At 57.4% G+C, this 115,343-nt stretch carries 105 protein-coding genes and 1 pseudogene (1 of these 106 running past the window's edge); 93 read left to right on the top strand and 13 right to left on the bottom strand.

The genetic code is table 11. The features are described 5' to 3' along the window. A protein-coding gene (locus ELR57_RS14460; protein WP_126959805.1) for a catalase crosses the window boundary here: on the bottom strand, positions 1–359 show its beginning. It extends 1,264 nt beyond the left edge of the window; 359 of the gene's 1,623 nt are visible here — the first part of the coding sequence; the start codon lies at positions 357–359; its stop codon lies off the left edge, out of view. A 108-nt stretch (positions 360–467) separates the two neighbouring features. Further along, positions 468–2,024, bottom strand: coding sequence for an ABC-F family ATP-binding cassette domain-containing protein (locus ELR57_RS14455; RefSeq protein WP_126959804.1), 1,557 nt, complete (start codon positions 2,022–2,024; stop codon positions 468–470). 184 nt (positions 2,025–2,208) lie between these two features. Between ELR57_RS14455 and ELR57_RS14450 the strand changes: the two genes are divergently transcribed. From ELR57_RS14450 to ELR57_RS14435, 4 genes are read left to right on the top strand one after another with little or no spacing between them, the layout of a single operon-like run. After that, on the top strand, positions 2,209–2,703 hold the full coding sequence (locus ELR57_RS14450) for a DinB family protein (protein WP_126959803.1): 495 nt from the start codon (positions 2,209–2,211) through the stop codon (positions 2,701–2,703). Positions 2,704–2,725: 22 nt separating this feature from the next. After that, on the top strand, positions 2,726–3,259 hold the full coding sequence (locus ELR57_RS14445) for a cyclase family protein (protein ID WP_126959802.1): 534 nt from the start codon (positions 2,726–2,728) through the stop codon (positions 3,257–3,259). Between the two features lie 23 nt (positions 3,260–3,282). After that, on the top strand, positions 3,283–4,107 hold the full coding sequence (locus tag ELR57_RS14440) for an AAC(3) family N-acetyltransferase (protein ID WP_126959801.1): 825 nt from the start codon (positions 3,283–3,285) through the stop codon (positions 4,105–4,107). Then, positions 4,104–4,604, top strand: a complete 501-nt coding sequence (locus tag ELR57_RS14435) for a cysteine hydrolase family protein (protein ID WP_126959800.1) — start codon at positions 4,104–4,106, stop codon at positions 4,602–4,604. Before ELR57_RS14440 ends, ELR57_RS14435 begins: the two co-directional genes overlap by 4 nt. Positions 4,605–4,658: 54 nt before the next feature. Here ELR57_RS14435 and ELR57_RS14430 read toward each other — a convergent pair whose 3' ends face one another. Then, a complete protein-coding gene (locus ELR57_RS14430; protein WP_126959799.1) occupies positions 4,659–5,171 on the bottom strand; it encodes an SRPBCC domain-containing protein in 513 nt (170 codons plus the stop codon). A 456-nt stretch (positions 5,172–5,627) separates the two neighbouring features. On the opposite strand from ELR57_RS14430, the gene ELR57_RS14425 reads away from it, so the two are divergent. The 21 genes from ELR57_RS14425 to ELR57_RS14325 all read left to right on the top strand — a co-directional run bounded on the left by ELR57_RS14425 (position 5,628) and on the right by ELR57_RS14325 (position 28,479). Then, complete coding sequence (locus ELR57_RS14425; protein WP_126959798.1) at positions 5,628–7,697, top strand: bifunctional aldolase/short-chain dehydrogenase; 2,070 nt, start codon at positions 5,628–5,630, stop codon at positions 7,695–7,697. Positions 7,698–7,739: 42 nt separating this feature from the next. Continuing rightward, positions 7,740–8,111, top strand: a complete 372-nt coding sequence (locus ELR57_RS14420; RefSeq protein ID WP_126959797.1) for a sensory rhodopsin transducer — start codon at positions 7,740–7,742, stop codon at positions 8,109–8,111. A 23-nt stretch (positions 8,112–8,134) separates the two neighbouring features. After that, positions 8,135–9,391 (top strand): L-rhamnose isomerase, encoded by a 1,257-nt coding sequence (gene rhaA / locus ELR57_RS14415; protein WP_126959796.1) that lies wholly within the window; start codon positions 8,135–8,137, stop codon positions 9,389–9,391. 17 nt (positions 9,392–9,408) lie between these two features. After that, a complete protein-coding gene (locus ELR57_RS14410) occupies positions 9,409–10,887 on the top strand; it encodes a rhamnulokinase (protein ID WP_126959795.1) in 1,479 nt (492 codons plus the stop codon). A 29-nt stretch (positions 10,888–10,916) separates the two neighbouring features. After that, a complete protein-coding gene (locus tag ELR57_RS14405; protein ID WP_126959794.1) occupies positions 10,917–11,681 on the top strand; it encodes a DeoR/GlpR family DNA-binding transcription regulator in 765 nt (254 codons plus the stop codon). A 183-nt stretch (positions 11,682–11,864) separates the two neighbouring features. Beyond that, positions 11,865–12,383: a hemerythrin domain-containing protein gene (locus tag ELR57_RS14400; RefSeq protein ID WP_126959793.1), complete on the top strand. Its 519-nt coding sequence runs from the start codon at positions 11,865–11,867 to the stop codon at positions 12,381–12,383. Between the two features lie 39 nt (positions 12,384–12,422). Then, positions 12,423–13,220 carry a formate/nitrite transporter family protein gene (locus tag ELR57_RS14395; RefSeq protein ID WP_126959792.1) on the top strand — a complete coding sequence of 266 codons (798 nt, stop codon included), beginning with the start codon at positions 12,423–12,425 and terminating at the stop codon, positions 13,218–13,220. Positions 13,221–13,340: 120 nt separating this feature from the next. Further along, the gene (locus ELR57_RS14390; protein ID WP_126959791.1) at positions 13,341–14,990 is read left to right on the top strand and encodes a response regulator; all 1,650 of its coding nucleotides are present in this window, start codon (positions 13,341–13,343) and stop codon (positions 14,988–14,990) included. Then, the gene (locus ELR57_RS14385; protein ID WP_126959790.1) at positions 14,987–16,741 is read left to right on the top strand and encodes a cache domain-containing sensor histidine kinase; all 1,755 of its coding nucleotides are present in this window, start codon (positions 14,987–14,989) and stop codon (positions 16,739–16,741) included. Before ELR57_RS14390 ends, ELR57_RS14385 begins: the two co-directional genes overlap by 4 nt. Next, positions 16,734–17,711 carry a substrate-binding domain-containing protein gene (locus tag ELR57_RS14380; RefSeq protein WP_126959789.1) on the top strand — a complete coding sequence of 326 codons (978 nt, stop codon included), beginning with the start codon at positions 16,734–16,736 and terminating at the stop codon, positions 17,709–17,711. Before ELR57_RS14385 ends, ELR57_RS14380 begins: the two co-directional genes overlap by 8 nt. A 139-nt stretch (positions 17,712–17,850) precedes the next feature. Further along, on the top strand, positions 17,851–18,849 hold the full coding sequence (locus tag ELR57_RS14375) for a galactose ABC transporter substrate-binding protein (protein ID WP_126959788.1): 999 nt from the start codon (positions 17,851–17,853) through the stop codon (positions 18,847–18,849). 133 nt (positions 18,850–18,982) lie between these two features. Further along, positions 18,983–20,512, top strand: coding sequence for a sugar ABC transporter ATP-binding protein (locus ELR57_RS14370; protein WP_126959787.1), 1,530 nt, complete (start codon positions 18,983–18,985; stop codon positions 20,510–20,512). A 32-nt stretch (positions 20,513–20,544) separates the two neighbouring features. Continuing rightward, positions 20,545–21,561: a galactose/methyl galactoside ABC transporter permease MglC gene (gene mglC / locus ELR57_RS14365; RefSeq protein ID WP_126959786.1), complete on the top strand. Its 1,017-nt coding sequence runs from the start codon at positions 20,545–20,547 to the stop codon at positions 21,559–21,561. Between the two features lie 156 nt (positions 21,562–21,717). Next, positions 21,718–22,446: a (Fe-S)-binding protein gene (locus ELR57_RS14360; protein ID WP_126959785.1), complete on the top strand. Its 729-nt coding sequence runs from the start codon at positions 21,718–21,720 to the stop codon at positions 22,444–22,446. Next, positions 22,443–23,969 carry a LutB/LldF family L-lactate oxidation iron-sulfur protein gene (locus ELR57_RS14355; protein ID WP_126959784.1) on the top strand — a complete coding sequence of 509 codons (1,527 nt, stop codon included), beginning with the start codon at positions 22,443–22,445 and terminating at the stop codon, positions 23,967–23,969. The genes ELR57_RS14360 and ELR57_RS14355 overlap by 4 nt, the downstream gene beginning before the upstream one ends. Then, positions 23,962–24,687: a LutC/YkgG family protein gene (locus ELR57_RS14350; RefSeq protein ID WP_126959783.1), complete on the top strand. Its 726-nt coding sequence runs from the start codon at positions 23,962–23,964 to the stop codon at positions 24,685–24,687. Before ELR57_RS14355 ends, ELR57_RS14350 begins: the two co-directional genes overlap by 8 nt. 26 nt (positions 24,688–24,713) lie before the next feature. Continuing rightward, positions 24,714–25,424 carry a FadR/GntR family transcriptional regulator gene (locus ELR57_RS14345; protein WP_126959782.1) on the top strand — a complete coding sequence of 237 codons (711 nt, stop codon included), beginning with the start codon at positions 24,714–24,716 and terminating at the stop codon, positions 25,422–25,424. A 118-nt stretch (positions 25,425–25,542) separates the two neighbouring features. After that, complete coding sequence (locus tag ELR57_RS14340) at positions 25,543–25,893, top strand: DoxX family protein (protein ID WP_126959781.1); 351 nt, start codon at positions 25,543–25,545, stop codon at positions 25,891–25,893. Positions 25,894–26,026: 133 nt separating this feature from the next. After that, positions 26,027–27,343: a deoxyguanosinetriphosphate triphosphohydrolase family protein gene (locus ELR57_RS14335; protein WP_126959780.1), complete on the top strand. Its 1,317-nt coding sequence runs from the start codon at positions 26,027–26,029 to the stop codon at positions 27,341–27,343. 107 nt (positions 27,344–27,450) lie between these two features. Next, positions 27,451–27,747, top strand: coding sequence for a putative quinol monooxygenase (locus ELR57_RS14330; protein ID WP_126959779.1), 297 nt, complete (start codon positions 27,451–27,453; stop codon positions 27,745–27,747). A gap of 126 nt (positions 27,748–27,873) precedes the next feature. Continuing rightward, positions 27,874–28,479: a hypothetical protein gene (locus ELR57_RS14325; RefSeq protein WP_126959778.1), complete on the top strand. Its 606-nt coding sequence runs from the start codon at positions 27,874–27,876 to the stop codon at positions 28,477–28,479. On the opposite strand, the gene ELR57_RS14320 is transcribed toward ELR57_RS14325, so the two are convergent. Then, positions 28,476–29,951 carry a DHA2 family efflux MFS transporter permease subunit gene (locus ELR57_RS14320; protein ID WP_126959777.1) on the bottom strand — a complete coding sequence of 492 codons (1,476 nt, stop codon included), beginning with the start codon at positions 29,949–29,951 and terminating at the stop codon, positions 28,476–28,478. The two genes, ELR57_RS14325 and ELR57_RS14320, sit on opposite strands and share 4 nt — an antisense overlap. A gap of 166 nt (positions 29,952–30,117) precedes the next feature. On the opposite strand from ELR57_RS14320, the gene ELR57_RS14315 reads away from it, so the two are divergent. The 3 genes from ELR57_RS14315 (at position 30,118) to ELR57_RS14305 (ending at position 32,105) form a co-directional block, all read left to right on the top strand. Next, complete coding sequence (locus tag ELR57_RS14315; RefSeq protein WP_126959776.1) at positions 30,118–30,804, top strand: TetR/AcrR family transcriptional regulator; 687 nt, start codon at positions 30,118–30,120, stop codon at positions 30,802–30,804. Between the two features lie 248 nt (positions 30,805–31,052). Further along, entirely contained in the window at positions 31,053–31,241 is a 189-nt protein-coding gene (locus ELR57_RS14310) for a hypothetical protein (protein ID WP_126959775.1), read from the top strand. Between the two features lie 36 nt (positions 31,242–31,277). Beyond that, positions 31,278–32,105, top strand: coding sequence for a copper amine oxidase N-terminal domain-containing protein (locus ELR57_RS14305; RefSeq protein WP_126959774.1), 828 nt, complete (start codon positions 31,278–31,280; stop codon positions 32,103–32,105). A gap of 186 nt (positions 32,106–32,291) precedes the next feature. Here the strand turns inward: ELR57_RS14305 and ELR57_RS28625 are convergent, their stop codons facing one another. Together ELR57_RS28625 and ELR57_RS27880 are read right to left on the bottom strand one after the other, a co-directional pair. Further along, positions 32,292–32,495: a DUF6199 family natural product biosynthesis protein gene (locus ELR57_RS28625; protein WP_126959773.1), complete on the bottom strand. Its 204-nt coding sequence runs from the start codon at positions 32,493–32,495 to the stop codon at positions 32,292–32,294. 338 nt (positions 32,496–32,833) lie between these two features. Continuing rightward, complete coding sequence (locus ELR57_RS27880; protein WP_158630038.1) at positions 32,834–32,989, bottom strand: hypothetical protein; 156 nt, start codon at positions 32,987–32,989, stop codon at positions 32,834–32,836. A gap of 93 nt (positions 32,990–33,082) precedes the next feature. On the opposite strand from ELR57_RS27880, the gene ELR57_RS14295 reads away from it, so the two are divergent. The 18 genes from ELR57_RS14295 (at position 33,083) to ELR57_RS14215 (ending at position 57,133) form a co-directional block, all read left to right on the top strand. After that, positions 33,083–33,418, top strand: a complete 336-nt coding sequence (locus tag ELR57_RS14295; RefSeq protein ID WP_126959772.1) for a metal-sensitive transcriptional regulator — start codon at positions 33,083–33,085, stop codon at positions 33,416–33,418. A 25-nt stretch (positions 33,419–33,443) separates the two neighbouring features. Then, positions 33,444–33,644, top strand: coding sequence for a copper ion binding protein (locus tag ELR57_RS14290; RefSeq protein ID WP_126959771.1), 201 nt, complete (start codon positions 33,444–33,446; stop codon positions 33,642–33,644). A 108-nt stretch (positions 33,645–33,752) separates the two neighbouring features. Then, positions 33,753–36,002 (top strand): heavy metal translocating P-type ATPase, encoded by a 2,250-nt coding sequence (locus ELR57_RS14285; RefSeq protein ID WP_192896574.1) that lies wholly within the window; start codon positions 33,753–33,755, stop codon positions 36,000–36,002. 113 nt (positions 36,003–36,115) lie between these two features. Continuing rightward, on the top strand, positions 36,116–36,883 hold the full coding sequence (locus ELR57_RS14280; protein WP_126959769.1) for a DODA-type extradiol aromatic ring-opening family dioxygenase: 768 nt from the start codon (positions 36,116–36,118) through the stop codon (positions 36,881–36,883). Positions 36,884–37,037: 154 nt separating this feature from the next. Further along, a complete protein-coding gene (locus ELR57_RS14275) occupies positions 37,038–39,563 on the top strand; it encodes a leucine-rich repeat domain-containing protein (RefSeq protein ID WP_126959768.1) in 2,526 nt (841 codons plus the stop codon). A gap of 127 nt (positions 39,564–39,690) precedes the next feature. Continuing rightward, positions 39,691–41,349: a helix-turn-helix domain-containing protein gene (locus ELR57_RS14270; RefSeq protein WP_238162532.1), complete on the top strand. Its 1,659-nt coding sequence runs from the start codon at positions 39,691–39,693 to the stop codon at positions 41,347–41,349. 133 nt (positions 41,350–41,482) lie between these two features. After that, the gene (locus ELR57_RS14265) at positions 41,483–42,457 is read left to right on the top strand and encodes an iron-hydroxamate ABC transporter substrate-binding protein (protein WP_126959766.1); all 975 of its coding nucleotides are present in this window, start codon (positions 41,483–41,485) and stop codon (positions 42,455–42,457) included. Positions 42,458–42,876: 419 nt separating this feature from the next. Continuing rightward, entirely contained in the window at positions 42,877–44,313 is a 1,437-nt protein-coding gene (aspA, locus tag ELR57_RS14260; RefSeq protein ID WP_126959765.1) for an aspartate ammonia-lyase, read from the top strand. A 26-nt stretch (positions 44,314–44,339) separates the two neighbouring features. Further along, the gene (locus ELR57_RS14255) at positions 44,340–48,830 is read left to right on the top strand and encodes a DEAD/DEAH box helicase (RefSeq protein ID WP_238162531.1); all 4,491 of its coding nucleotides are present in this window, start codon (positions 44,340–44,342) and stop codon (positions 48,828–48,830) included. A gap of 71 nt (positions 48,831–48,901) precedes the next feature. After that, the gene (locus tag ELR57_RS14250; RefSeq protein ID WP_126959763.1) at positions 48,902–49,330 is read left to right on the top strand and encodes a GNAT family N-acetyltransferase; all 429 of its coding nucleotides are present in this window, start codon (positions 48,902–48,904) and stop codon (positions 49,328–49,330) included. Positions 49,331–49,345: 15 nt separating this feature from the next. Further along, a complete protein-coding gene (locus ELR57_RS14245; RefSeq protein ID WP_126959762.1) occupies positions 49,346–49,957 on the top strand; it encodes a LysE/ArgO family amino acid transporter in 612 nt (203 codons plus the stop codon). Positions 49,958–50,062: 105 nt separating this feature from the next. Then, a complete protein-coding gene (gene cysK, locus ELR57_RS14240) occupies positions 50,063–50,998 on the top strand; it encodes a cysteine synthase A (protein ID WP_126959761.1) in 936 nt (311 codons plus the stop codon). A 524-nt stretch (positions 50,999–51,522) separates the two neighbouring features. Then, positions 51,523–51,651 (top strand): P-loop NTPase family protein, encoded by a 129-nt coding sequence (locus ELR57_RS28495; protein ID WP_255414939.1) that lies wholly within the window; start codon positions 51,523–51,525, stop codon positions 51,649–51,651. Further along, complete coding sequence (locus ELR57_RS14235; protein WP_126959760.1) at positions 51,648–52,004, top strand: cupin domain-containing protein; 357 nt, start codon at positions 51,648–51,650, stop codon at positions 52,002–52,004. The genes ELR57_RS28495 and ELR57_RS14235 overlap by 4 nt, the downstream gene beginning before the upstream one ends. A gap of 528 nt (positions 52,005–52,532) precedes the next feature. Further along, the gene (gene gap / locus ELR57_RS14230; protein WP_126959759.1) at positions 52,533–53,579 is read left to right on the top strand and encodes a type I glyceraldehyde-3-phosphate dehydrogenase; all 1,047 of its coding nucleotides are present in this window, start codon (positions 52,533–52,535) and stop codon (positions 53,577–53,579) included. Then, positions 53,558–53,743 carry a GapA-binding peptide SR1P gene (locus tag ELR57_RS14225; protein WP_126959758.1) on the top strand — a complete coding sequence of 62 codons (186 nt, stop codon included), beginning with the start codon at positions 53,558–53,560 and terminating at the stop codon, positions 53,741–53,743. Before gap ends, ELR57_RS14225 begins: the two co-directional genes overlap by 22 nt. Beyond that, positions 53,740–56,409 (top strand): pyruvate, phosphate dikinase, encoded by a 2,670-nt coding sequence (gene ppdK, locus ELR57_RS14220; RefSeq protein WP_126959757.1) that lies wholly within the window; start codon positions 53,740–53,742, stop codon positions 56,407–56,409. The genes ELR57_RS14225 and ppdK overlap by 4 nt, the downstream gene beginning before the upstream one ends. Positions 56,410–56,491: 82 nt before the next feature. Further along, the gene (locus tag ELR57_RS14215; RefSeq protein WP_126959756.1) at positions 56,492–57,133 is read left to right on the top strand and encodes a helix-turn-helix transcriptional regulator; all 642 of its coding nucleotides are present in this window, start codon (positions 56,492–56,494) and stop codon (positions 57,131–57,133) included. A gap of 103 nt (positions 57,134–57,236) precedes the next feature. Here the strand turns inward: ELR57_RS14215 and ELR57_RS14210 are convergent, their stop codons facing one another. Further along, entirely contained in the window at positions 57,237–59,057 is a 1,821-nt protein-coding gene (locus ELR57_RS14210) for a helix-turn-helix domain-containing protein (protein WP_126959755.1), read from the bottom strand. A 162-nt stretch (positions 59,058–59,219) separates the two neighbouring features. On the opposite strand from ELR57_RS14210, the pseudogene ELR57_RS28310 reads away from it, so the two are divergent. The 13 genes and pseudogenes from ELR57_RS28310 to arfA all read left to right on the top strand — a co-directional run. Further along, positions 59,220–59,369, top strand: a pseudogene (locus tag ELR57_RS28310) (2-keto-4-pentenoate hydratase); the annotation flags it as partial. 15 nt (positions 59,370–59,384) lie between these two features. After that, the gene (locus tag ELR57_RS14200) at positions 59,385–60,344 is read left to right on the top strand and encodes a fumarylacetoacetate hydrolase family protein (protein ID WP_126959754.1); all 960 of its coding nucleotides are present in this window, start codon (positions 59,385–59,387) and stop codon (positions 60,342–60,344) included. Between the two features lie 204 nt (positions 60,345–60,548). Continuing rightward, positions 60,549–60,998, top strand: coding sequence for an NUDIX hydrolase (locus ELR57_RS14195; RefSeq protein WP_126959753.1), 450 nt, complete (start codon positions 60,549–60,551; stop codon positions 60,996–60,998). A 1-nt stretch (position 60,999) separates the two neighbouring features. After that, positions 61,000–61,545, top strand: a complete 546-nt coding sequence (locus ELR57_RS14190) for a histidine phosphatase family protein (RefSeq protein WP_126959752.1) — start codon at positions 61,000–61,002, stop codon at positions 61,543–61,545. Positions 61,546–61,604: 59 nt separating this feature from the next. Beyond that, positions 61,605–62,381, top strand: coding sequence for a hypothetical protein (locus ELR57_RS14185; RefSeq protein ID WP_126959751.1), 777 nt, complete (start codon positions 61,605–61,607; stop codon positions 62,379–62,381). Between the two features lie 5 nt (positions 62,382–62,386). After that, positions 62,387–62,875 carry a RidA family protein gene (locus tag ELR57_RS14180; RefSeq protein ID WP_370452274.1) on the top strand — a complete coding sequence of 163 codons (489 nt, stop codon included), beginning with the start codon at positions 62,387–62,389 and terminating at the stop codon, positions 62,873–62,875. 1 nt (position 62,876) lies between these two features. Further along, positions 62,877–63,356, top strand: coding sequence for a GNAT family N-acetyltransferase (locus tag ELR57_RS14175; protein ID WP_158630037.1), 480 nt, complete (start codon positions 62,877–62,879; stop codon positions 63,354–63,356). A gap of 115 nt (positions 63,357–63,471) precedes the next feature. After that, on the top strand, positions 63,472–64,311 hold the full coding sequence (locus ELR57_RS14170) for a methyl-accepting chemotaxis protein (RefSeq protein ID WP_126959749.1): 840 nt from the start codon (positions 63,472–63,474) through the stop codon (positions 64,309–64,311). A gap of 158 nt (positions 64,312–64,469) precedes the next feature. Then, a complete protein-coding gene (locus tag ELR57_RS14165; protein ID WP_126959748.1) occupies positions 64,470–65,483 on the top strand; it encodes a LacI family DNA-binding transcriptional regulator in 1,014 nt (337 codons plus the stop codon). 216 nt (positions 65,484–65,699) lie between these two features. Continuing rightward, on the top strand, positions 65,700–67,007 hold the full coding sequence (locus tag ELR57_RS14160; protein WP_126959747.1) for an ABC transporter substrate-binding protein: 1,308 nt from the start codon (positions 65,700–65,702) through the stop codon (positions 67,005–67,007). 82 nt (positions 67,008–67,089) lie between these two features. After that, positions 67,090–67,998 carry a carbohydrate ABC transporter permease gene (locus ELR57_RS14155; protein WP_126959746.1) on the top strand — a complete coding sequence of 303 codons (909 nt, stop codon included), beginning with the start codon at positions 67,090–67,092 and terminating at the stop codon, positions 67,996–67,998. Between the two features lie 12 nt (positions 67,999–68,010). After that, positions 68,011–68,838, top strand: coding sequence for a carbohydrate ABC transporter permease (locus ELR57_RS14150; protein ID WP_126959745.1), 828 nt, complete (start codon positions 68,011–68,013; stop codon positions 68,836–68,838). A gap of 57 nt (positions 68,839–68,895) precedes the next feature. Next, on the top strand, positions 68,896–70,392 hold the full coding sequence (gene arfA, locus ELR57_RS14145) for an arabinosylfuranosidase ArfA (protein WP_126959744.1): 1,497 nt from the start codon (positions 68,896–68,898) through the stop codon (positions 70,390–70,392). Positions 70,393–70,410: 18 nt separating this feature from the next. Here the strand turns inward: arfA and ELR57_RS14140 are convergent, their stop codons facing one another. Beyond that, entirely contained in the window at positions 70,411–71,391 is a 981-nt protein-coding gene (locus tag ELR57_RS14140) for an L-lactate dehydrogenase (RefSeq protein WP_126959743.1), read from the bottom strand. Between the two features lie 143 nt (positions 71,392–71,534). Here ELR57_RS14140 and ELR57_RS14135 point away from each other — a divergent pair, with 143 nt between their 5' ends. The 3 genes from ELR57_RS14135 to ELR57_RS14125 all read left to right on the top strand — a co-directional run bounded on the left by ELR57_RS14135 (position 71,535) and on the right by ELR57_RS14125 (position 73,485). Further along, positions 71,535–72,434: an aldo/keto reductase gene (locus ELR57_RS14135; protein WP_126959742.1), complete on the top strand. Its 900-nt coding sequence runs from the start codon at positions 71,535–71,537 to the stop codon at positions 72,432–72,434. A 77-nt stretch (positions 72,435–72,511) separates the two neighbouring features. Then, positions 72,512–72,919, top strand: a complete 408-nt coding sequence (locus ELR57_RS14130) for a GNAT family N-acetyltransferase (protein ID WP_126960020.1) — start codon at positions 72,512–72,514, stop codon at positions 72,917–72,919. Between the two features lie 20 nt (positions 72,920–72,939). Next, a complete protein-coding gene (locus ELR57_RS14125; protein ID WP_126959741.1) occupies positions 72,940–73,485 on the top strand; it encodes a GNAT family N-acetyltransferase in 546 nt (181 codons plus the stop codon). Positions 73,486–74,298: 813 nt separating this feature from the next. On the opposite strand, the gene ELR57_RS27875 is transcribed toward ELR57_RS14125, so the two are convergent. Further along, positions 74,299–74,463: a hypothetical protein gene (locus ELR57_RS27875; RefSeq protein ID WP_158630036.1), complete on the bottom strand. Its 165-nt coding sequence runs from the start codon at positions 74,461–74,463 to the stop codon at positions 74,299–74,301. Positions 74,464–74,539: 76 nt separating this feature from the next. Beyond that, positions 74,540–75,133: a TetR/AcrR family transcriptional regulator gene (locus tag ELR57_RS14115; protein ID WP_126959740.1), complete on the bottom strand. Its 594-nt coding sequence runs from the start codon at positions 75,131–75,133 to the stop codon at positions 74,540–74,542. A 133-nt stretch (positions 75,134–75,266) separates the two neighbouring features. On the opposite strand from ELR57_RS14115, the gene ELR57_RS14110 reads away from it, so the two are divergent. From ELR57_RS14110 to ELR57_RS13995, 25 genes are all read left to right on the top strand, one after another. After that, positions 75,267–76,091: an SDR family oxidoreductase gene (locus ELR57_RS14110; RefSeq protein ID WP_158630035.1), complete on the top strand. Its 825-nt coding sequence runs from the start codon at positions 75,267–75,269 to the stop codon at positions 76,089–76,091. Positions 76,092–76,289: 198 nt separating this feature from the next. Next, positions 76,290–77,858 carry a family 10 glycosylhydrolase gene (locus ELR57_RS14105; RefSeq protein WP_126959738.1) on the top strand — a complete coding sequence of 523 codons (1,569 nt, stop codon included), beginning with the start codon at positions 76,290–76,292 and terminating at the stop codon, positions 77,856–77,858. A 16-nt stretch (positions 77,859–77,874) separates the two neighbouring features. Beyond that, on the top strand, positions 77,875–78,390 hold the full coding sequence (locus tag ELR57_RS14100; protein ID WP_126959737.1) for a metallophosphoesterase family protein: 516 nt from the start codon (positions 77,875–77,877) through the stop codon (positions 78,388–78,390). Positions 78,391–78,581: 191 nt separating this feature from the next. Further along, positions 78,582–80,321 (top strand): ABC transporter ATP-binding protein, encoded by a 1,740-nt coding sequence (locus tag ELR57_RS14095; protein WP_126959736.1) that lies wholly within the window; start codon positions 78,582–78,584, stop codon positions 80,319–80,321. Continuing rightward, a complete protein-coding gene (locus ELR57_RS14090) occupies positions 80,311–82,173 on the top strand; it encodes an ABC transporter ATP-binding protein (RefSeq protein WP_126959735.1) in 1,863 nt (620 codons plus the stop codon). Before ELR57_RS14095 ends, ELR57_RS14090 begins: the two co-directional genes overlap by 11 nt. 96 nt (positions 82,174–82,269) lie before the next feature. Further along, positions 82,270–82,875 (top strand): TVP38/TMEM64 family protein, encoded by a 606-nt coding sequence (locus ELR57_RS14085; RefSeq protein WP_126959734.1) that lies wholly within the window; start codon positions 82,270–82,272, stop codon positions 82,873–82,875. Positions 82,876–83,259: 384 nt separating this feature from the next. Beyond that, the gene (locus ELR57_RS14080; RefSeq protein ID WP_126959733.1) at positions 83,260–84,282 is read left to right on the top strand and encodes an ABC transporter substrate-binding protein; all 1,023 of its coding nucleotides are present in this window, start codon (positions 83,260–83,262) and stop codon (positions 84,280–84,282) included. A gap of 97 nt (positions 84,283–84,379) precedes the next feature. Beyond that, positions 84,380–84,844 carry a histidine utilization transcription antiterminator HutP gene (hutP, locus tag ELR57_RS14075; RefSeq protein WP_126959732.1) on the top strand — a complete coding sequence of 155 codons (465 nt, stop codon included), beginning with the start codon at positions 84,380–84,382 and terminating at the stop codon, positions 84,842–84,844. A 13-nt stretch (positions 84,845–84,857) separates the two neighbouring features. Next, a complete protein-coding gene (locus ELR57_RS14070; protein WP_126959731.1) occupies positions 84,858–85,622 on the top strand; it encodes an ABC transporter permease in 765 nt (254 codons plus the stop codon). Between the two features lie 7 nt (positions 85,623–85,629). Next, positions 85,630–86,457: an ABC transporter ATP-binding protein gene (locus tag ELR57_RS14065; protein ID WP_238162528.1), complete on the top strand. Its 828-nt coding sequence runs from the start codon at positions 85,630–85,632 to the stop codon at positions 86,455–86,457. 53 nt (positions 86,458–86,510) lie between these two features. After that, positions 86,511–87,800 carry a histidinol dehydrogenase gene (gene hisD / locus ELR57_RS14060; RefSeq protein WP_126959730.1) on the top strand — a complete coding sequence of 430 codons (1,290 nt, stop codon included), beginning with the start codon at positions 86,511–86,513 and terminating at the stop codon, positions 87,798–87,800. 200 nt (positions 87,801–88,000) lie between these two features. Continuing rightward, entirely contained in the window at positions 88,001–89,539 is a 1,539-nt protein-coding gene (gene hutH / locus ELR57_RS14055) for a histidine ammonia-lyase (protein WP_126959729.1), read from the top strand. A 67-nt stretch (positions 89,540–89,606) separates the two neighbouring features. After that, positions 89,607–91,271: a urocanate hydratase gene (hutU, locus tag ELR57_RS14050; protein ID WP_126959728.1), complete on the top strand. Its 1,665-nt coding sequence runs from the start codon at positions 89,607–89,609 to the stop codon at positions 91,269–91,271. Positions 91,272–91,290: 19 nt separating this feature from the next. Continuing rightward, the gene (hutI, locus tag ELR57_RS14045) at positions 91,291–92,574 is read left to right on the top strand and encodes an imidazolonepropionase (RefSeq protein ID WP_126959727.1); all 1,284 of its coding nucleotides are present in this window, start codon (positions 91,291–91,293) and stop codon (positions 92,572–92,574) included. Continuing rightward, positions 92,571–93,908 (top strand): Zn-dependent hydrolase, encoded by a 1,338-nt coding sequence (locus ELR57_RS14040; protein ID WP_126959726.1) that lies wholly within the window; start codon positions 92,571–92,573, stop codon positions 93,906–93,908. Before hutI ends, ELR57_RS14040 begins: the two co-directional genes overlap by 4 nt. A gap of 14 nt (positions 93,909–93,922) precedes the next feature. Then, positions 93,923–95,245, top strand: a complete 1,323-nt coding sequence (locus ELR57_RS14035; RefSeq protein WP_126959725.1) for an amidohydrolase family protein — start codon at positions 93,923–93,925, stop codon at positions 95,243–95,245. A gap of 21 nt (positions 95,246–95,266) precedes the next feature. Continuing rightward, positions 95,267–96,367, top strand: a complete 1,101-nt coding sequence (gene hisC, locus ELR57_RS14030; protein ID WP_126959724.1) for a histidinol-phosphate transaminase — start codon at positions 95,267–95,269, stop codon at positions 96,365–96,367. A gap of 35 nt (positions 96,368–96,402) precedes the next feature. Then, positions 96,403–97,530 carry a glycerol dehydrogenase gene (locus ELR57_RS14025; RefSeq protein ID WP_126959723.1) on the top strand — a complete coding sequence of 376 codons (1,128 nt, stop codon included), beginning with the start codon at positions 96,403–96,405 and terminating at the stop codon, positions 97,528–97,530. Positions 97,531–97,547: 17 nt separating this feature from the next. Further along, positions 97,548–99,071, top strand: coding sequence for a xylulokinase (locus ELR57_RS14020; protein WP_158630034.1), 1,524 nt, complete (start codon positions 97,548–97,550; stop codon positions 99,069–99,071). A 27-nt stretch (positions 99,072–99,098) separates the two neighbouring features. Then, positions 99,099–100,211 (top strand): 2-hydroxyacid dehydrogenase, encoded by a 1,113-nt coding sequence (locus ELR57_RS14015; protein WP_126959721.1) that lies wholly within the window; start codon positions 99,099–99,101, stop codon positions 100,209–100,211. A 28-nt stretch (positions 100,212–100,239) separates the two neighbouring features. Next, complete coding sequence (locus tag ELR57_RS14010; RefSeq protein ID WP_126959720.1) at positions 100,240–101,823, top strand: PTS sugar transporter; 1,584 nt, start codon at positions 100,240–100,242, stop codon at positions 101,821–101,823. Further along, a complete protein-coding gene (locus tag ELR57_RS14005) occupies positions 101,810–103,009 on the top strand; it encodes a M20 family metallopeptidase (RefSeq protein WP_126959719.1) in 1,200 nt (399 codons plus the stop codon). The genes ELR57_RS14010 and ELR57_RS14005 overlap by 14 nt, the downstream gene beginning before the upstream one ends. 276 nt (positions 103,010–103,285) lie before the next feature. Then, positions 103,286–103,885: an imidazoleglycerol-phosphate dehydratase HisB gene (gene hisB / locus ELR57_RS14000; protein WP_126959718.1), complete on the top strand. Its 600-nt coding sequence runs from the start codon at positions 103,286–103,288 to the stop codon at positions 103,883–103,885. 27 nt (positions 103,886–103,912) lie between these two features. Beyond that, complete coding sequence (locus ELR57_RS27870; RefSeq protein ID WP_158630033.1) at positions 103,913–104,056, top strand: hypothetical protein; 144 nt, start codon at positions 103,913–103,915, stop codon at positions 104,054–104,056. Beyond that, positions 104,053–104,700 (top strand): HutD/Ves family protein, encoded by a 648-nt coding sequence (locus ELR57_RS13995; RefSeq protein WP_126959717.1) that lies wholly within the window; start codon positions 104,053–104,055, stop codon positions 104,698–104,700. Before ELR57_RS27870 ends, ELR57_RS13995 begins: the two co-directional genes overlap by 4 nt. 25 nt (positions 104,701–104,725) lie before the next feature. Here ELR57_RS13995 and ELR57_RS13990 read toward each other — a convergent pair whose 3' ends face one another. Both ELR57_RS13990 and ELR57_RS13985 read right to left on the bottom strand, forming a co-directional pair. Next, positions 104,726–106,453: a glycine betaine ABC transporter substrate-binding protein gene (locus ELR57_RS13990; RefSeq protein ID WP_126959716.1), complete on the bottom strand. Its 1,728-nt coding sequence runs from the start codon at positions 106,451–106,453 to the stop codon at positions 104,726–104,728. Then, positions 106,446–107,654, bottom strand: coding sequence for a quaternary amine ABC transporter ATP-binding protein (locus ELR57_RS13985; protein ID WP_126959715.1), 1,209 nt, complete (start codon positions 107,652–107,654; stop codon positions 106,446–106,448). The genes ELR57_RS13990 and ELR57_RS13985 overlap by 8 nt, the downstream gene beginning before the upstream one ends. A 190-nt stretch (positions 107,655–107,844) precedes the next feature. Between ELR57_RS13985 and ELR57_RS13980 the strand changes: the two genes are divergently transcribed. The 5 genes from ELR57_RS13980 to nfsA all read left to right on the top strand — a co-directional run bounded on the left by ELR57_RS13980 (position 107,845) and on the right by nfsA (position 114,264). Beyond that, positions 107,845–108,510, top strand: coding sequence for a sulfite oxidase-like oxidoreductase (locus ELR57_RS13980; protein WP_126959714.1), 666 nt, complete (start codon positions 107,845–107,847; stop codon positions 108,508–108,510). A 145-nt stretch (positions 108,511–108,655) separates the two neighbouring features. Next, positions 108,656–109,711: a M42 family metallopeptidase gene (locus tag ELR57_RS13975; protein ID WP_126959713.1), complete on the top strand. Its 1,056-nt coding sequence runs from the start codon at positions 108,656–108,658 to the stop codon at positions 109,709–109,711. 286 nt (positions 109,712–109,997) lie between these two features. Continuing rightward, entirely contained in the window at positions 109,998–110,720 is a 723-nt protein-coding gene (locus tag ELR57_RS13970; RefSeq protein WP_126959712.1) for an MOSC domain-containing protein, read from the top strand. Between the two features lie 483 nt (positions 110,721–111,203). Then, positions 111,204–113,225: an acyltransferase family protein gene (locus ELR57_RS13965; protein WP_126959711.1), complete on the top strand. Its 2,022-nt coding sequence runs from the start codon at positions 111,204–111,206 to the stop codon at positions 113,223–113,225. 283 nt (positions 113,226–113,508) lie between these two features. Next, positions 113,509–114,264, top strand: coding sequence for an oxygen-insensitive NADPH nitroreductase (nfsA, locus tag ELR57_RS13960; RefSeq protein WP_126959710.1), 756 nt, complete (start codon positions 113,509–113,511; stop codon positions 114,262–114,264). On the opposite strand, the gene ELR57_RS13955 is transcribed toward nfsA, so the two are convergent. Beyond that, positions 114,256–114,786 carry a GNAT family N-acetyltransferase gene (locus tag ELR57_RS13955; RefSeq protein WP_126959709.1) on the bottom strand — a complete coding sequence of 177 codons (531 nt, stop codon included), beginning with the start codon at positions 114,784–114,786 and terminating at the stop codon, positions 114,256–114,258. The two genes, nfsA and ELR57_RS13955, sit on opposite strands and share 9 nt — an antisense overlap. Before the next feature lie 320 nt (positions 114,787–115,106). Here ELR57_RS13955 and ELR57_RS28305 point away from each other — a divergent pair. Further along, positions 115,107–115,343: transposase (locus tag ELR57_RS28305; RefSeq protein WP_148125552.1), on the top strand; the 237-nt coding region annotated here is incomplete at its 3' end.

The following is a 115,343-nucleotide window of genomic DNA, read 5'->3' as shown; positions in this document are numbered from 1 at the left end:
TCCGGGGAATGGAGGCCGTGAACGACCGTCGAGAAGCGAACGAAGACGGGGGTCCGCTTGCCTCGCTCCTGGAACAGCTTCGCGCGGGTATACTTGGACACCGGTTCGTCGCCGACCGTGCCGTACGCTTCGAAGTATCCGTGCGCGCCGGCTCCGCGGGCATGGACGATTCTCTCCGGCACCTTCTCGCGGTCGAAATGGCTGATCTTCTCGATAAAGTCGTAGTTCTCCAGTGTGGCCGGTCCGCGGTTGCTTACCGTTCGAATGTTCTGGTTGTTGGTGATGGGATGGCCTTGCCTATTGGTTAACGTTCCGTCGTCTTGCGGGTCTTGCCGGCTGTCGTCGCCGTTTGGATTCATTCGCGATCCCTGCTTTCCTAGATGATTCGATAGAATGCCCATTATTGGAAAAACGCATGCGAAAAACCCCCGATTCCGCTAGGGACCGGGGGCTCGCTCTATTCGTTATTAGAATACCTTCGTCGTCCAGGATTCGCAGTTCCAGACGTCGGTTGCGACGTCGCGGTAGAATTCCGGCTCGTGGCTGATCAGCAGGATGCTGCCTTTATAAGCTTTGAGCGCTCGCTTGAGCTCGTCCTTGGCGTCGACGTCCAGATGGTTCGTCGGTTCATCCAGCACGAGAATGTTCGATTCGCGGTTGATCAGCTTGCACAACCGAACCTTCGCTTTCTCGCCGCCGCTCAGCACCGAGAGCCGGCTCTCGATGTGCTTGGTGGTAAGCCCGCACTTGGCCAGCGCCGCGCGAACCTCGAATTGGCTCAGCGCCGGGAACTCGTTCCAGATCGCTTCGATGCAGGTCAGCTCATTGCCTTCCTTGACCTCCTGCTCGAAGTAGCCGATCAGCTGGTTTTCGCCGCGCTCGACCGTGCCGGACAAGGCGGGAATCAGGCCGAGAACGCTGCGGAGCAGAGTCGTCTTGCCGATGCCGTTAGCTCCGACCAAGGCAATCTTCTGGCCGCGCTCCATCTTCAGGTCGAGAGGGCGGGAGAGAGGCTCGTCGTAACCGATGACCAACTGCTTCGTCTCGAAGATGAGGCGGCTCGGCGTCCGTCCTTCCTTGAAGTTGAACTCCGGCTTCGGCTTCTCCTTGGCCAGCTCGATCAGGTCCATGTTGTCCAGCTTCTTCTGTCTGGACATCGCCATGTTGCGGGTAGACACCCGGGCTTTGTTGCGGGCGACGAAATCCTTGAGATCGGCGATCTCCTGCTGCTGGCGCTTATAGGCTGACTCCAGCTGCGACTGCTTCGCTTCATGCAGCTGCATGAAGTTGTCGTAGTCCCCGACGTATCGGTTCAGCTCCTGATTGAACATGTGATAGATCAGGTTGACGACGCTGTTCAGGAACGGAATGTCGTGGGAGATCAGAATGAAGGCATTCTCGTATTCCTGCAGGTAGCGCTTCAGCCATTCGATATGCGCCTCGTCGAGATAGTTGGTAGGCTCGTCGAGCAGCAGAATGTCGGGCTTCTCCAGCAGCAGCTTCGCCAGCAGCACCTTGGTGCGCTGCCCGCCGCTGAGGTCGTTGACATCCCGTTCGAGGCCGATATCCCCAAGCCCGAGTCCGCGCGCGACTTCCTCAACCTTGGCATCGATCATGTAGAAGTCGTTGCTGTTCAGGAGGTCCTGGATCGTGCCGACCTCTTCTAGAAGGCGCTCGAGTTCGTCGGGATCGGCGGTCCCCATCTGGTCGTACATCGCGTTCATCTCGGCTTCCGCATCCATGAGGTATTGGAAGGCGCCTCTCAGAACGTCGCGAATCGTCATTCCCTTGCTCAGCACGGAATGCTGGTCGAGGTAGCCGACGCGGACTTTCTTGGACCATTCGACCTTGCCGGCGTCGGGCTCCAGCTTGCCCATGACGATGTTCATGAACGTGGACTTGCCTTCGCCGTTGGCGCCGACGAGACCGACATGCTCTCCCTTCAGAAGCCGGAAAGAGACATTATTGAAGATCGCCCGGTCGCCAAAGCCGTGGCTTAAATTCGAAACCGTTAGAATGCTCATGTAAGAATGACACCTTTTCCATCTGTATTTGTTCTCTTGGTAATTCAACACTTCATTATAGTCCGAGCCGAAGCTTCAACTCAACGGTTAAAGATAGGGACTTACCGAATCGGAGAAAAAGGGGGTATAATTGGGCGAGAAGGACCGTTTTTTCCAACCCTACCCAAAGAGAGGTGAACCGTTCATGAACAAGATGGAATTGCTGCTTCACGGATGGGACAGCTGCTATGAGCGAGAAGATTGGTATCCGCCGCTTAAAGATGCCCTTAATGGAGTCACCTGGGAACAGGCGAACTGGCGTCCCCGGTACGGGGGACGGATCAATACGATCGGAGAGACGGTCTCGCATCTGGTCTTCTACAAGGAACGGCTTCATCTCCGATTGATCGGCGAGGAGACGGAATACCCGGAAGGGGTCACCAACGACGATACGTTCGGGGCTCCCGTTGCCGATGAAGAGTCCTGGAAGGATCTGGTGAACAGACTGGAGAAGGTGCATTCCGCCATTCGCGAGCTTCTTGCGGGGATGGACAAGAAGGATTTCGAGCGTCGCATTCCGAAGAATCCGATCGGCCTCTGGGTGAACAGCCTTATTCTCCACGATGCGTACCATACGGGCCAGATCATCCAGCTTCGCAAGATGCAGCGGACATGGCCTGCGAGCAGATCCTTCGAATGAACCGAAGGAGAGAGACACGGCAATGAGATTTGTCGATCTAACCGCGCTTCTGGCGGACGGGATGCCGGTCTATCCGGGCGACCCCGAGGTTCGGATCCGAGTCGTTCATACGCATGAACGGCACGATTGGGAAGTGAGAAGCCTGTCTCTGGGGACCCATAGCGGGACTCACGTGGATGCCCCTTCCCATATGCACGTCGGCGCCGCGTCGCTCGACCAAATTCCGTTGGACCGATTCTGCGGCTTGGCCCGCGTCGTCGATCCGGATTCCGATTGGCCGATGGGAAGAGGCTTGTTCTTCGCGCAATCTGCCGGGATCGAGCTCTTGGAGAGGTTGACGGAGCGCATGCCGAAGTTCGTAGGCGGAGAGCTGTCGGAGCCGCTGGAGAGAGCGCTGCTCGGCAGGGGGATCATCACCTACACGGATCTGAGCGGTCTGGAGCTTCTTCCCAAGAACAAGGACTTCCAGTTCTTCGGATTCCCGCTTCGAATCGCGGGGGCGGACGGTTCTCCCGTTAGGGCGGTTGCCATACTAGAGGATGAGACGAACGATTAGCAAGATGGAGGATAATTAAGAAAATGTTCGAACAGCAAGCGGTACTGCGAAGCTCCGAGCTGATGACCGTCGAGACGTTGGCGCGGGATTTGAGGCGGCTCGGAGTCAAGGAAGGACAAGCTCTGATCGTCCATTCCTCTTTAAGCCGAATAGGGTGGGTGTGCGGCGGTCCCGTCGCGGTCGTCCAAGCGCTGATGGAAGTGCTGACGCCGGAAGGAACGTTGGTCATGCCGACCCATACCGGAGACTATTCCGAACCCGCGAAGTGGATGCTGCCTCCGGTTCCGGAATCGTGGTGGGAGGAGATCCGCCGAACGATGCCTGCCTTCGATCCGCAGGTCACGCCGACCCGGGGGATGGGAGCGATTCCGGAGTGCTTCCGCACGTGGCACGGGACGCTGCGAAGCGATCATCCCGCGCTGTCCTTCGCGGCTTGGGGGAAGCACGCCCATCTAGTGACCGGCGGTCATTCCTTGGATTTTGCGCTTGGGGAAGATTCGCCTCTCGCGAGGCTTTACGATCTGGGAGCGAAGGTGCTGCTGGTCGGCGTCGGCTACGACAGCAACACGTCGTTCCACCTGGCGGAGAATCGGGTTCCCGAGCCTCGCCAGACGATCGAAAGCGCGCCGATTCTCGAGAACGGGAAGCGGGTATGGAAGAGCTACCGGGAGATCGTTTTCGACACGGACCGCTTCGAGGAGCTCGGAGAAGCGTATGAGATACAAGCGTTGTCCTTGGTCAAAGGAAGGATCGGAGTAGCGGATTCAAGGCTGTTCGACCTGCGCGAAGGCGTGGATTACGCGGTGGATTGGTTAATCGAACACGATGAGGGGTGCCCGACGGAATGAAAATCGCATTTGTCATCATTGACGTCCAGAATATCTTTATCAATGAGCTGCGGCCTTATCGCAATGTCGCGAAGCCGTTCGAGTACATCAATTATGTCGCCGGAATGATGCGCAAGCACGATCAGCTCGTCATTCACGTTCGCGACGTGGAAGAGCCGGACGACGGCAAGGGAGGGCTCGATATCGTTCCGGAGATCGTCGTCGCTCCCGAGGACCGCCAGGTCACGAAGCTGTCCTCTAATTCCTTCTGGAACACCGACCTGGAGCAAATCCTTAGCGATTACTCTCCGGATCTGGTCGTCCTCTCCGGCTACGCCGCCCAATATTGCGTGCTCGCGACGTACAACGGTGCCGCGGAGCGCGGTTTCCGGACCGTGATGCTGCAGGGCGGCCTGCTGAGCGAGTATGAGGATGCGATCCAGGACGTCTATCGCGATCGGAACGTCGTTTCGCATACGGTTCTGTCGGCGATCCTGTCTTCGCAGTCGCAGAAATAAGGGAACAGGAGCAGCCATGGACGAGAAAATAAAGTCCTAGGCTGCTCTCGCATTCTATTTCATGGAGACAAGATAGTCGGCAAGTTTATCGAACGTACCCTCAAGATCTTGTCGGAGCTTTGGAGCCATACCGATATAGTTGTCTAGTTCCTCAGCGGAAGCAATCACAGGGCAACCTCTCAGTTTTAGAACCGTTCTTCCTTCGTTATCTTCCAGCGTTAAGACATTCATAATTTCAAGAGGCCAACTCGCTTTAAAAGGAGCTCGGACTGTATGGCCTTGCTCGTCGGAAAACGAACGGATATAAGCCACTTTCTCAGGTTCGACAACCTCTTGGTAGGCAAATTTCCCCCACATGACCTGATTGCCGTCAGTTGACGTCTGATATCCTAAAAACTCGCCTCCTGATCGTGCGTCCATTCTAACAACTTCGAGGGTGACCCCCTTTGGTCCCCACCATTTCGCGAAATGCCCGAGTTCTGTCCATGCTTTAAATACGAGTTCGCGAGGGGCATCGAATTCGCGCGTAATTGCCATTTCGAACGATTGATTCCGATTGTTATCCATGAAACTCCTCCTTTTTTTGAAAGTGAACCATTCCCCTACTTTGTTAGGGAGTACTCGATGGCAGATTCCATGTCTCTGAAGCGTTACCATTTATTTAGACGATATTCGATTGCAATATTCATCGGACATATAATCCGAACCGTAACGGAAATATTAGACACTTACAGCCGCATATTGTTGCATTTTCGATATTAACGGAAGGGGAATCGTTCGATAAAGATGGCGGAGTGATAGGCACAACACGCGTTTGGAAGACTCGCTTGCCGAGCACGTTGCGGCTCGCGGCTCATGTTCGTAACCTGCCCTTATAAGTCTGATGAATGCCATCGGCGAAAGTACGTGGTTTTATTTTTGTTTTTGTTTGAAATAAGGGTATTCAAACAAAAACAAAGGTGCTATAATCCGAAATAGCCACACATAAACAAAAACAAAACCAACAATTCGGAGGTTTGAATCATGGTACAGAGCTTGTGGGATTCTTCGAAAGCATCGCAATTCGAGAGCGGACTCGATCAACTCGTCTATCGTTCCAACATCATCGGCGCGGATCGCCGCGTCTGCAACTGGGGCGGCGGCAACACTTCGGCGAAGACGGTCGTGAAGGACTTCCGCGGCCGCGACGTCGAGGTTATGTACGTGAAAGGCAGCGGCTCCGACCTCGCGTCGATGAAGGCCGGCAACTTCACGGGCCTGCGCATGGACGATATCCGCCCTCTGTTCGAGAGAAGCGAGATGTCGGATGAAGAGATGGTTGCTTACCTGGCGAACTGCATGATCGACGCCAAGCACCCGCGCGCTTCGATCGAGACGCTGCTTCACGCTTTCCTTCCTTACAAGCATGTCGACCACACTCATCCGGATTCGATCATAAGCCTCTGCTGCGCGCATAACGGCAAAGAACTGGCCAAGGAAATCTTCGGCGACCGTTTCGTATGGGTTCCTTACGTGCGTCCGGGCTTCACGCTGTCCAAGATGATCGCCGAAGGCGTTCTCGCCAACCCGAAGGCGGAGCTGGTGCTGATGGAGAAGCACGGCCTGGTCACGTGGGGCGAGACGAGCGAAGAAGCGTACGCTCAGACGATCAAGATCATCAGCGAGGCGGAAGCGTTCATCGAAGCTCGCGTGAACGAAGCGAAGCTGTTCGGCGGCGTTCGCCATGCGGCTCTGCCGGCTGACGTCCGCCGCCGGATCGCGGCCGCGGTTATGCCTACCGTTCGCGGCGCGGTCAGCGATTCCAAGAAGATGATCCTGAGCTTCGACGACCAAGACGACGTTCTGGCGTTCGTCGGCGGCGAGAACTCGCCGAAGCTGTCGCAAGTCGGCGCGGCTTGCCCGGATCACCTCGTTCATACGAAGGTCGTTCCCTTGTTCGTCGAATGGACTCCGAACGCGGACGATATCGACGGCCTGAAGGCGATCCTGAAAGACAGCATCGCGGCCTACAAGCAGCAATACCAAGCTTACTTCGAGCGCAACAAGAACGAAGGCGACGTGATGTTCGAAGCCGCGCCTCGCGTCATCCTGATTCCGGGCGTCGGCATGATCAACACGGGCAAGAGCTGGTCCAACTCCCAGGTCAGCGGCGCTCTCTACCATCGCGCGATCGCCGTCATGCGCGGCGCGACGGCTCTGGGCGACTTCGTCTCCCTGAGCGAGAACGAATCCTACAACGTCGAATACTGGCCTCTTGAGCTTTATAAGCTGTCCCTGGCTCCGCCGGAAGCCGAGTTCTCCCGCCAGGTTGCCTTCATCACGGGCGGCGCCGGCGGCATCGGCAGCGAGACCGCTCGCCGTCTCGTCTCGGAAGGCGCGCATGTCGTGCTGGCCGACCTGAACCAAGAAGGCGCCGAGAAAGTCGCGGCGGAAATCAACGAGAAGTATGGCGAGAACCGTGCGATCGCCGTTAAAATGGACGTAACGAGCGAAGAGATGATCATCGACGCTTACAATCAAACCGCGCTGACTTACGGCGGCGTCGATATCATCGTCAACAATGCGGGCCTCGCGACTTCCAGCCCGTTCGACGAGACGTCCCTGAAGGAATGGAACCTGAACATGAACGTTCTCGGAACCGGCTACTTCCTCGTGGCCCGCGAAGCGTTCAAGCTGATGAAGCAGCAAGCGATCGGCGGCAACATGGTGTTCATCGCTTCGAAGAACACCGTCTACGCCGGCAAGAACGTGACGGCCTACAGCTCCGTCAAGGCGCTCGAAGCTCACCTGGCCCGCTGTATCGCGGCGGAAGGCGGAGAGTTCGGCATCCGCGTCAACACGATCCTTCCGGACGCGATCCTGCAAGGCTCCGCCATCTGGAACGGCAACTGGCGCAACGAACGCGCCGCCGCTTACGGCATCGAGCCGGACCAACTGGAAGAACACTACCGCAAGCGCACGACGCTGCTCGTCAACATCTACCCGCGCGACATCGCGGAAGGCGTGGCCTTCTTCGCATCGTCGAAGTCGGCGAAGACGACCGGCTGCATGCTGACCATCGACGGCGGCGTGCCAGCGGCGTTCACCCGATAAGCTTAAAGCTTTAACAAATCATCCATTCAAGGAGGGACGAACGTGCATTCAGCCAAAGGCGAGAAGCATTGGATCATTCCGGACGGCTACATTCCGGAGAACAGCTCCGGGGAGCTGCTTAGCCACGAGTCCGTCTGCGTCCTCAACGTATCCTCGGAGGAAGCGTTGATCAACTTTACGATCTTCTTCGAGGACCGGGACCCGATCGAGGACATCCTCGTCGTCGTACCGCCGAGACGCACCAAGCATATTCGCACTTCGTCCCTGAACAAGGAGGGAACGCCGATTCCGGTCGGCGTTCCTTACGCCATCGAGGCGCGAAGCGATATTCCGATCGTCGTGCAATACAGCCGCCTGGACTCGACCCAAGCTGAGAACGCTCTCATGTCGGTCGTCGCCTATCCGGTGCGGTAACCAACGAGGAGGGACTCGGAACCATGGACCAGAAGATTGCGCGCAATTACGAGATTGCCAAGGAACAATACGCCGAACACGGGATCGACGTCGATCAGGTGCTGGAGCAGCTGGAGAAAATCAAGATTTCGATGCATTGCTGGCAGGGAGACGACGTCAAGGGGTTCCTGTTCAAGGATCAAGACCTGACCGGCGGAATCTCCGTCACCGGCAACTATCCCGGCGCGGCAAGAACGCCGGAGGAGCTTCGCGCCGATCTGGAGAAAGCGTTCTCGCTGATCCCAGGCAAGCATAAGGTCAACCTTCATGCGATTTACGCCGATACGGACGAGAGAGTCGACCTCGACAAGCTCGAGCCGAAGCACTTCCAGAAATGGGTGGATTGGGCGAAGGACAACGGGCTCGGCCTGGACTTCAACCCGACCTGCTTCTCCCACGAGAAATCGAGCGACGGCTTGACGCTGAGCCACCCGGACGCGGAAATCCGCCGCTTCTGGATCGATCACGTCAAGGCTTCCCGCCGCATTAGCGCTTCCTTCGGCGAGCAGCTGGGCCAGACGAGCGTCATGAACGTCTGGGTACCGGACGGCTACAAGGACCTTCCGGCCGATCGCCTCGGTCCGCGCAAGCGCCTGAAGGAATCCCTGGACGAAGCGTTCGCGGAAGAGCTGAACCGCCAGCATCATCTAGACGCGGTGGAGAGCAAGCTGTTCGGCATCGGCGCCGAAGCCTATACCGTCGGCTCGCACGAGTTCTACATGGGCTACGGGCTGCAGAACAACAAGCTGATCTGCCTGGACGCCGGCCACTTCCATCCGACGGAAGTGATCTCGAACAAGCTCTCCGCGCTCTCGCTGTTCGCGGAAGGCATCCTGCTCCACGTCAGCCGTCCGGTCCGCTGGGACAGCGACCATGTCGTCATTCTGGACGACGAATTGCTCGACATCGGCAAGGAGCTCGTCCGAGGCGATCTTCTCGGCAAGACTTATATCGGACTTGATTTCTTCGACGCGAGCATCAACCGCGTCGCGGCTTGGGTCATCGGCACGCGCAACACGATCAAGGCGCTGCTGCGCGCCATGCTGGAGCCGATCGAAGCGCTTCGGCAAGCGGAGCTCGCCGGCGACTACACGACCCGCCTCGCTCTGTCGGAAGAATTCAAAACCTATCCTTTCGGCGCGGTATGGGATTACTACTGCGCGAAATCCGGCGTTCCGGTTCGCGAGGAATGGCTGGCCGACGTCAAATCGTATGAGCAGGAAGTGCTGCTGAAGCGTTAATAGCAAGGGGGATACCCATGGCGAGCATTCTCGCATACGATCTCGGCGCGAGCAGCGGAAGGGCGCTGCTCGGCCGATTGACCGACAACCGCATCGAGACGGAGGAGCTTCATCGCTTCGGCAACGATCCGGTTCAGGTGGGCGACCGCCTGCACTGGGACATCCTGCGTCTCTATCATGAGCTTAAGCAAGGCTTGCTGAAGGCCAAGCATCAAGGAGCGGAGCTGTCCAGCCTCGCGATCGACTCTTGGGCGGTCGACTTCGGTTTCCTTGGTGCAGGCGGCGAACTGCTGGGCAATCCTTACCATTATCGAGATCGGCATACGGACGGGATCATGGAGAAGCTGTTCGCGGAGATTCCGGCGGCGGAAGTGTTCTCGCGGACGGGCATCCAGTTCCTGTCGTTCAACTCGATCTTCCAGCTCTATGCGCTGAAGCAGGCGAATTCCCCGCTGCTTCGCGAAGCCAAACGGTTCTTGATGATTCCGGATCTTCTCCGCTACTTCATGACCGGGGAGACGTTCAACGAATTCACGAACTCGACGACGACCCAGCTCTACAACCCGAAGCAAGGCAACTGGGATTCCGACCTTCTCGGCAAGCTCGGCTTGTCGGAATCGTGGTTCGGTCCGGTCGCTCAGCCCGGGCAGCTAGTCGGGACGCTTCGCCCGTCGCTGACGGAAGAGCTGGGCATCGCTTCGGTACCGGTCTATGCCGTTGCCGAGCACGATACCGGCTCCGCCGTCGTCGCCGTTCCGGCGCTGGAACGTTCCTTCGCTTACTTGAGCTGCGGCACCTGGTCCCTCATGGGCACCGAGGTCGAGCATCCGGTCATCAGCGATCGGGCCCGCGAGCTGAACTTCACGAACGAAGGCGGCGCTTACGGCACGTTCCGCTTGCTGAAGAACATCATGGGCCTGTGGATCCTGAACGAATGCAGAAGAGAATGGGAGCGGGCAGGAGAATCGTATTCCTTCCCCGAACTAGTAAAGATGTCGAATCTCGCCGATCCGCTCGCGGCCTTCATTGAGCCGGACGACGACCTGTTCCTCCATCCGGGGGACATGCCTGGACAGATTCGGAAGTACTGCGAACGTACCGGACAGAAGGCGCCGGAGAGCCCGGGAGCGATCGTTCGCTGCATACTCGAGAGCCTGGCGCTGAAGTACCGTTACGTGCTGGAGCTGACGGAGCAATTGTCCGGCCAACGCTTCGGCGGCTTGCATATGGTAGGCGGCGGCATTCAGAACACGCTGCTCTGCCAGTGGTCCGCCAATGCCATCGGCAAGCCCGTTTGGGCTGGTCCGGCGGAAGGCAGCGCGATCGGCAACCTGGCCGTGCAATGGATCGCGAGCGGCGAGCTGTCGGACATCTGGGAAGCTCGCCGAGTCATTCGCGACTCGTTCCCGGTCATCGTCTACGAGCCGGAGAACGCGGAAGAATGGCAGGATGCGTACGGGCGCTTCTTGAACATAACCGGATTGAAGAGGCTTTAATCGCCATTCAGGGGAAATGAGGGAATTCCATGTTAGCCGCGGAACGCTATGAGAAAATCGTGCAGTTGGTCAACGACAGGGGGAGCATTCGGGTTACCGAGCTGAGCGCCTTGTTTCAGGTCACGGAAGAGACGATCCGTCGCGATCTGGACCGTCTGGAAGAGGCCGGACGGCTGCGCAGATCCCATGGCGGAGCCGTTAGCGTGAAGGATCAACCGCAGCAAACGGAGATTCCCTATGCCGAGCGGGAGATCACCCATGCCGAAGAGAAGCGCCGAATCGCGGAAGAAGCGGTCAAGCGGATTCAGCCCAAAGACCGCATTCTGCTGGACGCCAGCTCGACGGCGCTGTACATGGCGATGGCGATGCCGGATATCCCGCTGACCGTCCTGACCAATTCCATCCGGGTGGCCACGGAGCTGGCCTCGAAGGAGAGGATTGAAGTCATCTCGACGGGAGGCATTCTTGCTCAGCGATCGCTTTCGTTCGTCGGACCGCTGGCGGAGCGTTCCCTTGACGCCTATCACGTAGACAAAGCATTCCTGTCGTGCAAGGGGGTCCATCTGGATCGGGGCTTCAGCGAGTCCAACGAGCTGCAAGCCCGGATCAAGAGCAAGATGATCGGCATGGCGGACGAAGTCATCGTCCTGGCCGACGCCAGCAAATTCGGCGTTCAAGCCTTCACGTTCGTCGCCGGTCTCTCCGACGTCGATGCGATCATCACGGACAGCAGGGCAGAGGATTCCCGGATTGCGCCGCTTCGCGAACTGGGAATCTCGGTCACCATCGTATAAGCTTAAGCATTTTATGATAGAGCTGGGAGCTGGGGCATAAGCCTCGGCTCCTTTTTTTCTCCGCCGCGCGTGCTATACGGACCCGTCTCTTTTCCATAAGTTCATGTGATTTCTTTCACATACTTCAGGCGTTTTTTGTTCTACACTGGAAACATCCTTAGAAGACGATATGGAGGGATTCGCATGACGGACCATATTCCGTACGAGATTACGCCTCAGGAGTTCAATCATCCGTTGTACCAGTTGAACGAAGCGATCGATCGTCTAAAAGAAGAGCACGCGCTGTTGTCGGAGGGGCTGCAAGAGGTGTACGCCAAAGCATGCGAGGTTCGGCGGGAGACGGACCTGTTGGTTCTCAATTACAAGCTGAGAACGCTGCGGTTCACCGTGTTGGAATTCCGCAAAGCGCTGGTCGAGCATTCGAATTGGGAGGAGCGGGAATTGTTCCCGATGGCGGCCTGGTACTTCGGGAACGAGATGGAAGTGTTCACGATCATGGAGCACGAGCATGAACAGGCCCTCTTCCGGATCGATTGCTTCCTGAAGATGGCGAGCGAGAAGCCGATCCCGGTCGGGCATGCCGATGCCATGCAGATGGCGTCGCAGCTTCTGCAAGCTTACGCTCTGCTTAAGAATCATTTCAATGAGGAAGAAGAGATTCTCGTCGCTTTCGCGGATCGTTCGAACGCATTCGGTTATTGATCGGACGGCTTGAATCCGCGTGCACAGGAGGTGCCAGCCATGAATATCCCGGCACTGGAGGCCGTAATCGATAAAGCGCTCGTCAAGAAAAGAAAGCTGGACGATCATCCTTTACGCTACGGAGCGTCGTCCGCGCTGGCCGGCGTTTATGTCGGCATGGCGGTCGTGCTCATGCTGTCCGTCTCCGCGCCTTTGTATGCCATTCATTCGCCGTGGACGCCGCTTGTCTCCGGGACGTCGTTCGGCATCGCGCTTATTCTTGTCGTGTTCGCGGGCGCCGAGCTATTCACCGGGAACAACATGGTGCTGACGGTCGGCGCGTTGGCGAAGCGGACGACATGGAGCGACGCCGCTCGCAACTGGCTATGGTGCTGGCTTGGCAACTTCGCCGGCGCGGCGGCATTCGCCTGGATCGTCTGGCGATCCGACGCGTTCGCAGGCATCTCGGCCGATCACCAGCTGTTTGCGCTCGCCGGCAAGAAGATGCATCTTCCGTTCGAGGTGCTTTTCTGGCGAGGTGTCGTGTGCAATTGGCTGGTCTGCCTGGCGATCTGGTGCACTTATCAACTGAAGAGCGAAACGGCCAAAATTCTGGCGATCGCCTGGTGCCTGTGCGCATTCGTCGCGTCCGGGTTCGAGCATAGCATCGCCAATATGACGACTCTGACCCTTGCTCTGCTGCTTCCGCATCCGGACTCGGTGACATTCGTCGGTCTCGTCCATAACCTCGTCCCGGTGACGATGGGCAATATCGCGGGAGGAGGCTTGTTCGTGGGAGCGGCATATTGGTTCGCGGAAGGAGGGCGGCCGCAAAGCGAGGAGAAAAAATCTGTTTGACGAGCAGACTGACGATACGATAGCATTCATGAAGCCGTTCGAGATTTCGACGGCTTTTTTCTGTTGCGTGGGAGCGCGCGAGACATACTATAACCGATATTAGCGGGCGAGGAGAGTACGATGTACAAGCTATTGATCGCGGATGATGAGCCCGAAGTGACGGAAAGCCTTCTGGAAGAGATCGATTGGGCGAGCTACGGGTTCGAGAAAGTTTGGCCGGCGACTAACGGCCGCGAAGCGATGGAACTCATCGAGAGAGAAGAACCCGATGTTCTGGTTACGGATATCAACATGCCTTACATGAACGGCTTGGAGCTGTCCGAATGGGTCAAGAAAACGTACCCTCTAACGAGAATAGTGATTTTATCGGGATATGACGAGTTCGAATACGCCAAACAAGCGATTCAGCTTCAGGCGGACGATTACTTGTTGAAGCCGTTCTCGGATGACCAATTGATCTCGGCAATTAGGGAATCCGTTCGTCGAATGGATGAAGAACGCGAGAGAAGAAGCAATGTCCAGCTTCTGCAGGAGCACTATCGAACGACTCTCCCGATCATTCGGGAGAAGTTCCTCTCTTCCTTGATTACTCGAAGGCAGCCGTTGAAGACGATTCGGGAGAAGGCGGAGAAATACGATCTTAAGCTCGACGGGAAAGGGTATCTCGTATCCGTCGTCGGCGTGCAGCCGAAGGAGGAGGACGGGAAGTCGGAGGACGTCGATTCCGGAATAAAGCGGCCGAAGCTGTCCGATGACCTCGATTTGATGCTGTTCACGGTGTGCAACATCGCGGACGAGATCTGGTCCAAGAGAGGACTGGGGAAGGCGTTCATTCATCAGGACCAGGTCGTTCTGTTCACGGCCAGCCCGCATCTGGACGCTTCGCCCGTGATGGAAGAGACGCAAGACGGTCTGAAGGAAATTCTGAAAAGCATCGAGGTGTTCGTGGAGCTGCCGGTTACGATAGGGGTAGGAACGTTCGCTCGCGACATCGGCGGTTTAAAGGAGTCGTACGAATCCGCGCTTGATGCGCTGGATTACCGGAGAATCATCGGGATTAATCGGATCATCTATATCGGGGATCTCGAGCCGATCGGCAAGACGCTTACGTTCGACGAGGCGAAAGAGAGAAGCTTGACGCGCGCCGTAAAGGTCGGGTCGGAAGAGGAATTGCGCGAAGAGATCGACGCGCTCTTCGAGGAGATTGCTCGCGCGCACGTCCCGGTTCAGGAGTACGAGCTGTACATGCTGGAGATGGTAACGGCCATCCTCAAACTCACGAAGGATGTCCAAGGCGGCTCGGACGACCTATTCGGAGGGGCAAGCATTCTGAATCAGTACCGGAAGCTGACAAGCGCGGACGAGACCAAAAATTGGTTCGCCGATTTGTGCCTGAAGCTCAGGAATCGGCTCGCGAGCGGCCGGCAACGCGCCTCCAAACAAATCGTGGAAGAGGCGATCTCCTATGCGAGAAGCAACTTTCAAAACGCCGATCTGTCCACGGCGACCCTATGCGAGCATCTTCATATCAGCGCCGGATACTTCAGTAACCTATTCAAAAAAGAAACTCGAATGACGTTCGGGGCATTTTTGCTGCGGCTGCGCATGGAGAAGACGATGGAGCTGCTCCGGACGACCAATCTGAAGACTTTCGAAATCTCCGACAGGGTAGGGTTCTCCGACCCGAATTACTTGGGACTATGCTTCAAGAAGTATGCCGGCGTTACGCCTAAGGAATACCGCGCGGGGCTCCCGGAGATTTCCGGATGATGCGGCGCCGAAGCTTGCAGGCAAATTTATCGGTGGCGTTCGCCGTGTTCGCCGTCTTCATGATCGCCATTGTCACCTTGGCTTTGTACGGTCGGTTCACCGAGACGGCGAAGGCGAACGCCTACCGCAATTCCCAGCAGATCGTCGATCAAGTCAGCTATAATCTGGAAAATTACATTCAAGGAATCTCCGACGTGTTCGGCATGATGGACCATGTGATCGGGCGGAGCGCAAGCGTGGAGTCGCCATCCTTGCGCGAACAGTTGGAAGCGATGATGTCAACCCGGGCGGATATCGTTTCGGTCGCCTTGTTCGATTCATACGGGCATCTCCAACTGGATCTTCCGAACGTCAGCCTCAAGCCTTCGCTTCGGATCGCCGAGGAGAGCTGGTACGAGAATGCGCTCGGAACGCCGGGCCACCTGAAGATCTCGCTGCCGCACGTTCAGAATCTCTATAACCGGCAGTACCGTTGGGTCGTATCGCTCAGCAAGAGTATCTCGTTCGTCAAGAACGGGAAGCCGAAAGACGGAGTTCTCCTCATGGACGTCAACTTCAATCGGATCGACGAGCTGTCGAATCGGGTTAGCCTCGGGAAGAAAGGTTATATCTATCTGCTCGACGAATCGGCAGGCAATATCGTGTATCATCCTCAGCTTCAGCTCATCTATGCGAGATTGAAGCAAGAGAACGTGGAGCTTGCGCTCAGCTCGTTCGGCAGCGCGATCGACCGCACCGGAGAAGAACAGAAGCTGATTAGCGTCCAATCCATAGGCAACGTCGGCTGGAAGGTCGTCGGCGTCTCTTACTTGAGCGAAGCTTTGAATACGAGCGCGGCATTGAATCGTTCGATGGTACAGATGATCTTCGCGATACTGATCATCATCGCGCTCTTATCGGGCATGCTGTCCCGCCGCATCTCGCGTCCGATCAAGAGGCTCGAAGCGACGATGAGAAGCGTCGAAAGAGGCGAATTCGTGCCGGTAGACGGCGAGGATGGGCCTCTCGAGATCAAGCAACTGGCGAATCGGTTCAACATCATGATCCGTACGATCAAACGGCTGATGGAGCAGATCGTCGCCGAGCAGGAGAGCAAGCGCAAGCATGAACTGGAAGCGCTGCAGGCGCAGATTAATCCTCATTTTCTATACAATACGCTGAATACGGTCGTTAGGATGGTCGGAAAGAACAAGAACGAAGAGGTCGTGACGACGATCACCTCATTATCCAAGCTGTTTAGGATCAGCATCGGCAAGGGCAAGAGTCTGATCAGGGTCTCGGACGAGCTGGAGCATGCCCGCCATTACTTGATCATTCAACAGATGAGGTTCAAGAACAAATTCGATTTCTCCTTCGATACGGAGGAGGAAACGTTCGACTACATGACGCTGAAGCTGATCCTTCAGCCGATCATCGAGAATTCCATTCTTCACGGAATCGAACCGTCGATCGACAGGGCGCATATCTCGGTGTCTTCCAAGAAGGAGGGAGAGGCGATCGTCTTCCGGATCGAGGACAACGGGGTCGGAATGACGGAACAGAGGTTGAATGAAGTGAAGGCGGGGGTCGCGTCAAGCGTAACCGGCTCGGGAGTCGGAATTCGTAACGTGCAGGAGCGGATTCAATTGTACTTCGGCCATTCCTACGGCTTAAGCTTCGACAGCGAGCTGGAGGTCGGAACAAAGGTGACCGTCCGCATCCCGGCAGTGTTGGACGAAAGCCGAGAAAGAGAGGGAGGAGATCATGAATAACAAGGTCGGAACGGCGATCCGATTGGGCCTGGCTGCCGCGGCCTTCGTACTGATCTATCTGGCGTTATCCGAGGAGCCGCCGGTTCCGCAGGCGAAGCCGAGCGAGACCGGCGTTCAGATGATTGTTCGTACGGTCCACGGGGATTATTGGAAGAACGTGTCGCTTGGAGCCGAGGCGGCCGTCAGGGAATTCGGCATCTCCCTGAATCAAGTGGCGACCGATAGCGAAGGCGATGTAGCCCGGCAGGTTCTTCAAGCCATGACGGCTCTCGAGTCGAACCCGGATGCGGTCGTTCTAGCAGCGAATGACGACGAGGCTTTTAAGCCATTCCTGGACGAAGCGGAGAGAAGGGGCATCCCTGTCATCGCGATCGACAGCCGATTGACATCCGGCAAGACGGAGACGTATATCGGAATCGACAACGAGGCCGCCGGACGGGAGGCGGTCAGGCAGTTGAATGTCTTGCTCGGCGAGAGGGGACGTATCGGGCTGCTCGCCTATTCAGAGGGCGGAATTAACGGCAGGTTGAGGGAGGACGGAGTACGCTTCGCGGCGAAGCAAGCCGCCGGATTGCAGCTGATCGCCGCCCGTTCCTGCGGGGAAGGGGATTGCGAAACAGTCGCCGGTCAGATGCTGGAAGAATACGATCTGGACGGCATCGTCGCGTTAAACACGAATGCGACCGTTGGCGCGGCAGACGAGCTGAAGAGAAGAGGGCTGCGGAATCGCGTCAAGCTGGTCGGCTTCGACAGCTCACCTGAATTGCTGGAGCTGCTTCAAGAAGGCTATATCCAGAAGCTAATCGTCCAGAACCCGTTCAACATGGGATATCTCGGTCTACAGCAGGCGACTTTCGCCGCCGAGGGGCGACGATTGCCGGAACGAACGGAGATGGAAGTGGCGATTATCGATAAGGACAACCTGTTCTGGCTGAAAAATCAAAAGCTGCTTTTTCCAGTCGTTCAATAGACGAAAGTGATGAGGATTTTCGTGAAAATGAGCAGAATTTTAAGTTCGAATCGGTTATAGAATCGGCCATAATGAACAAGCAAAGCAAAACAACACGAAAATCATCATGAAACGAGTCTCCAGGGAGGTCATTAGAAAAATGAAAAAAATGACGGCAGCAATGGTAATCGGCGCGGTAGCGCTAGTAACGGCCGGGTGCTCCAGCTCGAACGGCGGAAGCGAAGGCGGCTTGCCGAAGGCGGGCGTGGCGATTTATAAATTCGACGACACGTTCATGAGCAGCGTGCGCAGCTCCATTACCTCGGCGGCATCCGGCAAGCTGAACGTCGACGTCGTCGATAGCCAGAACTCGCAGCCGACGCAGAACGATAAAGTCGATCTTTTCATCAATAAAAAGGTTAAGGCGCTGGGAATCAACCCCGTTGACCGCACGGCGGCCGGCACCATTATCGATAAAGCGCAGAAGGCGAACATTCCCGTTGTCTTCATGAACCGCGAACCGCTGGCAGACGATCTGGCGAAGTGGGATAAGGCGTACTTCGTAGGAGCGAAGGCGGAGGAATCCGGCACGATGCAAGGCGAGATTATCGCAGATTACTTCAAGAGCCACCCGGAAGCGGACAAGAACGGCGACGGCGTACTTCAATACGTCATGCTGAAGGGCGAACCGGGCCATCAAGACGCCGAGCTGCGCACGAAGTTCTCGATCCAAGCGATCCAAGACGCAGGCATCAAGGTCGAGAAGCTGGCGGAAGACACCGCGATGTGGGACCGAGTGAAGGGCCAAGAGAAGATGGCGGCGTTCCTGGCATCCCACGGCGACAAGATCGAAGCGGTTCTGGCGAACAATGACGACATGGCGCTTGGCGCGATCGAAGCTTTGAAGGCAGCGGGCTACTTCAAGGGCGACAAGAAGATGCCGGTAGTCGGCGTAGACGCAACGGAAGCCGGCAAGCAAGCGCTTAAGGACGGAACGCTGCTCGGTACGGTTCTGAACGACGCGGAGAACCAAGGCAAAGCAACGGTGAACCTTCTAAGCGTTCTGGCGTCCGGCGAGACTCCGACGAAGGAAAATGTCGGTTACGACATCACCGACGGCAAGTACATCTGGGTTCCTTACCAGAAGGTTACTCAATAAAGCTGGAAGCGACATTTAAACAGAGAACGGCTGAAGAAGTCGAGGGGGAACGCTTTGATCGGCGTTTCCCCTTGCTCCTTGGCTAGCCGATCGATCGATCGGATGCGGAGTTGGATTCAAGGGAGGCTATACAATGACACAGCAGCATCCTTATTTATTGGAAATGCAAGGCATCACGAAGACGTTCCCGGGCGTCAAGGCGCTGGATAACGTTACCCTTAAGGTTCGTCCCGGCACCGTCCACGCTCTGATGGGCGAGAACGGCGCAGGCAAATCGACGCTGATGAAGTGCTTGTTCGGCATCTATAAGCCGGACGAAGGCGAGATTTTTTTGGATGGCCGGAAGGCAGACATCAAGAATTCGAAAGACGCGCTCAGACACGGCGTGTCGATGATCCATCAGGAACTGCATCCGGTGCCACAACGCAGCGTGATGGAGAATATCTGGCTCGGAAGATTCCCGATGAAGGGGGTAGCTCCCCTCCGGTTTATCGATCATAAAAAAATGCTCCAAGATACGGTTGCATTGTTTGAAGATTTGAACATGGCCATCGATCCGAAGCAGCTGGTCGGCGAGATGTCCGTCTCCAAGATCCAATCGCTCGAGATTGCCAAGGCGGTCTCCTTCCATTCGAGAATCATCGTCATGGACGAGCCGACCTCGTCTCTGACGGGCAATGAAGTCGAGCAATTGTTCGCCATTATCAACAAGCTGCGCGCCAGAGGCGTATCCATCATCTACATCTCGCACAAGATGGAAGAAATTCTGCGGATCTCGGACGATGTGACGATCATGCGCGACGGCAAATACGTCGGAACCTGGCAGGCTTCGGAATTGACGATCGACGATATTATTACCCGAATGGTCGGACGCGATCTGTCCGAGCGATATCCGGCCCGCACGAACAAGCCCGGCGATGTGATGCTGCGCGTGGATAAGCTGACTTCGATTCATCCTCATTCGTTCAAGGACGTCTCGTTCGAGCTTCGCAAAGGAGAAATCCTCGGTATCGGAGGCCTCGTCGGCGCACAGCGAACCGAATTGGTCGAAGCTCTCTTCGGTCTAAGGTCCATCAAGTCGGGCGCCATCTTCAAGGACGGCAAGCAAGTCAATATCAAGTCTCCTGGCGACGCCAAGAAAAATAAAATCGCGCTACTAACGGAAGAGAGACGGGTTACCGGGATCTTCCCGGTGCTGTCGATTACCGAGAACACGGCGATCGCGAACCTGGGGCTCTATAAGACGAAGTTCGGATTCTTGAACGAGTCGAAGATGAAGGTCGAAGCGGAGAACGGCGTGCAGAAGTTCAAGACCAAGACGCCTTCCGTCAACCAGCTGATCCGGAATTTGTCCGGGGGCAATCAACAGAAGGTTCTGTTGGCTCGCTGGCTGCTCACCGATCCCGACATTCTGCTGCTCGACGAACCGACGCGGGGGATCGATATCGGAGCGAAGTTCGAGATCTATTCGATCATCATCGAGCTGGCTAAGCAAGGCAAGAGCATCATCATGATCTCTTCCGAGATGCCGGAGCTGATGGGCATGTCCGACCGCATTATGGTGATGTCGGAAGGCCGGGTAACCGGAATTCTCGAGGACAAAGAGGCCAGCGAAGAGAAGATCATGCGGCTTGCCGCCCAGCATGGTTCCCAGGCGGGTTGATCGCCAAGATTCAGAGGAGGTAATTTAGCACCATGGAAGCAACCAAAGGGTTAAAAGCAAAAAATATGTTCTCTCAGAACGCGATCTGGCTCGTGCTCATCGTCTTGATTCTGGCGATCTCGGTCATGGACGTGAACTTCTTGTCGATCACGACGTTCCGGGATATGCTGATTCAATCGTCTACGAGACTGATCATTGCTCTCGGAGCCGCGTTCGTTCTCATTACGGCAGGCACGGACCTGTCGGCCGGACGCGTCGTCGGCTTGACGGCCGTCGTCTCGGCCTCCATGCTTCAGATGTCGGACTACGGAAGCCGCTTCTTCCCGGATCTTCCGCAGATGTGGATGATCATCCCGATTCTGATCGCCATCGCGATCGGTTTGCTGGTCGGGCTGCTCAACGGCTTCATCGTTTCGAAATTCCACGTGCCGCCGTTTATTGCAACGCTTGGCACGATGGTAGCGGTATACGGCGCGAACTCGCTCTACTTCGATATGCCGCCGAACAATTCGCAGCCTATCGGCGGATTGCGCAAAGACTTCAGCCATCTGGGCACCGGATCGATCGGCAGCGGCGATTTTTCCCTTCCGTATATCGTGCTGATCGCCATCTTCGTTGCCTTTATCGTATGGGTTGTGTTTAACAAAACGACGTTGGGCAAAAACATGTACGCCATCGGCGGCAACATTCAAGCTGCGCATGTCTCGGGCATTAACGTCGCCAAGAATATCATGTGGCTGTACGCGATCGCCGGAGCCTTGTACGGACTGGCAGGGGTTCTGGAAGCGGCGCGCACCGGCGGCGCCACGAACAACTACGGCAACATGTACGAGCTTGACGCCATCGCGGCGTGCGTCGTCGGCGGCGTCTCCACGACGGGCGGCGTCGGTCGAGTCAAAGGAATTATCGCCGGCGTTCTAATCTTCACCGTCATCAACTATGGCCTTACCTTCATCGGGATCAGCCCTTACTGGCAGCTTATCATCAAAGGCTTGATCATCGTCGTTGCGGTCGCATTCGACATCCGCAAGTACGTGGCTAAGAAATAATAGGCTTAGGCCGAAGATTCGCCAAAGAACTTCTCTCTCACGAGGGAAGTTTTTTGGCGTTTTCGGGAGCTGTTTTGTAATAAAAAAACGCTTGCAAAACTTGTCTGACAACCTGATAATAAGATCATATCATAACGATCGAGGTGCATAGGCGTCATGAAAGTCTCCTTGTTTATTACTTGCCTTAGCGACGCGATTTTTCCGCGGGTGGGGGAAGCGATGGTGCGCCTGCTTGCCAAGTACGGCGTCAGGCTCGAATTCCCGAAGGTGCAGACGTGCTGCGGACAGCCGGCGTACAACAGCGGCTATTGGGACGATGCCCGCGCGACGGCCAGGACGATCCTGGACGCGTTCGAGGACAGCGACTTCGTGATCTCGCCTTCGGGTTCCTGCACGGAGATGATTCATAACTATCCGAAGCTGTTCAAGGACGATCCGGCGATGAAAGCCAGAGCGGAGCAGCTCAGAATGAAGTCGTACGAATTCACGCAATTCCTCGTGCAGGTGCTGGGCGTTACCGACGTAGGCGCGGAGTTCCCGCACAAGGTAACCTACCATCCGTCCTGCCACGGCAGCCGGCTTCTCGGCGTCAAGGACGAACCGATGGCGCTCTTGAACCGCGTCAAGGGCCTGGAATTCGTGCCGCTTCCGTTCGCGGAGGATTGCTGCGGCTTCGGCGGAACGTTCTCCGTGAAGATGGCCGATATCTCGGGCGCGATGGTATCCGAGAAGGTCGACCACGTCAAGGAGACCGAGGCCGAGGTGCTGGTCGGGCTGGACATGGCTTGCTTGATGAACATTGCGGGGAATCTTCGATATCGGAACGAGCCGGTTCGCGTCATGCATCTGGCCGAATTGCTTGCGGAAGGGGCGAAGCTGGCATGAGCGCCAAGGGAACAGCGAAGGGCACATTAGGAACGGTCAAGGAACGCGCGGGGCTTGCGCTGAACGACGAATTCCTGCGGAAGGCGGTCAAGTTCACGACTGAGCGGCTTCGCAACGGTAAGAAGAACGCGGCGAACGAGCACGGCAATTGGGATCAGTGGAGAGAGCGCGGCCGGGCGATTCGCCTGCATACGATCGCTCACTTGGACTATTACCTTAACTTATTCGTCGAGAACGCGAGAGCGAACGGCGTGCACGTTCACTTCGCGGATACGGGCGCCGACGCGGTGAAGATCTCCCTCGCGATCGCGGAGCGCAAGCAAGCGAAGACCGTCGTGAAATCGAAGTCGATGGTATCGGAAGAACTGCACCTGAATCACGCGTTGGAAAAGATCGGGGTCGAAGCGATCGAGACGGACCTTGGCGAATATATCATTCAGCTGGCTGGGGAGACGCCCTCACACATCGTTATTCCGGCGATTCACAAGAATCGTTACCAGATCGCCGATCTATTGTCGGAAGTGGCAGGAGAGAAACTAGAGGCCGATACGACGGTGCTGGCCGGATTCGTGCGCAAGAAGCTGCGGGAGAGCTTCCTCGAAGCGGATATCGGCATGACCGGCTGCAACTTCGCCATCGCCGAGACGGGCTCGATGGTCCTGTTCGAGAACGAAGGCAACGCGCGGATGGTCACGACTCTTCCGAAGACGCAGATTACGCTGATGGGCATGGAACGCATCATTCCGTCGTTCCAGGATCTCGAAGTCATGGCGACGCTCCTTCCTCGTTCGGCTACGGGACAGAAGCTGACGATGTACATGTCCGCCATCTCGGGTCCTCGCCGCAGCGAGGATGCGGACGGTCCGGACGAGATGCACATCATCATCGTCGACAACGGACGCTCGCTTCAGCTCGGCGACCCCGAGTTCCAGGAGCTGCTCAACTGCATCCGCTGCGGCGCTTGCCTCAACGCATGCCCGGTCTATCGCCACATCGGCGGACACGCGTACGGCGGCACGTACAGCGGCCCGATCGGAGCCGTGCTCACCCCGGCGCTGAACAAGAACATCGCCGAATGGGACGACATCGCCAATGCGTCCAGCTTGTGCGGCGCTTGCTACGAGGCCTGTCCGGTCAAGATTCCTCTGCACGAGATGCTCATTTCCCTACGCCGCCGCAAGGTCGAGAAGGGTCACGGCAACAAGCTCGAAGGAGCGGGCATGAAGGGCTTCTCGACGCTGCTCGGCAACGCGAAGAGATTCCGCACCGTGCTTAAGGTCGGCCAGATCGGCCAGAAGCTGGTCGTTCGCGACGGCGGCATCCGCACGAAGATCGGCCCGCTCAAGGGCTGGAACAGCTACCGCGTCACGCCGAGCTTGCCGAAGAAGTCCTTCCGCGAGAATTGGCCGACGTTGGAGCAGGAGATCCGGGCGGGGCTTCAGGAGATCAATCCCGAGATGAAGCAGCGCATGGAGAATATCGTGAAGAACAGACAGCAGGGGGGAGGACATCATCATGGCTGATACGCATGAGCAATGGCTGAGAGAGATGGAAGAGCAGTCGAAGGCCAAGCAGGCTTCTTTCATGGCCGGAATCGCGCAGAAGCTGAAGCATCCGAGAGTGACGGAAGCGCCGGCGCATCCGTTTCGCGGAGCGCCAGACTTCTGGAACGAGCTGGAATGGAGCCTCGAAGAGAAAATCGAGCGGTTCTCCGACAACTGGAAGAGCGTAGGCGGCCATGTGGCCCGCCTTGCCGACATGGACGCGGCGCGCGATTTTATTGCGGCGAAAGCCCAAGAGATGGGCGCGAAGTACATCGTTCGCCAGAACGAAGCGGAGCTGGATTCGCTTGGGTTGGAAGCCGCGCTTCCGGACGCTCGCGTCTCGGTATGGAACACCGATCCGGACGTCTATTGGAAGGCGCGTTCCGCCGAAGCCGACTTCGGGGTGGTCATGGCGGATCATTCCGTTGCCTACACGGGTTCGGTCGTCGTGAAGTCATCGAAGGACAAGGGACGCTCGGTCTCGCTTCTGCCGACCGTCATGATGATCCTTATCCCGGTCGATAAGATGAAGACCCGCCTTGGCGAGGTTCTGGTCGAATTCGACCGAGCCGGGCGCGATAGCCTGCCGGCGGGCATTCACTTCATTACGGGGCCGAGCCGTTCCTCCGATATCGAGAACGATCTGACGATCGGCGTGCATGGGCCTGGCATTGTTTATGCTCTTCTTGTAGGATAAAGGGACATGGAAGGAGAGGAACTGGCGTGGAAGTCACCCCGCTAACGAAACGAAATCACTACGAAGAGATTACGGAACAGCTGAAGCGCCAGATCGTGGAAGGCAAGCTGAAGGTCGGGGATAAGCTTCCTTCGACCAAGGAGATGTCGGAGCGCTTCGGCGTCGGACGATCGACGACCCGCGAGGCGCTCAGCGCCCTCAAAGCGATGGGACTGATCGAGATTCGCCAAGGCGGCGGCTGCACGGTTATCCGTTCCGAGCCGGAAGCGGAGATCAAGCTGCCCGGCGTGGAAGCTCTGCGGATGAACCGGGAGACGCTGCTCGAGCTCATCGAGGTGCGTCAGTCGCTCGAAGTCTCGATCGCTTCGCTGGCCGCGGAGAAGAGAACGGAAGAAGACGCGGCGGCGCTAAAGCGGATCGTGAAGGAGATGGAGCAGGCGGTCGGCAACGATCTCGAAGGGGAGAGGACCGACATCGAGTTCCATCTTGCGCTGGTCAAGGCGGCCCATAATTCGATGCTGTCGAAGGTTCTCGACTCGATCATGACTCCGATGGAGCTGGCCATCCGGGAAGTCCGGAGAGCGGAGCTGTACGCGAATCGCACCGTCGCCGAGCGGCTGCTCGAGGAGCACTCCGCTATCGCGGAAGCGGTGGCGGCTCGGGATACGGCAGCCGCCGCGGACGGAATGAAGCGGCACCTGCGCCATATCGAGACGATCCTCCTCAAGTATGTCTAGCTCGAATCCTCGATTTTCCAAGCATATCCTTGTCAGTTCGGCCCGATTCCCCTTATAATGCGCCTATAGGACTAACAAATCGATCCAGTTCCGTTGTTGTCATTAGGAGGGCGTTGTCGTGCCAATCATCGTCTTGCAAATCATGCTTAGCGCCGCATTCTTGGTCGGCGGACTCTCGAAGCTGGCCGGGGCGAAGCCGCAGCTGATCAACTTCAAGCGTTGGAGATTGCCTCCGTCGATGAGAATGGCGACCGGTGCCGTGGAGATGCTCGGAGCGGCCCTGATGCTGCTTGGCATCTGGACGCACGGGTTCGCGGCTTGGGGAGGAATCCTGCTGGGGGGGACGATGATCGGCGCCATTTTCGTTCATTTTCGCGCTCAGGACAAGATCTCGCTGTGGGTTCCGGCTATTGTCTTCTTGTGCGTATCCTTGGCCGTAACGGTCAATTACGCCTCGTACTTATTCTAATAAGCATATGGATTCAGGGGAGGAAACCGGACGTTAACCGTTCGGTTTCTTTCCTTATATCTAACAAGAACTGGCGGACTTCGACGAAAACAAATACAATACATGAAATGGCTCCGATTCAGAGGTGACGCAGATGAATGTACGCAAGCTAAGACTGTTCGACACGGATAATCTTTATTCCAGCGACGATCGCGACGAGTACGAGAAGGATTATTCCCGCCTGATTCAATCGCCGGCTTTTCGCCGCTTGCAGGGCAAGTCTCAGGTGTTCGGCGCCGGTTCCGGCGATTATTACCGCACCCGGCTGACGCACTCGCTCGAAGTATCCCAGATTGCGCGGGAGGTGGCAAGAAGGCTCGACAAGAGCTATCCTTTCCTCTCGCAGAAGCTGCATCCCGGCCTCATGATCGACCCCGAGGTCGTCGAGGTGGCGGCACTCGCCCATGACTTGGGACATCCTCCGTTCGGCCACAAGGGAGAAGAGGTCCTGAACGACGTGCTTCAGAAAGAACACGGGTTGAAGTACGAGGGCAACGCCCAGAACTTCCGCATCCTCATGTTCCTGGAGAAGCGAGCGGGGAGCGACAGCGGCCTCGACCTGACGGCTGCCGCGCTGCTCGGCATCAACAAGTATCCGTACTGCATCGATGAACCTGGCCGGGTTAAGGGCGTGTTCCGCCGCGAGTGGGAAGGGATCGAATACTTGAGGGGATTGTGGGGGATGCCGGAGGGCTGCGCGACTCTCGAAGCCCAACTGATGGACCTGTGCGACGACATCGCCTATTCGACCCACGATCTGGAGGACGGAATCCGCGCCGGCAAAATCCCGGTCGGCACGAACTTCTACGAGGACGAACGGCTGGTGACCCATCTGGTCCAAGAGATCGTCGATGACCCCGGCAACAAGGGCATGAACTGGGAAGGCCTCGACCTGAAATCGACGGTGAGAATCGTGCTTAGCCAGTTCGTTCGGCAGTGGGAAGAGATATACGCCGAGAATGGACGGGATACCTCCCGCACGAGAAGAGAGAACAAGGCGCGCTGGGTGCGCCGCTACGCCAGCCAGGTCGGCATTATCGACGATCCGGCTAGAGGATGGAAGAGGGTAACCTTCGTCCGCGACGGCCAAGAGGACTTGGAGCTGCTGCGCACGATGGAGATCCTGAAGAAGCTTGCCTGGGTCACGCTGATCAAGGACTTCCGGGTTCAGCGCCTGCACAAGCGAAGCGAAGTCATGATTCGCCGCCTGTGGGACAGCTTCAAGGAATACGAGACGGGCAGGCTCATTATTCCTCCGGATTGGCTGGAGAATTACGAGCAGCAGCAAGGCAAGTGGCCGTGGGAGCGGATGGTCGCCGATTACATCTCCGGAATGACGGACGCTTACGCCGAGAAGGTATACGGGGAATTCTTCGCGAGCCGCTCGGGCTCGATCTACGAACGGGACTGACGGAATCGCAAGTCGAATCGCGGTTGAATCGCGTACAGTCGCGTGCGGAACAATAGGAACCGTGAACCGGGCAGGCCCAAATAACGACAACGAAGAGGATGAACATCATGATCATTGTGCATGCCAATCTCCAGATTAAGCCCGATCAAGAGGAAGCGTTCCTGCGCGAAGTCAAGGCCGTCATCGAGGCGACGAGAAAAGAAGAGGGCAATCTGAGCTACGAGCTGAAGAAATCGGTCGATCAAGAGCACCATTACACCATGATCGAGCTGTGGAAGGACATGGAGGCGGCTCAGTCGCACAATACGAGCGAGCATTTTGCCTCTTTCGTTAACCAAGCCCGCTCTCTCCTGGCCGCGCCGATGGAGCTTAACCTCTATAAGGCGGAACGGATCCAACTCTAAATAGACCAAAGAAGAAGGCAGCCTACCCTCGATCGGCTGCCTTCTTCTTGTTTAGAATTAATTAATAAAGCTCTATTATACTGAATTCGCAACAACGAGCCGTCCCAAGAATCGGAGGAAACGAACGTGAGCAAAAGGAAAACCGTCTGGATACCTGCTATCCTTGCCGCAATTGCGGCTGCATTGCTATTGGCTTACTCCCTATGGCACCACCCGTCTAACGCCGGCAGACATTTTCCGCCCGGAGGAGCGGGGCGTCCGCCTCGGGAAGAAGAAGGCGGCCTAGGCGGTCTTGCCAAGACGCTGGGAACGATATCGCTTTACCTAGGAGCCGCCGGCTTCGTTTGGTTCTGGTTCAAGAAAAAGCTCAAGTCCCCGTCTCTCCTCGTACGAAGGGTCGGCAAGCTGCTTCGAACCGCGCATAAGCCATTGGGGTGGGCGACGCTCCTTCTGATTGCGGTTCATGGTGCTTACTTCCTGTTCACGAAGCTTCAGGACCATAAGATATGGAGCGGACTTGCGGCCTTTGCGATCTTGTTGGCCATTGCCGGTTACGGATTCTTCGTCAACAAAATCCGGAACAAATGGATGCGGACCGTTCATCGCACGCTCGGATTGCTCTGGGTTCCCGTTCTGGTCATCCATGCCGGAGGCTCGGCAATCCTTGCGTCCGCAGCCGCGTTGGCCGTCGGAGCGGTTGTCGCGCTCTTGGAGAAGAAAGCCGCAGCTTAAGCGGTTTGTTCTTCCCCGGCGATTGCGGAATCCTTGGCAAGCACCGCCGGGGCGCGCTTCTTCCGGACAAGCAAGCCGAAGGGAATCGCGACCAGCGAGATGAGAGTCGCGACCATGAACACGTCGTTTACGCTCATCGTATATGCGAGCAGCGGAGCAGACGCATCGGATCCGCCGCTTGCCGATAGCTCCTGTCCGTGAGACGCGGCATGGGAGATAAGTAGGGACGTGAACAGCGCGATGGCGAAGGAGCCGCCGACGTTGCGCACCCAGTTGGACACGGAGGAAGCGTCGCCGGACTGGACTCTTGGAATCTCTTCCATGCCCGCCGTTCCCGTTGCCGCTGCGGCGAAGGAGACGCCGATATTGCGTATCGACATCCAGAAGATCACGTAAGCATGAGAGACGCCTACTTCAAGCTGCGACATCTCATAGCTTCCGATAAGAATGAACGCCAATCCGCCGATCGTCATCCACAACGGGCCGATTCGGCCGTACAGCTTGCCGGCGACCGGCATGAAGAGCGCCATGATCAAGGAAGCGGGAAGCATGATGATGCCCGTGTCCAGTGCGGATATCCGCTGTACGTTCTGCAGGAACAACGGCAGCAGAAGCGTACCGGAATACAAGCTGATCATGATAATGGTCGCGGAGACGAGCGATAGGGTGAACCGGGCATTCGCGAATACCCGAAGGTTGAGTAGCGGAGACTCTGCCCGAAGTTCTCTCCAGATGAAGAGAAGCAGCATGACGAAGCCAAGAGCGAACAGCCCGAGCGTATTCCAGGAGGTCCAGCCCCATTGCCTGCCTTCGCTAAGTCCCAACAGAATCGAGACGCTGCTGACGACGACGGTGGCCAAGCCGACGATATCGAGCGGCTTCGGCTTGCCCAGACGATAGTCGGGAATCATCAACTGGATAAACAGGATGGCGACGAGCCCAATCGGGATATTGATGAAGAAGAGCCACTTCCAACTGAAGTTCTGGATGAGCCAGCCGCTGATCGTCGGTCCGAACGCGGGGGAGAGCATGCCGGACAGCGCCCAGAGGCTGACGGCGAACGCTTGCCTCTCGCGGGGGATGACTTGGAAGATGATCGTCATCGTCGCCGGAAGGACAAGACCGCTGAACGCTCCTTGCACGATCCGGAACGCGATGAGCGAGCCTGCGTTCCAAGCCAGCGCGCACAGCAGCGAGAATACGACGAAGCCGATCATGGCGTACAGATACAATCTTTTAGGGCCGAACCGATTCCCCAGGTACCCGGTAAGCGGCGCGGAGACCCCCAGCATCAGCATGAAGCCGGTCAGCACCCACTGGATCGTGTCCAGTCCGCTGTGGAAGTCTTCGATCAGAAACGGGAGGGCGATATTGATCGTGCTGATGCCCATCACGCTTAAGAACGAACCGAAGAAAATCGCGAGCATGATCGGCCAGAACCTCACCTTGCCTTGAATTTCATTTTCCTCCATCCTTAATCCTCTCTCCATTCCATCTCTATTTCTGTATAATGTTTCTAAATCATACATCAGGCCCTATTCAAAGTAAACTGTTTTAGGTAAAATTAGTTTAGGTTGTTCAGAAAGTTTACCTGCTAAGCGCGATGGATTATACTGAGAGAATAAAGGAGGGAGCGTCGTGAAAAATCAGGATGAGCAGCCAGGCTGCCGCTACACCGATCCGGAATGCAGGAGCAGGTTGGTCACCAAGCTGTTCTCTCCCATTCGCCAGACAGGATTCCAACAGCTTCGCATGGACGATGTCGCCAAGCATATGGACATCTCCAAGGCGACGCTCTACAAATATTTCAGCTCCAAGGACGAGATCATCGAGCTGATCGTCCAGCAATTCGTGGGCTTCATCAAGGAGAAGGACGAGGAGGACCTGCGCGCCGCGGACCTCCCTTACGAGCAAAGGTTCCGCAACTCGTTCGTACAGACGCTGTTGATCGCCAGCTATCGTTCGGACCCGTTCCTGAACGATCTGCGCGAGACGTTGCCGGAGCTCTACGGCGAATTGGAATCGGCCATCGGCTCCCGCATCGAGAGGCTGCGCCGGTTCTACGAGGAGGGAATGGAGAAGGGAGCGTTCCTTCGCCAGAACGCGACGCTCGTGATCCTTCAAGACGAGCTGATGTTCCGCAGCCTGATCGATCCCGTGCAGTTGATGAAGCAGAACCTGACGCTGAGGAACGCTCTATTCGATTACTATCAGATCAAGAAACGGCAGCTGTTGGCGACTTGCGACGATGACGCGAAAGCGGACGAGGCGATGAGGGAGCGGCTGGACCGATTGGCGAGGAAGATTATGTACGGAGCAATCTAGAACGGCTGAATTCTCAGCCGTTCTTTTTTGTGCAGCAATCCGAATATTAACGGAAATCAGAGACCCTTACAGGCGCAGATTGGCGTCTTTCTGATTCTAAAGGAACTAGCAGCCCTTATGTTTACAATAATTGCTCGCGTCAAGGTGAAATGACAAAATAAGCGTCGCTCAGTTCCGTAACGATTCATAACAGCTCTTTTTCGAGTAAATAACGGCTGTCAGTTCCGTTAGCCGTTGGCGCGAGAGCCGTGAGCCGATATCTGATGAGTAAAGAGCGACTTATGCCTAATGCTGTTTTTAATCCTATCGAATCGATCTGCGGTCACTTTGCCGGTCGCGGAATTAACAAAGCCGATAATAAATTTATTGATGGCAACCTTAAAAACTTGTTGGCGCAAAAGCAACAAAAACAGAGAATCGATCGTCAAATCCTCTAGTTGATGATCCATTTCTCTGTTGAAGGAGCTAATGATATGAAGAAGGTTCTCGCCGGCACGCTGGTTATTATCATGCTTACTCTGTTTTCGTTGCCTGCGTATGGGGCATCGGGAACTCCAATTAAAGTGGATGGCGTGACGATTGTATCGGATGTACAGCCGGAAGTCGTCAATCAGCGCGTTATGGTGCCTCTGCGTATATTCAGCGAGAATTTAGGAGCCTCGGTAAGTTGGTCGAATTCGGAAGTGACGATCGCAATGGATCAGTTGAAAATAACACTGAAGCCCAATAGCCATGCTGCGGTGCGGAACGGTTCGGCGGTCACCCTGGACGTGAAACCTTACGTCAAGAACGAACGCGTCTTCGTTCCTCTCCGTTTTATCGCCGAGACGTTCGGCTGCCAGGTTCAATACCGCGATGGGCTCGTTTCGGTAGCTACCGAGCCGCTGGTCATTGACGGCTCGAGCGTGTATACGCTCCAACACGAAATTCATATGACCATGGGCGGCATTGTGACCCAAATGAAGGGCAACGCTTATATCAAAGCGATTTACGATTTGTTCGAGAAAGGCAAAGGAGAACCGACGGAAGCTCCCGCCCATTATACTTGGACGTATCCCATCATGGACACGGGCTGGTATGGCAAAGCGACTCAGTTTGATTTCTTGGACATGAGCGGGACGAGCGTGCAGCGATTCGATTTGTATACGTTGTACAACGACAGCTCTAATGTACTGCTCTACGACGCGTCGGCCGATAAGTGGTACAAATTCGGAAGCGACGACAGGAACGACATATCGAAAACGTTCGGTTTGGCCGGACAAAACGGATTTACGACGGTCATCAGCGATACGGTCGTATAAGCGGGTTACTACTACCCGTCTCAAGCAGGATAGGGATAAGCTTATCTATAGTAACTATAAAGCGTAGTGGTCTAGGATGACCCACTACGCTTGTTTTATTTACGTTGAGCAGAGGCGTTATCTGTATCCAAATCGTTATGCTAACCTAAGGATTCGTAGTAAACCGACCCGTATATTCATTTGTAACTAAGCAAAAATAAAAACTAGCAGTGCGAACCCTGTTAGCAATAAGAACAATACTCCGCTAATTCGCGTCATCAATATATAAAGATCTGATGGATCTGTCGCATCATCCGATTTCCAGCTTTCTTTTATCTGCCAAACAACTTTAGGGCGAAAAACCGCTAACATTCCGGCAATAAACAAAACGAGCAGTAGTAAATACTTCATAAAATCTCCTTTCAGAAAAATGTAGTCGTGGCAAGAAAATAGTAGTGTAAATTGTAATACGAACGCTTTAGGTAAATGCATCATTTTTTTCCATTGTTAAGCGCACAAGCATTCCGGAAGAGCGCCGGTTCCACCGAGCGTACAAAACATCGAACATAAAGTTATAGGATAATTGGTCAGTCGTCGTTTTGTAGTTCCGTCTGCTTTCGTTTATTTGCCGAGCAGATCCAGCACGCCGGGGAGGGCAGCAGCAGAAAGCGCAGCAATTCAACGGTAAAATCAAATGGGGTGCGCAGCATCCGGCAATCGATCTGAAGGAAAAGCACGCCGACGCTCGATCAGCGCCTGCGGAAATCGCCCAGCATAAAGCTTTTGCCGATGCCTCCCGCGCCGTACAGGTTAAGCGCCTTATGATCGGGGTTATCGTTCGTCACCAGCCGTTTCCACCGGTCGAGCTCGTCGCGCTTCCGATTGCGGGAGGATGGAAGGGTCATGCGAAGACCACCGACCTGGAGAAAAAAAGGAATTTTCAGGCTTGACATACCCTGTGGGGGTATATTAAGATAAAAGCGTGAGGTGATTCCCATATGGAGCAAGCGAAAGAATCCGCCGCGGCCGAGAGCTGTCATGACGGCGGCAAGGCGGCAAGGCGCAGCCATCATTCGAACGAGACGAAGTCGAACCTGGTCTCGCGGTTGAACCGGATCGAAGGCCAGATTCGCGGGATCAAGGGCCTGATCGAGAAGGATACCTACTGCGACGACGTCTTGAACCAGATCGCCGCGGTGCAGTCCGCGCTCGGTTCCGTAGGCAAGCTTCTGCTGGAAGGACACATGCGCAGCTGTATCGTGGAACGCATTCAAGCCGGTGAGAACGAGGTTATCGACGAGCTGCTCGTCACGGTCAACAAGCTGATGAAATAATAAATCTTATTCGGGAGGAATTAACATGCAGAATATTACGCTCAAAGTAGAAGGAATGTCGTGCGGCCATTGCGTGAACGCGGTGGAAGGAGCCGTTCGCAAGCTCGGCGCATCGGCCAAGGTAGATCTGGCGGGCAAGTCCGTCTCGATCGAATACGACGAGAAGAAGACGTCGGTCGCCAATCTTAAGGAAGCGATCGAGGATCAAGGCTACGACGTCGTCTAATCAGGATGATGGGGCTTGGGGATGAAGTTCGAACGGCCTCAGGCTCTTTTTTTAGCCATAAAATATACCCCACAGGGGTACATTAATCCAAAGGTTGGGGTGATTGGCATGAGTACTGCGAAGGCTGCACTAGAGCAGGCGGGGGTTCCGGAATCGTTGGAGATTCTGGACCTCGATATCGGCGGAATGACTTGCGCGGCATGCGCCGCGAGGATCGAGAAAGGCTTGAACCGACTGCCGGGCGTTAACAAGGCTACCGTCAATCTGGCTCTGGAGACGGCAAGGGTAGAGTACGAATCCGGGAACGTGTCGGAGACGGACGTCATTCATAAGGTGGAACAGCTGGGTTATAAGGCTGCGCCGAGAGTCGAGCGCGATCAAGAGGAAAGGCGCCATCGCGACGTGACCGGCAAGCTGTCCAAAGTGATCGTCTCGGCGATCCTGTCCCTTCCGCTCTTGTGGGCGATGGCCGGCCATTTCTCTTTCTTGTCCTGGTTATGGGTGCCGGAGCTGTTCATGAAGCCTTGGTTCCAATTCGCGCTGGCGACTCCGGTGCAGTTCCTGATCGGATGGCAGTTCTACGTCGGAGCGTACAAAGCGCTGCGCAACGGAAGCGCGAACATGGACGTACTCGTGGCGCTCGGGACCTCCGCGGCTTACGGCTACAGCGTCTATCAGACGATTCGCTCGTCGACGAACGAGCATATGCATTCCGTCGAGCTGTATTATGAGACCAGCGCCATCCTTATCACCTTGATTCTTCTCGGCAAGCTGTTCGAAGCGCTGGCGAAGGGACGCTCTTCGGAGGCTATTCGTTCCTTGATGAAGCTTCAGGCGAAAAGCGCTCTCGTCATTCGGAACGGGAAGGAGATGAACGTTCCGGTAGAAGAGGTCGTGCTTGGCGACCTGGTGATCGTGAAGCCAGGAGAGAAGCTGCCGGTCGACGGCATTGTCATGGAAGGCTCATCGTCCGTTGACGAGTCCATGCTGACGGGAGAAAGCTTGCCCGTCGAGAAGCAAGCGGGCGATTCCGTCTTCGGGGCGACGATCAACAAGAACGGCGCGCTGCGCGTGCAAGCGACTCGCATCGGCCAAGATACGGCGCTCGCCCAGATCATCCGGGTCGTAGAGGAAGCGCAAAGCTCGAAGGCACCCATTCAGCGGGTGGCGGATGTCATCTCGGGCGTCTTCGTTCCGATCGTGGTCGGCATCGCGCTGATCGTCTTCTTCGTCTGGCTGCTGGCGGTGGAACCGGGAAGCTGGTCCAGCTCGCTGGAAGCCGCGATCGCGGTACTCGTCATCGCCTGCCCTTGCGCGCTCGGCTTGGCGACGCCTACCTCGATCATGGCGGGCTCCGGAAGAGCCGCAGAGCTCGGCATTCTCTTCAAAGGCGGAGAGCATCTGGAGCAGACCCATACGATCGATACGGTTGTGCTCGACAAGACGGGCACGATTACGAACGGCCGGCCGGAGCTGACGGATCTTCTCGTGGCGGATGGCTGGAATCGCGACGACGTTGCCCGTTGGATCGTCGCCGCCGAACGAAGCTCCGAGCACCCGCTGGCGGAAGCGATCGTTCGGGGGCTCCAGGAGCAGGGAGGTCAAGCGGCATCGGCAGAGGAGTTCAAGGCGCTGCCGGGTTATGGCGTCGAAGCGACGGTGGAAGGGCGGAAGCTGGCGATCGGCACCCGCTTGCTCATGGAGAGCGGGGACGTTGATTTCTCGGCGGCGGCCAGCGCCATGAGCGAGCTGGAGGAACAAGGCAAGACGGCAATGCTTGTCGCCGTTGACAATCGGCATGCGGCGCTGATCGCCGTCTCGGATACGATCAAGCCGACCTCGCGCGAAGCCGTTAAGAGGTTGAAGCAAGAAGGTTTGCGCGTGATTATGCTGACCGGAGACAATGCGCGCACGGCCAAGGCGATCGCCGCAGCCGCCGGCATCGATGAAGTGATCGCGGAGGTGCTGCCGGACGGCAAGGCGGAGGAAGTGCGCAAGCTTCAGAAGGCAGGACGCAAGGTCGCCATGGTCGGAGACGGCATCAACGACGCTCCCGCGCTGGCGACCGCCGATATCGGGATGGCGGTCGGAACCGGAGCCGACGTGGCGATGGAAGCCGCAGACGTCGCGCTGATGAGAGGCGACCTGAACGGGATCGCCGACGCGATCTCGCTGAGCCGCCAAACGATGCGCAACATCCGGCAGAACCTATTCTGGGCGCTCGCCTACAACGTGATCGGCATTCCGATCGCCGCCTTCGGCTTGCTCGCGCCATGGCTGGCGGGAGCGGCGATGGCTCTGAGCTCGGTGTCGGTCGTGCTGAATGCTCTTCGCCTGCAGAGGGCGAAGGCTTCATAAGCGGAAGACGATCTGGCAACGCTATTAAAGGGTTTCCATTGACGAATGTGGAGGGCTGTTGTATAGTTAGTTATATAAAGTAATTAACATACGAAATGGAATGAGGAATCCACATGATCTCTCCTTTATTCGTCGGTCACGGTTCTCCTTTGATGGCCATTCAAGATAGTCCATGCACGGAATTTCTGGCGGAGTACGGCAAGAGGAAGAAGCCTAAAGCGATTGTCGTCTTCACTGCCCATTGGGAAAGCGAAGTGCTCGCGATCTCTTCGATCGACGGGGCTTACGATACGATCTATGACTTCGGCGGGTTCCCGCCGGAGATGTATACCATCAAGTACCCGGCCCCCGGCGATCCGGGGCTGGCGGCACGAATCGGCGAGAGTCTCGACAAGCTGGGCATCGCGCATCGCTTCGACACGAAGAGAGGACTGGACCACGGAAGCTGGGTGCCTCTTCGCCGGATGTATCCGGATGCCGATATCCCCGTCGTTCAGATCTCGATTCACCCGTTCTTGCCGCCTAGCGAGCAGTTTCGCATCGGCACCGCGCTTCGCGGGCTGGACCAAGAGGATATTCTCGTTCTCGGAAGCGGGGCTACCGTTCACAACTTCCGTGCGATGAACTTCAATGCGAAGCAGCCCGACGCCTGGGCGGTGGCGTTCGACGATTGGCTTGTCGACCGCATCCAGCGCAAGGAATTGGACGAGCTGTTCCGTTACGAGGAGCTGGCCCCGAACGCGCGAACGGCCGTGCCGAGACCGGACCACTTCGTTCCTCTGTACCTCGCCTTCGGCAGCGCGGATCCGGCTTCGACCGCGACCGAAGCGCACCGCAGCTATGAGATGGGCTCGCTAAGCTACTTGTCCGTTGAATTCTGATTCATCTCCTCTTTAAACCATCCTAGCGGCCATTTGGCCGCTAGGATGGTTTTTTGTTTGGAGGCGACTGCGTATTGATGGGGGACAACAATTATACTAAACTATTAACTGTATTAATTTACCTTGGTAAAATAACGGAAATGAGGCAGAAGAATTGAATTCGAACTCTATCGTACCGTCTGCAGGCCCCTTCTTAATGCGCAAAATCGGCTTGACCCTGCTCGTTATTTTCCTCGTATGGACGGCGATTCCGATGTACGCGGCCCATGCGAGCGCTGTTGTGATAGAGGACCCCATTCTGGAGAAGTCCATTCGAGCGAAGCTCAATAAGTCAACCGGAGAAATCACCGAAGCGGATATGGCGAGTCTCGAATCGTTCTACACGCAAGACCCCAAGTACTACGGACAAGTCCGCTCGCTCAAGGGCCTGGAATATGCGGTCAATCTGAAGCAACTGAACCTTCCCGGCAATCTGATACAGGACATAACGCCGTTAGCGGGTCTGACGAAACTGTCTTATCTTGATCTCGACGGCAATCATATTCGGGATCTCTCCGCGCTGAAGGGCTTGAGGAATATGGAAGTCCTTCGAATCGGCCACAATTATCTCGACAGCCTGGAAGCGGTCTCGGACATGGGCAGCCTTGAGCTGATCGACTTCGCGGACGCCAACGTGAGCGACCTGTCTCCACTTCGGAACCTGCTTTCCTTAACCAGCGTGAACGCTACCTATAACGTTCTTAATCTACAGGATGTAGCAACGAAGAGCGTCATCGATGCGCTTAAGCAGCGTAACGTAACGTTCGAAGGCGAGCTTGCCCGGCAGAAGACGGAACCGTCCAGGTTCACGACGCTGGATCCCCAACTTCTGGACTGGACGGTGGACAAGTCTCATTCGGCGACCTGGACGGGAGATTATGCGTACGGGAACGGCCTCTACGTCGCGGTCGGTTCAAGCGGAATGGTGACGACGTCGAAGGACGGCATCGCCTGGCAGACGATCGAGACCGGATTCCGCGGCCAATTCTACGCCGTCGTCTGGGGGAACGGCAAGTTCGTCGCGATCGGCCACAAGGATTCCGGAAGGAAAACGGAATTCTGGTCTTCCGCGGATGGCAAGCAGTGGACGCCGAATGAGCAAGTCATCGACGAATTCGGCTTCTACCCCTCCGATGCGGCATGGAACGGCAAACGATTCGTTCTCGTCGGCGGGAACAATAGCAGCGGCTATATCTACACCTCCGAAGACGGAAACAGCTGGACGAGACGCGCCTCGGGGCTGATCGGAACGGATCTGAAGGGAGTCGTCTGGGGGAACGGCAAATTCGTCGCGTCCGGTTACGAAGGAGGCGTCGTCGGGGTGTCGAAGGACGGCTTGACGTGGACGAAGGTCAAGACGAACCAGCCGAACTCCGAGGAGATCTGGAGCTTGGCCTACGGCGGAGGAACCTACGTCCTTGCGGGAGATTACACGATCATGGTCTCCAAGGACGGCGTGAAGTGGAAGAGCGTCTCGACGAAAGGCTTCTGGAGCCAGATCTATTGGGTGAAGGATCGCTTTATCGTGCTGGGCTTCGATTACGTGAATTCTCGAACCAAGGACGATCTGTATCTGCTGGCGCTGTCCTCCAAGGACGGTGAGAAGTGGACCGATGCGGGTCTGGTAAACAAGACCGACAAAACGCAGAATGTCTCCTATGCGCTGCATAACGGCAAACAGTATGTAGCTGTCACCGGACTCGGCGTGAAGACGTCGACGGACGGGACGCATTGGGTCCAAGCGAAAAAGTACCCGGTCGGCCTCGACACTTTGAATGCGGCAGCGGTCGGCGCCGGGAAGTTGGTCTTCGTCGGCGGACATAAGGATCGATACATTAAGCTGAGCTCGTTCACCTCTCTTCAGCTGAGCGGGGCGGGAGCTTGGGCCGGAACGTACAAGCAGGAGACCTTCCCGCTGTACAGCGTCGTCTGGACCGGCAGCAAGTTCCTCGGCGTCGGCTCGCAAGGTGCGATTCGAACCTCCGCGGACGGCATCAACTGGCAGAACGTGACCTCGCCGACGACGGATTCGCTATTCAAGATCATCAAGGCAGGGAATGCTTATTACGCGGCAGGGGCGAACGGAACGATTCTTTATTCCGCGGACGGGGTCAAATGGACGAAAAGAAAGTCGAATACGACCGCGACGCTCAATTCGATGGCTTGGAGCGGAACTACTTTCGTTGCGGTAGGCCAATCCGGAATCATTCTGACCTCGAAGGACGGAATCGCTTGGACGAAAGTGGTCCTCGGCTCTACCCAGAATTATTACGATATTGCCTGGGGCAAGGACAAGTTCGTCATGACGGTATCCGGCAATTACGTCAACATCGACTATTCCAAAGTCATGGTCTCGACGGACGGACAGAAGTGGTCGACCGTTACGTTCAAGGATGGTCTTACGCTTAGAGGCGACAGCACCGGCTTATATGGGATCTCCTATGTTGCCGGTTATTACGTAGCGGTAGGACCGGAAGGCTCCATTTTCTTGTCCACGGACGCGAGCCGCTGGTCGAAGCAGGAAGTGAGAGTCGATCAGGAGTTGGTCGGCGTGACCGAGTACCAGGGCAAGATTTACGTCTTCGGAGGCCTCGGGGCGATCTTAAGCGCCGATCCGGCTTCCGTTCATACCATCACCTAAGTATCGTTTATGAAGACGGCAGAGATGCCGTCTTTTTATTTGCGCGAAATCATTCCCCCAAACAAAATCGGTCCATGATAGTATAGAAGCGTATGTTTCATTAATGGCGCAATTGGAGGATTTCGTTGTGAGTAACGTTGCGGCATCGGAATGGGTGGAATCCCGGTTCCCGTTCTATTCCGCGGAGAGCATTCATTCTTTATATAGCACCTCAAGCTCGCCGATTCTCGATATCGAAGAGGACGACACGGCGCTGATCGCGGTTGCCAGCGGCGAGGGCCATCTTCAGGCAGGCGGCGACGCCTATGAATTGAAGCCGGGAAGCCTGATCCTTCTTCCGGCGAATTGCCGTGCCGCGCTGATCGCGAACCGCAATCGGCCGCTTCATGCGTACAAGCTCCTATTCGGGATTCGGGAACGACAGAGCCCGAATGTACCCTTCAACCCCATGGGCAGGACAAGCGGATTGGCTTCGAACGAGACGATTGTATTCTACTCTTACGAGCCAGCGATCGCGTCCCGGTTGGAGGAGCTGTTCGTCCATCGATCGCCGGAGAACGAGACTCGTCATCTGCGCAACCAGATCCTGTTCCATCAGGTCCTACTTGATTTGCTCGAACGCCGGGAGTCCAAGCATGCAGCAGGCGAGCAGCCTTCCATGGAGCGCAGCATCGCTTACGCGGAGAGCCACTATCAGGAGAAAATATCGCGCGTGCAGCTGGCGGAGATGGCGGGCGTTAGCCCCTCGCACTATTCGATTCTCTTCAAGCAACTGACCGGCTTCCCGCCAAGCGACTACTTGTCGCGGCTTCGCGTTCATCGGGCCAAGGAGCTGTTGATTAACGGGCAAGGAACGCTTCGCGAAATCGCGCAGAAGGTGGGCTACAAGGACGAGTTCTATCTAAGCCGACGCTTTAAGCAAGAGACAGGAGCTCCTCCTTCGGGATATGACGGACGTTCGGTGCACCGAATTGCGGCGTTGCTTGCTCCGTTCGCCAGTCACCTGATGCTGCTTGGCGTGGAGCCGGCTGTCTTCCTATCGGACAGCAATGAGTATGTTGCCGCGGAAGGAGTAGAACCGCCGCGATCGATGGCCTTCATCAGCGTCGAGACGTCGCTCGAGCGGATGAGAGCGGCATTGATCGAGAACGGGGTCGATTTGATCATCGCGGCGAGCGAGCATCTGCTGGAATTGGGTTGGAGCGCCGCTTCGCTGCGCGCCGTCGCCCCGGTCGTGGAGCTCTCCTGGATGGAGCTCGGTTGGAAAGACCATCTTCGACGGATCGCCGGCTTCGTGAATAGAAGCGAACGAGCGGAGCAATGGCTGGAGGAATTCGAGGAAGAAGAGAGAAAGGCCCGTTCGCTAATTTCTCGTGCGGAGCTTGCGAACGATGTCGTGACGATTCTCGTCATCAAACCGGACCAATTGCTCGTTTATGGAGCGCGCAACGTCGGCTATGTGCTGTATCGGTCTCTGGGCTTGCAGCCTCCGGAGAGAATCAAGCAAGAGATGGACAAGCATGGAGAGCGACTGCATTCCGTTCCGATTCGGCTGACGGAGTTAGCCGAATACGCCGGAGATCGGATCCTCGTTATCGTTGTCCCGGATATCAAGGGCTCAACGGTCCATTCCGAGAAGGTATTCGAATCCACCTATTGGAAGGGACTGTCCGCGGTGAAGCGGGATCGCGTCCATTACCTGGAGCTGGACGATTGGATTCCTTACAACCCGGTATCGATCCGGCTGCAGCTTCAGCGGGCTGTCTCTTTGTTTACGGTCGACTAATAATCCAAGCTCTATTTCCAACAAAAAGGCATGGTTCCCGGAACCGTGCCTTTTTATAATGAGTGAGAATGATTTTCATAATCACAAAATCAATGAGATACCCAATGGGAGAAAAAAGGGAGAGAGTCTATTCATGAGAAAGTTGTTTATTCCGATTGTCCTAAGTTCGGTTCTGCTAATGAGCGCATGCGGAAGTGGAGAGAAGAACGATGCCGCTTCGCCATCCGCTTCTTCCGCCGAGTCTTCGACGGCCGCTCCGTCGGAGTCGCCGTCCGCTTCCGCAACGGCTTCTTCCGATACGATCATTTACCAATCGGAGAGCGGCCCTGTCGAAGTTCCGGCCAATCCTCAGCGAGTCGTCGTCCTTACTCGCTTCTTGACGGGCAACGTCATGATCCTCGGAGTGCCGCTGGTCGGCGTGGACGAGATGTCCAAGGACAATCCGAACTTCGCGGAGCAGCTGAAGGACGCTGCAGTCGTGTCGGAAGATAACCCGGAGCGAATCCTCGAGCTGAACCCGGATTTGATTATCGCGGACGTGGACAACAAGAACCTCGACAAAATGAAGGAGATCGCTCCGACGGTTGCCTATACGTACGGGAAAGTCGATTTTAAGCAGCAAGAGATCGAGATCGGCAAGCTTCTGAATAAGGAGAAGGAAGCGAGAGCCTGGGTAGAAGACTTCGACGCCCGAAGCAAGAAGGCCGGGGAAGAGATCAAAGCGAAGATCGGCGCGGATGCGACGGTATCCGTCATCGAGACGTTCAACAAGCAGCTCTATGTGTATGGCGACAATTACGGACGCGGCTCCGAAATTCTCTATCAGCAGTTCGGCCTGAAGATGCCGGAGAAGGTGCTCGAGGGAACGAAGACGGCCGGCTACGTCGCCCTGTCGACGGAAGTGCTTGGGGATTACATGGGCGACTACGTGATCTTCAGCAAGGATGCCGACCAAGACAACTCGTTCCAGGATACCGCTACGTACAAGAACCTTCCGTCGGTGAAGAACGGTCACGTGTACGAGGCGAACGAGAAAGCCTTCTACTTCAACGATCCGATGAGCATGGAGTATCAGTTGGAGTTCTTCATCCAGCATTTTCTAGGGTAATCGGTGTTTCGATGTCCTTCAGCGCCAAAGCAAGGAAAGCAGCCCTCGAGGCTGCTTTTTTGCGTATTGGACCTATGAAGGGGGAGTCGAGGGATTCGGGGGATTCGGACTGTCGATTTGTGAAAGGGATTTTCTGGATGTTTCACGTGAAGCGGCGGGATGCGCCAGGTTTCGAAACGTCTGTCATTCCTTAGCGGAGCGTAGCGGGGAAAAGACAAATTTACCTCAGGGAGCAATTGAAATAAAATAACTGCCGCGATCGAGATCCAAAGCGCGCAACTCGATATCGAAAATAAGCGCCGACCCCTTCCGGGTCGGTTTGTTGTTCCTCCGCAAGATTCGTATCGAGGAAGCGTTTCCTTTATAATGGGAGTGAGGAATAAATTCTATCATCATTGGTCGATCGAGGAGGATTTCGGATGAACACCCGTGTCGAGAAGGATTTTCTAGGCGAGAAGCAAGTCCCGGCCGCCGCTTACTATGGGATTCAAACGATGAGAGCGGTGGAGAACTTCCCCATTACGGGAGTTCCGGTCCATCCCGAGCTGATCGAGTCGCTCGCGCACGTGAAGCGGGCCGCCGCCCTGGCCAACAAGAAGACCCGCATGCTGCCGGCTTCCATCGCGGATGCGATCGTGCGAGCGGCGGAAGAGGTAGCCGAAGGAAGCCTCTCGGACCAATTTATTGTCGATTCGATCCAAGGCGGAGCCGGGACGTCGATCAATATGAATATGAACGAGGTACTTGCGAATCGCGCGCTAGAGCTTCTGGGCTATGGCAAAGGCGAGTACTTCCATTGCAACCCGAATAACCACGTGAACATGTCGCAGTCGACGAACGATGCGATTCCGACGGCGATCCGCCTTGCGTCGTACAAGCTTAGCCTGAAGCTGACGGAGACGTTGAAGCAGCTGAAGGCGGCGTTCGAGAGCAAAGAGTACGAATTCAACGACGTTATCAAAATGGGGCGCACGCATCTGCAGGACGCGGTTCCGATTCGGATGGGACAAGAGTTCGGAGCTTATGCGGCGGTCATCGGCCGGGATATCGTTCGGATCTCGAGAGCGACGGATAGCCTTCTTGCGGTAAACATGGGCGCGACAGCCGTCGGTACCGGACTGAACGCCAAGCCGGAATATATCGAAGAAGTCGTGAGGCTGATGGCAGAAGACTTCGGCATCCCGATTCACGCGGCGACGAACCTAGTGGACGCAACGCAGAACACGGACGCGTATACCGAGCTGTCGGCTTCGCTTAAGGTATGCGCGGTTAACCTGTCCAAGATCGCCAACGACATTCGCTTGATGGCTTCTGGCCCTCGCGCGGGCTTATTCGAGTTGACCCTTCCGCCGAGGCAGCCCGGCTCTTCGATCATGCCGGGCAAGGTCAACCCGGTCATGGCGGAGGTCGTGAACCAAACGGCCTTCCAGGTGATCGGCAACGACCATACGATCTGCCTCGCTTCGGAGGCGGGGCAATTCGAACTGAACGTCATGGGACCGGTGCTGGCCTTCAACCTGCTGCAATCGCTCAAGATTCTGCGCAACGCCGTCGATGTTTTTATCCGCTTCGCTCTGGATGGCCTTCAAGCGAACCGCGAGGGCTGCGCCGCTTACGTACACGACAGCTTCGGCATCGTGACGGCGCTGAACCCTCACCTGGGCTACGAGGTGGCGGCTCAGCTCGTGAAGGAAGCGCTGCGCACGGGCATCCCGATCAAAGAGTTGATCCTGGAGAAGCACCTGCTCACGAAGGAAGAGATGGACGTCATCCTCGATCCGATCCAGATGACGACTCCGGGAATCGCGGGGGAATGGCTGCTTACGGGCCGGGACGAGGGCGGATCCGGCCAATAAAAGACAAGGCGAAGGAGGCGGGCACGTTGAGGAGAGCGGAGAAAGAGCGGGAAGGAAGAAGCGTGTACGGCGGGAGCTTCCACCCCGTTCTAAGCGCATGGTTCGAGAAGACGTTCGGGGATCCGACGGACGTGCAGCTTCGCGCTTGGAGTGAGATCGAGGCAAGCAAGCATACGCTGATCGCCGCTCCGACCGGTTCAGGCAAAACGCTCGCGGCCCTGCTTCCTTGCCTGAATCGGATCGCCTCCGCCGAGGGGAAGAAGCGGAAAGGCGTGAAGGTGCTCTATCTCACGCCGCTAAAGGCTCTCAATAACGATGTGCATCATCATGTCGCCGGATTTGTCGAGGAACTGCAGCTAGCGGCCGAACGAGAGCAGGCAGCATGGAGCGGCATTCGCTGCGCGGTGAGGACCGGAGACACGACCTCCAGCCAGCGAGCGTCCATGCTGCGCAATCCGCCCGACATTCTGGTGACCACGCCGGAGTCTCTTTATCTGCTGTTGACCTCGGAGAAGGGCAGGGAGATTCTGAAGACGGTGGAACAGGTCATCGTGGACGAGATTCACGAGCTGGCGGCGGACAAGCGGGGGGCTCATCTGTCGCTGTCGCTGGAGAGGCTGGCCGATTGGACGGGCATGCCGCTTCAGCGAATCGGCGTCTCCGCGACGCAGAAGCCGTTGGAGCGGGTCGCCCGGTTCCTCGGAGGCTGGGAGGAGTCGGCAGGAGCAAGGGGCGAGGATAGCGTAAGCGAATCCGAGCCTTCCGATGACGCGCATCCTCTTGGCTATGTTCCGCGCGAAGTCGCGATCGTCGAGAGCGAGATGCAGAAGAGGCTGGAGCTGCTCGTGACGATGCCGGATCAGAACCAGCCGGTCAAGTCCCGGGAGGGCGTATGGCTCCCCCTGCTCGATCGGCTGATGGAGCTGATGGAAGGCTGCCGGTCGGTGCTCATCTTCGTCAACAGCCGCCGCCTGTGCGAGAGGCTGACGCTGCGGTTGAACGATCACGTCGGCTACGAGATGGCTCGGTCGCATCATGGGAGCTTGTCGCGGGAGAGGCGTCTGGAGGTCGAGCGGCTGTTGAAGGAGGGAAGCCTTCGATGCCTCGTCGCGACCTCCTCCCTGGAGCTGGGCATCGATGTCGGCCATGTCGATCTGGTCATTCAGATCGACTCTCCGACGGAAGCGGCGCGGGGCATCCAGCGAATCGGGCGCGCGGGCCATGCGGTCGGGCAGGCGAGCCGCGGCGTGATCTTGTCCAGGCAGCGGGGAACGCTGCCGGAGATCGCGGTGCTGAGCCGTCTGATCGCGCGCCGCGAGATCGAAGAAATTCGGCTGCCTCGCTCGCCGATCGATGTCCTGTCGCAGCAGTTGGTCAGCATGGTCGTGCTGGAGGATCGGACGCTGACGGATCTGCACCGGGCGATCTGCCGCAGCGAATGCTACCGGATGTTGGCCTACGAACGGTTGACGGAGATCATGCACGTGTTGTCCGGCACTTATCCGTTCGTTCGCCCCTTGCTCGAGTGGGACCGGAGAGACAATCTCGTCAGCCGGAGAAGCAACTCCGCCATGGCTTCGGTGACCGGAGTGGGGACGATTCCTTCCAGCGGCAATTATCCCGTCCATCATCTTGAGAGCCGCGTTCACCTCGGAGAGCTGGACGAGGAATTCATTCAGGAGAGCCGCGTCGGCGACGTGTTCCAGTTGGGAACGAGCTCTTGGATGATCCGCGAGATCAAGCAGGACCGCGTGTACGTGTCGGAAGCGGGCAACCGCTTCAGCGAGGTTCCGTTCTGGCGAGCCGAATCCGGCGGCCGATCGTTCGAGCTGGGACATGAGATCGGCGCTTTCGTCGAGGAGCTCTCGGACCGGCTGGGAGACGCCGAGCTCGGCGCCGCGGAGCAGAAGGAGAGAGAGGATCTGGCCCGCCGATGGCTGGAGGAAGACTATTCGCTGGACGAAGCGAGCGCGGCCGCGCTGATCCTCTTGATCCGCTCCCAGCGGGACTTCTGCGGGCTGCCGAGCGATCGCCGCATCGTGATCGAGCATTACAAGGATGTCATGAACCAGACTCACGTCATCCTGCACAATTACTTCGGCCGCCAGGTGAACCGAGCCTGGCTGCTCGCCATCGAGAGGCAGCTGGAGCAGGTGCTGCCCTATCGCCTGTATGGCAACGCCAAGGACAACGGAATCGAATTCGTGCTGCCCGAATGGGACGCGACCTGGTTCCAATTGATCCGGCAAGTGTCCGCCGACCGGCTGGAGCAGCTGCTCGCCGAAGCGATCACCGGCTCGCCTCTGCTGGGGCTGGCGTTCCGCCGGATCGCGGAGACGTCGCTGCTGCTGTCGCGCAGCTTCACCCGCACCCCGCTCTGGCAGAAAAGACTGCGGGGAGAGGAGCTGCTGAGGTCGGCCATGCCGTATGCCGAGCACTTCCCATATTTGCGGGAAGCCATGCGCGAAAGCCTGTTCGATTATCTCGACATGGAGAACTTAAAGCGCGTGCTGGAAGCGATCCGGGCAGGCGAGATAGAGATCGTGGTCAAAGAGACTCCGCATCCGTCTACGTTCGCATCCCAATACATAGCCGATTACGTGAACATGAAGGTTTACGAAGGGGACGGATTGGACGATTCGATCAAGCTCCAGCTGCTGAATGTCAGCAAAGAGCTGGCCGGCCAGCTGTTCGGGCAAGAGCAGCTGGGCAGCGCGATATCGCCGTCCGTTCTCGAGACGGAGCAACGGCGCATCGAGGAGGCGGGCGCGGCAGCCGATGCGGACGGTTTGTACCGGCTGCTGAAGCAGCGGGGGGATCTGACCGCGGATGAAGTGCTCAAGCTGGCGAAGAACCCGCAGGCGCTCCTCTGGCTGGAGGAGCTGGAACAGCGGGGGCGCGCGAAGGCGATCGATCTGACCGATGACGGGGAGCTAAGATGGATCTGCTCGGATGAAGAAGTGATCTACGCGGCGTTCCCGGAGAAGGCTGCCTCGCGGACGTTTATTCTGGACCGATATTCCGAGCAGGTACTCTCCTTTACGGAGCTTCAGCTCTGCGAACGGTATCCGTCTTTGTCTCTTAAGCAGGCGGAGACGGCCATAGCGGACATGAGGCAGCGCGGCGTGGTGGAACGAGCTCCTCACGCCGCGCATGAGGAAGAGAGAATCTGGACAAGCTCGAAGCTCGCCTCCCGGATGGTTCGCTTATCGATCCATGAAGCGAGGGATCAGGCCCAAGCCGTCGACGCCTCCCGATGGTGCGCGCAGATCGTCTCCATGCAATCGCTTCTGCAAGAGACCCGGAAGGAAGGGGCGCATGGCCTGCTTCAGGTCATCGAGCGGCTGCAGGGACTGTATGCTCCTCTGTCCCATTGGGAGTCGCTGCTTCTTCCCGCCCGAATGATACGTTATCGGAAGGACGAACTCGACGAGCTGTGCGCAAGCGGAGAGATCGTCTGGCTGGGGAAGAAGGAAGAGGGGGACAAAGAGGGCAAAATCGCCTTTTTCCTCGCGGACAACAAAGCTCTGTACAGCCCCTTCCTTAAGAAGGAGACGCAGACGTCCCGTCATCCGAAGCTGCTGGAGAGGCTCAAGGAGAACGGAGCGAGCTTCCTGACCCGATTGGCCCGCGAAGAGAACAAGCTTCCTTCCGAGCTGCTGGACGAGCTTCTCGATCTCGTGTGGGAGGGCCATGTCTCCAACGACCAGTTCGCGCCGATGCGTCTGGCCGCCCTTCCCTCGAGGACTCGCAAGACGGCCGCAGGCCGGGCAGGCTCGGGCTTCGGAAGATGGTACTGGACCGGCGAGCTGGCCGGGAAGGAAGTCGCGCAGGACGATTCCGATCCGGCTGCGGCGGGAAACCCGGGCAAGCAGAAGGATTCGCGGGAAGCGTCGGCCGTGCATTGGGCGCATCATCTTCTGCAGAGCTACGGGCTCATCAACAAGGAGCTCGTCGCGAAAGTCGCTCCATTCGATTGGGATTCGTTCTATCCGGTGCTGAAGCGGCTGGAGGAATGGGGGGCGTTGACCCGAGGCGTTTATATTCACGGCGATGCTGCCTTGCAATTCACCACCAAAGAAATCGCTGAAGCCGTTCGCGGCTCGCCGTCCCGGCCGGCTGTCGAGGAGGAAGCTTTCACGATCGTATCCGCCGCGGATCCCGCCAATCCCTACGGATTATTGATGGATTGGCCGGAGACCGGGCAAGGAGCTTCTTACTCGCGCAAGCCGGGGAATTTCCTGCTGCTCCGCGGGGGGAGATGGGCCTACTGGGTCGAAAATAACGGCCGGCGGGTCTACTCGTTAGCGGAGGATGAAGCGGTGGGGGCGGCTGCTCCCGTTGAAGCGGCGCGGCTTAAGGCGGCGTTCCTCGCGATCCTGAGGCTTCAGGGCACGGTGAAGCTGGTGATCGAAGCGTGGAATGGACAAGAGGCGGGAGTTACCGAGGCAGGAGCTCAACTCCTTCAATTGGGGGCCGAGCTGGATCGCAAATCATTGGTATTTTGGGCGAATTAATGGTCTAATAGAGGGTAGCGGAGTTAGAGGCTCTGACACTTGAATGAACGATTGGATTGGAGAGAATTAGATTGTTAATCGACCTGAGAGCGAAGCTGGAACAGCCTGAAGTGGCGGAATTGATCGAGTTGTCCGTACTGCCGGATCCGGAGAAGCTGCCGGAAGTGATCGAAGCGTACCGGACGGACAACCGCCTGGATATGATGGGATACGTGAATGAGGAGCAGCTTATCGGGATCGTCGGATATGAAGTGAACGAAGATAACGTGCTTAAGATCAATCATCTGGCCATTGCTCCGGAGGAGCGAGGCAAAGGATTCGGAAGAATGGCGGTTCTCGAACTGCTGGATTGGGAGGCTCCCGACGTCATTCTGGCGGAGACCGACGAGGAGTCGGTCGAATTCTTCCGCAACATCGGCTTCGTTATCGAGAGCCTGGGAGAATCGGTCCCGGGAATCGAACGCTTCAAATGCACCTATACGGTTAACATAGAAGAATAAGAACGGGTTGAGCGGATGACGGCAGCGTTCCTTCACGGGATCGTCCTCTCGTTAGGGCTGATTCTCCCCCTTGGGGTACAGAATTATTTTATTTTCTCGCAAGGGGCGCTGAGCCCGAGATATGCCGCGGTCATTCCCGTGGCCGCCGCCGCGGCTGTCTGCGATACGCTGCTGATTGCGCTTGCCGTATCCGGCGTCTCGCTGCTCGTGCTCGGTTTAAGCTGGATGAAGACTCTGCTGCTCGTTTTCGGAGTCCTTTTTCTCCTGTATATGGGATGGATCGGTTGGCGCGCGAAGCCGGCTGCTCCTTCGGAGAAGGATTCGCAGCGAGGACAATCGAGACGCAAGCGGATCGGATATACGCTGATGGTTTCGCTGCTGAATCCGCATGCGATCCTGGATACCGTAGGCGTGATAGGGACCAGTTCACTGTCCTACGAAGGGGCGGAGAAGCTGGTCTTCGCGCTCGCTTGCGTTATCGTATCGTGGCTCTGGTTCTTCGGACTGGCGGCAATAGGACGTTTGATCGGAAGCCAAGACCGAAGCGGCCGATTCCTTGGCGCTCTTAACAAGCTGTCTGCCCTCGTCATGTGGGCGGCGGCCGTTTATTTGCTTTGGTCCTTCTAGACGCTCGCAGCGGGGGATAATTGGCTGATTTGAATTTTACCGACCGGAATGATAGAGTTTTAAGGGATACTTAGGAATGCAGGAACGACAATGGAGGTCATCTAGTTGGCAAGAATCGCAAAGAGACTAACGGATCTGATCGGCAACACTCCGCTACTGGAGCTGGGCCATTTTACCGAAAATCACAAGCTGGAAGCGAAGATCGTCGCCAAGCTGGAATATTTCAACCCGGCCGGCAGCGTTAAGGATCGCATCGGATACGCGATGATCAAGGAAGCCGAAGAGAAGGGCTTGCTTAAGCCCGGATCGGTCATCGTCGAACCGACCAGCGGCAATACCGGCGTCGGGCTTGCGTTCGCGGCAGCCGCGCTCGGCTATAAACTGATCATCACCTTGCCGGAGAGCTTCACCATCGAACGCCGCAAGCTTATGCTCGCGCTGGGAGCGGAACTCGTGCTGACGCCGGCGAACGAAGGGATGGCAGGCGCCATTCGCAAAGCGGAGGAGATCGTCGCCTCGACTCCCGGCGCGTTCATGCCGCAGCAGTTCAACAACCCGGCGAATCCGAACATCCACAAGAGCACGACGGCTCTCGAGATCTGGAACGACACGGACGGCGAAGTCGACATCTTCGTAGCCGGCGTCGGCACCGGCGGCACGGTTAGCGGCGTCGGCGAGGTACTCAAGGAGCGCAAGCCATCCGTGCAAATCGTGGCCGTCGAGCCTTACGAGTCTGCCGTGCTGTCGGGCGGCAACAAGGGCATGCACAAGATTCAAGGGATCGGCGCGGGCTTCGTTCCCGGGAACTTCAATCGCGACGTGGTGGACGAGATCCTCCCGATCAAGGGAGACGACGCGTTCGAGACGGCACGCGAGCTGGCTCGAACGGAAGGGCTGCTCGTCGGCATCTCCTCCGGCGCCGTCGCGCAAGCGGCGCTTCAACTGGCGAAGCGTCCGGAGAACAAGGGCAAGACGATCGTCGTCCTGCTTCCGGATACCGGCGAGCGCTACTTGTCCACGCCTCTGTTCCCAACGGAGTAAGAGCGATATCGCTGCAAAGGCGGCTGCACCTTCCACGAGGTGCGGTCGTTTTTTTTGTCGCGGATTTGGCGGAGGCTCAGTGCGTCTCCTGTGGCATGCCGTGCATCTGCCGCTGCCGTGGCTGCGACTGCAGTCCGATCCCCGGCGATTGCCGAGCCTCTTCCGGCGGCTGCTGAGCGTTTTCCGGCGAAGGTCGTGCCTTCTTCCAAACGACCGCTGTACCTCTAACGGAACTACCGGTCCTTTATAACCCTGAAAACGCGCCTTTTAAAATCTAACGGATATTCTAGCCCTTTATATTTGAAAATTCATGTGTTTTGGGCTGTATTCGTTGTTATAAGGTCTCTCCGTTCCGTTAAAATCCAAAAGCCGCGATTCTGGGCGAAATAAGGTCTCCCATATCCGTTAGAGCCTGAGGGTAGCGCAAATACGGTGTTCCGCCCAATGGTGGAATAAGGTAAAATAAGCTGATGCTTCAATGATTCTCACGGAGCGGTTGGGCTGCACTCTACGAAGAAGCGGGAATGAATGGTAGAAGCCGGGTTCTTCACGAGAAGCGGATGTCTGAGCTTGCCTGCCCGATCCTTCGAATCGAAGGCGAGCAGACGGTTGAAGAGAGAGTAAATAGGGTGATGGAGGTACTGATAACGTGAGATTATATCGTCTGTCCAAGCAGCTCGGCAAACCGATCACCAGCTTCAATAGCCGCGAGGCTTCTTTTGCTCGAATCGTCGATTATGAGAAGACTCTTCACATCGGCTGTATTTTCGTAGGACCCTCCGGTCTTGTCGGCGCCCATGAAGCTCCCGTCAATCAATTGTTCCTCGTTCTTAACGGAGAGGGTTGGGTTGTCGGCCGAGAAGGGACGAAGGTTGAGATTCGCTCCGGGATGGCGGCGTATTGGGAAGCCGGCGAACAGCACGAATCGGGCTCCGAGCAAGGAATGACCGTGTTGGTATTGGAAGGCGAGGAATTGAAGCCTTTGCTGGAGCTGCACGGCGATTGAGGGATACTCCTCAAGTAGAATAAATGCCGAACGTTCGTCTTGCAGGAGAGCTGAAGTTCGGAGGCAGCCTTGGAAAAGGGTGCATGATACGGCGAACCAAACTCTAGGGAGAGAGCGACAGGTGATCATGGACGACGCGATGAAGCAGGGACGTCCTGTTTAATCGATGACAGATGGCTTAACCCGACTAGGACCAGCAAGATGTGCTTCAACCGCCATTGTGCTGCGTTTATCCTAACCCCGACTCGATAATCGAGCCGGGGTTTTGATTTTTTCTCGGCTGATCTGCGAATTTTCCGCCGAATACGACTGTTTGTTTCCCTGAGCAGCCATACGGCAACATCTCCAGCCGTTGGAGGGCCTGGGCCCGCCAAAATAATGCCATACGGGCAACATCTCCGACTATTCCTCATATATGCAATTAAAATCTCTTTATATGAGTCATAAAAAGTTCTTATTAGCCCGCATATTGCTTTTAATATGAGTCATATATATAATTAAGACACACTAAATAAAGGGGGAGAAGTCGTGGACGTTGCGATCAGCGGAACAGGACGAATCGGCAGGCTCAGCATTCGAAGAGCAATGGGGATGCCGTCCTCGAACATCCAGGTGAAGGTCATCAACACAACTTGTACGGTGGAGACATTGGCGCACTTGCTCCAATACGATACCGTTCACGGCAAGTGGGACGCTGTTGTGGAGGTCGAGAAGGATCGTTTGATCATCAACGGGCAAAGCGTTCGGATCGTATCCGAGAGGGATCCGGCCAAGCTGCCTTGGAGAGAGCTCGGAGTCGAGCTTGTTATCGACTCGACCGGCAAGTTCAAGGATCGTGCCGCTCTGCAGCAGCATCTCGCCTCGGGAGCGGAACGAGTGCTGCTGACGGCGCCGGGCCGGGACTTGGATCTGACCGTCGTCATGGGAGTGAACGAAGAGCAGTATGATCCATCCGTTCACCGGCTTCTCTCCGCGGCTTCCTGCACGACGAACTGCCTAGCTCCCGTTCTCTCGGTCATGGAGGAGGCGTTCGGAATCGAGAGCGGTTGGATGACCTCGATTCACTCTTATACGAACGACCAGAACCACCTCGACAACCCGCATAAGGATCTCCGCCGCGCTCGTTCTTGCACGAGCTCGCTCATTCCGACAACGACGGGTGTCAGCAAAGCGTTAAGCGGAGTGCTTCCTCATCTGGCTCCTCTTATTCATGGGATGTCGGTGCGTGTCCCGACGCAGGATGTCTCGCTGCTGGATCTGCAATTGGATCTGAAGCGGCCCGCTGGCGAAAGCGAAGTCCGGGAAGCGTTCCGGACTGCCGCGAATGGTGAATTTGCCCGATATTTGGGCTATAACGAGCTGCCTCTCGTCTCATCCGACTATATCGGCAATGAGAAGTCGGCCGTCGTGGATGGTTTAAGCGTGATGACGAGAGAGAACCGGGTCAAGCTGCTGGCTTGGTACGACAACGAGTGGGCTTATGCCAGCCGAGTCATCGATCTGGCTGGACATGTCGCCAAAGCGAACACACCTAATCATGAGGGGGAGAAAACATGCTTAACTTTCACAGCGTGAACCAAGCCGTTTCTTCGAAAAATGAATTGGGAGTCGTCATTTGCAGGCATTGCAGCGACGTTGTCTGCACGCTGCCGACCAACGGCATCAAGAAAATCTCGGGCGTCTGCGACAAGCCGGAATGCCGGAAGCAGAGCAAGAATGGCGAGGTCAAAGTCGGATGACCATCAAATACGTATATTCGTTCCAGGAGGGCAGTGCCCGAATGAAGAATCTGCTTGGCGGCAAAGGCGCGAACCTGGCGGAGATGACGAACGCTGGGCTTCCGGTGCCGCCAGGCTTCACCGTGACGACGGATGCATGCCATGCCTTCTTCAAGTTCGGCAATAGGCTGACCGACGAGATGGTACGGCAGATCCTGGCCGCGCTGCGACAGCTCGAGACCGAGAAGGGGCAAGCGTTCGGAGATCCTTATCAACCGCTTCTCGTCTCCGTGCGTTCGGGATCCGTCTCTTCCATGCCTGGCATGATGGATACGATTCTGAACCTAGGCTTGAACGACGAGACGGTAAAGGGATTGGCGGCGGCGACCCGGAACGAACGATTCGCCTACGATTGCTATCGGCGTCTGATCCAGATGTTCGGCAACGTCGTTCTCGGCATCGAAGGATTCCAATTCGAAATGCTGCTTCATCGGTTGAAGGCAAAGCTCGGAGTGGAGCTCGATCAGGACGTTACGGCGGAGGGCTGGCGCGAGTTGATCGAAGCGTATAAATCGTGCGTGAGGAAGAACACCGGCCGCGAATTCCCGCAAAATGTTTACGAGCAGCTTAAATTGGCGGCAGAGGCCGTCTTCCAATCGTGGAACAATCAACGAGCTCAGGTATATCGTCGAATCAACCGGATTCCAGATCATCAGGGTACGGCTGTAAATATACAGAGCATGGTATTCGGCAATAGGGGAGACGATTGCGGCACCGGCGTCGTCTTCACTCGCAATCCGTCTACCGGCGAGCCGGTTCTGTTCGGCGAATATCTTATCAATGCGCAGGGCGAGGATGTCGTCGCGGGAGTTCGTACCCCTCAGACGATTGAGACGCTGAAGAGCGCGATGCCGGAGATGTACGCGCAGCTTGCTCAGGTATGCGGACAACTTGAACGCCATTATAAGGACATGCAGGATATCGAGTTCACGGTCGAGAATGGCAAGCTGTACGTCCTGCAGACGAGAAGCGGCAAACGCAACGCCCAAGCGGCGATGAGAATAGCGGTCGACCTGGTGAACGAAGGCGTGCTGACGAGAGAGAAAGCGCTGCTTCGAATCGAAGCGTCGCATCTGGATCAGCTGCTTCATAGAGGACTTGACGATGCCGCCGTTCAGGACGTTCTGGCGATCGGGCTGCCGGCCTCGCCGGGCGCCGCGATCGGCATGATCGCTTTCGAGGCCGATACCGCCGCGGAATGGAAGCAAGCCGGCAAGCAAGTCATACTCGTTCGCCCCGAGACGACGCCGGAGGACATACATGGCGTCCTAGCGGCAGAAGGCGTGCTGACGAGCCGCGGAGGAATGACCAGTCATGCCGCCGTCGTTGCGAGAGGAATGGGCAAGCCGTGCGTATGCGGCTGCGAAGACATCCGGATCGACGAAGAACGGAAGCAGATGACGGCGGGAGGCCGCTCCTTCTCCGAAGGAGAGTGGATTACGCTGGACGGAGCGACCGGAAGGGTCATCGCGGGAGTCGTGCCGCTGAAGGAGGCGACCGCCTCGAACGAGCTGAAGCAGATGCTGGCGTGGGCGGATGAGGTTCGATCACTTCGCGTCTATGCCAATGCGGACACGCCGGAGGACGCCCGGATCGCCCGCGGCTTCGGAGCCGAAGGGATCGGGCTGTGCCGGACGGAGCACATGTTCTTCGCGCCGCACAGACTGGAGGTTATGCAGAGAATGATCATGGCCGACACGCAGGAGGAGCGAAGAGCGGCGCTTGCTCATCTGCTTCCGATTCAGCAATCCGACTTCGAGGGCATCTTCGCCGAGATGGACGGCCTTCCGGTTACGGTGAGGCTGCTCGATCCTCCGCTTCATGAGTTCCTGCCGAAGCTTAGCGAGCTGCAGGCTGCTCTCTCCGAAGCGGATTCGGAGCAGGAAGGAGAGCGGATCAAGCGGATGATCCGCAAGGTCCAAGCGCTTCACGAAGCGAACCCGATGCTGGGCCAACGGGGATGCCGGCTGGGCATCGTCTATCCGGAGATCTACGATATGCAGATCGAAGCGCTGTTCAAGGCGGCTTCCGCCCAGATCGAACGGAGGGTGGAGATTCATCTCGAGATCATGATTCCGCTGGTCGGAGACGCAAGCGAGCTTAAGCTGCTGCGCGAGCTGGTGGACGAGGTGGCGGAGCAGGTGCTCGGCTCCGATAAGAGAAGGAATTGCCGGTACAAGGTCGGAACGATGATCGAGGTTCCCCGCGCCGCGTTGACGGCGAAGCAGATCGCGGCCCATGCGGACTTCTTCTCGTTCGGCACCAACGACCTGACGCAGATGACGTTCGGCTACAGCCGGGACGATGCCGAAGGCAAATTCCTGGCTCACTATCTCGACAAGAAGCTTCTGGCGAACAACCCGTTCCAGGTTCTTGACTCGGAGGGAGTCGGCCAACTGATCGATTGGGCGGTAACCGCGGGTCGTTCCTTAAAGCCGAAGCTGAAGACGGGCATCTGCGGCGAGCATGGCGGAGACAAGGAATCGATCGCCTTCTGCCATCGGGTCGGGCTCGATTACGTCAGCTGTTCCCCATACCGGATTCCTATGGCCCGAATCGCCGCCGCGCAAGCGGCCGTCGAGCAGGGGAAGCACGCCGATTCGTCCCAGACGGCGAAAGTGGTGTGATTCCGGCTCCGATTCGGTTACAATGGAGTCAAATGGGTTGTCGTAACGGGAGGGAACAACGATCGAACTGTCATCCCGCCAGTTGGAGATTGTCGATATCGTGCGCAAGAACGCTCCGATTACCGGGGAGCAAATCGCGGAGCAGCTCGGGGTGACCCGTCCTACCATAAGGTCGGATCTCGGCTTGCTGGTGATGCTGGGGTATATCGATGCGAAGCCGAAGGTAGGCTATTTTCTCGGAAGCACGGTCATGCAGGAGAGATCGGAAGTCGGTTCGATCGCGCGGACGAAAGTCCGCGAGGTCATGGGGGTTCCGGTCGTTCTGCGAGAGACCGCCACCGTCAGCGATGCGGTCGTCGCCATGTTCCTCGAGAACGTCGGAAGCCTCGTCGTCGTCGATTCCGCGAATGCGTTGGCCGGGGTCGTGTCGCGAAAGGACCTGCTTAAGGTTACCTTGGGGAACTCGCAAGCAGCGAGCGTGCTGCTGAGCATGGTCATGACCCGTTATCCGAACGTGGTGACGGCGTCGCCGGACGACACGCTTCGCGAAGCCCTGCGCAAGATGATCGCGCATGAGGTGGACGGCTTGCCGGTCGTCCAGGCGGCGAGCGTAACCGAAGGCGGTTCCGGCTCCGAAGCGGCGCCTTCCAAGTTGGAAGTCGTCGGGAGATTGACGAAGACTACCCTGGCCAAGCTGTTGTTCGACAAGATGGAGCAACAGTAGCGACAGGCTGCGAGTCGGGAACGCTTGTACTTTCCGAACGAAATAAGAGCCTGGTTAATACCCACAGCAGCCGTAGAGGACGGCAACTGTGGGTATATGTCCGTTATTCCTCTATTTTGATATCTCCCGTCGCGATCAGCGCCTCGATCATCAGCAACAAGTACGAGGCGGTGGAGAAGTTCTTCAGGTCCTTCTGCAGGATGTCCTCTATCTTGCGGATACGGTACTGAATTCCACCGATCGATAAGGAAAGCTGCTGCATGGTTTTCTCCAACTTGCCTCCGTGAATCAAGTAGATGTACAACGTATAAAGCAGCTCCCGATGCTTGTCATCCTCGTCCAGCAAATTTCCTAATTCCTTCTTCGCGGTTGCCTTTAGGTGTTGAATGTCCGCGCCTTGAAGGAGCGATCCCAATAGCCCGAGCTGATCATATGCAACGATTTTCTGCTGCCTGGGCAGATGGAGCGACTGTTCCGCCTGGGTCAGGGATTCCTCGAACTTGGCCAATTGCTGAAAGGGCTGGCTGATTCCGATCTTATAAAGAACGTCCGAATTATTCTCCTCCATAATGGTCAGAACGGGCTTCAAACTTCTGAGCAGCGAAGCGGAGTCTTTGACAGCGAACAAGAGGATGACGATCTCGTCGTTATTCTGGCTTAGCAGCCCGTCGAGCTTATAGTATTTCAATGTTTTGGCGAATTGGAGCAGCTGATCGTAATGGTCGAGCGGCTTGCCCTCGGTTTTCTTCTGAGTACACATGACGGCAAGAGTGATGAACGGGCTCCTCAGATCTGGAGAAACGTACTTTAATTGCGAGGTAATCTCTCCAATCGTGTTGAATTGCTTATGGATCAAGCGATCCAGGATCGAGATCTTGAGCCGTTCCGTCGTCTCGAAGCTGATTTTCTCGTTCAGGAAGCTGAGGGTGGACGCCGTAGCAAGTCTCTCCAGGAACAAGTAATCGTCGGTTTCCGGTTCCCGTGAATCGATATAGATGAACGAGCAAGTGGCGAAAAGCCGATCCTGGAGGTAGATCGGTGTCGTCAGCAAGTAGGAGCTGCCTATCTGCTCGCAGGAAGTGCGGTTGCGATTGAACAGCGTGTGCTTCTTTTTATTTTTGACGTGCCGCAAGCGAGTATAAGTCTCCCGCTGGATTCCGTGAAGATGCAGGAGATTGCCGTTAAGATCCTCGATTGCGATCGGGATTCCAAGAATCTCGTTAGCGATTGCGATGACTTGGTCCAACGATTGCTGTCTGGCGACTGCGTCGGTCAATTGGCTGTGGTAGTGGGTGACCTTATCGAGCAGCTTATTTTTAAACAATAGCTTGTCGTACGTATCTTCCAATTCGCTCAGAATGGTCTGATCGTCATAAATCGCGGGTTCTTCGCCCGATTGGCGCGTCCAATATTCCCTCGAATTGACTGCGAAAGTACAATCAAGGTCTCCCTTGGCTCGGCAGGTGAGCTCTTTGACGAATATATCGTCGTTCAGGATGGCAGACATATACCCGCTGGCATAGCCGCTTAGCACATAACAAGAGCATTCATCGGCTACTCCATGGAGCTGAAGATGCAGCTTGGCCTCGAATGAATCCACCCAACGGCCGGTGGCGTCGCTAAAGTCCAATTGATTATTCTCCGACAATCGAACCGCACCCGGTTTTTTCTCGACGTCCGCAACGTGCCCCGCTTGAGAATGAACGACGGATACCATCTCGATTAACTCCTCGATCGAAAAGTTAAGCTTCATCAATTCAAGAGCTTTGTTCTTGCCGAGGTCTCTCCCGAAGCGCAGCAGAAGTCCTTTCGCTTTTTTGTTGCCCATGTTCTCGAATAAAGCTTTGCGTAAGAGACCGAAAGCATGAGAAGTTATCACGATATCGGACAGATCCGGCTTGGAAATGCGATTGATTTCGACCATGACGGGTGCATCTCCCCTCCCATTTGCAAGCGCTTACTTCATTATAAAGAATACGTCAAAAACGACAATAAAACCAATTGTGTTTTTGCGATTTTCCAATAAAAAACCCCCTTATGTCGGAACGCGAATCTGAATTATGATGGGACTCGAAAAGGAGGCTGCGCTAGTGAGCTTCACGCATATGGCGTGACGCTTAAGGCCGGAGAGGTGATCCTATCGGGCGCTTTATCGGCAGCGGCTAATGCTGTCTGCGGGGATCGGTTCCGGGCCGAATTTACACAACTAGGCTCGGTTGAGGCAACCTTTGGTTAAGGAGGAGGACTAGGAATGGGTTTGCATATAGCCAGATTTACCGAGAACGGCAATGTTCTCTGGGGAGTACAGAAGGGGGATAGGCTCCTGGCGGTGGAAGGCAGTTATCCGACACTCGCTCATTTCTTGCGTTCCGGAACGCAGGTGGCGAGAGAGGTCTGGCAATCGGGGGCAGGCAGAGCGGTAAATATCGAGGATGTGGAGCTGCTGAGCCCGGTTACACGCCCAGCCCGCATTATTTGCCAGGGGGCAAACTATGGCGATCACCGGGCGGAGTCGGGGCTTGAGGCCGCACGACCGCCGTTTAATATGATCTTCAGCAAGGCCGACAGCTCTCTTGCAGGGCCGTATTCGGACGTCATTTGTCCGCCGCACATGAAGCTGCTTGATTACGAGATTGAGCTGGGATTGGTCATCGGCCGAGAGATTCGCAAGCCGACTTCGATTATGGACGCCAATCTTCATGAATACGTGGCTGGTTTGGTGCTGACTAACGACATCTCCGCCAGGGATGTTCAGCTGCCACAAGGACAATGGCTCAAGGGCAAGAGTTATCGAACGTTCTGTCCGACCGGTCCGTACCTTTATCTGCTCGATGCCGAAGATGTCCCCCGGATTCACGATCTGGAGCTTAGGCTGACGGTCAATGGCGAGATCAGGCAGCATGCGCACACAAGTCAGCTTTTGTTCAAGCCGGATGAGACGCTGACCGAGCTGTCGGAGATCATGGATCTGTCTCCGGGCGATCTGATCCTCACGGGGACCTGCGGAGGCGTCGCCATGAAGCTAGGCTCAACGGCAATGGATCGAATGATGGGTACGGCATCGGCAGAGGAGAAGTACCGATTATTCGTGGAGAGCCAACGATCGGTTGACCGATATCTGCGAACCGGAGATATTATCCGCAGCGAGATTCATAGCTCGGACGGACGGATTCAATTAGGGACGCAGATTAATACAAACGCTTCGAAGTAAGCGAGATGCATAATGGCTTCAATCCCCGCGAGGATTGAAGCTCTTTTTTTTGGATTCAAACCGTGCACTCGAATGGTCACGCAACCATGGAAAGCTTCGAATTCTGTCAAGAATTGCAATGGAAATTTTTTCAACGTACAATAGAATAAATTTTCGGACAATCGACCATGGACCCTGCAGTCCTGCTCGAAAGGAGCACATCGGATGCAATCCCCAATTTTCTACGGAGCCGTACACTTGTTTTTCTTAAATGGCAAGAACGAGATCCTGCTGTTAAAGAGGAGAAATACCGGTTTCGAAGATGGCAAATGGAGTGTGGTTGCCGGACGAATCGACGGTAATGAAGAAGTGAAATCAGCAGCTATTCGTGAGGCATTCGAAGAAGCTGGTGTAAAGATCAAGCAGCAGTATTTGGAAGTAATCGGAATCATGCATCGCAGGGATAAGTCCTCGAAGGAATGGATCGATTTTTTTCTGACGGTCCATGAATGGGAAGGAGATATTTCCAACAAGGAGCCTCATAAATGCGAAGAATTAAGATGGTTTCCCTTATCGGAACTTCCCGAAAACATCATTCCCTACATCAAACACGCTTTGAGCCAAACCCGCGATTCCGTCTGGTTCGAGAGCTTGGGCTGGGGAGAAGAACATTAACGTGATTGGGTTGATCAGGCACTTCAAGGTGCTGCACAAGCCGCAGCGCCGCTGGATGACGGGGCCTCAGTTCACACGCTGGGTGGAGCAGTATGATCAAGGGGCTATTCGATCGGTTCCGCTTGCCTCCAGCGATATAGAATGGGACGTCTGCTATTGCAGTCCCCTCTCCCGGGCAACCCGAACGGCAGCCTTTCTTTTCGACGGCCCCCTAATCGTATCCGACCATCTGCGGGAAATCGGGATTCATGCGGTGAGCGGCGCTCGAATCCGCATGCCATTAACCCTCTGGTTGGGTTTGGCGCGCTTGGCTTGGCTGTTCTCCCATCGTTCCCAAGTAGAGGGCAAGAAGAATGTACGCCTTCGGGCAGAGCGAATTATCGATGAGATCGAGCGCCGCTATCCAAGCTCGAATGTCCTGATCGTCAGTCACGGAGCGTTCATGAGAGTGCTGGACAAGGCTCTGCATAGCAGGGGCTATTCGGGCAGGACGGATCTTCCGCCACGTAACGGGAAGCTCTATCTATTCCGCCGTTTTCCTGGATGATCGAACAAAAGAAGTCATTTTGGATAAACAGGTCGATTTCGAATAATGGAGGCGCCAACGTGTTCATTCGCAACCTACTTCTCGTATCTTTATTAACAGCATTAACTACCGCCGCGGTTGGCTGCACGGATGTTAGAGAATCCGTTAAAAGCACCATAAGGGAAGTTAGCGGGGAGCAGCCGGAGCAAGCGAAACAATCGTCATCCGCGCGCCAGGAAGGACAACCGGGGCCATCGAAACAAACCGGGCAGATCGGCTTGTTCGGTCAAGGCGGAAAGTCCGGGCCTGAGGAGCCATCCAGCCAAGCCAAGCAAGGGTCGATTCAAGTGCAGTCCAAAGTGGAGGTGAAGATCGCCATCGACGGGGAGGCCTATGCGACGTATTATGGCGATGGCTTCAGCTTCGATTACCCGTTCGATTGGGAGCAGACGGACCAGACAAGTTCCATCCCCGAGATCAAGGCTCAATTCTCGAGTCCGACCCAAATCGCCAACGTCCTTCTTATAACCGCCGAGTACAAGAATGCTTCCGCCCCGCCCGCCGGTGAACTTAAGGACCTGCAGATGGACCCGACAAGCGGAGAGGACGGAAGCGCGAAGATAAACGATTATAAGCAGATCAGCTTCGAAGAGAAGCCTTACGGCCGTTACAAGGCCGGGGTGTTGGTGTCGGAGATGGCCGCCTCGAACAACCAATCGCTTATTCAAACGGAATATTACGTACCGATCGGCAAAAAAAGTTATTCGCTAATCGTCACGACGGCCAAAGAAATCACCGATTCCCTCCAGAACGATATCGACCATATGATCGATTCTTTCGAGGTGGATGAGGAGTAGATAAGATGAATGAAAGGGGCTTCTCCATGACAATCGAATCGATTGAGACCAGATTGAAGCAATTGAACATTGCTCTCCCGGAAGCGAGCGAACCTGCCGCCAAGTACGCCAACGTCGTGGTCGCGAACGGACTTATGTTTGTTTCGGGCAAAGGCCCGGCCGGCTCTCCGAAGGGGAAGCTGGGAGCCGAATTTACAACGCAGGAAGGCTATGAATTCGCCAGACTGGCGGGCTTGGAAGTGCTGGCCGTCGTACAATCGGCCCTGGGTTCTTTGGATCGGGTGAAAAGAGTCGTCAAGGTTCAAGGGTTCGTGAACGCTAGCCCGGAGTTCGAGGAGCATCACAAAGTGCTGAACGGTTTCTCGGATCTCATGTTGGATGTCTTCGGCGAGGAGAAAGGCATCCATGCTCGCTCCGTCCTGGGAGCGGTCTCCGTCCGAGGCAATCTGCCGATCATCGTGGACAGCATCTTCCAAGTGGAAGAGGAGGTATAGCTTGAGCCTCCTGCTCCGAGGCGTTTCCGAGGATGACTTGGATCTTCTAGCCGAGATGAATAAGCAATTGATCGAGGACGAGGGCAGCTCCAATCCGATGAACCGGCAAGAGCTCAAGGAACGGATGCGGGAGTGGCTTCGTTCGTCCTGGAATGCCGATCTGCTCGTTCTTGGAGATGAGGTGGTCGGCTACGCCCTCTATTGTTATAAACGCAATCAGCATGACCCGAACCGAAGAGAAGTGTATCTCAGGCAATATTTCATTAAACGCGAATTTAGGCAAAGAGGATACGGTCTGCTTGGGATCGAGCGATTGCGGGAGAGCCGATTCAAGGGAATCGATACAATCGAGATCGAGGTACTGGACGGGAACTCGACTGGGAAGAGCTTCTGGCAGAAGGCAGGATTCCTGCCGTATTCGATCCTTATGAAGCTGGAGAACGACAGTTCCTTAATTAATCCTCCTGACTCCCGTAAATGACTTCTATCACACATTCGCCATAATTCATTAATTTGCCATACATTTCTATTGTCGACAATCCGATAAGTAAAATAGACAGCTAGACGACATTCGACGTGGAGAGGAACGGCAAGGAATGAACATCATTGATGCGCTTATTGCGAGCATGCCTTTTGTTAAACAGCTTTTCCGAGAAGAAGTATCCATCTCGATCTATGACCACGAGAAGATCCTGTATTGGGAGGATACCGAGAAGATCAAGCTTGGCTTTAAATACGGCCACCCGTTGGATCCGGAGAATCGGAACTTCCAGAACCTAAAGAACGGCCGGGAGAAGAACTTCGCCCACATGCCCGCGGAGTACTTCGGTATCCCGTTCGACGTTATCTTTATTCCGGTCACAGATGAGCACGGCGAAGTCGTTGCCGTTCTGAGCATCAATCATCCGATGGACAAGCAAGCCACGTTGGAGCAGCTGATGGAAGAGACGGATGCCATCGCAAGCAACCTTCTGAGCGGCGTTCAACAAGTGGCGGCTCATTCCGAAGAGCTGATGGCGACGGCGGAAGAGATTCTTCGGAATTCGAAGCAGGCCGTCGAGAACTCCTCCAGCGTCGCGAGCGTCACTCAGATGATTCGCGAGATCTCCTCGCAGACGAATCTTCTAGGATTGAACGCGGCAATCGAGGCCGCACGGGTCGGAGAAGCGGGCGCCGGGTTCGGCGTTGTCGCCAAGGAAGTGCGCAAGCTGTCCAATGACAGCAAGTCGGCAGCCGCCCAGATCGAGGATATGCTGAATTCCGTCAAGAACTCGATCAAGCAGATGGAGACGGAGATCGGCCAGATCGCTCATGCTTCCCAAGATCAGGCGGAGCTCGTAACGCAGTTCATGAACAGCATCGAGCACCTGAATGAAACCAGCGGCAAAATGAAGGTATTCATCCAGCAGATGCTGTCGAATAAGCTGGAAAATTAAGCTAGAGGGAATAAACCCATCGAGACCGGCTCCGGAGCAATCCCGAGCCGGTTCTCTTCGATTCGCTGCTAAAATATTCTTGACGTCCGTATGAAACCGCTTTATGATGAGTTTGAAGGATTAATTAAAACGATTTAAATTATGAAAGGATCTCACTCATGAGCAAAATTCATGTCACGCTCAAGGACATCGCGAGAGTAGCCGGAGTATCGACGGCGACCGCCTCGTTGGCTCTGTCCGGCGATCCGCGGGTGAACGTGAAGACGAAAAGAGCGGTAGAGGAAGTGGCGAAGCGGCTGAATTACGTTCCGAACGAGATCGGACGCAGCTTGCGGGCCAAGAAAGCGGAAACGATCGCCTTTATTTTCCCGAACACGCCTCATTTCGCATTCTCTCACCCGTACTTCTCGCAGCTTCTCGAAGGGATCTCGGAGATTCTGGTGGAGAACAGCTTCCATCTCATGCTGTCGGTATCGCCGTCGGAGACGGACGAAGCGGCTGCCTATGACAAGATCCTTCGGAATCGCAGGGCGGACGGCATTATCTTATGGCCGGCTTCCATACGGGACCGCAATATTCTCAAGATCGTAGAGTCGGGGTTTCCCGTTGTTTATCTGGGGAGATGGCATCATGACGAGATCGCGACGGTGGAGAGAGAAGACGTTGGCGGCGCTTATATGGCGACGGAGCATCTGATCAAGCAAGGACGCAAACGGATTGTTCACCTGACGGGTCCTTTGGACTACCAAGTCAGCATTGACCGTCTGGAAGGGTATAAGCGGGCGCTGCAGGATAACCAACTGCTATTCGATCCGGGGATGGTCATCGAGAAGGATTTCTCCATGGAAGGCGGCGCCGAAGCGGCAAAAGAGCTGCTGGAGTCGGGGAGGAGCTTCGACGCGTTGTTCGCGGCGAACGACCGGATGGCGATCGGAGCCATGAAGGCGTTGGCGGATAGCGGAATCTCGGTTCCGCAGGACGCGGCGATCGTCGGCTACGACAATATCGAGATGGCGTCCATGATGAGTCCGGGACTCACTACCATCGACCAGCCGATGAAAGAGATCGGGAAGCTGGCCGCGCTTAAGCTTATGGCCATGTTGAACGGCGAGGAGCTTCAAGAGCTGCAGACGAAAGTGCCGGCACAATTAATTATCCGTGGATCTTCTTAAGAAGGAAGCGGATTTTTTTTAAAAGCATTATTTAAATCGATTTAAATACTATCCAACACTTCATTGCTTATCTATTTTGGAGGTGATGCCTATCTGGGTTTGCAACGCGGAATAGACAAGAGGGGAAGCTTCGCTTAGAAAGGGCTTTTAAGAACGGAGAGAGGGACTTAAAGAGAGAGCCGACTGATTCTAACCATATCCAAAGGGAGGATCACTATGTACAAAGCTGGAGACTTCAAGCCGACTCGCTATCTGATCTATATCCTTGCATTCGCGATGATCGTCGTGCTGGCCGCTTGCGGCGGCAACCATAACGAGAAAAAGGAAAGCGCTTCATCTTCAAGCGGGAAGAAAGCGATGATTACCTTCTGGAACACGTTCACCGGCTCGGACGCCGAGACTCTCAAGACGATCGTAGAGGATTATAACAAGAAGAACGAAGGCAAGTTCGAAGTGAAGATGGATATTATGCCTGCGGATCAGTTCAACCAGAAGCTTCCGCCGTCGATCGCGACCGGAACGGCGCCTACGCTCATCGCGACGAATCCGACGACTGCAGCGGCCTACATCCAGAACGGTTCGATCGTTCCGGTAGACGATTTCTATTCGGTGGATGGGGTCAATAAGGACGACTTCGAGCCATCCGCCATGAAGATGGGAGAATCGAACGGCAAGCTGTATCTGCTGCCGATGCAAGTATTCGGCATTCAGTTCTACTGGAACAAGGATTTGTTCAAGGCGGCCGGACTCGATCCGGACAGTCCTCCCGCGGACTTCGATCAGCTCGCCGATTACGCCGTCAAGCTGACGGACGAATCGAAGAACCAGTATGGATTCGCGATGCCGATCAAAGGCGCGCCGCAATACTATTCCATGTTCATCTGGGGCAACGGCGGAGACATGGTCGATGTCGCCAACAAGAAGTCGGTGCTCGATTCCCCCGAGAATATCGAGACGTTCAAGTGGTTGGCCGATCTGGCTGCCGTTAAGAAAGTTACGCCTAAAGGGCTGAACGGGGTGGAGACCGACAAGCTGTTCCTGAGCGGCAAGGCGGCCATGTACATCACGGGTCCTTGGCTCGCGGCGGGGCTTAAGCAGAACAATATCAACTTCGGCGTATCGCTTCCTCCGAAGGGTTCCGCCGCTCAGGCGACGATCGCCGACGGCGTCGGATTCGCCGTTCCGAAGGGCGCGAGCGAGGAACAGAAGCTTGCGGCATACGACTTCGTCAAGTACTGGAATTCGACCGAGGTCGGGAAGAAGTGGTCTCTCGCTATCGGCTTCCCTCCGTATCTGAAATCGGTCGCCGCGGATTCCGAGATTCAGGCCAACGAGACCATCAAGCAAATGTCCAATCTCGGGGAAGCGGGAAGAACCTTCCTGCCGGGAATCGTCGGCGCCGACCGAATCAACGGCGATGTGCTGTTCCCTCTAATGGAACAGATCGTCAGCGGACTTGATCCCGTGCAGGGGGTAAAGAAAGCCTCCAACTCCATAGACGAGATTCTCAAGTCGGAGCCTTGATTCAATCAGGCGGCTGCCTCCTTGGCGGATCCTCTCCGGACGGCAGCCGCCTCCCATCCAGAATAATTAGGGTGATTCTATGATGAGAAGCATACGACATTGGCTTAATGGCTGGAATAGACCCGAGAAAGCGGCTTATCTTTTCATCGCTCCCGCGTTGGCGGTTCTCCTGCTCTTCACGGTCGTCCCGCTTATCGCGACTCTGGTCATCAGCACGTTGGATATGGACGTGTTCCTCCAAGTGAAAGGATTTATCGGACTGGATCATTTCGAGCGGCTGTTCCAGGACGACAGGCTGATCGAATCCGCGAAGCACACGCTATATTTCGCGGGAATCGAGGTGCCTCTCCAGATCATCCTGGCTCTATTGACGGCGGTTTACGTGTCGCGCAACACCCGTTATCGCAAGTTTCTCCGCTCGGTTTATTTCGTGCCGTCGATCTGTTCCTTCACCGCGATCGGGATCGTGGCTTCGTTCCTGCTCGATCCGCAGACGGGCGTCTACCCGAGTTACTTGGAGAATTTGGGTTTGCCTAGGCTGGAGTTCTTCCGAGATCCATCTTGGGCGATGCCCTCCGTAATCGCCTTGACGGCATGGAGAAGCTTCGGCTACAGCATGATCATTCTGGTCGCGGGCATTCAATCGATTCCGGAGTCGTATTACGAAGCGGCTCAGTTGGATGGAGCGGGGAAGGCAAAGCAGTTCTTCGCGATCACGATCCCGATGCTGATGCCCTCTCTGAGCTTCTGCGTCATCACGACGACGATTGCGGCCATGCAAGTATTCGATCAGATCTTCGTTACGACGCAGGGAGGGCCCTTGAACAAGACGGAGACGATCGTCGGTTATATTTACAATACCGGCTTCAAGATGGCGCCCTACGATTTGGGCTATGCTTCGGCCATCTCCGTTCTGTTGTTTGTCGCGATCATGGCGATAACCTTGCTCATGAATCGGTATTTTCTCCGCCGCGAAGCGGACTTGGCTTAGGGGGTCATCCATATGGCAGAACGTTGGACATGGGGCAGAATGGTTGGGTGGCTGGCCGCCGCGGCGCTGCTGATCGCGGTTCTGCATCCCTTTATATGGCTGTTTATCGCGGCATTCAAGCCGGAGAACGAATTTATGACATTTCCTCCGACCGTATTCGCCAGCCGCTACAGCTTCGATTCATTCGTCAAAGTGTGGGACACGATCCCGCTGATGGCTTTTTTTCGCAACACGATGATCTTCTCCGTTGGGGTCATGGTCGTTTCGGTCTTCCTGGATTCGATGGCCGGCTATGCGTTCGCTCGTCTGCGCTTTAAAGGCAACAAGGCGCTTTTTACCCTCATTCTGATCACCATGATGGTTCCCTTTCAAGTGCTGATGATTCCGCTGTTCGTCGAGGTGTTCAAGCTGGGCATGCTCGACACGTTCTGGGGCTTGATCGTTCCTCGGGCGGCAAGCGCCTTCGGAATCTATCTGATGAGATCCTTCTTCCTCTCGCTCCCCAAGGATCTCGAGGAGTCCGGAAGAGTCGACGGCTTCAACGAATTCCAGATTTACTGGAGAATCATGCTTCCGCTCTGCAAGTCCGCGATGATTACTCTCGGCATTTTCCATCTGATGAACAATTGGAACGACCTGCTGTATCCGCTTATGCTGACGAGTTCCACGGAGATGCGCACGCTGTCCGCCGGTCTCGCCATGTTCGTCGGCCAGCGCAACATCGAATACGGCCCGACCCTCGCCGCGTCCCTGCTGGCTCTCCTGCCGTTATTGATCGTTTACGTGTTCGCGCAGAGGTTCTTCGTTCAAGGAGTCACGACGTCCGGGTTGAAGGGCTGACTCGAGAGAGCTCCAAAGATCGTTATCTTCCATTCCCATTAGACGAGGTGCGGCATCATGCTAAAGGCGAAATCGATCGTAAGCAAAGATTTTATTATTGGCCAAACAAACGATAGGCTGTTCGGCTCCTTCGTGGAGCATATGGGAAGCGTCGTGTACAACGGCATTTACGAGCCCGGTCACGGAACGGCGGACGAGGACGGGTTCCGTCAGGACGTGCTTGGCTTGGCCAAAGAATTAAATCTGTCGGTTGTCCGTTATCCGGGAGGGAACTTCACTTCGGGCTACAATTGGGAGGACGGCGTCGGACCGAAGGCGGAGAGGCCGGTTAAGCTCGACCTGGCGTGGCGGCAGATAGAGCCGAACTCCTTCGGTTTGGACGAATTCATGCGGTGGACCCGCAAGGTCGGGGCCGAGGCTATCATGACGGTGAATCTCGGGACGAGGGGCATCGACGAAGCGCGGAACCTGATTGAATATTGCAATTTCGCGCGAGGCAGCCAGTACAGCGATCTTCGGCGTTCGCACGGAGTCGAGGAACCTTATGGGATTCGAACGTGGTGCCTCGGCAATGAGCTGGACGGCGAATGGCAGATTGCGCGCAAGACGGCCGACGAATACGGCAGGCTGGCCTGCGAGACGGCGAAGGCGATGAGGTGGGTGGACCCGAGCATCGAGCTGGTCGCCGTCGGCAGCTCCGCCCGGCACATGCCGACTTTCCCCGAGTGGGACCGAACGGTTCTGATGCACACGTACGAGCATGTCGACCATCTGTCGCTGCACCATTATATCGGGAAAAAGCAGAATGACACGAAGACGTTCCTCGCCATGCCGATGGAGATGGAGCAGCAGATCAAAGATGTCATTGCGACGTGCGACTATGTGCAATCGGTGAAGAGAACCTCGAAGAAGATGAAGCTGTCGTTCGATGAATGGAACGTGTGGCGCGAGCCGGACGTGGAATACACTCCGTGGCAAACCGGCTGCCCGTACGACTGGGTGAAGTTCCATATGGAGGACGCCCTCGTGTTCGGATCGGCTCTGCTGTCCATCCTGCGTCACTCCGACCGGATCGATATCGCCTGCCAGTCGCTGCTCGTCAACACGATTCCGATGATTCTGACCGAGAAAGGGGGACTCGCCTGGCGCAACCCGACGTTCTACCCCTTCCAGCAGGTGTCCCGCTATGGGAGAGGCCAGGCGCTTCGGCTCGTGACGGATTCCCCCAAGTACGATACCTCGCTCTATACGGACGTAGAGATCGTTGATTCGGCGGCCGTATACAACGAAGAGAAGGGCGAATTGACGGTGTTCGCGGTCAATCGGGGCGAAGAGTCCGTTCGATACGATCTAGACATGCGGGACTTCGGCAGCCTATCGTTCGAAGAGCATCTGGTGATGCGTCACGAGCGGTTGAATGCGGTGAATACGTCGGACAATCCTTACGAGGTACGGCCTCAAGCCGGGGGAGAGACGACTCTGGACGGAGGCAAGGCAGAATGCGTTCTCGCGCCGTATTCGTGGAACGTCATCCGGTTTGCCGCGGCAAAGTAGAGCTTGCGAATACGCGGATCACGGGAATGGCGGCGATACGGACGTTGCGGAGGTCGCTAAGGAAGAGGCGGCCTCCCTTAGGATGGAGCAGGAGCGAAGGAAGAGCTCCTGCTCCTTCTGCGTTAGATTGAGCTCCACCAGCTCGGTGATTCCGGAGCGGGACAGGATAGCCGGCACTCCCAGGCAGAGATCGGTCTGGCCGTATTCTCCGTCCAATACGGCGGACACGGCGGTGACTTTGTAATCGTCGTTCAGAATGGAGCGCACGATGTGGGCGATCGCATTCGCGATGCCGTAGTGGGTGGATCCCTTCCGCTGCAGGATCTCCCAGCCCGCGTTGCGCGTCTTGGCGGCGATCTCGTCCAGTTGGAGTCCGCCGAAGCGCCCCGGATGCTGAGCCAGAATATCGAGCAGCGGCTTGCCGCCGATGGTGACATGAGACCAAGCGGGGAATTGCGAATCCCCGTGCTCGCCAAGTACGTACCCTTGAACGCTTCTCGGGTCGACGGGGATGTGCTCGGACAGCAGGATCTTAAGCCGGGATGAATCGATAGACGTTCCCGTGCCGATCACTCGGCTTCGAGGCAGTCGGGACAATCGCCAGACGAGATAAGTGACGACGTCCACCGGATTCGCGGCGACCACGAAGATCCCGTCGAATCCGCTCTCCATAATAATAGGAATCAACGCGGAATAGAGCTCGGCCGAGCTCTCCAGCAGGGCAAGGCGAGACCCTCCTGGAACCGGGTTCGCGCCGGCGGCCAATACGACGATGTCGGCATCCCGGCAATCGGCCGGTTCCCCGACCCGGATCTTGGTTCTCGTATGGGTGAAGTCCATGCAGTGGGACAGATCAAGAGCCTGAGCATAAGCCCGTTCTCGGGTTCGATCGATCAGGACGATCTCCTCGCAGATAGACTGGTTGATCAGGGAATAGGCGCAGCTGGAGCCTACGAATCCGACGCCGACGATCGCAACCTTACGCGTCTTGGTTGTCATGGTGACATCCTCCGCTCTCTTGTTGTTGATTAATGTATCTATATGTGATTTTCCAACTCGAGTTGAACGCGTTACGTGAGAAGGACGAACAAGAAGCTAACGTTGTGGTAAAATACAGGAGAAGAGGAGAGGAGGAGATTCGATTGGAACGCAAGCTCTTGGGGAAAACAAACCTTTCGGTCACGGCGCTGGGATTCGGTTCGATGGAGATTCGCGGTACTCGCGTCTGGAACGGAAGGCCGATCTCGGACGATGAGGCGGGTATCCTGCTGAATGCGGTGCTGGATTCGGGCATTAATTTTATCGATACGTCCTACGATTATGGCCGCAGCGAGGAATTGATCGGCAAGTACCTGCGCGGACGCCGTCAGGAATACATCCTGGCGACCAAGTGCGGCTGTACGCTCGTCGACTGCGGCGATCACGATGAGACTCCGCACGTCTGGACGCGTGACAATCTGCTGCACAACATCGAGACCAGCCTGAAGCGTATGGGGACCGATTACGTCGATCTGCTGCAGCTTCATGGACCGACGGCGGCTCAGGTTGAAGAGGGCGGCTTGCTCGACGTGCTGAAGGAGATTCAAGCCTCCGGCAAAGCGCGCCATCTCGGCATCTCCTCGTACATGCCGAACCTGGAGGCTCATCTGGCGGGGCCGGGAAACTATGAGACCTACCAGCTGCCCTACTCGGCGCTGGAGCGGGATCACGAGACTTGGATCGACCGCGCGGCGGCGACGGGTGCAGGCATCATCATTCGCGGCGGCGTCGGCCGAGGCGAACCGGGGCTTGGCTTGGGGCAGCAGGATCGCTGGCATCGGTGGGATGCCGCGAAGCTGGACGAGCTGCTGGAAGAAGGGGAGAGCCGTACGGGCTTCCTGCTTCGCTTCACCCTCAGCCATCCGAATCTCTCCACCACGATCGTCGGCACGATGAAGCCCGAGCATCTGAAGGAGAATATCCGCATCGCAGAGAGAGGGACGCTCCCAGCCGATGTTTACGCGGAGGCGAAGCGGAGATTGGATTCGGTGTCGGTAAATTAGATACAAAGGAATGGTAAGAAGTGAAGGCACAGCTAGAGTTTAGAGTAGTGGAAGCAAGCAATCCCGATCTGGCGTCGATGATCGAGCAGCTCGACGAGGATCTGGTACAGAGATACCCCAGAGAGGATATTCACGGACTGGATTTCTCGGACCCCAAGGTGGCTCAAGTCACTTTCGCCGTCGCTTACGCGAACGGAGCTCCCGTCGGCTGCGGGGGCATTCGGCCGATCGATGCCGAGAGCACGGAGCTGAAACGGTTCTTCGTCCAGCAAGCGCTGCGGGGAACGGGAACGGCCGCGCGTCTTCTCGCGTTTCTTGAAGAAGAAGCGAAGAAACAAGGCTTCGCGGGCATCAAGCTGGAGACCGGCAATCGTCAGCCGGAAGCGATCCGTTTCTACGAGAAGAACGGTTACGCTCTCATCGAACCGTATGGCGAATACGTCGGCGGCGAGTACAGCGTGTGCTTCGAGAAGCGGTTCGACTAGGGGCTGAGGGAGGGGGCGTCTTGCTTACCGTAGAGATAAGAAGACCGGAAGGCTCCGATTCGAAGGAGCTGAATGATTTCTTTCATTTAGTCCTTACGGATACCTTCGAGAAGGAAGGCATCTCCCATCTGACAGAGGACAGGGAGCAAGAATTCCAAGGCAAGCTGGATTATCTTCGTTCCGACCTGGCGTCGAATGGAAGGGATAGACGTTTCTATCTCGCTATTCATCAAGGGCGTATCATCGGGACGATCGAGTCCGGTCCTTCGAGCAAGCTGATCCGCGACTTGACGAAAGGCGAATTGGAACATCTCCCCGAGATCGGTACGATATTCGTTCATCCGGACTTTCAAGGACGCGGCGTGGCGAATCGGCTTCTGGAAGCTGCGTACCGCTGCCTATTGGGAAGGGGGATCGCCGAATTCTGCTTGGATAGCGGATATAAGAATGCCCAGCGCATCTGGACGAAGAAGTTCGGCGCTCCGGCTTATGTATTCCCCGACTATTGGGGGAACGGCACGGATCACATGATCTGGAGGAGCAGGATCGAGGCTCCGTTGACTTGAACTTGATTACACCGCCTATCGGGCGGTTTTCTTTTTGAAGGCGCCGCCGTCTAGCCAATTCGAAGAGAGCGACAGCCGATGAATCGTTAACGACCTTTTGCTGTATAACCTTTGAAAACAGCGCCGCACCTCGAACTTTATTGCTTTCATTTTCGTCCATTTTCTCAAAGAGAATGATCCCAATAAAGGACGGTGTCCCCTGTTGCTGAAGGTTCCAATCCTATTCCTTATCGCCGTTATTCTATTAGCGGGTTGCGCGTATAAGAAGGATGGCAATAGCCCATCTCAACCTTCTCCCACCCTAACGGCGCCACCTTCAACCGCAAATTCCAACTCCATCGCGTACGAGAATAATCAATACGGATTTCGGTTTTCCTTACCCTCAAGCTGGAAGGGTTATTCCATCGTCATTAGCAAGTGGGAGGGCAACGTAACGGACGTAGATTCCGCAGGCGCGAAGTCTCCGGAAACGGGCCCGATGCTAACTATTCGAGATCCTCGCTGGACCGAACAAACGCCAAGGCAGGATATCCCCGTGATGGTTTTTACGACAAGCCAGTGGGACTCGTTACGACGGGAACAATTTTCCATAGGCGCAGCGGCGGTCCCGCCGAGCGAATTGGGACGGAACGATACCTATGTTTTTGCCATTCCCGCACGTTACAATTTCGCCTACCCGCCTGGATATGAGGAAGCGGAACAGATCATAAAGGAGAACACTCCGCTTAAAGCTCTTAATTAACGCCAAAAGAAAGATCCCTTGCCAGCGCGGCTAGGGATCTTCTTCATTGTTCTTCCCGATCATTCGTCCGATCATTCGTGTCCGAGATCCGGCAGCTCCAGCTCGTCGGGAACCGCGAAGTCCTCGTTCTGCTCCGTGTACTCGTCTTGGTCGCTGCCCCATACGTAATCGTAATTCAAGATGCTGGGCTCATAGCCGTTGTCGTTCTCTTGTGCCGGCCATTCGTTCTTGTCCATTCCTCATCCACATCCTTCCCGTTACCCGGTCAATATTCCCATCGGGAAGGAAAGTATACGCGAACGTTGCCGCGCTTTATACGGAAATCTTCCCGGCCGCGAATGTCACGGCCAATTCCTTATCATGCAAGGAGAACATGGCGATCGAACAGAGCTTCCGCGCATTCTCGAGCGATGTGCCGGGCATGCCTTCGGCAAGCCAACGGCCATAGAATCCCATCGTGCCGCCCGCGGCGAAGGTGGCTTGCGCTTCGTCCCGATAGATTCGGAGGAACCGAAGCCGCAATTCCTCGGAGAGCCAGATCAAGAACCGAGAATCCTGGAATCGGTTGCGATAGAAGCACTCATAGGTACGAAAGTGCTCGCAGATGGCGATCGTCCCGGGAATGGGAAGCTTGTCCTCATAAGCCCGAATCAACTCCCGTTGGTCCTCTCCGGACAGTTTGCCTTCGTACATCGCCAGGAGCTCTCCGACGATCTCTTCGGTCATCTGCTCCAGCAAATCGAATTTATCCCGAAAGTGCAAATAGAACGTCGACCGGCTGATTCCCGCCTTGCGAACGATCGCGTGAACCGAGACTTTCTCGAACGGATGGAGGGCCAACAGGGCGAAGAAAGCCTCCTTGATCAGCCAACGCGAGGATATCGCGTTTCTCTCGGCAACGGTCATGCGACAGTTCCTCCTTTGTGAAAATGGACATTTTCAACGAGATTGACGTTTGAGTGCGCCAGAGGGACAGAGCTATGCTAGAAGGGCGATACCTTTCATGATAACAAACTCATCTTATCGGAGGCAAAATCTTATGAGCAAAGTCTATGTCATCACGGGCGGATCCGGCGGAATGGGCAAGCAGATCGCTCGTCGCCTCGGCAAGCGAGGGACGCTGCTTCTCGCGGACGTCAGCGAAGAGCGGTTGAGCCAAGCGGCAACGGAGCTTGCGGCGGAAGGAATAACGGACCTCAAGTTCCGTACCGTCGATATTACGAACGTGCAGCAAGTGGAAGAGCTAGCGTCCGAAGCCGCCAAGCTCGGCGAACTGGGCGCGGTCGTTCATACGGCAGGCTTGTCCCCGACGATGTCGACCGGCCGCCGGATCATGGAAGTGAACATGGTGGGAACGGGCTTGATCCTGAATGCGTTCTTGCCTCTCGCCGTTCCGGGATCCGTTGCAGTATGCATCTCCTCGATGTCCGCCTTTTTCGCGCCGCGTCACGAGTCGTTCGTCGAACTGCTCAAGAATCCGCTCGCCCCGGACTTCCTCGACCGCATCGAGGCGTTCACGCAGGGCAAGCCGGAAGCTTCGTACCCGATCTCGAAGATCGGCGTGCAGGTTCTCGTGGAAGAACAAGCTTGGGCATGGGGACAGAAGGGCGCCCGCATCGTCTCCGTCTCGCCGGGAACGATCGACACGCCGATGGGCAGACAGGAAGCGGAGCAGAGCGCGGCCATGAAGCTGCTGCTCGACAACACGCCTCTCGGACGCGAAGGCGAAGCCGGCGAGATAGCGGGGGCGGTCGCCTTCCTGGTCAGCGAAGATGCTTCCTACATCACCGGCACCGACATCCGCGTGGACGGCGGCACGGTTGCGCGGGTACTTAGCACCGGGGCGTTGAGAAAGCCGCAATAAAAAGCCATAGCGACTTCGAATATCGATTCAATAGCCGATTCAATAGCCGTTTCGACAAACCGCTTTCGCAAGCGGAATCGGAGCGGCTTTTTCATGAGAAAGCCGTCAGATTTTGCAACTAATCCTCCCGAAACGCGTCTATCTATTCGACTTGCAAGAATAGAATGATGAGAAGAATAGGAGATTAGAAGACGAACGATGAAGCTTAGCCATCGCATAATCCGAAGCTCGCTGCCGCTTATGTTGCTCGCCTCCGCCATCCTGCCGTTTGGACGCCAAGCGGATGCCGCATCCTCCGGGATTCAAATCCTGCTGGACGGCGCGCCTGTCATAACGGATACGGAGCCTTACGTTCTACCGAAAGTAAACCTGACGATGGTGCCGATTCGAGTCGTAAGCGAGAGCCTGAAGGCCGTCGTCGATTGGAAGCAGAGCGCCAAGACCGTGTCCATCGCCCAATCCGGCAAGGTGATCACGATGGTCAGCGGGCAGAAGTTCGCTTACGTGAACGGATCGAAGGTGCCTCTGGACGCCCCGACGGAAGTCAAGAACGGCAGAGTCATGGTTCCGCTTCGGTTCGTGAGCGAGAATCTCGGCGTTCAGGTTGATTGGAACTCGAAGACGAGAATCATCGCCTTGACCACTACGAATCCTTCTGGCGGAGGTTCGGCTGCCGATATTCGGGGCGCATGGATCTCCACCGTATATAATCTGGATTGGCCGTCAACCTCGGCATATTCCGATCCCGCGAAGCAGCAGGCGGAGTTCGCGAAGCTGCTCGACGACCTGCAAGCAGTCGGCATGAATTCCGTCTTCGTGCAAGTGAGATCGGCCGGAGACGCGCTTTACCCTTCCCAGCTCGTGCCGTGGTCGAAGGTGCTGACCGGCACGCAAGGACAGGACCCGGGCTATGATCCGCTCACGTATATGATCGAAGAAGCTCACAAGCGGGGGATGCAGTTCCATGCTTGGTTCAACCCTTTCCGGGCGAATACCGATACGACGACGAACGGGCTTGCCGCGAACCACGTGGCTCTTCAGCATCCCGACTGGATCGTGAAGTCCGGAACGGTCAGCTACATCGATCCCGGCATTCCGGATGCCCGCCAGCATATCGTGGATGCCATCATGGAGGTCGTGAACAACTATCCGATCGACGGCGTCCACCTGGACGATTATTTCTATCCGTCCGGGACCGACTTCAACGACAGCGTCTCCTATTTGGCATACAACCCGAACAAGCTGCTGACCAAGGCTGAGTGGCGCCGGGATAATATCAACCAATTCGTCAAGCTGCTGGATGACAGCATTCACAAGGCGAAGCCTCGCGTATCGTTCGGGATCAGCCCGTTCGGCGTCTGGCGCAACGCTTCCGACGATCCGACCGGCTCGGATACCAAAGCAGGCGTCACCGCGTACGACGGCATGAACGCGGATGTGAGAACGTGGATCCGCCAGGGCTGGCTCGACTATGTCGCGCCGCAGGTGTATTGGAGCTTGACGAACAAAAGCGCTCCTTACGGCACTGTGACCAGCTGGTGGGCGAACGAAGTGCAGGGGACGGACGTGAAGCTGTACATCGGCCATGCGGCCTATAAAGTCGGAACGACGGAATCGGGCTGGCAATCCGCACAGGAAATCATGAATCAATTGCAATATAATAAGAAGCATGCGGTAATTCAAGGGGATTTGTACTTCAGGGCGAAGGAGCTCTTGAGGAATCCGCTCGGGCTCGCGGATCTGCTCCGCGGCTATTACGTCAACTGATCGGAGGAGAGGCGCCGTGAAGCTCGGAATCGTCTCGGACACCCACATGCCCAGAATGGCGAAGGAGCTGCCGGAACCGCTTGTCCATGCGTTCCGCAAGGTGGACGCGATTCTTCATGCCGGGGACTGGACCGACCTTCGCATTCTGGAGCAATTGGAGAAGCTGGCGCCGGTCTACGGGGTTGCGGGCAACAACGACGGCACGGACATCGTGAAGAAGTTCGGCTACCGCAAAATCCTTCAGTTAGGCGGGGTATCCATCGGGCTGGTGCACGGGCACGGGGACGGCGGACGAACGGCGACCGAGACGAGAGCTCTTCGCGCTTTCCAGAACGACCCGGTGGACGCCATCGTTTACGGACATTCGCATCTTCCCGTTCTGAAGCGCGTGAACGGCCTGCTCGTGTTCAATCCCGGCTCGCCGACCGACAAGAGACGGCTCAGCCAATTCTCGTTCGGATTGATGAAGATCGAGGAAGGCCGGATCCAGGCGAAGCACGTGTACTATAAGGATAAGAACGTCCGGCTTTGAATAGAGCGGATGGAGACAATCCGACGCGTCCATCCGGCGCGGACATGGACAAGCCTGGCCGAAGCTTAAGTTGTTAAATACTTACCGCCGCTTTAAAATAGAAAGCGTGTGGTTGACCGAACTCGAAGAGACCGCTCCCGTGCGGTTTCTTTGCCTTATTCAGGCTTTACAAGGAGCGGATATCCGAACTTATGGGCTATCGAAGGAAGTACATTCGCCGCTATGGCGTGCCGTTCAGCTTATCGTTCCTGCTTGTCGCGGGCGAAGCCGTCTGCGATCTGCTGCAGCCTACTTTCCTGGCCAGGATGATCGACGAGGGCGTCTCCAAGCAGGATTTCGGCACCGTGCTGCGGATTGGCGGCTTGATGCTGCTCGTCACGCTGATCGGCGCCTTGATGGCCAGCGGCCGAAACATCGTGTCCAGCCGAGTCTCGCAAGCGTTCGGAGCGGAGCTTCGCTCGGACTTGTTCCGCAAGATCCAGTCGCTTCCGCTGCGCAGCCTCGATCGCTTCGATCGAGCCTCCTTGGTCACCCGGATGACCAACGACGTCACGCAAATCCAGAACTTCGCGAACGGAATGATGCGGATCTTCGCGAAGGCGCCGATTCTTGGAATCGGCAGCTTGGTCATGGCGTTGAGCCTGAACCTGGAATTGAGCCTTGTCCTCGTGATCGTAGTGCCGGTCGTCGCCATTCTGATCTCTATCAACTTCAAGATCGGCTACCCGTTGTTCTCCAGGGTTCAAGCCTCCCTGGACAAGCTGAACAGCCGCATGCGGGAATATCTGGCCGGCGTTCGGGTCGTGAAGGCGTTTAATCGATACGAGGAGGAGACGGGCAAATTCGAGCGCTCCAACGACGAATACCAGGCCCGTTCCCAGAGAGCCATGAGGATCATGGCGTTCTTCAATCCGTCGATTGTCCTTATCGTCAATCTCGGCATCGTCGGCATCCTCTGGTTCGGAGCGAATCGGGTCGACGAAGGAAGCATGCAGGTCGGCCATATCGTGGCGTTCGTCAATTATATGACGCAGATCCTGTTCTCGCTCATGATGATGTCGATGGTCATCAACATGCTCGTCAGGGCACGGGTATCCGGCGGACGCCTGGCGGAAGTTCTAACTCTGCAAGATAGGGACGAGTGGCAGCCTCAAGCGGAAGAGCAAGCGGCGGAGAAAGGAAGCGTCGAATTCCGCGAAGTCTCGTTCTCTTACGAGGGCGATTCCGGCGAGCCCGTCCTGAAGGGGATCGATCTGAAGATCCTGCCGGGGCAGACGGTCGGGGTCATCGGTTCGACGGGCTCGGGCAAAAGCACGCTTGTCCAGCTGATACCGCGTTTCTATGAAGCTACCGCGGGCATCGTGGCGATGAACGGGGTCGACGTGCGCAAGCTCGATCCTCGTTGGATCCGCGAGAAGGTAGCGGTCGTTCCGCAGCGGCCGGTTCTCTTCACGGGAACGATCCGCAGCAACATTCAGTGGGGCAACGAATCGGCTTCGGAAGAGGAGATCGCCGGCGCGGCGCGCTTGGCGGCCGCGGACGACTTCATTCGCGCGCTTCCGGACGGCTACGAGACGAAGCTGGGACAAGGCGGGGTCAACCTGTCCGGCGGGCAGAAGCAGCGGCTCTCCATCGCGCGGGCGCTCGTCCGCAAGCCGGAGATTCTCATTCTGGACGATTGCACGAGCGCGGTCGACGTGACGACGGAATCGGCCATCAAGGCGTCGCTGCGGCAATACGCCCAAGGCATGACTTGTATCATGATCGCCCAGCGGATCACGTCGGTGATGGATCTGGATCGGATCGTCGTGCTGGATCACGGCGAGATCGTCGGAAGCGGCAAGCATGAGGAGCTGCTGCGGGATTGCCGAATCTATCAGGAAATTTATCACTCCCAGATCGGCAAGGAGATGCAAATCTATGGCGCTTAACGAGACAAGGCCCGATGCCGGAGCCGGCCGCGCCGATCCGCCTCCGGTCACGATCGGCGCGAATCGGGGACACGGAGGCCGCCGCGGCGCGGTTCAGAAGCCCAACAATTTTCAAGGAACCCTGCGGAGGCTCTGGACGTATATCGACAAGGAGCGTCGGTGGCTCTCCATCGTCTTCCTGCTTATCTTGGTCGATTCCGCTATCTCGTTATCGGCTCCTTATCTGATCGGGGAAGCCGTCGATGCGATCCTCGGCAAGGGACAGGTCGACTTCGGTTATCTGGAGATCGTCTTGATCGCCTTGGTTACGGCCTATGCCGGAGATGCCGGGTTGACGTTGATGCAGGGGTGGATGATGGCGGGAATCTCCCAACGGATTCTTCACCGTCTGCGCAGCGCCTTGTTCGGCAAGCTGCATAGGCTGCCGCTGGCTTACTTCGATACGAGAAGGCACGGCGAGATCATGAGCCGATTGTCCAACGATATCGACAATGTCAGCACGACGATCTCCCAGACGACGTCGCAGCTCATGTCCGGCATCATCTCCGTCGTCGGCTCTCTTATCCTGATGCTGATTCTCAGCCCGGTGCTTACGCTCGCGAGCCTGGTCACGGTTCCGCTCGTCTATCTGCTCGCGAAAACGATCTCGCGCCGTACCCGGTCTCTGTTCAAGGAGCAGCAAGTCCAACTCGGCTCCTTGAACGGCCATATCGAGGAGACGATCACCGGGATCGACGTCGTGAAGGCATTCAATCGCGAAGAGAAGGCGGTCGAGCAGTTCGAGGAAGTGAACGCCAAGCTGCGGGAGACGGGAACCAAGGCGCAGATCGTATCCGGCTTCCTGATGCCCCTTCTCGGCGTCATCGGCAATCTCGGCTTCGCCGCCGTGGCGATCGTCGGCGGCGTGCTGGCCGTTCACGGTCACATCACCATCGGGATCATCGCCAGCTTCATCGGCTATTCCCGTCAATTCGTCCGCCCGTTGAACGATATCGCCAACGTCTTCAACGTGCTCCAATCCGGCCTGGCCGGCGCGGAGCGGGTGTTCGAGGTGATCGACGAGGACGAAGAGAAGAACGACGCTCCCGATGCGGTTCCGTTGAAGGAGGCGCAAGGCGAGGTTCGCTTCGAGAATGTGAGCTTCGGCTATCGCGCGGACAATCCGATTCTCCGGGATGTCAGCTTCGCGGTGCCCGCCGGTTCGAGTGTCGCGCTTGTCGGCCCGACGGGAGCGGGGAAGACGACCATCGTGAACTTGCTTACGCGATTCTACGACGTGAACGAGGGACGCATCCTGCTGGACGGCAGGGACATCCGGGATTACACCCGCGACAGCCTGAGAAGCAGCTTCGGCATCGTACTGCAGGATACGTATTTGTTCTCGGGTACCATCGAGGAGAATATCAAATACGGCAGGCCGGAAGCGACGGACGAGGAGATTCGCCGCGCGGCGGAGGCCGCCAACGCGGATGCGTTCATCCGCAAGCTTCCGAATCGTTATCGGACGCAATTGACGGAGAACGGAAGCAACCTCAGCCAAGGGCAGCGGCAGCTTCTCGCCATCGCGAGAGTCGTCCTGGCGAGCCCTTCGATTCTTATTCTGGACGAAGCGACGAGCAGCATCGACACCCGGACGGAGCTTCATATCCAAGAAGCGCTGCTTCGCGTCATGCAAGGGCGGACGACCTTTATCATCGCCCACCGCTTGAGCACGATTCGGGATGCGGATACGATCATGGTGATCGACAAGGGGGGCGTCGTCGAACGGGGCTCGCACGAGCAGCTCGTGCAAGCGGGGGGCGTATACGCCCGAATGGTTCGCAATCCGTTGACCGGCGCGGATGGGGAGTAAACGGGAGAATCCGCATGTTAATGTTTGGAATGGAATAACGTGTTAGAATGATATAGGAAATAGCAGGTCGAGGAAAGAAGGTTAGATACTGCAAGCATGAGCGACCTTATTAACGATAGTATCGATTGGCTGCTCGCTACGCTTGGCCTGAGCGGCTACAATGTTGTGCTCGTCACTCTGCCGCTTGCCATTATTCAGGGCTTCCTCGGTATTTTTCCTTTCTCGACGCTTATTTTTCTGCATATCTCCGCTTTGGGGGTTGCGGGAGGAATGCTGATGAGCTGGCTTGTCAGCATCGTATCCTCGATCGTCGTCTATGCCTGCTGCCGATACTGGTTCGCCGATTGGTTCGATCGCAGGCTGCAGCGGCATGCGGGGCGTTACGCCAAGTGGAAGAAGTACTTCGAGAACTACGGGATATGGACGATCATCGTGCTCCGAACGATTCCTATCGTTCCGAACAACGTGATCTCGTTCTTGGCGTCCGTATCCGGCGTCAAACCGTGGCCGTATACGATCTCCACGCTGGTCGGCAATCTGTCGCACATCGGCTTGTTCAGCATTATCAGTTCTTCGATCCTTTTCCCGGACAAAGATATCGGCCTGCTCACCAACTCGTACATCGCGTTCTGCGTGCTGTTGCTCACCATCTTCGGCGTAAGCGAGCACCGGAATCGGTCGCGAAGGCGTAGAGCCATGTAGTCATGTGATATTAACTAACGCACAAACGTGTCGATATGGGATTAAATGCTTAATTATTCCTCACTAGGCCTAAATGAGGCCTGGATTATTCGTCAAATGTAATAAAAGTTAACATTAAGTTATTGACAAGCCTACAATGCGCGATTAGAGTATAAATAAGCGCTATATAGTCCTTAGTTTAAAGAATGTGCCTTTGATTAACAGGAGTCTGTCTTCCTGTTATCAAGCACATTTTATTTTTTTAAGGGGGGAGTTGCCGGCCTAATTGCCAGGTATGCACGGAGCAACGAGGGGGAGGCGGAAACGCCGCGACTCGAAACGAACAGCCAAGAAGCCTTCGCAACCGGTTAGGTACTTCGACAATCTGGGAATGGAGTGGAGCATGTGCAAAAGAAAAAATGGTTGACGACGGCAGTTACGGTGATGGCGATGGCTCTGCTGTCCGCTTGCGGCAGCAACGGCAGCAACAACGGGGACTCGGCGGCAAGTCCGAGCGCCAGCGCTTCCGCGAGCGAGGCCTCTTCCGAAGAGGTTCTCAGCTTCAAGATGGGGGTCGAGCCGTGGGTCGGCTACGCTCCGTGGTGGATCGCCGCCGAAGAGGGAATTTTCGAGAAATACGGTCTGGACGTCACGGTCGTCAACTTCAATCAGGATTCGGACATCAACGCCGCATTCGCTTCGGACAACATCAAGGTCGCGAACATCGCGGCGCACACGGCAATCAAGATGGTCGGCAACAACGATCTGAACCTGAACGGCATCGTGCTGCTCGACCAATCCCGTACAGCCGACGCGGTTCTCGCAACGGGCAGCGTCAAGAGCGTCGCCGACCTAAAGGGCAAGAAGGTCGCCTTCGAAGAAGGCACGACGTCCGACCTTCTGCTGCGCGAAGCGCTCAGCGACAACGGCATGACGATCGACGATGTCAAAGTCGTCTACATGCCGGCTTCCGACGCCGGTCTCGCTCTTCTCTCCGGCAAAGTGGACGCGGCTGTCACGTATGAGCCATACATCTCCACCGTCAAGTCGAAGGGCGATGTGCAACTGATCTACTCCGGCGAGAACGCTCCGGGTCTAATCAGCGACGTCGCGGTAATCAAGGCAGACTACCTCGCCGAGCATCCGGAAGTGAAGGACAAGCTCAAGCAGGTATGGGACGAGACTCTCGCTTACTGGAACAGCAACCAGAAGACGGGCGACAAGATCGTCGCCGAGAAGAGCGGCCTCGACGCAGCCGATCTGCCGGTCATCCTCGAAGGACTCGACTACTTCACGTCGGCCGATCAGACGGCGCTTGCCGATTCTGGCGACTTCCTGAAGACGGCGGGCAGCATTCAGACGATTCTCACCGAGCAGAAGGTGCTGGACAAGCAAGTCGATCTGGAGCAAATGTTCCAGCTGAAATAATCGTATTTATAAGAGAAGGCATAAGAGAAGAGCAGGCAGCGTTTCGCCTTCCTCCGAGAGGGGGGGCGGAACCGCCGGAAGAGAGGGGAGCGGAAGGATGGACAGCGAATCGGTCTCTAAGTTTCCCGTCGGCAAGCTGGCGATTCTGCTCGCCGTGCTGCAGGATCACGAATGGCGCAGAACGGTCGAGCGGGGGCTCATCGCCGAAGGCTATCGGTTCACGATCGGCCGGGTGGGAGCCATGGACATGATGAAGGTCATTGCCGCGATCGAGACGGCGGCGAAGAACAATCGCATTATCGACAGCGAATCGTACCGGGAAGTGCACGCGGTGTATCACGCCATCATCGAGGCTCTGCAAGGCGTGGGCCGGGGCGAGGTGCAGTTCGGCAACATTCTCCGGACGGTCGGCCTTACGTTCTCCATCGTCAGAGGCAAGTTCTCCGGCGGCCCCGTGGAGCACGAGGGGGATTGGATCGCGGTCGCGATTTACGGAACGATAGGAGCACCCAAAAAAGGCTTTGAACACGAAACCATCGGCTTTGGTTTTAATCATATTTAGGTGGGCGATGCACTTGCGAAAATATACGCTAATATCATTGGTCAGCATCCTTGTCGTTGTCGCGGTCTGGTCGATCGTCACCTATTCGAACATGATCGATCCGCTGTTCCTGCCGACCCCTGGCGGCACGCTTAACGCGCTGGGCGAAGAGATCGGGGAAGGCATCTTCTTCCGCGACGTCGGCGTCAGCTTCTACCGAATTCTGATGGGCTTCGTTATCTCCACGATCTTCGCGGTGCCGATCGGCATGATGATGGCGACGTCGCGTTCCTGGCAGGCGATCTGCGAGCCGATCGTCGCGCTGATTCGCTACATGCCGGCCGCCGCCTTCATTCCGCTGTCGATTTTGTGGTTCGGCACTTCCGATATGCAGAAGTTCTTTATTTTGTTCCTCGGCGTGTTTTTCCAAGAAGTGATTATGATCGCGGACAACTGCAAGACGGTCAACAAGTCGCTGCTGGAAGTCGGCCACACGCTCGGCTTCAGCAAAGGCGAAACGACCCGCAACATCGTGTTCCGCGCGGCGCTGCCGGGCATGATGGATACGTTCCGGACGACGTGGGGCTGGGCTTGGACCTATCTCGTCGTCGCCGAGCTCGTTGCCGCTTCCGACGGCCTTGGCTTCCGGATCATGCAGGCGCAGCGGTACCTGGCGACCGACCGGATCGTGCTCGGCATTCTGGTCATCGGCCTGTTCGGGCTCATTACCGACCAATTGTTCGGGCTGCTGTACCGCAAGATGTTCCCGTGGAAAACGTTGGAGAAAGCGAAGGGGTGAGACGGTGATGGCGATGCAATGGGCGGAGGAGCAAACGGAAGCAAGGGGAATTATGCTGCTCGCGAATAACGTCACGAAGACGTTCATGAGCAACAAGAAGGAGATCACGGCGCTCGACCGCGTTCACCTCTACATTAATCAAGGTGAGTTTATCTCGCTGCTCGGCCCTTCCGGCTGCGGCAAGTCAACCTTCCTGCGGCTGGTGGCCGGTCTCGATTCCATGACAAGCGGATCGCTTGAGTTGAATGGAGCTCCGATCGTCGGAGCGGGTAGAGACCGCGGCGTCGTTTTCCAGCAATACAGTCTGCTGCCATGGATGCACGCTTGGGAGAACGTCGCGTTCGCCTTGAAGAAGACGAAAGGTCTAAGCAGCGCGCAGAAAAAAAAAACGGCCTATCATTTTCTCGAATTGGTCGGCCTCAAGGGATTCGAACGGCACTATCCGGCGCAGATGTCAGGCGGCATGCAGCAGCGGGTCGCGATCGCAAGAGCGCTCGTGTATCGGCCTAAGCTGCTGCTCATGGACGAGCCGTTCGGAGCGCTGGACGCGCAGACACGGCGGGATATGCAGGATCTGCTGCTTCGAATCTGGGAAGAGGAGAAGTGCGGCGTCCTGTTCGTCACGCACGACGTCGACGAGGCGATCTACCTGTCCGACCGGGTCTATGTCATGAGCGCGCATCCCGGTCGCGTCGCGAAGGAAATCTCGATTCAAATGAACAAATCGCGGGATTGGAACGACATGCTCACCGACGATTTCGTTCATTACAAGCGGGAGATCGTCTCCGAGCTGGAGCGGCAGAAGGCGCTGAAGAAGCTGGCCGCGAACGGCTGAGAATATATGAAGGTTCAACGGAATTGGATGGCTTAGGGAGAGGTGAGTTCTACATGCTGCGAATCGTGGAGAGGCACGAGCTGAATGTCGCCCAGACGGAGGCGGCGACGGGCGCGCAGGAACGCCGCGAGGCCGTGCTGCACATTATAGAAGAAGTCCGCAGGGACGGCGACGCCGCTCTTCTTCGAATGACGGAGAAGTTCGACCGCGTCGCGCTGACGAAGCATGCCGTTCAAGATGAGGAGATCGCGGAAGCGTACCGGCGGATCGACCCGGAGGTGTTGGTTGCGATCCGGGAGGCGATCGCCAACATCCGCGATTATCACGAGCGGCAGCTGCTCCAATCGTGGATGAGAACGACGGAGTCCGGCACGATTTTGGGCCAATTGGTCATTCCGCTTGAGAGGGTCGGCCTGTACGTGCCGGGAGGAACGGCGGCCTATCCGACCTCCGTCATGATGAATGCGATTCCGGCGCTTGTCGCCGGGGTGAAGGAGATCGCCATGACGACGCCGCCTGGCATGGACGGGCATCTCAATCCGGCTGTACTCGTCGCCGCGAGCGAGCTGGGCATCGCCGAGATATACAAGGTCGGGGGGGCTCAGGCAATCGCCGCGCTGGCATACGGGACGGAGACGATCCGCAAGGTGGACAAAATCACCGGACCGGGCAACGCCTACGTCGCGACGGCGAAGCGAGAGGTGTTCGGCCAGGTCGGCATCGACATGATCGCCGGCCCGAGCGAGGTCGTCATTCTTGCCGACGAGACGGCGAATGCCGCGTATATTGCGGCCGATTTGCTCGCCCAAGCGGAGCACGATCCGCTCGCCTCGGTAACGCTCGTCACGACGTCCGCTGCGCTGGCCAAGGAGGTTCAAGAGCAAGCCGTCCGGCAGCTCGAGACGCTGGATCGCAAGACCATCGCGGCACAAGCGGTCGAACGTACCGGCGCGATCTGCGTGGCTGCCGATCTGGACGAAGCGATCGCCATCGTCAACGAGCTGGCGACAGAGCATCTGGAGATTCAGACCCGCGACCCGTTCGCCCATCTAGGCAAGATCAAGCATGCCGGGGCGATCTTCATCGGAGACGACAGCCCGGTTGCGATCGGCGACTACTTCGTCGGAACGAACCATGTGCTGCCGACGGGCCGCACCGCGCGTTTCTCTTCAGGCTTATCGGTCGACGACTTCGTCAAGAAGACGAGTGTCGTCCGCTACAGCCGTCAAGATATGCTAGAGAACGGCTGGAAGATCTCCGCGCTTGCGAGGTTTGAAGGGCTTCAAGCCCACGCTCGTTCGGTGGAGCTCCGTCTAGATGAGAGCGGCGGCATAGCGGATTGATGTAATGATAGCAGCAGAATTCGAGTAGGATTTCAGTAGAAGTCAGTAGACGTTTTAGCAGCAGGTGCAGCACTCTTCATTCGTTCTTTAGCAACCGAATTGTTCAGTCAGCCATCGGCCATATAGCGATTAGTGATTTAGAAGCCGGTACCCCCGATTTGGTATGGGCTTTTTTCATTATTCGTAAAGCAGGTGACGTTATGCTTACAACGGCCGAGATTAAAGTAACGATTGACGGACGTTCCCTGACGCTGGAGGACGTGGTGCGCGTCGCGCGGCATCGCCGCAAGGTGACGATCGACGACGGCAGCATGGAAGCGATGAAGCGCACTAGAGATTATGTTGAAAAGCTGCTGCGCGAACGCAAGGTCGTCTACGGATTGACGACCGGCTTCGGCAAATTCAGCGACACTTATATATCGGCGGAGGACGCGCGGGCGCTTCAGCTTAATCTGATTCGCAGCCATGCTTGCGGCATCGGGCGACCGTTCCCTGAGGAGACGGTGCGAGCGATCCTTCTGCTTCGCATCAATGCGCTTGCGCTCGGCTATTCCGGCATCCGTCCGGAGGTCGTGCTGCTCATGACCGAGATGCTGAATCGCGGCGTGACGCCCGTCGTGCCCGAGCAAGGCTCGCTTGGCGCAAGCGGCGATCTGGCTCCGCTCTCGCATCTGGCGCTTGTGCTGCTAGGGGAAGGCGAAGCTTTCTATCAGGGAGAGCGTCTCCCTGGAGGAGAGGCGATGGCTCGGGCCGGCCTCACGCCGATTGCGCTGGAGGCGAAGGAAGGGCTGGCGCTCATCAACGGCACGCAGGTGATGACGGCTGTCGGAGTGCTTGCCTGCTGGGACGCGAAGCGTCTCTCAGACTGGGCGGACAATGCCGCCGCGCTGACAGCCGAAGCTCTGTACGGCGTGCGCGACGCATTCGACGACGCGACGCATGCGATTCGTCCGCATCGAGGACAGCGGCAATCCGCCGCGCGGATCCGCAAGCTTACGGCGGGCAGCAAGCTGATGACCGCCCAAGGGGAGCGCCGCGTGCAGGATGCTTATTCGCTGCGCTGTGCGCCTCAGGTGCACGGCGCGAGCCGAGACGCCGTCGCCTATGTCGAAGAGAAGCTGGAGATCGAGATCAACTCCGCGACCGACAATCCGCTCATCTTCGCGGACGAGGACCGCGTCATCTCGGGCGGGAACTTCCACGGCCAGCCGATCGCGCTGGCTATGGATCACCTGGCGATCGGCGCGGCGGAGCTCGCGAACATCGCCGAGCGGCGCTTGGAGCGTCTGGTGAATCCGCATCTGAACGAGCAACTGCCTCCTTTCCTGACGGAGAACGGCGGAGTGGAGTCCGGCTTCATGATCGCACAATACGCGGCCGCCGCGGTCGTCTCGGAGAACAAATCGCTTGCGCATCCCGCAAGCGTCGATTCGATTCCATCCTCCGGCAATCAGGAGGATCACGTGAGCATGGGGACGATCGGCGCTCGGAAAGCGAGGCAGATCGTCGACAACGCGTACCACGTGCTCGCCATCGAGCTGCTGTGCGGAGCGCAAGCGGCCGACTTCCGCAACCCCGCGCTGTTGGGCGAAGGAACGGGCTGGCTGTACCGCTCCGTGCGGGAGCGCGTCCCGTTCGTGGACCGCGACCGCGCTTTGTCCGGCGACTTCCGCGTCATCGCGGAATGGATGAAGGCGACCGACTCGCTCGACGACCTGTTCGAGCTGCTAAAATTCTAAACCGGCACCGCAACCCAATGGCGGGCCGGAGATCAGCCCGACCATCTATTAAGAGGAGGACTAATCGATGAGTTTATACGCAGAAGACCGAGTGATCCGCGCGCCGCGGGGGACGGAATTGAATACGAAGGGCTGGGTTCAAGAGGCTGCGCTTCGCATGCTCATGAACAACCTGGACCCCGAGGTCGCCGAGCATCCGGAGAAGCTGGTCGTTTACGGCGGCATCGGCCGCGCCGCGCGCAACTGGGAGAGCTTCGACGCGATCGTCGCCTCCCTGCAACAGCTGGAGGAGAACGAGACGCTGCTTGTTCAGTCCGGCAAGCCGGTCGCCGTTTTCCGCACGCATAAGAACGCTCCGCGTGTCTTGCTCGCCAACTCCAATCTCGTTCCCGCTTGGGCGACTTGGGAGAAGTTCCACGAGCTCGATAAGAGAGGACTCATCATGTACGGACAGATGACGGCTGGAAGCTGGATTTACATCGGCAGCCAAGGCATCGTCCAAGGCACGTACGAGACGTTCGCCGAGCTCGGCCGCCAGCACTTCGGCGGCAGTCTGAAGGGAACGATCACCGTGACGGCCGGACTTGGCGGCATGGGCGGCGCGCAGCCGCTCGCCGTCACGATGAACGAGGGCGTCGTCATCGGCATCGAAGTCGACCGAAGCCGCATCGAGAAGCGCATCCACTCCCGCTATTGCGACATGCTCGTCGAGAGTATGGTCGATGCGATCTCCCTTGCGCTGGAAGCTAAGGAGGAGGGAAGGCCGCTGTCCATCGGACTGCTCGGCAACGCGGCCGAGGTGCTGCCTCGCATGCTGGAGCTCGGCTTCCTGCCGGACATCATCACCGATCAGACATCGGCTCACGACCCGCTTAACGGATACTTGCCGGCGGGAATGACGCTGGAGGAAGGCAAGGCGAAACGCGAGATCGATCCCGATGCTTACGTAAAGCTGGCGAAGGCGAGCATGGCTCGCCATGTCGAGGCGATGCTCGAATTCAAGGCGCGCGGCGCAATCGCCTTCGACTACGGCAACAATATCCGCCAGGTCGCGTTCGACGAAGGCGTTAAGGAGGCGTTCTCGTTCCCGGGCTTCGTTCCCGCTTACATCCGGCCGCAGTTCTGCGAAGGGAAGGGGCCGTTCCGCTGGGCCGCCTTATCAGGCGATCCAAAGGACATCCTCAAGACGGACGAAGCGGCGCTCAAGGCGTTCCCGGACAACGAAGGGCTGCACCGCTGGATCAAGATGGCGCAGGAGAAAATCGCGTTCCAAGGGCTGCCGTCGCGAATATGCTGGCTCGGCTACGGCGAGCGGGCTAAGTTCGGCAAGATACTGAACGACATGGTCGCTTCCGGTGAGTTGTCCGCGCCGATCGTCATCGGTCGAGATCATCTCGATGCCGGATCCGTCGCGTCCCCGAACAGGGAGACCGAAGCGATGAAGGACGGCAGCGACGCGATCGCGGACTGGCCGATTCTGAACGCGCTGCTCAACACGGCGTCCGGCGCAAGCTGGGTGTCGGTTCATCACGGCGGCGGAGTCGGCATGGGGTATTCGCTGCATGCGGGCATGGTCGTCGTGGCAGACGGCTCGAAGGATGCCGAGGAACGGCTGGAGCGCGTGCTGACGACCGACCCGGGCATGGGCGTTGTCCGCCATGCCGACGCCGGTTATGAGCTTGCCGTCGAGACGGCGAAGAGCAAAGGCATTCGCATGCCGATGCTCGGCTGATCGGAAGGGAGAGATCGGCATGAGCCTCGTTTATATTCGGAACGCCGCGCAGCTCATTACGATGGCGGGACCGAACGAGAAGCCGCGAACGGGTGCGGCGATGTCTGAGCTAGGGGTGATCGAGAACGGAGGCCTTGTGCTCGACGGGGAACGCATCGCGTTCGTCGGTTCGGACGCGGAGGCGGCGAGCTTCGTCGAACGCAGCGAGGGCGGACACGAGGTTACGGTTATCGACGCGACGGGTCGAACGGTTGCGCCGGGGCTGGTCGACCCGCATACGCACGTCGTGTTCGCGGGCTCCCGCGAGAGTGAGCTGGATATGAGGCTGCATGGCGCGACTTACATGCAGATCATGAACGCGGGCGGCGGCATTCACTATTCGACGGAACGCATGCGGGAAGCGAGCGAGGAACAGCTCGTCAGGGAAACGGAGAAGCGGCTCGACCGCTTCCTGGCGCACGGAGTCACGACGATCGAAGCGAAGAGCGGCTACGGCCTCCGGCTCGAGGACGAGCTGAAGCAGCTTCGGGCGGCGCGCGCGTTGAATGAACGTCATCCGGTCGAGCTGGTGTCGACGTTCATGGGCGCGCACGCGGTGCCCCGCGAGTACAAAACGGATCCCGACGCGTACGTAAGGCTCGTCGTCGAGGAGATGATTCCGGCGGTCGCCCGCGAAGGGCTCGCGGAGTATTGCGACGTGTTCTGCGAAGAGGGCGTGTTCACGCCGGAGCAGTCCCGCGCCGTGCTTGAAGCAGGCAAGCAATGGGGGCTTAAGCCGAAGATTCACGCGGACGAGATCGTGCCTTACGGCGGAGCGGAGCTCGCGGCGGAGGTCGGCGCAGTCTCGGCCGAGCACCTGCTGCGGGCGTCGGGGGAAGGCATTCGCGCCATGGCCGCGAAGGGCGTCATCGCCGTTCTGCTGCCGGGCACGGCTTTCTTCCTCATGACGAAGCCTGCCGACGCGCGGGCGATGATCGAGGCGGGCGTGCCGGTCGCGCTGTCGACCGACCGCAATCCCGGCTCGTCGCCGACCGAATCGCTGCCGTTCGTCATGAACCTGGCGTGCCTAACGATGGGCATGACGCCATCGGAGGTGCTGACGGCGTGCACGATCAACGCCGCTCACGCCATAGGCCGAGCGGACCGGATCGGCAGCCTGGAGCCGGGCAAGCAGGCGGACGTCGTTATTTTCGACGCGCCGAACTACTTATACCTTCAGTATCATTACGCCGTCAATCTGGTCGAGACCGTGATCAAGCAAGGCAAGCCGGTCATCGTGAGCGGAAGGAGGACGGACCGATGAGCGAACGGAATCGGACGGAGAAGCGGCGAGAGCTGCAGGAACCGGGAGAACAGCGAGAAAAGCGAGCATTAGGAGATCTGAGGGTGAACGCTTCCCGGATCGAGATGCGGATAACGGAGCTGGGCGAGATCGGCCGCAACGCCGGCGGAGGGATGGATCGCACCACGTTCACGCCCGCGGAGCTGGAAGCGCGAGAGTGGCTAAAGGCGAGGCTGAGGGAGCTCGGTCTTGAGAGCCGATCGGACGAAGCGGCGAACATCTGGGCGAGGCGCGAAGGAAGCTCAGATCGCTCGGAAAACCTGCCGGTTATCGCCTTCGGTTCCCACCTCGACTCGGTGCCGAACGGCGGCAGGTACGACGGGGCGCTTGGCGTGCTGCTCGCGCTGGAAGTGATGGAAGTGCTGGCGGAGAATGACATCAGAACGCGGCATCCGTTCGAGCTCGTCTCGTTCAGCGCGGAAGAACCGAATCCGTTCGGCTTGTCCACCTTCGGCAGCCGAACGGTCGCCGGCAAGCTGACGCGCCGGCATCTGGAAGGCGTTCGCGATCCGCAAGGCACTTTGCTTGTCGACGCTCTGCGCGCGGCGGGCGGCGATCCCGACGCGTTCGAACGGGCTCGCCGCCGTCCGGAGGAGCTGGCTGCTTTCCTCGAGGTTCACATCGAGCAAGGATTGCGTCTGCTAGATCGCGGCATTCCAGTCGGCATCGTCTCGGCGATTACCGGAATTTATCGCGAGGACGTGATCGTTATCGGCGAAGCGAACCATGCGGGTACGACGCTCATGGCAAACCGCAAGGACGCTCTGATGGCGGCCTCCGAGCTGATGCTCGCCTTCGAGGCCGCTTGTCGCGAGCATCCTTCCGAGGAGACGGTCGGCACGATCGGCACGATCGAGAACCGCCCGAACGCGGCGAACATCATCCCCGGCCAGGTGAGGTTCCACTTGGAGCTTCGCGGCCGAAGTCGCTCGGATATCGGCGAAGCGTTGGAAGCGTGGGAGAGGGAAGCGGAAGCGATCATGGCCCGGCGCGGAGTCAAGCTGGAGCGCAAGCTGCTGCTGGATCAGCCTCCGGCCGTCATGGACCCGATCATAGCCGAGGTGTGCGCGAAGGAAGCGTCCCGGCTCGGATACGAGACGCTCTCGCTGGGAAGCATGGCCGGACACGATGCCGCCCATATGGCCTCTCTCACGCGGGCAGGCATGCTGTTCGTGCCTAGCCTCGGAGGCAAGAGCCACTGTCCGGATGAAGAGAGCCGCATCGACGATATCGAGCAAACGGCCAACGTGCTGCTGCACTCGCTGCTTGCGCTGGACGACCAATTGAACCGCTAGGGGAGCGTACCGACATGACGAAGCTTTTTACGGCCGATTATGTTTATTTGAACGGAGAATTTCGCAACAACGGCGCGATCGTCGAGGAAGGCGGGGTGATCGTTGCGGCGGGGGACGTTGCCGATCTGACGGCGCAATATCCGCACGCGGAGCTTGTCCGTTGGGAGGGCCAGGCGATCGTGCCGGGCACCGTCAACGCCCATAACCATTCGTTCCAAAGCCTGCTTCGCGGCATCGCCATCGACAAGCCGTTCCTGGAATGGCGCGACCAAGCGCTGTATAAGTACACGCCGCTGCTCGACGAAGAAGCGATCTACACCGGCGCGCTGCTCGCATTCGGGGAGATGCTTCGTTATGGGGTGACGACGGTTTGCGACTTTTTCTACGTGCACAATGGCGGCACTGCTTATGACGAAGCGGTCATCCGCGCGGCGAACGACTTGGGCATTCGGCTCGTGCTTGCCCGCACGATGTACGACTGGGACGGCGCTCCGATCGCCTATCGCGAATCGATCCCGGACGCGGTGGAGCGAACCCGCGCGCTCGCGAAGAAGTACCAAGGCAACCCGATGGTGGCGATCCACCCGGCTCCGCACAGCCCGCATGCGGCTTCGCCCGAGATGATTCAAGCAGGGCATCGGCTGGCGGTCGAGCTCGATACGCCTTACCACATTCACGTGGCGGAGGAGATGTTCGAGGTCGAGGAGATTTTACGCGATTACGGCAAACGGCCGATCCACTATCTCGATTCCCTTGGCGTGCTCGACGAACGGATGATTGCGATCCATCTCGTCTGGCTGGACGATTCGGAGATCGCGCTTGCGGGCAGCCGCAAGGCTTCGCTGGCGTATTGCCCATCCAGCAACATGTTCTTGGCCGACGGCATCACGCGCATTCCCGATCTGGTTCAAGCGGGCGTCACCGTGTCGCTCGGGACGGACGGAGCGTGCAGCAACAATCGGATCAGCGTTTACGAGGAGATGCGGATGGTCGCGATGCTGCAGAAGGTTGCGAGGCTTGACGGCACCTGCGTGACCGCGAAGCAGGCATACCGGATGGGCACGGAGAACGGGGGCAAGGCGCTTCGGCTGCCGGTCGGCACATTGGACATCGGACAGTATGCCGATTTTGCCGCCATCGACGTTCATGACTTGTCGCTCGCGCCGCGTCAGGAGCTATTCGCTAATATGGTGTACGCCATGCAGCCTTCCGCGGTCAAACGCGTCGTTGTCGGCGGTCGAACGGTGTATGACGCAGACGATATCCTCACCGTGTCCGAACGAACCATCGGCAGCCGCGTCGACGCGCTGTTCGAACGGTTGTCCAAGCATTTATAACCTCAGGAGGAGGATTCCGAGATGACGAGATCGACATTATGGCGTCAGGAAGTAACGAAGCTCGAAGCGTACGTTCCGGGCAAATCAATAGAAGAAGTCCAGAAGCAATACGGGCTAAGCGAGATTACGAGATTGGCCTCCAACGAGAATCCTTATGGGCCGTCCCCGAAGGCGATCGACGCGATGAATGCGGCGGCCGCCGACAGCCATCTGTACCCCGAGCCGACTAGCGCCGAGCTGAGAGGGAAGCTAGGGACTCTGTACGGAGTCGACCCTTCGCAAGTACTCGTCTCTAACGGAGCCGACAACGTGCTGATGCTGATCGGACAAGCCTACGTCAACCCTGGCGACGAGGTCGTTTACTGCGTGCCGACGTTCTCGGTTTACCGCACCTCGACGGTCGTGATGGGAGGCGTTCCAATCGAGGTGCCGCTGACGGGGGACTACAAGTTCGATCTCGACGGCATGCTCGCCGCGGTCACGGAGCGCACGAAGCTGATCTACCTCTGCAACCCGAACAACCCGACGGGCACGATCGTAGATTGTGCGGCGTTGGAAGAGTTCCTCAAGAAGGTTCCTCCTCGCGTCGTTGTTGTACTGGACGAAGCCTACGGCGAGTTTATCGATGTGCCAAGCTACAAAACGGGAGCCGAATACGTCCGTGAGGGTTATCCGGTCATCTCCGTTCACACCTTCTCCAAGCTGTACGGCTTGGCGGCCATGCGAGTCGGCTATGCGATTGCGAACCCCGACGTTCTAGCGCCCGTGCTGGCGGTGCGCGAGCCGTTCCCGGTCAGCCGGATGGCAAACAGCGCGGCCGCGGCCAGTCTGGACGATACGGAGTACCGGGAGTTTATTTTGCGAACGAACCGGGAAGGGTTGGCCTACCTGAGCGAACAATTGCGCCAGATGAACGTGGGGGTCAATCCCTCTTATTCCAACTTCCTGTTCGCGGATTTGCATCGGGACGCCGCTCCGGTCGTGGAAGCTCTGATGAAGGCGGGGTACATCGTTCGGCCGTGCAAGTCGTGGGGCTACCCTGAGCATATTCGGATCACAGTCGGAAGTCCGGACCAGAACAAGGGCTTCATCGAAGCTCTTCGTACGATTCTGGAAGCTTAATAGATTTATAGATAGCAGAAAGGCGGAGATCCGAGATGGCCGATCCATTAGCGAATAGAAGTCATACGGCGATTATCATGCCGATGCAGTATAGGCAGGGACCGGGAACGATCCGCGAGCTTCCGCACGCCGTCTCCGGATTCGGAGAGGCAGCGGAGGCGCTTGTCATCGCAACGTCCGGAGGCTGGAAGAGGCTGGGCGGCATTGTGGAAAAATGGCGAGCGGACGGCCTGCGGTCTAAGCTCGCCGAGTTCGGCGGCGAATGTTCGGAAGCGGAGATCGAGCGACTGAAGCGCGAGGCCGAGATCAGCCGCGCGGACGTCGTCGTCGGCATCGGCGGCGGCAAGCTGCTGGACGCGGCGAAGTCGGTCGCATTTCGGCTGTGCCTGCCGATCGTCATCGTGCCGACGATCGCTTCCAGCGACGCGCCCTGCTCGGCGCTGTCGGTCATCTACGACGAGGAGGGGCGCGTCGCGAAGTTCGAGACGCATCCGCGCAACCCCGATCTCGTGCTCGTCGACACGGAGCTGATCCTGCAGGCGCCGCTGCGTTATCTGGCCGCCGGAATGGGCGACGCCCTCGCCACGGCTCCGGAGGCTCTCGCCAACTTGCGCGCCGGCGGGCGCACGATTCTCGGCGCGAGTCCGACGCGCCTCGGAACGGCCGTCGCGGAGCTGTGCGGACGTATCCTCGACGAGGACGGCGCGCAGGCCTACGACGATGCCGCAAGAGGAATCCGCTCGGAGGCGTTCGAGCGGGTCGTCGAAGCCAATACGCTGCTGAGCGGCATCGGCTTCGAGAGCGGCGGGCTCGCCGCCGCGCACTCCTTGCACGACGGGCTGACGGAGCTGCCCGATTGCCACCATCTGCTGCACGGCGAGAAGGTCGGCTTCTGCACGGCCGTACAGGCGACTTTGCTCGGCAATCCGTTTGAAGCCGCCAAGCACCTGCGGTTCTGCCGCCGGATCGGGCTTCCGGCATCGCTGGCCGAGACCGGACTTATCGGCGATCCTTCCGAGCTGCGCGTCAAGCTGCTCGTCGCCGGTCGGAGGACGCTCGACCCGGGAGAGTCGATTCATGAGCTCGGCCGTGCGCTCACGGCAAGCGAGATTGCTGATGCGTTCGAGGAGACGGACCGGATCGCCAAGGAGCTGTTCGGCTGATGCGCGGGGGAGAGAAAGTGTTCACTGAGGAAGGTCATCTCGTTGACGGACACCTCATTGTCGTAGACGCCAGCACGAGCGCGGTGAAGAGCTTTCTATATGATTTGAGCGACGGAACCATCCTCGCGAGCGCCAAGGTCGACATCACGGCTGACGTTCCGGAGCCGGGAGCGGCGGAGGTTGACTCCCGGCTGTGGTGGGAGGGGGTGTGCCAGACTTCGCGAGAGCTGATGGAGCGGACGAATGCCGATACGCTGAGAGGCGTAACGGTAACAAGCCAGCAAATCTCTTGCGTCTTCTTGGATGAAGCGGGGAAACCTGCGGCTCCGGCATATCTGTGGATGGATACCCGTTGCACGGAATCTATCGAAGCGCTAAGCCTTCGTTGCGAGAAGGAAGGGCTCGGCACAGGCTGGATAACGAGCATGACAGGTATTCCTCCTTCGGACAGCTGGGGACTTGCGAAGCTGCTCTGGTTCCGCGAACGCGATCCGCTCGCATTCTCTCGTATTCGTCAGGTCGCTTCGGTCGACGCCTTCCTGCTAGATAAGCTAAGCGGCCGTTTCGTCTCCGACGAGACGAGCGCTTGCTTTTTCCACTTGGACATCCGTTGCCGAGAGCCTGCTTTGGAGTTGCTCCTCTATCTCGACATCGATCCTGCGCTGTTCCCCGAGATTGTGCCTCCCGGAACCTTGATCGGTACCGTCACGGCGGAAGCGGCGCAGATGAGCGGCTTGCCGGAAGGACTTCCCGTCATTGCTGCCGCGTCGGATCAGCCCTGCGCGCTGCTCGGCATGGGGGCCGTCCGTCCGGGCGAGGCTGTGATCAACCTCGGTACCGGCACGTTCTTTATGACGCCGCTAGCTTCGCCGATCACGGACAACCGCATGATGACGAACATCGGCGCGGCAACGAACTCTTGGCTAATGATGGGCACGCATTATTTGACCGGAGGCGCGCTAAGCTGGCTCCGAGATCTCCTATCGGAGGGCGGAGCGCCGTTGTCCTTCGCTCAACTTGGCGATCTTGCGCAGGCGACGCCGCCGGGAGCGGACGGACTCACGTTCCTCCCAGGGCTTAGCGGAACGGGAACGCCACGATGGGACCCCGAAGCGAGGGGGCTGTTCGCCGGTCTAGGCCTCGGACATGGGGCCGGCCATCTCGCGCGGGCAGTCATGGAGAGCACCGGGTACGGCGTCCGTACCATTCTTGAGACGTTCGCGGAGTTAGGCATCGCTTTCGAGAAGCTGATTTTCTCCGGAGGCCCAGCCTCGTCGGAGGTGTGGCGGCAAGCGCTCGCCGACATCGTCCAGCGTCCGCTGACGCTCTCGGAGGCGCAGGAAGCGACGCCGCTCGGCGCGGCGATGCTTGCGGCGAGCGCGCTTGGACGCTTTTCCAGTCCGGAGGAAGGGGTACGCTCTTGGACGTCGGAAGCGCAGATTGTTAAGCCTAGGTCGGAATTCCGCGATGTGTACGACCGAATGTACGCCCGATACCGCGCATGGACGGATGCGGAAGCCTCCGTCAGGCGATCGACATAACGTTGCCAGGAGAGGCAGGGAATCGAGATGAAAACAAAACCGAAAATGGTCGTGGCTGGAGACGCGCTGCTCGCACCCGAAGTGCTGGCGGACAGCTTCCTATCGTTCGTTCGCGGGGGATGGGAAGTGACGCCTTATTTTTACGGACCGCCGACGTTGCATGAGCTTGACGAGGAGCTGCTTCTCATCGAGAGAGAGGGGCCGGACGCGCTGCCGATTCCGGACGGTCTGGAGGCGCTGCTTCAGGACGCGGACCTGCTCGTTGTCCATAACTGCCCCGTCAGGGCCGACTTGCTCGCGCGCCTTCCTCAACTGCTCGCGGTAGGCGTGCTTAGAGGCGGCTACGAGAACGTCGACGCCGCCGCGGCGCGAGAGATCGGCATTCCGGTGATGCACACGCTCGGTCGCACGTCCGAAGCGGTGTCCGACTTCGCGGTCGGCCTGATGCTGGCGGAGACGCGCAACATCGCCCGCTGCCATGCGGGCATCCGGGCCGGGGAGTGGCCGAAGGAGTTCCCGAACACCGGCCGCATTCCGGAGCTGCGCGAGCTGACGGTCGGCATCGCCGGCTTCGGCGAGATCGGACGTCTCGTCGCGCGGAAGCTGAGCGGCTTTGGCTGCCGAGTCATCGCGTATGATCCGTTTGTCTCCGAGGAGGCCGTCATTCGCGGCGGAGCTGAGAAAACGGACTTGGAGACGCTGCTCGCCGAGAGCGATATCTTGACGCTTCATTCCCGACATTCGGCGGGTCAGCCTCAGCTTATTGGCGCGGCCGAGCTTGCTCTGATGAAACCGGACGCGTATCTGATCAACACGGCGCGAGCGGGGTTGATCGATATGGACGCGCTTGCCGCCGCGTTGAAGGAAGGCCGTCTCGCGGGGGCGGCGCTCGATGTGTTCGATCGCGAGCCGCTCGGCGCGGACAACCCGCTGCTTGCGCTGGCTAACGTGACATTGACGAGCCATATCGCCTTCGATACGGAAGCCTTCTACAAACGATCTCCAATTCTCTGGCGGGAAGGGATGGACCGCCTGCTGAACGGGTCGGACAAGCGAGTATGGATCAATGCGAATGATTCGGCTCTCGAGCGGCTGGAGAAGCTTCGCGGCCTGTGGTTCCAGTCGGCGGCGCAGGCTTGAAGAGAACTCGCGAACAGGAGGAGGAAGCATGATCGGGACAAAAAGGGCGGCGATCCTCGGCTCCAGCGGCGGCAACCTCTTCCATTCGGGAGGCGGCGATCCCAAGCGGCTGCTCGCCGAGATCGCTTCGGAGTGCCGGGGGGCCGGTATCGAGGTGGCTGCGGCACAGTTCGTGGCGGCGCAAGGCTCGATGGATCAGAGGGCGGCTTCCGTCGCCGCTGAATTGTATGAGTGGAACGAGAGCTCCCACTCGTTCTTAAGAGGAGCGGAAGGGAGCCTCGAGGAGATCAACCGCGAGGCGGCCCGCTCGGATGAAGCGATCGCGCTGTTGATCGAGGAAGGGAGGATCGATGGACTGATCCTGCTGAGCTGCGATCCGCACGGCGCGAATCGGCTGGCTGTCGCGGCGGCGGCGAAGCGAGGGCTGCCGGTCGTCGGAACCGGAGGAACATCGATGGGAGAGGTTAAATCGCTCGGCGCGAACGTCGTCTCCCTGTCCGGCACGACGGGCACGACCAACCAGACGCGAGCCGTCGCGTTCGCGCTTGCGCTCAGCCGTTATTGGAAGCTGTCGTACCGGATGGCCGGCTCGAAAAGCTGGCGCGAAGCGAGAATCAGCGGCGTCATGACGTCGTCGATTCCCGCGTTCATGGCCGTTCTGCTGCTGTTCTCGCTCTCCAATCTCCCGTTCCTGTCCGGATTGGACAAGGCATCCGCCATGCTGTCGTATTTGCCGCTGATCGTGCTCGCCGTCTTCGCGGCCCGCCAGATGGCGGATCTTGGCGAGGCGACGCTGATCGCGGGAATCGCCGCCGGATTTCTCTCCGCGGATGGAGGCGTCGTAGGCGTTGTGCTAGCCGGTTTGGCCGCCGGCTGGCTGACGCCGCGCGTATTCCAGCTTGGCGCCCGGCTAGGCTTCCCGGCTACGTCGGTCCATATCGCGACGGCCGTCCTATCCGGCGTATTGCCGGGACTAGTCATGTTCTACGGTCTCGGCGAATGGACCATGCGGGCGGCCGACGCTGTTCGAGATGCGTTGGAATGGACGGTCGGGCTAAGTTCCGAGCTCGTCGGCTGCGGTTTCGGTCTGGCGATGTGGCCGCTTATACGCAGAGGCTGGTACCACACCGTCTTGCTGCCACTGATGCTGCTTGAGATGGAGCGCTACGGCAACAGCTTCATCGGCGCCCTCGACATGGCCGGGCTTGTCATGACGTCAGCCGGCATTTTGCTGGCGCAGCTCGCGCTTCCGGTCTATCCCGCCGATCGAAACACGTCGAGCAAGCCGTTCTGGCTGAACGTCGGCTTCGGAACGTTTATCGAAGCCTCGTATGTGTTCATGCAGCGCAGTCGAATGGTCTCGCTCGGAGCGATCCTCGCGTCAGGCTTTGCCGGGGCCGTCATCGGCGGGCTGGACCTCCGGTCGACCGCTTATGTGCCATTCTATCTCGCACTGCTGTTCAGCAATGACGCACTCGGCTTCCTCGCGGCCATGCTGGCGTCGCTGGCGGTCTCTTTTCTGATCGCTCTGGCAGCGAATATAGCTTATAGAAGAAAGAGAGATTCAAAACTTCCGAATCGCGGCAAGGAGGAAAGGCATGACGACTTGTGAGCAAGAACGCCGCTTATTGGACTCGATCGACGAAGCCGAGCTTGTACGGCTGCTGCAACGGCTTGTCCGCGCGAACAGCGAGAATCCGACGGGCGACGAAAGCGCGGTCGCGGCCGTCGTCGCCGAGGAACTGGAGGCTGCAGGCATTCCGACACGCCTGCAGCCGGTCGAAGAGCGCCGCGCGAATGTGATCGCCGAGCTGCCCGGCCGCCGGAAGGCGAAGCTGCTGTTCAACGGCCATATGGACACCGTACCGGCTGGCGATCAGGCGCTCTGGCGCAGCGACCCGTGGGGAGCCGATCTTCGAGACGGCAACTTATACGGCCTTGGCTCGGCGGACATGAAGGCTGGGGTCGCGGCGATGCTAATCGCCGTTCAAGCGCTGCATCGCTGCGGAGCCGACTTTGAGCGAGGTCTGTTGTTCACGGCCGTCGTCGATGAGGAGGTCGGCTTTAAGGGTACGACGGCGCTTATCGAGAGCGGCCTGCTGGCCGATTGCGAGATGGCGTGCGTATCCGAGCCGACAAGCCTGCGAATCGGCAACCGGCTGAAGGGTGCGCTCGAATTCTCCGCCCGCACATTCGGGAGAAGCGCCCATACGGGCATCGCGTTCGCCGGGGACAACGCCATCTATAAGATGGGGCGATACTTGGAGAAGCTGCGCGTGTACAACGATTCGCTTGCCAAGCGCATGGACGAGCCCGAGCTGAAGCACCCGACCGTCAACGCGGGCAAGCTTACCGGCGGCGTCGGAGTCACGCTAGTGCCCGACCGTTGCGAGCTCGAATTCGACCGGCAGGTACTCCCCGGCGAGTCGATGGATGAAGCCGAGCGGGAGATCCGCGAGCTGACGAATGCGTTCTCCCGCGAGACGGGAATCGAGGTCGAGCTGACGCTTCGCCAGCGCTTCGCCAACTGGACTGTCGCCGACGATGCGCCGATCGTAACGAGCCTGGCAAATGCGCTCGAAGACCTCTATGATCATCGTCCGCCGCAGTTCACGGGCTTCAACGGCTACGCAGAGGTCGAGCTGCTGGCGTCGGCGGGTATCCCGTCCGTACTGTTCGGACCGGGCTCGCTGGATGTCGCGCACGCCCCGAACGAATTCGTTCCGATTCGGGAAGTCGTAGAGGCCTCGCGAGCGTACGCGCTCTGGGCGTACCGCTACATGACCTCTAACGGCTGACGTAACCCGATTCCAGTCGCGCTGAGTGAGATCCCGGAAGCTGCAACCCAATAAGGGTTACAGCCCATACAGGGATACAGCCCGCGCAGGTCCCCCAAATCTCGCAAACCAAATAAACCCTAGAAGCTCATTTAGCCTATCGTTTTCTAGAAGAAAGCTTATTCGGAACCAACCCGCGAACCGGCGGGTCCGTTGAGGCTTTCTTTTTTTGTTTTGATTTTCATATTGATTTTGATTTTGATTTTGCATCCCCATCATCTCAAAGGAGAGCTGCCCATGAACGACACCGGCACGAGAAGCGCGACAATATCAAGAAAAACGGGAGAGACCGAAGTGAGCGTGACGCTCGATCTGGATGGAGAAGGCAAGTGCGAGCTGAGCACCGGCGTGCCGTTCCTGGAGCACATGCTTCATGCGTTCGCCGTGCACGGGCGTTTCGACCTGCAGGTTCAGGCACAAGGAGATTTGGACGTGGACGACCACCACACGGTGGAGGACATCGCGATTGTGCTGGGTCAATGCATCCGCGAGGCGCTCGGCGACAAGAGGGGCATCCGCCGCTACGGCAACGCCTTCGTTCCGCTGGACGAGGCGCTTGCGCAGGTGGTCGTCGACCTCAGCAACCGGCCTCATCTGGAGTACCGCGCCGAGTACCCCTCCAAGGAGACGGGGCGATTCCAGACAGAGCTGGTGCACGAGTTCCTCTGGAAGCTGGCGCTCGAGAGCCGGATGGCGCTGCACGCGATCGTCCACTACGGCCGGAACACGCACCACATGATCGAAGCGGTGTTCAAGGCGCTTGGCCGGGCGCTGAACGAAGCGTCTGCCGTTGAGCCTGGACGCACAGAGATCCCGTCTTCCAAGGGAGTTCTCTAATCGGCTAATTGAGGAGGTTCGACAAACATGTTAAATGGGAAAAAGCTGGTCTGGATTTTGGACGACGAATGGACCGACCATTCGGTGGAGAGAGCGATCTATGCGAAGCACGGTTTTGAGGCGAAGGCGACGACTACCCGGTATTGGCATGAGAAGGGGGGAGAAGAATGAGCAAGCTCGTGAAAGAGATCGTTCGGAGAGAGGCGTTTACGACCAGCCGCTGGACGGGAGGAACGACGGAGGAGCTGGCCATTTATCCGCCCGGCTCCCTATATGCCGAGCGGACCTTCGAATGGAGGGCGAGCGTGGCGACAATCGAGACGGCTGAGTCAGTCTTCACTCCGCTGCCCGGCTACAACCGCACATTAATGCTGCTGGACGGCGAGCTTGAACTCATACTGGAGGGAAGAGGCTCCGTCCGGCTTCGGCCGGGAGACAACTGCGATTTTGCAGGAGAGCGGGAGACGAGAAGCCGAGGGCTGGCGACGGACTTTAACCTGATCTATGCGGACGGATATCGAGCCGAACTGAGACTTCTTGCGCTGCCTTCAGGACAAACGGATGAGCTTCTTATTATCGCCGCTCTCGAGAACACAACTCAGAACCGATTCTATCTCGTGTATGCCGTAGAGGGCACAATAACAATCGCAACCGAAGACGCTGGAGATGCAACCGCGAAGCTGATCCGCCTGGAACCGGGAGACGCGCTCGTCGTGCGCGTTCGGCCCGGAGACAAAGCCGAGCGATGGCGTCTCGCGAACGCAGGGGAGGAAGAGACAGCCCGTGCCGCGGTTGCCGGTCTGCTCGTCCCCTAATCATTCTTTTCCTAGAGTGCAGCCGCTACTGCAATTCCTCGATAGAAGCCACGTCCATATAAGACGGAACGACCAGGCCCAGCTTTGTGCCTTCGAGGTTCGGGCCGAGATCGACGACTTGATCCTTGTACTTGTCGTAATAATCCTTCGACGTCGTCGGCAGCCATGCGGCGACCATCGCATCGGCGTCGCCGTTCGCGATGCCGACCCACATCGGCCCGATCTCGACCTGAAGCATCTCCGGCTTGTAGCCGAGCTTCGACTCGAGCACTTCCCGAACGACGTTCGTGCTGGCGATCTCGGAATCCCAGGCGACATAAGCCAGCTTGAGCTTCTGTCCGTTCGCCTTCGGGATGCCCTCGGTCCATTCGGCCACGAGGTCGCCGTGCTTGCTCACCCAAGCGGCGGCGGCGTCCTCGGGAGACGTGCCGTCGCTGATGGAATTCATCACTTCTTCCATGTCCGACGGCTGCCAATGGAACCGGTCAAGGAACTTGTACGCGGAAGGGGCGGCGCTCTCCAAGCCTTGGCGAACGATCGTGTGAATCTCTTCGCTGCCCCCGTAGGAGCCCTTCGGATCATCGAGGTACTTCAGGTTATACTTGATGAACATCCAATGCGGAGTCCAGCCCGTGACGATGATCGGCTCTTTCTTGCTGTAAGCCCGGTCCAATGCGGCGGTCATCGCCGTTCCGGAGCCTTCCACGAGCTTCCAATTGTCCAACCCGTAGTCCTTGATCGCTTGGGCGGTCGCCTTCATCAGGCCGGAGCCGGGATCGATCCCGACGATCTGGTAGTTCACCAGCTTGCCGACTTCGTTCTCGCCGCCGGATTCCCCGCGCATGTTCTCGTATAGGCTGGCGGCGATCAACGCGACGATCAGCGCGACGCCGGTCCAAAGCGCGCTCCTCAGCATCCCGGCTTGGCTGCGCCGCTTGCCCGAGATGAGCTTCTGGGACAGCCGGTCCAGCAGAATGGCCAGGATGACGACGGCAAGCCCGGCCTCGAACCCTTGGCCCGTGTTGAGCTGCGTGACCGCCCGGTAGACGTCGGCGCCGATGCCTTGCGCTCCGATCATCGAGGCGATGACGACCATCGACAAGCTCAGCATGATCGTCTGGTTGATGCCCGCCATCATATTCGGCAAGGCGAGCGGCAGCTGCACCTGCATCAGCTTCTGGGTCGGAGTCGAGCCGAAGGAGTCGGCCGCTTCGATCAGATCTCCCGGCACCTGCTGAATGCCGAGATGCGTCAGCCGGATCGTCGGCGGAATCGCGAAAATCACGGAAGCGATGACCCCGGGAACGACGCCAAGTCCGAAGAACGTAACGGCGGGGATGAGATAGACGAAGGCGGGCATCGTCTGCATGAAGTCGAGCAAGGGCGTCAGAATGCTGCGCACGGTCCGGTTGCGGGCGGAGGAGATGCCAAGCGGTACTCCGAGCACGATGGAGACGAGCGAAGCGGTCAGCACGAGCGCCGAAGTGTCCATCGTGGCGTCCCAATAGCCGAGATTCCAGATGAGCAGCAGTCCGATGGCGGAGAAGAGGCTAAGCCTCCAGCGTCCTAAACGGTAGGCGAGCGCAACGACTAGAATAAGGATCAGCCACGGCGGAAGCAGATGGAACAGAGCCGAGAAGGCATATACGATCCCGTTAATGACGGAAGACAACAGGTTAAAAAGAAAGCCGAGGTTCGAGCCCAGCCAATCGACGACGCTCTCGACCCACTCGTCCAGCGGCAGCTTATTCATCGGAATCCCCTTCCACGTTGATGTGCTCGGCGTTGCCGGTCAGCGCGGCCAGCACGGCCCCGCGTACGATAATGCCGAGCAGCCGGTTCGATTCGTCCGTGACGGCGACGGGAATCCGAGTCTCGCTCACCAGATCGAACAGCTCGTTCAGCCGAACGTCCGGCCGTACGGTCGGCACTTCTTTGAAGGCGATATCGAGCAGCGTTCGATGGTCTTTGATCGCCGCGGACGCGTCCTCCGCGGAGATCGCTCCGATCAAGCGGCGGGCCTTGTCCACCAAGTACAGGTTGGAGATGCCGCTGTCGCGCATCAACTGCAGGGCGACGCGTGGACCGCGATCGGGAGCAATCGTCTCCGGGCGCCGCATGACGTGCGAAGCGGTCAATACCTTCGACAGATCGACGTCCTCGACGAACTTCTCGACGTACCGGTTGGCCGGGTTGATCAGGATCTCTTCCGGCGTGCCGATCTGCACGATCGAGCCGTCGCGGAGCAGCGCGATTTTGTCCCCGATCCGCAGCGCCTCGTTCAGGTCATGGGTGATGAAAATAATCGTCTTCCGCATTTTCTCCTGAAGCTCCAGCAGCTCGTCCTGCATATCCTTGCGGATAAGCGGATCGAGCGCGCTGAACGCTTCGTCCATCAGCAGGATGTCCGGCTCATTGGCGAGCGCGCGAGCGAGCCCGACCCGCTGCTGCATGCCGCCGCTGAGCTGGTCGGGATAGCTGTTCTCCCAGCCTCCGAGACCTACCAACGCGAGAGAGGAGAGGGCTTTCTCCCGGCGCTCCTTCGCCGATACCCCGCGAACCTCTAGGCCGTACTCCACGTTCCGCAGAATCGTCCGATGAGGGAAAAGCGCGAACTTCTGGAATACCATCGCCATCCGTCTCCACCGGAACTCCCTCAACTCGGTAGCATTCATTTTGACGATATTCTGATCCTGATAGAGAATCTCTCCGTCCGTCGGCTCGATCAAGCGGTTGAGCAGGCGGATCAACGTGGATTTGCCGCTGCCCGACAGCCCCATGATGACGAAAATTTCCCCTTCTTCGATATCGAAGCTGACGCGGTTGACGCCAACCGTATGTTTCGTTTCCTCGTAGATCTTTTTTTTGCCCCAACCCTTGGTTAGAAGGTCGAGAGCCTTGAGCGGCTCCGGGCCGAAAATCTTGGTCAAACCGCGAATCGATACCAAGCTCATCCTGACATGCCTCCGCGTAACAGAATCGTTATTTGGTAGGTTGCTTCCAATCCGGAAGGCTTATCCATCAAGGCCTGCGGAGCGGACGGTCGTTTGACAGCTTCGTTCGGCGGTCGCTATAATTTGGACATTCGGGAATCCTTCGATGAGGCACGCTCAACGAGATCTGCAAGGAAAGGAATGAAGCACTATGCTGACGAAAGCGGAACGGCTCAAAAAGAGCAAGGCGCCGCAGACGGGCGGAGAGTGGGGGGATCGGCTTCCGCCGGGACAGACGCTGACCGACCGTTTCCCGATTCTGCACGAAGGCGAGGTTCCTCGCTACGACATGGACGAGTGGACGTTGCGGGTATTCGGCGAGGTTGAGGAAGAAGTCACGTTTACATACGATCAGCTGATGGCGCTGCCCAAGACGCGAATCGAGACCGACATTCACTGCGTGACTCGCTGGTCGAAGTTCGGCACCTCTTGGGAGGGCGTGCTTTTCCGCGATGTGCTTAAGCAGCTGAAGGTGAAGCCGGAAGCCAAGTACGTGATGGTGCACGCGGACAACGATTACGAGACGAACCTGCCGATCGAGGATCTGCTGGGCGACGATATCCTGCTGGCCTATCAATATAATGGAGAGCCGCTGACGGACAAGCACGGCTGGCCGCTTCGCCTGCTCGTTCCCCATCTCTACTTCTGGAAAAGCGCCAAGTGGATTCGCGGGTTCGAGTTCATGAAGGAGGATCGGCCGGGGTTCTGGGAGCGCAACGGCTTCCACAATTACGCCGACCCGTTCAAGGAGCAGCGCTTCTCCGGCGAGGATCTGGGCCTTCCGGAAGACGAATGGCATCATAAGGACTTCGATTGAATAGTTGGTTTTGCGGGATAGCCGATCTGATCGGCTATTCGGCGTTTAAGGTGAGTTCAGGCAGGCTGGAGCGGGCGAGATCGTCGGCATGATCGCCTATCGAACTTCGCATCGATTCCATGATTAAGAAAGGATGTTGAACAAAATGACGCAAACGGTGCCGAACGGTTTCCAAGTTAACGCACCATACGTGGAGGAGATTCTGATGAAGCTCCTGACCACTCCGAGCCCAAGCGGCTATTGCATGCACATCATGAAGCTGCTGGAAGAGGAAGCGGCCAAGCTCGGTTACGAGGTGGAGCGCACGCCGAAGGGCAACGGCATCGTTACGATTCCCGGTGCGTCGGCGGAGGAAGGAACGCTCGCTTTAACCGCCCACGTGGACACGCTTGGGGCGATGGTCCGCTCGATCAAGGCGAACGGCATGCTGCGCATTACGCCGCTGGGCGGCTACGCGATGCAGACGATCGAAGGAGAATACTGCACGATCCATACTCGCGACGGCCGCACGTACGAAGGCACTGTCCTCTCGACGAAACCTTCGGTGCACGTCTATTCGGACGCGAGAGAGTGGAAGCGCGAGGAAGCGAACATGGAGATTCGCATCGACGAGGACGTTGCCGGCAAGGCGGATACCGAGAAGCTTGGCATCGCGGTCGGCGACATCGTCTCGTGGGATCCTCGCGCCAAGATCCTGCCGAACGGCTGGATCAAGTCCCGGCATCTGGACGATAAGGCGAGCGTCGCCGCGCTGTTCGGCGTGCTGGAGTGGCTGAAGCGGGAAGGACGCACGCCGGAACGGACGCTGAAGCTCATCTTCTCCACTTATGAAGAAGTGGGGCACGGAGCCTCCTACATCCCGCCGGACGTAACGGAGATGATCGCGGTCGACATGGGCGCGCTCGGAGACGATCTGTCCGCTACCGAGAAAGACGTCTCGATCTGCGCCAAGGATTCTTCCGGCCCGTACGATTACGAGATGACCTCGAAGCTGATCGAGCTCGCGAAGCGGGAGCAGCTTCCGCACGCCGTCGACATCTACCCGCATTACGGTTCCGACGCTTCGGCGGCGCTCCGCGGCGGCAGCAATATCCGGGCGGCACTCATCGGCCCCGGCGTCCATGCCTCGCACGGAATGGAGCGGACGCACAGGGACGCGGTCTTGAACACGGCGAGACTGCTGCTGGCTTATATCTTATAAGAAGGAAGACGACGTTGGAGGAGCTTCGGAGCTTCTTCGGCGTCGTCTATTTTGTTTGCCAAAGGATGCCGAGTTATTGAACAAAATTCAATAACGGGTCACCGGATGAGGCTGAGAAGGCCGAGTTCATGAAGGCAGAGGGATTCGAGCGAATACGTCAATCGAACATTCGTTTTATATGGCTCTGGATCTAGCGTTACATCCTCCATTGACGGTCAAGCCGGGAGAGGGTAATCTGACGATAGCGGAAGGACTTGGAATGGATACCGCGGTTGGAGGGTATTGGATGATCATTGGAAGCGTGATGGAGATGCACCGGTATCCGGTCAAGTCGTTCGGGGGAGAGCGTCTGATCGATAAGGTCCGTATCGAGCCGTACGGCGTGGAGGGTGACCGGTGGCATGCCTTCGTCGACGAGACGAAGACGGGATGGAACAGCTTCGTTACCGCAAGAGGGATTCCCGCCATGCTGGCTTACCGGGCGGAACTGCTTGCGGCGGTGGAAGAAGGCGCGGTCCCCGAAGTGGCGATTACGGCGCCGGACGGACGAAAGCTCCGCTGGAACGAAGAACTGCTGCAGGACGTGCAGGGGCTGACCTCGACGAAGCTCAGCATGAGGAATTATTCAAAGCCGCGCGAAGAGTTGAAGGGCGTCGACGACAGCCCGATTCTGATCGTGACGGATCGATCGATTCGCAAGCTCGAGGAGCTCTGGGGCAAGCCGCTCAACCCGCGCCGCTTCCGGGCGAATCTGCTGGTGCGTCTCGACAGGGAAGCGCCGGACGAAGGGGAGTGGATCGGGAAGGAGCTGTCCATCGGCAGCGTGACGCTTCGGATCGACAAGGGATGCGAACGCTGCGCGTTGATCACCTTGGACCCGGACACCCAAGAACGGGATCCGTCGCTTCTTAAAGTCGTGAACCGGGAGCTTAGCTTGACGTTCGGCGTGTACGCTTCGGTCGTGAAGCCCGGTTTTATCGAGACCAACGACGAGATTAGGCTCGATTAGACAACCGAAGATGAACCGTTCGATTCCCCATATCGACCAACTGAGTAAGACCGCGAAAACGGTCTTATTTTTTTCTATATTTTCGACGGAAAATACGAAATTTCTTTGAACCCTGAAGTGGTTCTTTTCGTCTAATTGGCATAAGAAAAAACAGGGCGCCCATCTCTACTGCAAAGTGCCCCGAAGGGAGGACGTTTGCCTTAAAATAAGCAGCTAGAAGGCTTAACAGCGGACTATATTTAACGGCATTAATTAAATGAGAATCAAGCATGAGCGCAAGGCATTACGGACGATGTCCGAAGGCTAGTCTTTTTAACACGAGGAATGAAAGGTAGAACGGGAAAATGAAACATAGAGAGAACGAAGTTACTTACGGCGCACCTGCCGCATTCAGCATTAATCTCATGCTTGCATCACACGGCTTTACGAACAACGGAAGACAACATGACTTGCCATTCTTGACGAGTGGAGGAGTCCGCTGCCATGCCTGAGCATTCGAGCAAGAAACGTTATATGACGGGCCTAGACGGCCTTAGGGCGCTGTCGGTATTGGCCGTTATCGTCTATCATCTGCCCATGAACGTCCTGCCCGGGGGGTTCCTCGGTGTCGGAGTGTTCTTCGTCCTATCCGGTTACTTGATTACAGACCAATTGGTCGCCAAATGGCAGAAAGAGCGGACGCTCGATCTGAAAGGCTTCTGGCTGAGAAGAGCCAGAAGGCTGCTGCCCGCCGTCCTTCTGCTAATCGCGACGGTTGCCGCATGGCTGGCGGCGACGGATCCCGAGCGGCTCCGTTCCTTAGGAGGAGACATCGTTGCGTCTCTCGCTTACGTCAATAATTGGTGGCTGATTTTTCATAATGTTTCTTATTTCGATAGTTTCGGTCCTCCGTCTCCGTTCGGCCACTTCTGGTCGCTTGCGGTGGAGGAGCAGTTCTACGTTCTATGGCCGCTTCTGATGGCGCTCGGCTTGATCGTCGCTCCGAAGCGCGGCTACTTGGCGCTTCTGATTTGCGGCGGCGCGGCCGCCTCGGCCATCGCCATGGCGATGATCTACGTACCCGGGACCGATCCGAGCCGGGTGTATTACGGAACCGATACGCGGGCTTTCGGATTGCTTATCGGCGCCGCGTTGGCGGTTATCCTGCCTAGCGCCCGGATGAATCCGATAAGCTCCTCCAAGCTGCGCTTCCTGATGGATGCCGCCGGCAGCGCGGCGCTGACGCTGATCGTCTTTATGGCGATCTATACGGACGAATACAGCCCGTTCGCTTACCGCGGGGGACTGGTGCTTCTGTCGCTCGCATCCGCGGCGGTGATCGCCGTCATCGCGCATCCGTCCAGCCGGCTGGGGCAAGCGCTGTCGATCAAGCCGCTTCGTTGGATAGGGATTCGTTCCTACGGCATCTATCTATGGCATTATCCCGTCATCGTGCTGACGAGCCCCTCCAATCAAGCGGAACCGACCTCTCCGGCAACCGTCGCTCTTCAGATTGCGCTGACGCTGGTCTTGGCGGCATTGTCTTGGAGGTTCGTGGAGAAGCCTATCCTAAACGGAGGCCTTGGAAGACTAGGCCGGAGCGTCGCAGCTATCTTCAGGGGCAACGGAGCCTCGAGGAGAGCCGTTCGGCCGAGGTTGTTCTCCATGGCAGCGGTCTCGCTTGTCTTCGTTCTGTGCATCTCCTGCGGCGGGGGAGGAGAGGCTGCCTCCGGAAGAATCACGAATGCGGCGGAGCCATCTCCCGGCCAGTCGGATAAAGGCAAAGACATTCATCAATCGGGTCCGGCGACCGGTCAAGAGTCTTCTGAATCGCCAAACGCCTCCGACTCCGATTCGGATGTCATCCTGGCGGGCGAGAAGAATCCGTCCTCGACGTCCCCGTCTTCGAACGGAGACAAAACGGTCGGCACGAAGGTCCCATCGACGAACGGATCGAACGGCACGCACGGCGAGAACGGCGGAAGCAAAGGGACCGGGAACAGCGGGGAGAAGCCTTCTTCCGAATCGGTTCAAGAGACCGGTGACGGCAAAGGCGTGACGGTTATCGGAGATTCGGTCATTCTCGGCGTCCAGCCGTACCTGGAGAAGAGGCTTCCGGGAATTCTCGTGGACGGCAAGGTGGGCCGCCAGATGAATAAAGCGATGGAAACGGTCGCCGCTCACGAGGATGCGGGCGATCTCGGAGATGTCGTCATTCTGGAGCTGGGGACGAACGGCTCCTTCACGGAGAAGAAGCTGACGCAGCTTCTGGATGAGATCGGCTCGAAGAGAACAATCCTGCTCATCAATACGCGGGTTCCGCGTCAATGGCAGGATACGGTCAACAAGACGCTGAAAGACGTCGCGGCCGATTACGACAATGTCAGCGTGATCGACTGGTACCGCGCCAGCGCGGGCCATAGCGCCTTCTTCGGGAAAGACGGCGTGCATCTGACCAAGACGGGTGCCGAGTTCTATACCGATATGATCGCGGATGCCCTAAAGAACGTTCGAGGCGGCCATTGAGCGAGGGCGGCTAGATCGATCCGTTCCGAAGGCGCAAGACTCCGCAACGCAAACGGCAGTTTCTGCCGGGATGGAATCCATCCCGACAGGACTGCCGTTTTTCGTTCGAATGAGGGGAGAGGGGGGCGAAAGGATCGGATAATCGGAGAGGCGACAGACTATAGGAGGAGATTGGACATCGCCAAACTCGTATGGTAGCGTTAGAACGATCGCAAACGCGCGAAGAACGCGACGCTCCCGCAACCTAGCGGAGAGCGGCTTTTTTAAGAAAGAGGGAATGTACATGAACACCGTAATCGAAAGACTGCTGGACCACCGTTCCATTCGCTCTTACCTGGATAAGCCTGTCTCCGACGAGCACTTGCGAGCCATTATCGCCAGCGCCCAATCCGCCAGCACCTCCAGCTTCGTGCAAGCCTATTCGATCATCGGGGTGAAGGATCCCGTTAGAAAGGCTCGGCTGGCTGAACTCGTCGGCCATCAGAAGCATGTGGAGCAATGCCCGATATTGCTCATTTTCTGTCTGGACCTTCATCGGCTTGAACGCTGCGCGGAATTGGAAGGCATCGGTCCGGAGCGGACAAGGGCTTCTCTGGAATCGACGGAGCAGTATACGGTAGGCGTAATCGATGCAACTCTCGCGTCGCAGAATGCGGCGATTGCCGCCGAGTCCCTGGGACTGGGCATTTGCTATATCGGAGGGCTGCGGAATCATCCGAAGGAAGTAGCCGAGCTCCTGAAGACGCCCGAGCGGGTCGCTCCTTTGTTCGGCATGACGGTCGGTCATCCGGCAAGCCCGTCCGCCACGAAGCCGAGGCTGCCGCTGGAGGCGGTCTATTCGGAAGAGGAGTATCCGCCCGAGCAAGAGATCGCGGACCAATTGGAGAAGTACAACGAAGTCGTCTCCTCTTATTACCGCGAGAGAACCGGAGGCAAGAGACATGAGAGGTGGACGGAGCAGATGGGGCAGCGTCTGGCCAACCCCAGCCGGCTTCATTGGAGAGAGTTCCTGGCCAGCCGCAATCTGCCGTTAAAGTGAAGCTTTGCGGTATAAGACATGCTTCCGAAGCGGGCTGTCCGGCTCGACTCGAGGGTGGTCGAACGTCTTGACGAAGGCCATTCCGATCTTCTCCATCACGCGGCTGGAGGGCTTGTTGATCTCGGCCGTGAAGCTGTACACCTCGGGAAACGCAAGCTCGCCCAATCCATGGCGGAGGCAGGCTTCCGCCCCTTCCGTAGCGTAGCCCCGGCCCCAAGCTTCGTGCTTCAGCCGCCAGCCGATCTCGATGCACGGGGTGAAGTCGGCTTCGAACGAAGCGCGATGGAAGCCGATGAATCCGATGAATTCCCGGCTCTCCTTCGATTCCGCGGCATAAAGCCCATAGCCGCATTCGTCGAATTCGTCACGGATCGATCGATAGAAGGTATCCGTCTGCGAGAAAGAAAGCGCGTTGGGAAAAAAGCGCATCACTTGCTCATCGGCATTCATCCGGCGGAAGGGCGACAGATCAGCGTCCGTCCAGTCGCGCAGCAGAAGTCTCGGAGTTTCGATATGGATCATGGATGATCTCCTCCTAAGGAAAGGGGCTGTCCCAAAAGTCCAACTTAGGGACAGCCCCTGTCTTTGAGTTAGCGATATTTAGTATTTGGAGGGATGTGTCTCCTTCCGGTTGCTGGTGCCGCCGTGAAATAGGATTTAGTAACTCCGTTACAAGGGGATTTCACGTCGGCAAAAGCAAACGCTCCGCTGCTCCTCCAGGAGACACATGCCCTCTTTTTTGTATCGCTTTTTTAAGAAAATGCATAACTTCAAAACGCAAAGAAACCGTTCTTTGGTAAAATGGAGGTACCACCCAACCACTTACGAAAGGAACGGTTTCTTTGTACATTCATTATACCATGGACCAACTTTGCCTGCCAATGGACCTCGAGGAAGACATCCCTCCTCATCACCTTGTCCGTGTCGTCAACGAGGCGGTYAATCGTCTGGACGACAAGATCTTTGCTTCCGCATATCCTGGCGGCGGACGAGACAGCTACCACCCCAAGCTGCTTACCAAAGTCATTATTTACGACTACACCCAGCGTATCCACTCCTCTCGCCAATTCGCCACAGCC

It is taken from the genome of Cohnella sp. AR92 (assembly GCF_003990975.1).
Lineage (GTDB): Bacteria > Bacillota > Bacilli > Paenibacillales > Paenibacillaceae > Cohnella.
Note: the sequence above shows the minus strand (reverse complement) of the source record. Positions and strands in the feature narration are given on the sequence as shown.

Coding starts and splice junctions, on each gene's coding strand:
- ELR57_RS14455 (WP_126959804.1), bottom strand. CDS start 2,024: ATGAGCATTCTAACGGTTTCGAATTTAAGCCACGGCTTTGGCGACCGG.
- ELR57_RS14450 (WP_126959803.1), top strand. CDS start 2,209: ATGAACAAGATGGAATTGCTGCTTCACGGATGGGACAGCTGCTATGAG.
- ELR57_RS14445 (WP_126959802.1), top strand. CDS start 2,726: ATGAGATTTGTCGATCTAACCGCGCTTCTGGCGGACGGGATGCCGGTC.
- ELR57_RS14440 (WP_126959801.1), top strand. CDS start 3,283: ATGTTCGAACAGCAAGCGGTACTGCGAAGCTCCGAGCTGATGACCGTC.
- ELR57_RS14435 (WP_126959800.1), top strand. CDS start 4,104: ATGAAAATCGCATTTGTCATCATTGACGTCCAGAATATCTTTATCAAT.
- ELR57_RS14430 (WP_126959799.1), bottom strand. CDS start 5,171: ATGGATAACAATCGGAATCAATCGTTCGAAATGGCAATTACGCGCGAA.
- ELR57_RS14425 (WP_126959798.1), top strand. CDS start 5,628: ATGGTACAGAGCTTGTGGGATTCTTCGAAAGCATCGCAATTCGAGAGC.
- rhaA (WP_126959796.1), top strand. CDS start 8,135: ATGGACCAGAAGATTGCGCGCAATTACGAGATTGCCAAGGAACAATAC.
- ELR57_RS14410 (WP_126959795.1), top strand. CDS start 9,409: ATGGCGAGCATTCTCGCATACGATCTCGGCGCGAGCAGCGGAAGGGCG.
- ELR57_RS14405 (WP_126959794.1), top strand. CDS start 10,917: ATGTTAGCCGCGGAACGCTATGAGAAAATCGTGCAGTTGGTCAACGAC.
- ELR57_RS14400 (WP_126959793.1), top strand. CDS start 11,865: ATGACGGACCATATTCCGTACGAGATTACGCCTCAGGAGTTCAATCAT.
- ELR57_RS14395 (WP_126959792.1), top strand. CDS start 12,423: ATGAATATCCCGGCACTGGAGGCCGTAATCGATAAAGCGCTCGTCAAG.
- ELR57_RS14390 (WP_126959791.1), top strand. CDS start 13,341: ATGTACAAGCTATTGATCGCGGATGATGAGCCCGAAGTGACGGAAAGC.
- ELR57_RS14385 (WP_126959790.1), top strand. CDS start 14,987: ATGATGCGGCGCCGAAGCTTGCAGGCAAATTTATCGGTGGCGTTCGCC.
- ELR57_RS14380 (WP_126959789.1), top strand. CDS start 16,734: ATGAATAACAAGGTCGGAACGGCGATCCGATTGGGCCTGGCTGCCGCG.
- ELR57_RS14375 (WP_126959788.1), top strand. CDS start 17,851: ATGAAAAAAATGACGGCAGCAATGGTAATCGGCGCGGTAGCGCTAGTA.
- ELR57_RS14370 (WP_126959787.1), top strand. CDS start 18,983: ATGACACAGCAGCATCCTTATTTATTGGAAATGCAAGGCATCACGAAG.
- mglC (WP_126959786.1), top strand. CDS start 20,545: ATGGAAGCAACCAAAGGGTTAAAAGCAAAAAATATGTTCTCTCAGAAC.
- ELR57_RS14360 (WP_126959785.1), top strand. CDS start 21,718: ATGAAAGTCTCCTTGTTTATTACTTGCCTTAGCGACGCGATTTTTCCG.
- ELR57_RS14355 (WP_126959784.1), top strand. CDS start 22,443: ATGAGCGCCAAGGGAACAGCGAAGGGCACATTAGGAACGGTCAAGGAA.
- ELR57_RS14350 (WP_126959783.1), top strand. CDS start 23,962: ATGGCTGATACGCATGAGCAATGGCTGAGAGAGATGGAAGAGCAGTCG.
- ELR57_RS14335 (WP_126959780.1), top strand. CDS start 26,027: ATGAATGTACGCAAGCTAAGACTGTTCGACACGGATAATCTTTATTCC.
- ELR57_RS14330 (WP_126959779.1), top strand. CDS start 27,451: ATGATCATTGTGCATGCCAATCTCCAGATTAAGCCCGATCAAGAGGAA.
- ELR57_RS14320 (WP_126959777.1), bottom strand. CDS start 29,951: ATGGAGGAAAATGAAATTCAAGGCAAGGTGAGGTTCTGGCCGATCATG.
- ELR57_RS14305 (WP_126959774.1), top strand. CDS start 31,278: ATGAAGAAGGTTCTCGCCGGCACGCTGGTTATTATCATGCTTACTCTG.
- ELR57_RS28625 (WP_126959773.1), bottom strand. CDS start 32,495: ATGAAGTATTTACTACTGCTCGTTTTGTTTATTGCCGGAATGTTAGCG.
- ELR57_RS27880 (WP_158630038.1), bottom strand. CDS start 32,989: ATGACCCTTCCATCCTCCCGCAATCGGAAGCGCGACGAGCTCGACCGG.
- ELR57_RS14295 (WP_126959772.1), top strand. CDS start 33,083: ATGGAGCAAGCGAAAGAATCCGCCGCGGCCGAGAGCTGTCATGACGGC.
- ELR57_RS14290 (WP_126959771.1), top strand. CDS start 33,444: ATGCAGAATATTACGCTCAAAGTAGAAGGAATGTCGTGCGGCCATTGC.
- ELR57_RS14285 (WP_192896574.1), top strand. CDS start 33,753: ATGAGTACTGCGAAGGCTGCACTAGAGCAGGCGGGGGTTCCGGAATCG.
- ELR57_RS14280 (WP_126959769.1), top strand. CDS start 36,116: ATGATCTCTCCTTTATTCGTCGGTCACGGTTCTCCTTTGATGGCCATT.
- ELR57_RS14265 (WP_126959766.1), top strand. CDS start 41,483: ATGAGAAAGTTGTTTATTCCGATTGTCCTAAGTTCGGTTCTGCTAATG.
- aspA (WP_126959765.1), top strand. CDS start 42,877: ATGAACACCCGTGTCGAGAAGGATTTTCTAGGCGAGAAGCAAGTCCCG.
- ELR57_RS14245 (WP_126959762.1), top strand. CDS start 49,346: ATGACGGCAGCGTTCCTTCACGGGATCGTCCTCTCGTTAGGGCTGATT.
- ELR57_RS28495 (WP_255414939.1), top strand. CDS start 51,523: ATGAATGGTAGAAGCCGGGTTCTTCACGAGAAGCGGATGTCTGAGCTT.
- ELR57_RS14225 (WP_126959758.1), top strand. CDS start 53,558: ATGCTTAACTTTCACAGCGTGAACCAAGCCGTTTCTTCGAAAAATGAA.
- ppdK (WP_126959757.1), top strand. CDS start 53,740: ATGACCATCAAATACGTATATTCGTTCCAGGAGGGCAGTGCCCGAATG.
- ELR57_RS14210 (WP_126959755.1), bottom strand. CDS start 59,057: ATGGTCGAAATCAATCGCATTTCCAAGCCGGATCTGTCCGATATCGTG.
- ELR57_RS14200 (WP_126959754.1), top strand. CDS start 59,385: ATGGGTTTGCATATAGCCAGATTTACCGAGAACGGCAATGTTCTCTGG.
- ELR57_RS14195 (WP_126959753.1), top strand. CDS start 60,549: ATGCAATCCCCAATTTTCTACGGAGCCGTACACTTGTTTTTCTTAAAT.
- ELR57_RS14180 (WP_370452274.1), top strand. CDS start 62,387: ATGAATGAAAGGGGCTTCTCCATGACAATCGAATCGATTGAGACCAGA.
- ELR57_RS14170 (WP_126959749.1), top strand. CDS start 63,472: ATGAACATCATTGATGCGCTTATTGCGAGCATGCCTTTTGTTAAACAG.
- ELR57_RS14165 (WP_126959748.1), top strand. CDS start 64,470: ATGAGCAAAATTCATGTCACGCTCAAGGACATCGCGAGAGTAGCCGGA.
- ELR57_RS14160 (WP_126959747.1), top strand. CDS start 65,700: ATGTACAAAGCTGGAGACTTCAAGCCGACTCGCTATCTGATCTATATC.
- ELR57_RS14155 (WP_126959746.1), top strand. CDS start 67,090: ATGAGAAGCATACGACATTGGCTTAATGGCTGGAATAGACCCGAGAAA.
- ELR57_RS14150 (WP_126959745.1), top strand. CDS start 68,011: ATGGCAGAACGTTGGACATGGGGCAGAATGGTTGGGTGGCTGGCCGCC.
- arfA (WP_126959744.1), top strand. CDS start 68,896: ATGCTAAAGGCGAAATCGATCGTAAGCAAAGATTTTATTATTGGCCAA.
- ELR57_RS14140 (WP_126959743.1), bottom strand. CDS start 71,391: ATGACAACCAAGACGCGTAAGGTTGCGATCGTCGGCGTCGGATTCGTA.
- ELR57_RS14130 (WP_126960020.1), top strand. CDS start 72,512: ATGATCGAGCAGCTCGACGAGGATCTGGTACAGAGATACCCCAGAGAG.
- ELR57_RS27875 (WP_158630036.1), bottom strand. CDS start 74,463: ATGGACAAGAACGAATGGCCGGCACAAGAGAACGACAACGGCTATGAG.
- ELR57_RS14115 (WP_126959740.1), bottom strand. CDS start 75,133: ATGACCGTTGCCGAGAGAAACGCGATATCCTCGCGTTGGCTGATCAAG.
- ELR57_RS14110 (WP_158630035.1), top strand. CDS start 75,267: ATGAGCAAAGTCTATGTCATCACGGGCGGATCCGGCGGAATGGGCAAG.
- ELR57_RS14105 (WP_126959738.1), top strand. CDS start 76,290: ATGAAGCTTAGCCATCGCATAATCCGAAGCTCGCTGCCGCTTATGTTG.
- ELR57_RS14095 (WP_126959736.1), top strand. CDS start 78,582: ATGGGCTATCGAAGGAAGTACATTCGCCGCTATGGCGTGCCGTTCAGC.
- ELR57_RS14090 (WP_126959735.1), top strand. CDS start 80,311: ATGGCGCTTAACGAGACAAGGCCCGATGCCGGAGCCGGCCGCGCCGAT.
- ELR57_RS14085 (WP_126959734.1), top strand. CDS start 82,270: ATGAGCGACCTTATTAACGATAGTATCGATTGGCTGCTCGCTACGCTT.
- hutP (WP_126959732.1), top strand. CDS start 84,380: ATGGACAGCGAATCGGTCTCTAAGTTTCCCGTCGGCAAGCTGGCGATT.
- ELR57_RS14065 (WP_238162528.1), top strand. CDS start 85,630: ATGGCGATGCAATGGGCGGAGGAGCAAACGGAAGCAAGGGGAATTATG.
- hisD (WP_126959730.1), top strand. CDS start 86,511: ATGCTGCGAATCGTGGAGAGGCACGAGCTGAATGTCGCCCAGACGGAG.
- hutH (WP_126959729.1), top strand. CDS start 88,001: ATGCTTACAACGGCCGAGATTAAAGTAACGATTGACGGACGTTCCCTG.
- hutU (WP_126959728.1), top strand. CDS start 89,607: ATGAGTTTATACGCAGAAGACCGAGTGATCCGCGCGCCGCGGGGGACG.
- hutI (WP_126959727.1), top strand. CDS start 91,291: ATGAGCCTCGTTTATATTCGGAACGCCGCGCAGCTCATTACGATGGCG.
- ELR57_RS14040 (WP_126959726.1), top strand. CDS start 92,571: ATGAGCGAACGGAATCGGACGGAGAAGCGGCGAGAGCTGCAGGAACCG.
- ELR57_RS14035 (WP_126959725.1), top strand. CDS start 93,923: ATGACGAAGCTTTTTACGGCCGATTATGTTTATTTGAACGGAGAATTT.
- hisC (WP_126959724.1), top strand. CDS start 95,267: ATGACGAGATCGACATTATGGCGTCAGGAAGTAACGAAGCTCGAAGCG.
- ELR57_RS14025 (WP_126959723.1), top strand. CDS start 96,403: ATGGCCGATCCATTAGCGAATAGAAGTCATACGGCGATTATCATGCCG.
- ELR57_RS14015 (WP_126959721.1), top strand. CDS start 99,099: ATGAAAACAAAACCGAAAATGGTCGTGGCTGGAGACGCGCTGCTCGCA.
- ELR57_RS14010 (WP_126959720.1), top strand. CDS start 100,240: ATGATCGGGACAAAAAGGGCGGCGATCCTCGGCTCCAGCGGCGGCAAC.
- ELR57_RS14005 (WP_126959719.1), top strand. CDS start 101,810: ATGACGACTTGTGAGCAAGAACGCCGCTTATTGGACTCGATCGACGAA.
- hisB (WP_126959718.1), top strand. CDS start 103,286: ATGAACGACACCGGCACGAGAAGCGCGACAATATCAAGAAAAACGGGA.
- ELR57_RS27870 (WP_158630033.1), top strand. CDS start 103,913: ATGTTAAATGGGAAAAAGCTGGTCTGGATTTTGGACGACGAATGGACC.
- ELR57_RS13995 (WP_126959717.1), top strand. CDS start 104,053: ATGAGCAAGCTCGTGAAAGAGATCGTTCGGAGAGAGGCGTTTACGACC.
- ELR57_RS13990 (WP_126959716.1), bottom strand. CDS start 106,453: ATGAATAAGCTGCCGCTGGACGAGTGGGTCGAGAGCGTCGTCGATTGG.
- ELR57_RS13985 (WP_126959715.1), bottom strand. CDS start 107,654: ATGAGCTTGGTATCGATTCGCGGTTTGACCAAGATTTTCGGCCCGGAG.
- ELR57_RS13980 (WP_126959714.1), top strand. CDS start 107,845: ATGCTGACGAAAGCGGAACGGCTCAAAAAGAGCAAGGCGCCGCAGACG.
- ELR57_RS13975 (WP_126959713.1), top strand. CDS start 108,656: ATGACGCAAACGGTGCCGAACGGTTTCCAAGTTAACGCACCATACGTG.
- ELR57_RS13970 (WP_126959712.1), top strand. CDS start 109,998: ATGATCATTGGAAGCGTGATGGAGATGCACCGGTATCCGGTCAAGTCG.
- ELR57_RS13965 (WP_126959711.1), top strand. CDS start 111,204: ATGCCTGAGCATTCGAGCAAGAAACGTTATATGACGGGCCTAGACGGC.
- nfsA (WP_126959710.1), top strand. CDS start 113,509: ATGAACACCGTAATCGAAAGACTGCTGGACCACCGTTCCATTCGCTCT.
- ELR57_RS13955 (WP_126959709.1), bottom strand. CDS start 114,786: ATGATCCATATCGAAACTCCGAGACTTCTGCTGCGCGACTGGACGGAC.